The organism is Sphingobium sp. 22B (assembly GCF_001580035.1).
Taxonomy (GTDB): Bacteria; Pseudomonadota; Alphaproteobacteria; order Sphingomonadales; family Sphingomonadaceae; genus Sphingobium; species Sphingobium fuliginis.
In genome coordinates this window covers 56,572-143,141 of the sequence record NZ_LTAB01000010.1, presented here as the reverse complement: position 1 = coordinate 143,141, position 86,570 = coordinate 56,572, and the positions used below count along the sequence as shown (strand labels likewise).

Below are 86,570 nucleotides of genomic sequence, written 5' to 3'. Positions count from 1 at the left end.
TGTCAAACGGCGTTCAAAAGGGACCCCCGATCGGCGTCGAAGAGGGACCCCCTTTTCAGATAATATGATGCTGGTTTGTTGAAGATGGCCTTGCGCTGCGTGCGGCGGAGGGCGGGCGTAGCCCGACCGGAGGCGCGCGCAGCGCAAGATAGATTTTTGAAGGCGCCGAAGGTGGCTGTCAGCTGCGGTTTTTGAAGCGCCAGCTGTCGTTGCCCGTCTCGACGATATCGCAGTGGTGGGTGACGCGGTCGAGCAGCGCCGTGGTCATCTTGGGATCGCCGAACACGGTCGGCCATTCGCCGAAGGCGAGGTTCGTGGTGATGATGACGCTGGTCCGCTCATAAAGCTTGCTGATGAGGTGGAACAGCAACTGCCCTCCCGAGCGGGCGAACGGCAGATAACCGAGCTCGTCGAGAACGATCAGGTCGAGCCGCGACAGCTGCGCCGCCAGGGTCCCGCCTTTGCCGATCCGGGTCTCCTCTTCGAGGCGTGTCACCANTAACCGAGCTCGTCGAGAACGATCAGGTCGAGCCGCGACAGCTGCGCCGCCAGGGTCCCGCCTTTGCCGATCCGGGTCTCCTCTTCGAGGCGTGTCACCAGATCGACGGTGTTGAAGTAGCGGGCGCGAGCGCCCCTTCGCACGACATTGGCGGTGATCGCGATGGCGAGGTGGGTCTTGCCTGTCCCCGTGCCGCCGACCAGCACGATATTGCGGCGAGGCGGGAGGAAGGAGCCATCGTGAAGGGAGCGGATCATCTCCTCATTGATCGGTGTGCCCTCGAAGCTGAACCGCTCCAGGTCCTTCACCACGGGCAGCCTCGCAGCCGTCATCCGATAGCGGATGGAGGCTGCATCCCGGTGGGTCGCCTCAGCACGGAGCAGGTCGGTCAGTATCTCCATGGTGGTGCGCTTGCGCTGGAGGCCGGTGGTGACCGCCTCGTCGAACGCCGCCGCCATGCCCTTGAGTCCGAGGCCGCGCATCGTGTCGATCATATCATGCCGCTGCATCATAGCCTCGCAGCAGATCATAGCGGGCACAGTCGGCGAGCGGAGGATGCTGCAGCATCCGGTCTTCCGAAGTGACGATGCTGTGGGGTGTCGCCGGCTCGCGGCGCCGGGAGAGGATGTTGAGGATCAGCTCGTCGCTGGCCGTTCCGTTCGCCAACGCTTCGCGCACGGCAGCCTCTACCGGCTCCAGGCCATCGGTGAGCACCGCCGAGAGGACCCGCACGAACCTGCGATCGGCCTCGTCCCCGGTGCCGAGCCTTCGCCGTAATCGGTGCAGGGCGGGCGGCAGATCCCAGTCCTGGAACGGTGCGCCGTTACGCAGCGCGCCGGGCTTGTGCGCGAGGACCGGCAGATAATGCCAGGGATCGTATATCGTGCGGTTCCGACCGAAGTGGCGCTCATGCTCCCCGACGATCGCATCGCCGCAGCGTATGACGATGCGATCGGCATAGGAGCGCACCTGAACGGTCCGGCGTGCGGCCGTCGACATGACCGAGTAGCGGTTGCGATCGAAGCTGATGAGGCAGGTGCCGGTGACGGCATGCTCGCTCTCATGGAAGCCGTCGAACGGTGCCAGGATCGGCTGCAGGGCCGGTCGCTCCATATCCAGCGCCTCGGCGACGGTAATATCCCCGCGTTCGGGATGGGCATGATGCTCGGCCCAGCGCCGGCACTCGGCCTCCAGCCACCCGTTGAGCTCGGCCAGGCTGGCGAACCGGAGCCGCGGCTGGAAGAAGCGGCCTCGGATTGTCTGGACCTGCTGCTCGACCTGGCCCTTCTCCCATCCCGCCGCCGGCGAGCAGGCGGTCGGCTCGACCATGTAATGATCGGTCATGATCAGGAAGCGGCGGTTGAACACACGCTCCTTGCCGGTGAACACGGCCGTCACCGCCGTCTTCATATTATCGTAGATACCGCGTCGCGGCACACCGCCGAAGAACGCGAACGCCCGGGCATGGGCATCGAACAGCATCTCCTGGCCCTCGCGCGGATAGGCCCGGACATAGGGTGCGCGCGAGTCGCAGAGACGCATATGCGCCACCTTCACCCGCATCGGCTTGCCGGCGATCTCCACATCCTCGTGGCTCCAGTCGAACTGGTAGGCCTCACCCGGCTGGAAGGTCATCGGGATGAACGCCGGTGCGCCTTCGCCAGCATCCTTCCGCCGCGCAGCACGCCAGCGCGCCGCATAGCGGCGCACCGCATCATAGGATCCATCGAACCCCTCGCGCACCAGCAGGTCATGGATACGCGTCATCCGTAGCCGATCGCGGCGGCCGCGACCTTCGTTCTCCTCAAGCAGCGCATCGAGACGATCCTGATAAGGACCGATCCGCGGCAGCGGCTGGACTTTGCGCTGATAGTTGAACGCCGCCTCCGGCGACCGGATCGCTTTGCGGACGACCTTCCGCGACAAACGAAGGTCACGAGCGATCGCCTTGATCGCCTTACCCGCTGCATGCTCACGCCGAATCCGAACCACTGTCTCCACGATCAACATCCCGTTCTCGCCAACTGATCAAAACCAGTCGGCCGACTAAATCCCCGGGATGAAGGGGTCCTTTTTGCACGCCGATCACCCCACGAAGGGGGTGCCTATTGCACGCTGATCCTCANGATCAAAACCAGTCGGCCGACTAAATCCCCGGGATGAAGGGGTCCTTTTTGCACGCCGATCACCCCACGAAGGGGGTGCCTATTGCACGCTGATCCTCATCCGTCGCCAGCGGCACAAGATCGATCAACCTCTCTCAGCAAATTTGTCAGGTGTTTTGCGACGCCCGGCGTAACAATCAGGAGTGATATATGCCTAACGCCAAGACTGCATTGATCACCGGCGCCTCCGCAGGCCTCGGCGTTGCCTTCGTCCATCAACTCGCCGAGCGCGGCTATAACGTAGCGCTCACCGCACGTTCGCGGGAGCCTATGGAGGCGCTCGCGCAAGACGTCATGGATCGTTACGGGGTCGAGGCGACCGTGCATCCGTGCGATCTCTCTGCACCTGCGAGCGCCGCCCAACTGGTCGTCGACCTAGAACAGAGCGGCATATTTACCGACGTGCTTGTCAATAATGCCGCCTTTGGCATGGGCAGTTCGTTCGTGGATTATGAGCCGGACCGTCTCACGGCGATGCTCCAGCTTAATATGGTCTCGCTTACGGAGCTTACTTTGCTTCTGGGGAAGGCGATGCATCAGCGCGGAAGCGGACATATTCTTATGGTCGGCAGCGGTGCGGCGTTCCAAGCTACGCCAACGATGGCTGGCTATGGTGCGACCAAGGCGTTTCTCTTATCTCTGGGCGTGGCGCTTAACGTAGAGTTGGCTCCCAATGTCACGGTGACAGTGGTCTCCCCGGGCACGATGGACACTGGCTTCAACGCAGTCTCTGGCTTCGAGCCTTCTCCCTCGCTGCAACGCTTGGCGCTGCCAGTGGAAGTTGTCGCCAAGGCCGGTCTGGAGGCACTGTTTGCTGGGAAGCCGCACGTCATTCCGGGTAAGATGAACAAGCTCGGCGCCTTCACGAGCCGGCTCCTTTCCCGTCACGCGGCAGCGAATATCTTCAAACGAATGGCAGAGGGGAGCTGAACCATGTCGTCCCGCCGACTGTTTGAACTGGCCGGATTTCAATCCTGGGGAGGCTAGAAGTGCGCCGGCCCGTTCACGCAAGGCCAGATCTTGGCCAACTCGAAGTGTTTTTGAAGGTTGCGGAGACCGGAAGCTTCGCCGCCGCGGCACGGCTACTCGGCATAAGTCAGCCGGCAGTCAGTCAGTCGATCAGCAAACTCGAGGAAATATACGGTGCCGACTTGTTTACCCGTCGTCGGGGCATGCCTGTATCACTAACGCAGATTGGACGTGCAATTTTACCAAAAGCTAAACTTGTTCTATTTCTGGTCGACGCGCAAATCCGCCGCGCGACTACAATAGCCCAAAGCTTGGCTGGTACGTTGACAATCGGTTTTACTTGCCATCTAGGTCATGGTATCCTCGGCAGCGGATTAGCAGATTTCCGAGCGGAACACCCGGATATCGACATGCGCTTTGTCGAAAGCTCGGCAAGTGACCTCTATCGACAGCTTAACGAGCGGCTTATCGACATCATGTTCGCGCCGTTCTTGCCCGACCTCTCCAGTTCATCGAGTGAGCAGGAGGGCTTGTGGGAAGAGCCCCTGTTCGCAGTTCTCCCACTTGATCATCCCATGGCCTCAAAAGAGAGTATGCAGTGGGAGGACATCTCGGCGCTGACGATCCTATTGCAAGCGCATGAAGGGGACATGTCGCCTTATCGCGCTCTAGCGGCCCACATGGCCAACCGCCACTTTGACAGCTCCATGCACGACGTTTCATCGGCATCGCTTCTTGACATGGTCTATATGGGTCTTGGTGCTACCATCGTATGCGCATCAACGGCCAACATTCGAGACGACCTGGCATTCAGGCCGATAGCTGATAACGAAGCAAAATGTTCCATCGAGGCGCTCTGGCGAAGGGACGACCGTAATCCACTCCGTCACCGATTGCTGGCCTTTATGCGGAGCCATGCGGTCGGCCGATAACGCAGGCTAAGTCTTGCGCTCCGCCTCGGTTATTAAGTCGCAGGGCTTGATTTTGAGCGCAGCCGCAAAACGTCCTAGTAGCGTCACACTTGGCGAGACTTTCGCGCGTTCGATCGAGCCAAGATAGCGCAGGCTGATCCCAAGGCGATCAGACATCTCCTCCTGCGTGTATCCTCGTTCGTAGCGTATTCGCCGCAAGTTAGTGGATAAGACAATCTTGAGGTCCATCCGCCACCTGATCACAGCGCAGGCACGATCGTTCTAGGAACGATCGTGCCTATTCGTTATGCTGCGGCGACGCGTTAGTTGAGGATTAGACCGTGGGAAAGAAAGTGACAGCGACCGAGAAACGCGCCGAGGCGATCCGTCTGATCGAACTTGCGCGCGCCCTCCTGACTGGCACCGACACGGAGATGGCTGGCCTTCTCCTTGATCAAGCTGTTGAGGTGCTAACAAGCAGTACGAGGTGAACGCGGCTGGTGAAGGGATCACCGCGCTTCATTCGGCATCCCAAGGAGCGAGCGTGAGATCACGGCTCACGAGCACGCGGACCCTAGCGCCTGGTCGGACGGTGATCGTCGGCTGCACATCGAGCCGACGATCGACGATCTTGTCTCCCGCGCTCTCAACCGACCGCCCCGCGCTCTCGCGGATCGCGAACGCAATATCGGAATTGTCCCCGCTAGCAGTCGCGACGTTGGCGCCAACCCCGAACAGCGTCGAAAGCAAGCCCGCCGTCAGCAGTTTGCCCGCGTGATTATTGACGCGGTCGGCAAGGCCCGACTGACCGGCCCCATCCGTGCCGATCATGCGGTCGAGATCGATCGATCGCCCATCGGGGAAGATCATCCGCGTCCAGACCACGAGCGCGCGCGACTGGCCATAGGTGACCCGCGCGTCATAGCTCCCGATCAGCCGCGTTCCCTGCGGGATCAGCCGGGTCCTGCCGGTCACGCTGTCGAACACATCCTCGGTCACCTGCGCCACCACCTGGCCGGGAAGGTCGGATGACAGGCCGGTGATGAGCGCGGCCGCGATCGTCGAGCCGGCGGAGACGATATAGTGGCCCGCCGGCCCTACAACCCTTCCGCTGTTGACGGTCGGTTCGCGCGACCCGCCTGCAACGAACGCGGCCTTCCGATCCTGGGCATCGACCGGACCGGACGTGCCGCCTGCGGCGGCCGTGCCTTGCCCGGCAGTCGGCGGAGATGCCTCCATGTCCGCCGCTGCGGTGCTCCGCGCGCCGTCACTGGCGGCGAAGAGCTTGCTGGCGCGCGCGCTGTCACGCTGCTGGCGTTGCCGCTGACTCTCCTGCAACGCCTCCTGGTTTGCAGGGTCGGCAGGCGTCGGTCCCACACCAGCCGCAGGCGGCGGCGTGATCGGCTCGGTGCTCTGGGGAGGCGCGCCGACGCCCGCCGCGGCCGTGCGCGCGACATCGCCATAATCCTTGGGAGCATCGGCAAGCGCGTCGGTGTTACGCCGATCGACCGAGACGGTTTCCTGAGGCGCTTGCGTGCGATGGCTTGTGCTCAGACTATAGCCCAGCGCGGCAGCCACACCGATAGCGCTGATGCCGGTCAAGCCGATCAGCGCCTTGCGCGAAAGCCGCCGCGGCGTGGGTGCCGGCGCGCGGGTCGCGATCGGCTGGCGCGGTGACACCAGATCGATGCCGGGATCGTCCCGCTCGCTCACTTGCTATCCTCCCGGCTCCGCGCGCGCCGGATCCGCACGACCTGCTGGCGCTTGGTGCCAAGACGCAGCTCGGCGACCGAGAACAGACGATCGACCACGAGATAGCGCCCGGACACGCGATAGTTGACGAGCTCGGCCTGCTTCTTCTCGCCGATCAGGAACAGCGGCGGCAGCTCGCTTTGCGCGATGCCCTCGGGGAACAGCAGATAGGTCTTGGCGCCGTCATCGAAGACCTGCACCGGTTTCCATGGCGGGCTGTCGCCGGACAACCGGTAGGCAAAATCAAGCTTCGCCGGGTCGATGCCGGCCTGGACCTGTGTGCTCGCGACCGCGGCCGCGGCCTCGATCCTCGCCCTGACCGCAATCAGCTCGTCCTGCGGGTATGACCAGCCCACGCTCGCCATATATGTCGCCGGAGTCGAACGCAGTTCGACATGGTAGGTCCGCTTGTCGGTGTTGATGACCAGATTGGTCCTGAGACCCGGATCGGTGGGCTTCACCAGAATGTGCGTGCGCCGCGTCGGACCGCTGCCGCTCGCCGCCTCGCCAATCACCCAGCGAACGGTGTCGCCGGCCGCCACCGCGCCCGTGTCCGACAGGGTTTCCCCTTCCTGAAGCACGATATCGGTGACCTGCCCAACCGCCGCATAGACCTGATAGAGGCCGCCCGGCGCGTATACGAACAGCTGCGTCGCGCCCTGCCACCCCGCGGGGCGCGGGCTGATACGGGCCGCTTGGGTCGCGGCAGCCACTGGCCGAGCGGCCGAGGGGGCTGGCTGGGCAAAGGCCGGCGCGGCAAGCAGCAGCAGCGGCGCGCCGATCGGAACGATACGCATGGTCTATTCTCCGAGATCTTGCGACCAATTGATCGCGTGGACGTAAAGGCCGAGCGGATTGCGCCCGAGGGTCGCGGCGTCGGTCGGGGTGCGGATCACGATCGTAAGGATCGCCGACCAGTGCGTGGTGGCGGCGAGCTGGCCGTGCTCGTAGCGCCGCTCGTCCCAGGCGATGCGGAAACTGTCGCCCGAGGCGCGGACGACATTCTTCACGTCGACAGACACCTGCGTTTCGGCGAGCTTCGCGAACGGGTCATTGGCGCGCGCATATTCGTTGAGCGCCGTTGCGCCCTGCTCGGTCGTGAAATCGTAGGCAGTGGCGAGGTTCTGCCGCAGCACGATCGGATCAGCCGGCCGCGAGCGCGCATTCTCGATGAACCGCGCCAGATGCCATGCGATCTGGGGATCGGTCGGGCGATAGTCCGTGGTGGCCGGCGCGACCGAACGGGCGGCGCCCAGGCGGTCAACCTCGACCACATAGGGCACGATATGTGAGCCGAACCGCAGTCGCAGATTGTCGACCACCGAGAGCGACAGCAGTGCGGTCGCGCCGAACGCCATCAGTCGCCAGCTGTTTGCCTGTACGCGCGCCGATCCGATTCGGTCATCCCATGCCTGGCCGGCACGCTGGTAGGGGGTTTCGGGGACAGGCTCGCGGCCGAAGCGCGATGAGGGACGACGGAACGGGTTCATGAGCGATCCTCCAGCGAGACATGCGCGGCGCCACCATGATGATCGGCCGAGCGAAGGGTGTGAGCGGCCAGCGTCGCGCCCTGGACCATCGCCTGACGGCGGCGCAGCCGCTTCGCCCAGGCTGGCGTCGGTGCTTCTGCAGCAGGCGCACCCGCCGCAGTCTCGGCCACCAAGGCTTCCGGCGCCGTATTGCCATCAGCGGCGGTTGCGCCTGCCTCCCCGGAGGCGGAAGCCGTGCTCGCGCTTCCAGCATCGCCGGGGCGCGCGCTCCCGCCGCCTCCCGGCGCTCCGGACGGCGGGGGAACCGTCGGAGCGCCGCCCGTCGGCGCCGGGGGAGGAGGCGCCGACGAGGATCCGCCCGGCGGGGGCGCGCCAGGGGACCGGGAGAGGGTTGAAGCGGCGGCGGAGGTGGCGCGCCCGGCGAGACCGACCGTGCCCGCCGCAGCCATGCCGGCTGCCGTGCCGACCCCGGCCAGCGCCATGCCGGTTCCGATCGCCGCGCCGGCGCCGAGCTGCGGTCCGCCCGAGATCAGGCCGGAAGCGATGCCTGGGCCGAAGATCGCGAGGCCGAGCAGCGTCAGCGCCGCCAGCGCGATCGCGCCGACCTGTTCGAGCGTAGGCGGTGTGCCGCCGAAATCGATCACGAACTCGTGAAAGATGGTCGAGCCGATGCCGATGATGACGGCCAGCACCAAGACCTTCACGCCCGTCGCCATCACATTGCCGAGCACGCGTTCGGCGAGGAAGGCGGTGCGGCCGAACAGCCCGAACGGGACCAGCACGAAGCCGGCGAGCGTCGTCAGCTTGAACTCGATCAGCGTCACGAACAGCTGGATCGCGATGATGAAGAAGGCGAGGAGCACGATCGCGAACGCGAGCAGCAGCATCGCGATCTGCGCGAAGTTGGTGAAGATCCCGACCGGGCCGGCCAGCGCCGTCGCCTGATCGAATAGCGGCCGCGCTGCATCGATGCCGGTCGCCGCGATCTTGCCGGGATGCAGCAGATCGTCTGCGCTGCCGGAGCCGGCCGCTTTCAGGCCTAGCCCTGAGAAGCTCAGATAGATGATCTTGGCGAGGCCGTTCCAGTTGGAGATCAGGAAGGCGAAGAAGCCGACCTGCAGCGTCTTTCTCACCAGCCGCGCGGCGATGTCCTCGCCTTCGCCCCAGGTCCAGAACAGGAAGGCCAGCGTCACATCGATGACGATCAGCGAACTCGCCAGAAAGCCGACGTCGCCCCCAATCAGGCCAAACCCGCTATCGATGTAGCGCGCGAAGGTATCGAGGAACCGATCGATGACGCCCGCGCCTTCCATGGCTCAGCGCTCCAGGTTCATGGGCGCGGCGGCGTCGGGCGACCGCGCAGGGGTCGGCGGCGCCACATAGCTGCGGCTCTCGCCCAGAAAGCGGCGGCGATTGACCTCCCATGCTTGCTGGCATTCCGCATCGTCGCTTCCAGCGGGGAGCGATCTGCAGCGCAGCAGCTCGGCCATCAGGGGATCGCTCGCCGGCGCGGGGGCGGCCCCGCTGTCCGCCACAACGGCAAAGCGCGATGGCGATGGCGCAGGGTCGCGCAGCGCCATCAGACCGATCATGCCGGTCACGGTGCCGATGCCGGCTGCGGCAACCGCGAGCGTGCGCCAGTTGGGCAGGCCGAACCGACCGCGGGGCGCCCTGTCATCAGTCATGGAACAGCGCCACGCTCTGGGCGACATAGCCTGTCCCCGGTTGCGAGAAGCGACGCGCCTGTTCGCGGCCCTGCGCTTCGTCAGCGGCGGTGCGGGCGGCAGCGATATTCGCCGAGCGCGCCTGAGCGGAGAGCATGGCGGTCAGGTCGGCGAGCTGCCGGGTCTGCAGCGCGAGCAGCTGGTTTCCGGCCTGCGCCGCTTGCAGCGCACCGGTTGCGCTTTGGCTGGCATCGACCAGCGTTCCGACCTGCGTGCGCGTGTCGTCGATATTGCCGGCGACGGTGGCCGAGGTCCGGAGTGTGTCCTGGTAGGAGGCGAGCGCGTCGTGCCAGCGGGACTGGGCGCCAGCGACGAGATCCCCCTGCGACGTGCCCGACAGCGATCCGGTCGGGTAACGCTGGCTGAACACCCGGTCGACGTCCGCGACGTTATAGGCGATCTGCTGCGCCTGGTTGATCAGCTGACGCGTCCGGTCGATCGACTGGCGAAAGCTCGACAAGGTGTTCGTCGGCAACGAGGTCAGATTGCGTGCCTGATTGATCAGGCTCTGCGCCTGATTCTGGATCTGCGTGATCTGGTTGTTGATCTGCTGGAGGCTGCGCGCCGCCGTCAGCACATTCTGCGCATAGTTGGTCGGATCATAGACGATGCCGCCGAACTGCGCGTCGGCCGGCGCGGCGAGCGCCAGCGACAGGGCGGCAGCGCCAAGAGCGAACGAGGTGATACGGGAACGGGTCATGCGAAGGCCTCCTGCGGTTCGAGGGTGGGAGCGGTGAGAAGATCGGCGGCCCAGCGCAGCCCGCGGTGCCGCAGCCAGGCGGCGGCAAAGCCGTCGGCGCCATGCTGCTCGACGAGCGCGCTGATCGCGTTCAGGTCGGACCGGGACGACGCGGCGGCGAAGGCAAGCGCGACCGGACCGAGCCCGAGATCGAACAGGCGGTTGCCGAGTGCCGACTGGCAATAATAGTCGCGCTTGGGCGTCGCCGAGGCGATGATCTCGATCTGGCGGTCGTTGAGCCCGAAGCGGCGATAGACACCCGTTATCTGGGGCTCGAGCGCGCGCTCGTTGGCGAGAAACAGCCGTGTCGGGCAGCTCTCGATGATGGCGGGCGCAATCGCCGAACCCTCGATATCAGCAAGGCTCTGCGTCGCGAACACGACGCTCGCGTTCTTCTTGCGGAGCGTCTTCAGCCATTCCTTGAGCTGGCGGCCGAACAAGGGGTCATCGAGCGCGAGCCAGCCCTCGTCGATCAGGATCAATGTCGGAGGGCCATCGAGCCGGCGACCGATGCGGTGGAAGAGGTAGGCGAGCACGGCCGGGGCTGCGGTCGTTCCAACCAGACCTTCGGTTTCGAAGGCCTGCGCGTCGCTCTCCCCGAAATGCTCGACATCCCCATCAAGGAGCCGGCCATAGGGTCCGGCCAGCGTATAGGGTGCCAGCGCGCGCTTGAGGCCTGACGCCTGGATCAGCACCGCGAGACCGGTGAGCGTGCGCTGCTGCACCGGCGCATCGGCCAGCGATCCCAGCGCCGTCCAGAGATGATCTTTCACCTCGGGCGTGATCGCGAACTCTTCGCGGGCGAGGATCGCCGCCAGCCAGTCGGCCGCCCAGGCGCGTTCGTCGAGCTCATCGATCCGCGCGAGCGGCTGCAGCGAAACCGGCGCGGCCGTGCCGCCGAGCGCGCCACCAAGATCGTGCCACTCACCGCCAACGCCGAGCGTGGCCGCGCGGATCGAGCCGCCATGGTCGAAGGCGAAGACCTGCGCTCCTTCGTAGCGGCGAAACTGGAGCGCCATGAAGGCGAGCAGGACGCTCTTGCCCGAGCCGGTCGGACCGACGACGAGCGTGTGGCCGACGTCGCCGACATGCAGCGACAGCCGAAACGGTGTCGATCCTTGCGTACGCGCATGGAACAGCGGCGGCGCCTTGAAATGGCCGTCGCGATCGGGACCTGCCCAGACCGCCGACACCGGCATGATATGAGCGAGGTTGAGCGTGGAGACCGGCGGCTGGCGGACATTGGCATACGGATTGCCGGGCAGCGAACCGAGCCAGGCCTCAAGCGCGTTTAGGCCCTCGACGATGCAGGCGAAGTCGCGGCCGCGGACGATCTTCTCAATCGCCTGGAGTCGTAGATCGGCGTCGCGTGGACTATCACCCAGCACGGTGATCGTCGTGGTGACATAGGCGTAGCCCGCAATGTCGGCGCCAAGATCCTGCAACGCCGCGTCGGCCTCGGCCGACTTGTTGGCAGCGTCGGTGTCCACCAGCACGCTCGCCTCGTTGGTCAGCACCTCCTTGATGATCGCGGCCAAGCTCTTGCGCTTCGAGAACCATAGCCGGCGGATGCGACCGAGCATCCGCTGCGCCGCCACCTTGTCGAGGCAGATCGCCCGCGTGGTCCATCGATAGGCGAACCCGAGCCGGTTGAGCTCGTCGAGCATGCCCGGCACCGTCACAGCCGGAAAGCCGGTGACGGACAAGGTGCGCAGGTGCTTGGAGCCCAGCTGCGGCGCGAGGCCGCCGACCAGCACTTCGTCCGACAGTAGCGCGTCGAGGTGCATCGGCGTCTCAGGCACCGCGATCCGCTGATCGTGGGTCGAGATCGTCGAGTGCAGATAGGTCAGCGTCTCGGCGTCCGACAGCCAGATGGCTTCGGGCATTACGCCCTCGATCATGTCGAGCACGCGGCCACTGTCCCGCTCGAAATTGTCGAGATGGTCGGCGGCGGTGGCAACGCCTGCCGCGCCGCCCTCGTAGAACAGCGCCGACGCCTTGGACGTGTCGTCGGCCGGCGGCAGCCATTGCAGCGTTAGATAATAGGCGCTGGTGAAATTAGGCTGGGTGACGTCGCCGCCGTCGAACTGGTCGCGCCGCTCCTCGTCGATCAGCGCGGAGACAGGATCAATGAACCCTTTCGAGGCGGGGTAGCCCGGCGATTCCTTGCGCTGTGCCTCGACATAGATCGCCCAGCCGGTGCCGAGCCGCTTCAATGCGCTGTTCAATCGGCTCGAGGTGGCGATCAGCTCGGCCTGGGTCGCGCTGTCGAGATCGGGACCCCGAAACCGCGCGATGCGCAGGAAGCTGCCATCCTTATTGAGAATGATGCCGGGCGCGATCAGCGCCGCCCAGGGCAGGAAATCCGAGAGCCGCGAGGCGCGGCGGGCATGTTCGCGTAGGAACATCATGGCTTTAGCTTTCGAAAAGAGTGGGCAGCGCGATGTGGCGGCGGGCGACGGGAAGGATCTGCGGGTCGCGGCGCGCGGCGAAGACGGCGAGGCCATGGCCGACCACCGCCATCACGATGCCGGCGATCCAGAGCCGCAAACCAATGCCGATCGCGGCGGCGAGCGTCCCGTTGACGATCGCGAGCGCACGCGGCGCGCCGGCGAGCAGGATCGGCTCGGCCAGCGCCCGATGCACGGGCGCCGCGAAGCCGGGCAGATCCTCCTGCATCAGACGAGCGCTCCGCCGCCGAAGCTGAAGAAGCTCAGGAAGAAGGACGAGGCGGCGAAGGCGACCGACAGGCCGAACACGATCTGGATCAGCTTGCGGAAGCCGCCCGACGTATCGCCGAACGCCAGGGTCAAGCCAGTGATCACGATGATGATCACGCCGATCACCTTGGCGACCGGGCCCTGCACCGAGTCGACGATCGACTGCAGCGGCGTCTCCCACGGCATACCCGAGCCGCCGGCCCAGGCGGGCGAGGAAGTGAGGATCGCGGCCGCGGCGAGGCTGGCGCGCTGAAGTTTCTGCAAGGGGGTCATGAGGCTGCTCCTGTGGCAAGGTGGATGTGGAGAAGGCGGTAGGTGCCGTCGGGCTCGAGCCCTTCGACGCGAACGAGTTCGGACAGCCGGCGCTCAGGCCCGCGGCCGGTCAGCACGGCAATCACGTCGATTGTCTCGGCGATCAGCGCGCGCGGGACATGCGGGATTGCTTCGAGGATCAGCTGCTCGAGCCGGTGAAGCGCGGCGGTCGCGGTGCCGGCATGGATCGTGCCGATCCCGCCGGGATGGCCGGTGCCCCAGGCTTTCAGAAGGTCGAGCGCTTCGGGACCGCGAACCTCGCCGACCGGCACGCGGTCCGGACGAAGCCGCAGGCTCGAACGGACCAGATCGGTCATGGTGACCCCGGGCGCAGTCCTGAGCGCGACAACATTGGCCGCTTCGCAGCGCAGCTCGCGGGTATCCTCGATCAGGATGATCCGGTCATTGCTCGCGCTGGCGGCGGCGAGCAGCGCGTTCGTCAATGTCGTCTTCCCGGTCGATGTGCCGCCGGCGACGAGGATGTTGGCGCGGGACTGGACCGCTTGCGCCAGATAGGCCGCCGCGGTCGCGGTCATCGTGCCGGCCGCCACATAGTCGGCAAGCGCGAGCGGCAGACTGGCGGGCCGGCGGATCGAAAAAACCGGATCGGATACCACCGGCGGCAGCAAGCCCTCGAAACGCTCGCCGCCTTCCGGCAGCTCGGCCGAGACCCGCGGCGTGCCGCGATGCACCTCGGCACCGACATGATGGGCGACAAGCCGGATAATGCGCTCGGCCTGGAGCGGGCTCAGTCTCTCGTCAGTTGCCGCAATGCCGCTGTCGAGGTGATCGACCCATAGCCGCCCATCGGCATTGAGCATGATTTCGGCGACATTCGCGTCATCAAGCCAGGCCGCGATGGCCGGGCCCAGCGCGCTCCGCAGCATCGCGGTTCCGCGTGCGTGAACGATGGCTGATGGCTGGGTCACTTGAGCCTGTCTCCGTGGATCGGGAGCCGCACGAGCGGCCTCGGAGACAGGTAAAGAATGCCAAATTCGGCCGCTTACAACAGCATTCCACCGGCGTCGTAAGAGCGGCGACGGCCGGATATATTAGCGCGGATCGGAAATACGTGCCGTCGCGGCTGGGGCTCAATTCTACGGCTTGGCGACGCGAATCAGATGGCTTTCAAACGCCGTCTCTGGCTCGCCGTAGGATGCTATGCTTTTCCTCCAGCCGACGCCGACGCCTTGCGCCGCCGTTTCGGCTTATCGGCCAGTTCCACCCAAACCGGTGCATGGTCGCTGGTCTTCTCCCAGCCCCGGACGTGACGATCGACCTGTGCGTCGACCAGCCGATCTGCCAGCGCCGGGCTCAACAGCAGATGGTCGATGCGAAGGCCGGCGTTGCGGGCATAGGCGTTCCGGAAATAATCGAAGAAGGTATAGATCACCTCGCCCGGGTGGATAGTCCGCAACGCGTCGGTCCAACCCTGGTCGAGCAACCGGAAATAGGCCGCCTTGACCTCCGGTGCGAACAGCGCGTCGTCGAGCCAGCGCTCCGGCTTGTAGACGTCGAGATCGGTGGGCATGACGTTGAAGTCACCCGCCAGCATGACCGGCGCGCCCGTCGCCAGCAGCGCGGCAGCATGTTCGATCAGCCGCTCAAACCACCGCAATTTGTAATCGAACTTCGGACCGGGACGTGGATTGCCGTTCGGCAGGTAGAGCCCGCCGATCAGGATGCCGTTGACCGCCGCTTCGATATAGCGGCTGTGACTGTCGTCGGGATCGCCCGGCAGCCCGCGGCGGGTCTCGTGGATTTCGCCTACCCGGCTCAGAATGGCGACGCCGTTCCAGCTCTTCTGGCCATGCCAGATCGCATCATAGCCGATGTCGCGGATTGCCTTTTCCGGGAATTTCTCCTGCGGCGCCTTCAACTCCTGCAGGCAGACGATGTCGGGCTCCTCCTCCTCCAGCCAGCGCAACAGCACCGGCAGGCGCCCGTTCACGCCGTTCACATTGTAGGTGGCGACCTTCATAGATCGGGCAGAACCTGATCGGCGCGGCCCCAGCCCGAGAGCGCTTTCGAGGCGGCGCGCTTCACCAGCTCAGCAACGTCGCCGACATGAAAGTGGGCAGGCGTGTCGATCGTCTCCATCTCTTTCCAGGTGATTGGCGCGGCGACCGGCGCGCCGGACCGGGCGCGCGCACTGTACGGCATGACTGCTGTCGCGCCTCGCTGATTGCGCAGATAGTCGACGAATATGCGGCCCTTGCGCTGCGCCTTCGGCAGCGCGGCGGTAAAATTCTCGGGATCGCTTTGCGCGACGGCCTGGGCGAGGCGATGCGCGAAATCCTTCACCTCCGGCCACTCTGCCTTCGGCACGAGCGGGGCAATGACGTGGATGCCCTTGCCGCCAGTCACCATCGGGAAGGTCTCAAGCCCGATCTGCTGGAGGATCTCGCGGAAGTGGAAGGCCGCCTTGCGCACCGCCTCGAAATCGAGTCCTTCGTCCGGGTCGAGATCGAAAACCAGACGATCGGCCTTCTCGACATCCTCGATCCGCGCGCCCCAACCATGGAATTCGATCGAGCCCATTTGCACGCAGGTCAGCAGGCCATCGGCGGTGTCGATGTACAGGTACGGCTCTTCGCGCCCGTCCTTCTCCATAATCCCGACATGCTTGACTGTGTCCCCGAAGCTCCCGGCGTCATGCTTCTGGAAGAAGCATTTCTTCGCGCGGCCCTGCGGGCAGCGCACCAGGCTGATCGGACGCGACCCCACCCACGGCAGCATGATCGGCGCGACCGCCGCATAATGGTCGGCGAGCTGGCCTTTGGTGATGCCCGAATCCGGATCGATCACGCGATCGCGATTGCTGATCTTGACGCTGCTGGTGGCGGGCGCCGCGATCTCAGCCACGGGCTCTTCGGTTTCCAGCACCACGGCCTCGGGCTTCTTGTCCTCACGCAAGCCCAGGTAGCTCGGGTGCCGCAGCGTCCCCTCGTTCGTCATTTCGGTATAAGCGACTTCGGCGACCAGCTTTGGCTTGAGCCAGTGCGCGCCGCGCACTTCGGCCCGGGGCGCCTTCACCGTTGGCGTCGTCTGTTCCAGCGGCGCCATGATCTCCATCAGGCGAAACAGTTCGGCGGTGTCGAAGCCCGTGCCGACCTTGCCCGCGTACCGGAGCTCGCCTTTGTCATGGACGCCGAGGATCAATGACCGGAACGCTCGACTCTTGTCCGAGGGTGTCCAGCCGACAACGACGAATTCCTGGCGCTTGATGCACTTGGTCTTGACCCAACTGCCGGCACGCGAGCCCACATATTTCGAGCTGGCGAGCTTCGAGATCACGCCTTCGAGCCCCGCCTGGCAGAAGCTGTTGAGCAGCTTTTCGCCGCTGCCCTGAATATGATCCGAGAAGCGGATATGCTCCGATTTGGCAGGCAATATCGCCTTCAATTTGGCCTTGCGCTCGAGCAGCGGCAGGCCGGTCAAATCCTCGCCGTCGAGTTCAAGCAGATCGAAGGCATAATAGTCGATGGTGGCAGGCGCGCCCTTGAGCGCGCCTTGCAATGCCTGAAAGCTCGACTTGCCGGCGGCATCTAGCACGACCGCCTCGCCATCGATCAACGCCGAGCCAACCTTGAGCGTAGCGGCGTCTTTCAGGATGCTCGGAAAGCGATCGGACCAATCGAGACCCGATCGTGTGTAGGCGCGTGCCTCTCCGCCGCCGATCGCCACCAGCGTCCGGTAGCCGTCATATTTCATCTCGTGGAGCCAGCGGTCGCCAGCGGGAACGGCATCGACCAGCGTGGCAAGCTGGACGGGCCGGAAAGGCGGCGGCTTGGATACGGCCGTGCTCGATTGGCCGCCGGTCGCTTTCGCCGGACGCTTCGAGCTCGTTTTGATCGCCGCGCGCCCCATGCGCGCTATGCCTTCTGCCTCATCCCCAACAGACTCCTGTGGGCGAGGAGTCGTTCCCGAGGGCGAGTGTGGCCTATTTCAGCTTCGCAGCTGCGGCGTTGAGCTTCTCGCGGTCGTTACCGACTTTCTTGATCAGATCTTCCGCCTGTTGCTTGGTGATGCCGTGCTTGCGGGCAAAGTAATTCACCTCATAGCCTTCACCAGCGGCGACCCGGCGCCGGTCGGCGCCACCGCGTTTCGATTTATTGTCAGCCATACTTCTCTCCTTCTCACCTTGAATCGATGAGAGCACGACCAGTTCCGAAGGCGGTGGCATTACCGGTGAGGGCTGTGCGCCTGCGCATTATCGGGACGGGGCCGAATTATCACGTGCCATAGCCTGTGCGGTGCTGCGGACTTGCAGCCAGCGTGCATATTCCGCCTGAGCATCTGCCAGCGCCCGATGAATGGGCCGCCGATCTGTTCCGCGTGGGTCGGTCCGGGCGAGCAACCCGGCCACCGTCTCGGCCAAGCGTTCCGATGGAACAGTAGCTGACAGGATCGCCTCCGCACATTCCCGATGCGCGTCATCGCTGTCGCGGAGCCGCAGGCTGTGGCGGGGAAAACCTGCGGCCCGAAGAAGCGCGCTCAGCCATTTACCGTCCCATGAGGGGGCACTGGCGAGCAGGTCATGGCCGGTAAGGCTGTCGACCATGCGTCGGGCGACAAGCTCATGCGCAGTGCCCTCGGCAAGAAGCGTGGCGCGGCGGATATGGTGGATCGCCTCGGCGGCTGGGTCCCAGTCCGTCCATGCCGGAGCAGGCCGGATCAGATACTCCTCGGATCGACCGTCTTCGAAAACCCAGGCGACTTCGATCGGGTAGCTCTGCTTGCTGAGCGACGAGGCTTCGAAATCGAGGAACACCAGCATGCCCGAAGAACGCCGGTGTCACCCGTTCGCTCATTCCAGCAGATTGGCGAGGTTCTTCAGCGTCGACTCCATGCCGGCCTTATGATCGGCCTCACTGATCCCCGGAGGCACATTCTCGGCGACGAAGGTGACCTTCGTGCCGTCGCGCACGGGCATCAGCCGCGTCGTGATCGTCATCGTGCCGCGGAACTCTGGATCCTCGCTCTCGAAGGTGACCGCCTCGACAATCTTCTCTTCCGGAACCAGCTCGACGAACCTCCCTTCGAAGATGTCAGCGTCAGCGCTCGACTTGCCTTCGCCGGCCGCGGCATCATCGTAAATGAATGCCATCCGGTAGCCGCCACCCGGCCGCGGATCGAAGTGGAAGATCTTTGCCGTCATGCCCTTAGGCGGTCGCCAGGACATGACGGTCTCCGGATCGAGGAAGGCACGATAGATGGCCCGTGGCGACGCCAGGATGGTGCGGGCTGCTGAATGGATGGCGGATTCGGTCATCCCGATTTGGATAGAAGGTGTGCCGCATGGCGACCAACGCAAAAGCGAAGGGCCGCCCCTTGCGGGACGGCCCTTCCATTGTCTTGCCTTCGCGGCCAACTCAGACGAGCCGGACCCCCGCGGTGGAGGCCATGCTCACTTCAGTCGCCGCAGTCGGCGTGGGACAATGAGACATTCGACCACCTCCTTCCCGTTGTTGAACGATAATGCGGATGTGGGATCCCAGCCGCCAAATTCAATCCGCCAAGTCGCTGTGATGCAATGATTTCGACGCGCCCCGATCGCTGAGGCTGCGGAACGTGATCGACCAACGGGGCAATTCCATCGGGGCGATGCTGTGCTCCCATTGGTGACGAACCTCGCCGGTCAGATGATAGATCGACCGCGGCGCGAGCTCGGCTTTCGCGCGCGCGAACCCGCCGGCGGTTCGCTGGCGCAATCGGAGCGTCGCGGCGTTGCCGAGCGAGATGCCGACGACATGTTCAAACACTGGCCGGTCCTTGTGCCAGCCGATGCCCGCGCCGGGATCGTAGCGGATCAACAAGGCCTGGACGAGCTGATCGGGCGCGAGGCCCGCGAAAGCGGCGGCCCGCGCTTTCACCGGCTCGAGCCAGTCCGGGAGCGGATCGGTCGGCGCGAACCGGCCGCTCTCGAAATCATAGCTCCAGCCGAACGACCGGGTCAGGCGCTTGCCAGTCCATTGCTGAAACCGGAACGGGCTGAGGCCCTCGGCATCGATCTTACCGATGAGGGAAGCCTCCTCGTCCGTCGAGATAATCTCTGGCCGGGTGGTTAGGCCGGAGACGATTGGGGCATCGAACAGGTCAGCCATCATGATCGTGGCCGCCAAGCCCGTCCGCCTTCGATCCCGCCGGCCTGGCGCAACAGCATGCCAAGCGGGCGACCGCCAAGCGTGCAGGCGGCGACCACGCGGTCATAGCTCCGCCGCCCCGCGCGGCAGACCAGGGGCTTGCCCATCGCCAGTCGTTCCAGCCGCCGCTTGGCTTCGCGGCCGCCGGCTTCGTGCAGTTCAGGCGCATAGAAGTCCGCGAGCCGGACCTCGATCCAGCGATCGGGCCGTCCGGCTGGACCGACGCAAAGGCCGTCGCCGTCGCCGACATAGCGAACGACACCGCCGAAGGTGGTGCCACTGGCGGGCAACGCGCCCTCGCACGGATCGGCGAGCGCAGGAGCGGACCAGGCGCAGGCAAGGAAGCTCGCCGCGGCGATAAGGTGCAAGCGGTTCATAGGCGTTGGGTCAGCGCAGCTGGCTGTCCTTGCTGCCGCGCCGGTTGATGCCGGAATAGGTCGGGCGCTTGTCGCGCGCGGACTGGCAGGAGACGCAGGTGCGCGCGCCGGGCAGCGCGCGGCGGCGCGCTTCCGGGATCGGTTCGCCGCATTCTTCGCACTCGGCCAGGCCGTCGCCCGTGGGCATGCGCGCACGCGCGCTCGCCAGCGCGTCCTTCACGCTGTCCTCGATCTGCTCCTGAACGGCGCCGTCGGGCGCCCAGCCATTGGCCATGCGTGCTCGTTCCCGCGGAAGTGCTTGTTAAAGTGCTGATATAGGAAGTCGGTAGGGTCATTTCATCCTTGCGACCTCTTCTGCGAGAGCGCCATTGGTGCGAAGCTGGCGCACGATGCCGTTGTAAGCAGCATGGAGGCCCTGGCTTCGGCCGATCTCGTGATCCGACCCGGCTGCCTCCCAGAATGCGACCAGCCATTCGTCGGGACAGCGGCCGCGCAGCACCCAGAGCGCCAGCGCAACGCCGCGCGTCTGCACCTTGCCCTTGATGGCCGCGGCCTCGCGCAGGACATTGACCGCGCGTTCGATGGTGCCGGTCGCACGTGCGCTCGCCTCAATGGAAGTCATGGCTGCGGATGCGGAGGATTTCCTCTTGCTCCTGGACCGTGCCGAACGGCGGCGACGCCAGCGTGCGTCCGCGCGGGAAGCTCGGATCGCGGGGATCGGGCCCGCCACCATTGTGGGCGCCATCGCCGCGGCCCGGCGCGACCGCGAAGTTTGTGCGGCCGATCGAGCGCAGCATGTCGTCGTGATCGGTGATGCGGTCGCAGATGATGTGAATGACCTCGCCTTCCTTCTGCAACCGGCCGCGCATGGCGATCATCGAGGCCGACATGACCTGGCGCCGGTAGATCTCAAACTTGTTCGGCCAGAGGATGCCATTGGCGATGCCGGTCTCATCCTCGATCGTGATGAAGAGGACGCCCTTGGCCGAGCCGGGGCGCTGGCGAACGAGGATGACGCCTGCGACCTCGACATTGCGCCCGTCGCGGATGGTCGCGAGATCGGCGCAGCGCGCGATCCGCATGGCGTCGAGCTCGGCACGCAGGAAGCTCATCGGATGGCCGCGCAGCGACAGCTGGAGCGAGCGATAATCCTCGACGACCTCGCGCCCGGCAGTCAACGGCGCCAGCGTCACCGTCGGTTCCATGCCTTCCGGAGAGAAGCTCGTCTCGCGGGCGTCGGCGGCCGCGAACAGGGGAAGTGGGGCTTCACCGAGCCCCTTGACCTTCCACAGGCCTTGCCGTCGATCCTCCGCGATGCAGTGGAAGGCGTCGGCTTCGGCCAGACGTTCGATCGCCACCCGCGGCACGTCGGCGCGCCGCCACACTTCCTCGACGCTGGCATAAGGCGTGCCACCCCGCGCCACCGCGATCTGCGCCCCGTGAATGTTGGCAAGCCCGCGCACCTGCCGGAAGCCGAGGCGGACGGCCATGAAGCGCCCCTTGGTCCGCTCCAGCGTGCAATCCCAATGGCTGTGGTTGATCGAGACAGGCCGCACCTCGACGCCATGCTTGCCGGCATCCTGCACGATTTGCGCGGGCGCATAGAAGCCCATCGGCTGGGCGTTGAGCAGCGACGCGCAGAAGACATCGGGATGGTGATGCTTCACCCAGCAGCTCGCGTACGCGATCTTGGCGAAGCTCGCGGCATGGCTTTCGGGAAAGCCGTAGCTCCCGAAGCCCTCGATCTGCTTGAAAGTCCGTTCGGCAAAATCCTTGGGATAGCCGCGGTCAATCATGCCGTTGACCAGCTTGTCGTAGAAATGGCTGACGCCCCCGGTCAGCTTGAACGTCGCCATGGCGCGGCGGAGCTGATCGGCTTCGACAGCCGTGAACCCGGCGCCGACGATCGCGACCTTCATCGCCTGCTCCTGGAATAGGGGTACGCCGAGCGTCTTCTCCAGCACGGCGCGGAGCTCGGGCTTGGGATATTCGGGCTTCTCTTTGCCTTCGCGGCGACGAAGGTATGGGTGGACCATGTCGCCCTGGATGGGTCCGGGACGTACGATCGCCACCTCGATCACGAGATCGTAGAATTCCTTAGGCTTCATGCGCGGGAGCATGGACATCTGCGCCCGGCTTTCGATCTGGAACACGCCCAGCGTGTCGGCGCGCTGGATCATCTTGTAGACCTCGGGATCATCCTCCTGCAGGTCGGCCATGCTGATCTTGATGCCTTTATCCTGCTCCAGCAGGTTGAAGGCGCGGTTCATGCAACCGAGCATGCCGAGGCCGAGAACGTCGACCTTCATGAACTTGAGCGCGTCGATATCGTCCTTGTCCCATTCGATGATCTGCCGGTCCTCCATGCGGGCGGGCTCGATCGGCACGAGATCGTCAAGCCGGTCCTGGGTCAGCACGAACCCGCCCGGATGCTGGGAAAGGTGGCGGGGCGTGCCGATCAGCTGGCGCGCGAGACGGAGTGTCAGCTTGAGCCGGTGATCTTGGGCATTGAGGTTGAGGCTTTCGATCTGCTCGTCGCTGATCCCGTCCATCGACCAGCCCCAGACGAGGCCGGTCAGCATCTTGGTGAGATCGCGCGGTAGACCCAGCGCCTTGCCGACTTCGGCCACCGCACCGCGCGTCCGGTAGCGCGTGACGACGGCGGTCAGCGCCGAGCGATCGCGCCCATAGGTCTCGTAGATCCATTGGATGATCTCCTCGCGTCGCTCATGCTCGAAGTCGACGTCGATGTCGGGCGGCTCCTTGCGTTCGCCTGAGACGAAGCGCTCGAACAGCAGCTCATGCTGGATCGGGTCGATCGATGTGATGCCGAGCAGATAGCAGACGCAGCTGTTGGCGGCTGAGCCGCGGCCCTGGCAGAGAATGCCGCGCCGACGGCTCTCGGCAACGATCGAATTGACCGTCAGAAAATAGGGCGCGTAGCCGAGCTGCTCGATCAGCCGCAGCTCATGCCCGATCTGGTCGCGATAGCGCTGCGGGACCCCATTCGGGAATTTTGCCACCGCCGCCGCTTCGGTCATTTCCGCCAGCGCTTCCTGCGCCGTGCGGCCGACCATCACCTGCTCGTAAGGATATTGGTACTGGATCTCCCCAAGGTCGAAGGTGCAGGCGCGCGCTATGTCGGCGCTGGCCTGGATCGCGTCGGGAAATGCGCGGAAGCGCCGCTCCATTTCCGCGGGCGCCTTCAGGTGACGGTCCATGAAGCGCTCGCGCCGATAGCCAAGCGCATCCACGGTCGTCTTCTCGCGGATAGCCGTCACCACGTCCTGAAGCGGTCGCACCTCCGGGCTGTGATAGAGCACGTCACCCGTCGCGACGGCCCGCACGCCATGCCGAGCAGCGAGCGCGGCGAGTTCATGGAGCCGGATCGCATCGTCGGGCCGGCGTCGGAACGAGAGCGCGCAATATCCGTGGGCGCCAAATGCCGCCGCCATGTCGGTGAGCTGGCGCGCGGTCGCCTCGTCGGGAAGATCGGGCAGCAAGATGCCGACCAGCCCTTCGGCATGATGGATGACGTCGGCCCAGTCGAGAATGCAGAACCCCTTGCCGCCGCGGGCCTTGCCGATCGACAGCAGCCGGGTCAGTCGGCTCCAGGCGGCACGGTCCTGCGGATAGAGAAGCAGGTCATGGCCGTCGGTCGCATGGACGCGGGCACCGGGGATCATGCGCACGCCGGTGGTCTTCTGGCCGTCCCAGCCGCGGACGACGCCGGCAACCGAACCCCAGTCGGCGAGCCCGAGCGCGCCATGACCTTGGAGGGCTGCCGCCGCGAACAGCTCTTCCGGCGAGCTCGCTCCGCGCAGGAACGAGAAGTGGCTCATCACCTGAAGTTCGACATAGGCCATCAGCCGAACACCCCGTGGATGTACCAGCTGAGATCGCCCGTCTCGGGCTCGACGCCATCACCGCGCCGGAACAGCCAGAACCGTTCGCCGCTCTCCACCTCGACGCGGAAATAGTCGCGCACCGCCCATAGCTCGGTATCGGTCCGCCACCATTCGCCGTGGATGCGCTCAGGACCGTCACCGGCGGTCACGCGATAGGCCTGCCCGCGCCAGGTGAAGCGCCGTGGTGGATGATCGGGGAGCAGCGCCACGACATGGGTCAGATGCTCCGGTCGGCGCAGCATGCGGACGGGCCGCTTCCATCTCGGCCAGCAAGCCGGTTCGTCCAGTGGGCCGACACGGCGGATCGCGCGCTCCGGCACGTCGCTTTCGTTGGGGGCCACACGAAACACGGCGTCCTCGCCGGCACGGCCGACCAGCTGGTCTATCGCCGGTGCGAGGTCCGTAACCGCCTCGTCGGACCTCACCAGCGATCCTGCCGTGCTGGCGCCGAGCGGCTCGCTGTGCGGCACGGTAAGGTGCATCGCTTCGATTCCAAGTCCGGGCTCGATCCGATCGAGCTTCAGTCCGAACATGCGCTTGAGGTGCTTGGCGTCGCGCGATGCCCGCGACGCTCCGATCCCGACGCGCTGCGCCTCGCCATCGACCCTGTCGGCGACGAGCAACGCGGTGCGGACGCCAAGCCCGCGCTGCCGAAGCACGCCGATCAGGTCATCGACGAGATCCGAAATTACCTGTGTGATGCTCTCGGGCGTGCCGATCGGCTCGAGCAGACGACGCGACACCTCGGGCGCCTCGAACGGTACCACCGCCGTGATCGGCTCGGCGACATGGCCGAGCGCCTGGTCGAGACGGGTCACGGCGTTGAGGCCAAGCCGCTTTGCCATCGGCCCGCGCGGGAGGCGGACAAGATCAGCCACGCGCTCCAGCCCAAAGCGCGCCGCGGCGGCCAGCGCGGCCGCCTCGAGCCGCAATGCGGCTACCGGCAGCTCGGCAAGGGCCGCCGCCTCTGTGCCGGGTTCGAGAACAAGGATGTCTCTACCGCCATAGCGCGCCAGCGCATGCGCCGCGCCCGGCGTGCCGGCGATCGCAATGCGCGCCGTAAAGCCTAGCCGCTGGAGGAAGCGGAGCAACCGGCGGCAAAAGCGCTCTTCGCCGCCGAACAAATGGGTCGTGCCGGAAAGGTCGAGCCACAGGCCATCGCCACCCGACACGCTGGCGGTCGGCGTCCAATGCATGACGCCGTGCAGCGCCAGCCGATCGAGCCACGCCTGGTCGCCTGCGGGATCGGCGTCCCGCACGTCGAGATCGGAAACCAGTGCCCGCGCATGGGCCGCGACCATCCCGGGGGTCAGGCCCAGCGATAACGCGACGGGGCAAGCAGAGCGGATCACCTCGCGCTGCCCGACACGTTCGATTAGAACTGTCGGCCGATCATTGCCGAAACCCCTGACGGGCATCGGTGCCGCGGAGCGCCCGCCTTCATCTGGCGGCATCGCCTTGAACGGATGCTCGACCGGTTCGGACCGGCGTCCGAGCATGCGCATCGGCGGCCGCTGATGGGCCGGCAGCTGCGCCATCTGGCCGATGACTTGGGCCTTAGTCAGCCCGCCGTCACGGGCCCAACGCGCGCCCGGTCGCCAGCCGCCGCCACGCGGAACCGAGCAGGCGCCGGGGTCATCGTCGACGGGCGAAGGGAACGGCGCCGCGAGAGCGCGCGGTTCAAGCGGCCTGGCTGGCCGCTCCGACCGCCGCAGCCGCTCGATGGCGAGCTGGGGCAGGTAGAGCGAGGCGACCCGTGTCATCGCAAGCCTCGACCATGAGAGAGAATGGGTTGCCGTTTCGCTGCCGCACCAGCTCGACCGACCAGCAGGCGCGGCCGACGCCGGGCGCAGGCAACGGCACGGAAGGCGCGCAGCCGATCCGCCAGCGGGTCATCGCCGCGGACGGACGCTCTAGCGGATCGCGATTGGACCTCGCCCATCGCCGGAGCAGCAGCATCGGCGTTCGACCGTCCGCCGCCGCCAGCTGCAGCCGCCGGGTGGCGGTCTGGTCGGCGACCTTCACCTCGGCCACCACGGCGGCGAAGCTGCCATCGCGAAGCGAATCCTCGGCCAGCGCCAGCGCCATCGTCTCGTTCTTGCCCTGAAGGTAGAGCAGCTTGGCAGCCGGAAGGCCGGCCTGTTCGAGGCCGGGTGCATAGAGATCGAAGCGGGTGAGCGCCCAGGCGACGTTGGCGCCGGGCACAGTAGCGAACCGTGCAGCGAGCCCCGCGACGAACAAGGTCGCGGCGGCATCGTCACCGAGCGTCGGCGAGGCAGCGGTGATTTCGTGCAAGCCGGCGCCGTCTATGCCGCCGGCCCCAAGCCGATTATCGAGCGCCTCAATCCCAAACGCCAGCACCGGCCCGCGCTGGCTTTGGGCCTGCGCGAGCTGCGCGCGAAGCGCGGCTAGCGGATCGGCGGACGACCGATCGAGGGACGAGAGTTGGGCGGACATCGGGCAACATCGACTCACTTGTTCGCGTTATGTTCCGATGAGTCCGGAGATTCGTCAAGGCTCGTGAATCGCTTAGGTGCGCTGTGACCTAGCTCTTGCCGATCTCGCGCCAGGATTTCTCGCTGATTTCGACGCCATGTTTTTTTGCCGCCGCCTTGATCCGCTTCCAGGCTTCGTCCCGTTCGTCGTCGCTCACGTCCTTAACCTGGTTGAAGCGTGCTACCGCGTTGCGGACGTGGCTCGCATTTTCGAGCGGTTCCTTTCGCTGCTTTGGAAATGCGAACGAGCTCTTGGATAATTCGTCGCGGTCTTCGGTGCTGAGCTTGGCCATTATCGCCTCCTGATATCCGCACTCAACGGATGAGGAAGGCTGAGGGTTCTGCTCCGGCGGCGGCCAGTTCCGGGGCCGCGCTTATCCGACCTGCTCGACAGCAAGGCTGCCCGCCGGGAGGGCCTTGAGAATGTCCTTCGCCGAAACCGACGGGTCCAACCAATCGGCCCAGTCGGCACGATCGAGGATCGCAATCTGACGGTCGTGAAAGGGCGCGATGTCCGGGCCAGGCTCCATGGTCAGCATAGTGAAGGCTTCGCCGACATCAGGGTTGCTCCGCCAAATGCCGGCGATGCAGAACCAGGGCTCGCCCTTCTTCGTGAAGAGCCATTTGTCCTTGCGCTTCTTTTTCGGATCGTCGGGGGTCGTAAATTCGTAGAAGCCGTCGGCGATGATCAAGCAGCGGCCGGTCGTGAACTCGCGGCCCTCCGATCGAAAATTGTAAACCGGCTTCTTGTTCAGCGCGGGCCAGCTCCATCGGCGCTGCACGAGCTCGCCTCTCAGGCGGCCCGCACTGCTGCGCACGATCGGGGCCGTGTCGGTGATCTTGATGTCCGCTCGCGGAGCAACGTTGGGGATCCCCTCCGGCGTCTCGATCGCAATCTCCAGATCATTGAAATCCTCCATGATCGAGGCGATCTCAACTTCGAGGCGGTAATCGTTACACATGTCGGACCCCAATCTCCTCAGCCTTGCGACTCACCATCGTTCTTATTATGTTCCATATCATGGACGCGACCGCGACTCCGTTTGAAGCCGACGCCCCGGAGGACAATCTCCGGCCGATCGTGCGGTACAAACCGGATGAACCCGGACGACCCCAACTGATCAAGGCACGCTGGGGGTCCAATCCGCGCTTTACCGATGGCGTCGAGTTTAGGTTCGTGCGCTCCGAGGGCAAGACGTTCCCGAGCCACCGGTGTCTAATCCCGGCATCAGAATTTCAGGTGCGGGTCGGTGAAAAGCGCTACCGGGTGAAACTCGACGACGGGAATTTCTTCTATCTCGCCGGGATATGGGAGCCGGCCATCGGTGATTGGCCGCTCTCCTTCCGGATCATTACCGTCGACGCCAATGCCGAGGTCTCGCAATATCAGCAGCGGCACGGGGCCATAATCCTTCGTCGCCAAGTCAAGGACTGGCTGGATGGCGTTGTGCCCGAGATCGACCTGCTGGTGACGCCGCCTGCGCGGATATTCGATGTTCGGGAAATCGGTGCGAGGGGCAAGGTGAAACTCGTCCAAACGAAGCTTGCTGTTTAGGGAAACGACAATAGCAAAGTGCCCGCATTTGAACGCTGCTTCGTGAAACTTAGGGTCCTCTGGAAAAGGGTAGTCCCGAAACTAGAGCGTGATGGAAACGATGCTGCCTGAACCAAACAGTCGCGTGGCGGTCTGTAAAGCCGTGGCCGACATCGTCTGGGTTGCCAGAACTGCGAGCCTCTTCTTTGGCCGGGAGACAGAGACGTAGAAGAGGTTCCGCGCGCGATAATACCCCTTCTCGTTCTTCGCGGTGATGGCGCCGGTCGTCAGCAGCTCAAGCAGCTGGGGCCAGTTGTAATGGTTCCACCCGCCGCCAAGCACGACGATGACGTTATCGAACTCCGCGCCCTTAACGCTGTGCTGTGTCGCAAACGGCGTCTGGCCTTCGATGAATTCGGCGAGCCGGACCAGTTCCTGGTACGGCGCCTCTCGCACGAGGCCATGCTCCTGGAGCGAGCGCGGCAACTCCGCACCGTCTTCGGCCGCCGCAAGCTCCTGCTCGCGCCTAACAATCCGGTCCGGTAGCCGAGGTCGACCTGTTCCCTTCAGGAGATCGACGACGTCGCCTATGCTTCCGTTGGCGCGCGCGTCCGCTAACGCGGCCATGTCGGTCGCCCACACGACCTTGTCTTCGTGCGAGCTAAGCTCTGGTCGTGACCCAAGGATTCTGAACATGTCGCCGAAGCGCTTCTCGGTGAAAGCACGACACATCGGCTCCACGGTGTCGACGAGAAAGGCGATCAACGGATCCTCCTTCTTCGCGAAGGAGTCATTGTAACGATAAGCCTTCGCGATGGTGGGATAGCCGCGCTCAGCGGCAATCGCGTTATGCGTCAGCATAAGGATCTTCGTCTTCTCGGATGACAGATCCCACCCGTCTTGTTCCAGCCTCTCCATCAGCTTCGCCATAAACTCGCGGCTGATCTCCGGGGGCGTGTCGTTCTTGGATGACGAACTGCTGGTCCGCTCGCCTGTGTAGGAGTTGGCGTGAAAGAACCGCGCCTCGCCTACAGCGTCGGGATCTTTGACGGCCTGTTTTAGCTCCGGTCGCAACGCGTTCAGCACGTTCACCACCGCGGGCACCGACCGAAAATTCGACCCCTTGTCGATCGGCTCAAGGGAGGGATAGGCCGCCAGACCATAGTCGCTACGGTAGATGGTCTGCCAGTGATCGCCGAAGAAGCCGATCCTGGGACCGGTGCCAGTGGCTAGAAAGTGCTCTGCCAGCGCCGCCATGAAATGCGGATCGGTGTCCTGATACTCGTCCACGAAAATGACGGGGTAAGTTGCGGCAAAAAGAGCCCGGAATTTCGGCTTCCCGAGCAGATGCGCCATGAATCGTGGCACATCGTCGTGATGGAGCGTAATGCGCTTCTCGTCGATACCGAAGAAGCCCAGCTGATATTCCACGATCTGATCGGCCACACCGCCTGCTTCAGCGATCTTGTCCTGCTTGTCCTCAAGGGCCGCGACGAGCGCCCGTAGATCCTTCTGGAACCTGGACATGAACCCCCAGCAGAACGCGTGGATGGTTTCCACAAGGATCGCTGGGTGCTGCTCAATCTCTTGCGCGATTTCCTCCCGCGCCACCTCAGTATAGGTAATGCAGGCGACCTTCTGGCCCGCCCACTGCAGGTCGCGACCGCGCTCGTTGATGAGCTTCTTGAGCGCCTCGACCAGCGAATAGGTCTTGCCGGCGCCTGCGCCGGCTTCCAGCCGGAAGTTGCGACCTTCGTCCAAGCATGCGTCAACGCGTTTCTGCGCCTCCTTGGCAGCTTCGACCGCGGGGTTCGTCATAGATCGCACTGCTGCGCGGCGTTTGAAGGCGCGGCGGGACTGTCGTCCGAGCCTGCCGCGATCGGCGGCGGGCCCGCGCCGACACCAGCAAGCGGTGGCGGAGCTTCCGGAGGCGGGGGCGGCTCGGACAGCCAGGTCAGGCCTTGCTTGATGTATTTAGGGACGGCCCAATCCGCTTCCTGGATGGCGAACCGCAGGGCGGTCTCTGATTTGCTGAGGTCTTGCGCCATCTCCCACGCGAGCAATCCGCGATCGCCTTCCTCGGGCAGGCCAAACCGCTCAGGATTTGCGAGGATCAGCGCATCCTCATAGCTCCGCCCGCACCAGCTCGAGCCATCTTCCGGGACCTGGTAAGCGATTGAGCGATAGCGGGAGAGCTTATCTTCCGGCGTCTTGGCGCAGAGCGCCTCGATGCTGATCTGCTGGCCCTTGGGGACCGCGAACCAGTTTCGGATCGCGGCGTTCGAGCTGTGCTCGCCTTCGGCGCAAGGACATTTGACCGCGCGCGGCTTATCCTTGGTCTTGTCGATCCGAACCGCATCGATGTCGGTGATGATCAGGCTCTTCAGTTCGAGGAAGTCGAGCAGTGGGTAGAAGATGTGCGCGTAGGCGCCGCCGACCTCGATCGTCGTGATATATTGGCGGCCGAGCTTCCGTTCGGGCGCGAGCCCTTCGTCCACGAGCCGCACGATGCGAGGCATCAGGATGCGCTCGGTGGTCCCCTCGACCAGGATCGCCTTGTCCGCGAAATATAAATCGCATTGGGTCAGGGTCATGTACTGATGGAGGAACTCGCGATCCTCCTGGGGGATAGCGGCGCTGCCTTTGCGGAAATCCTTGACCTTGGTACGCCGCGCCCCTGCGGCATCCTGGCTCGAACTCAGAAAATAGCGCACCGCTTCGAACGAGGCGGCGTTTGCAACGTGCGGCGAGTGTGTCGAGATGACGAACTGAACCTGCCAGACCGGCTCGCCTACATATTTGGCGGAAAGTGCCGCGACGGCGGCGTTCAATTGTGCGATCAGCACCTCTTGCATCTGGGGATGCAGGTGCGCCTCCGGCTCTTCGATGAAAACGAGATGCGTACCGGGCCGGAGCGAGCGAGCGCGGTACGCCTTATGAAAGGTCTCGAGCTGCAACAGCATGTAGATCAGGTTACGGGTGCCAAGGCCGTTATAACCCTCGGGTAGATGGACGCCGTGCTGGCCGGTGTAGAAGATCTTCGTGTGATCCGATAGAAGCGTCTCGACGTTTAGCGACGTTTCAGGCCTCAACTCGGCATCGTTGAGACCCGGAAAGCCGAACGCGCTCAGTGCCGGCAGCAGGTCCTTCACCATCGTGTCGAAGTCGTTCTGAATCGTCTGTTCGATCTGACTGACGGAGGTCTTCAGCGCGGCTGCCAGGGCTTGGTCGCTCTCAGCGGCCGTCATCGAGCTCGCGGTCTGGAATAGCGTTCCGAGGAGCCGCCCGATCACGGCGGTATCGCTTGGCTTGCTGCTGTCGAGTGTTCGTTGAGCGCGCACGAAGCCGCATTGAACGAGCGCCGATAGTGCGCCGGTCCCGTCGAGCATGCGGAAGTTAGCCGGATCCGTGGGGTCGATCGCAGTGACACTTATGCGATAAGCTCGAGGCAATGTGTCACGGAGTTGGCGGTAAAAATGAGCGATGCCGTCGCTGCCGTCCTCTGCCTCCTGAACATCGAACAACGTGGCGAGCGAGGCTGACGACGCAGCATATTCGATCCGCGCGATGGCGGTCGAGCAGCCAGGATCAAGGTCGATCACGAACGGTGCGAGAGGGCCCAACTCGCCGTTGTCGGGATCATATTTGAACGTGAGCGTGACCGCGATCGCCGGAAGGAGAGCGAGAACCTCCTCCGGGTTGCCACCGGACTCGCGTTTCGCCTTTGCTTCGAGAAACTTGCCTCGGGTGCCGGCCGAGAAATCCTCCAGTCTGAACTTGGGGCCGTGCTCACCTGCGAGACGATCAAAGATCTCGGTGAGCGAAGTTTTACCGCTGTTGTTCCGGCCGACGATGACTGTCGCAGTCGGTTCGAGCAGCAGCTCGACGTCTTCCAAGAGCCGAAATCCCTTTACCTGGATCTTTTCGATGAGCATGGATTCTATCTCGGCTTCGGATGTTGGTTTAACCTAAACAGGCTTGCGGCGAGCGGATTGTTGTTAGCCGTATTGCCGGCATTGCCGACAGAGAGCGGCCCCCGCCCCGGCGGTGGGTATCGCCTAAGCGGCGGCACGGAGGAGGATCCTGTTTCCGGGTACGTGGCGGAAGGCGCGATCCCGGCACGTCAGCAATATGACCTGCATCCGCGTCGATGCCTCTGTCAGGATCTCGATCATCGTATCGAGGCGGCCATCGTCGGAATAAACCAGCGGATCGTCCAGGATCAGTGACACCGGCTTCCCTTGTTCAAGCAGAAGGTCCGCGAAGGCTATGCGGGTGAGGACGGCGAGCTGCTCCTGGGTGCCGCGAGAGAGATTGGCGCAGCTTTCGTCGACACCAGTCCGGCTGACGCTCGCCAAGGATAGATCCTCGGCAAAGGTAAGATCGCAGTCTGGCAGCAGTTGCGAGATATACCGCTTCGCGCGATTCGCGACCGGACCGACGAACTTGGCGGCAGTCTCGTTTCTTGCGCTTTCCAGTGTGTCGCGGAGCAGCTTCAGCGTGTCTGCTTCCTCCGTGACGCGTTGGAGCGCAGCATTGGCTGCTTCGACTTCTTCTTGAGCCGCCGCAGCGCGATCGGCCAGGCCAAGGCCGCCTTCGCTTTCGATCGTTCCCTCAAGCCGGGCGATCTCGGTTTCGAGTTTCGTGCGCGTCTCAGCAGCGACCCGGACGCGGGCATCAATGACCTCGATCTTGCGATTGATCGCGCCGACATCATGCGCCGATGCATTCCGCTCGGCCTCTTCTAGGCGGACGGCCGCTTGCGCTGCCGTTTCTCGCGCTCGCTCTAGATCCACATCAAGTGCCTCCCATTCAGGGCGAGCCTCAATCTCGTTGAGGAGGGCCGCCGCATTGGCAAGGTCGCTCACCGCACCCGCTTCGACTAGTGCGAGGGGAGCATCAGCTTCTTCAGCACGTCGCAGCGCCGCGATCGCACTGTCCTGCGTCCCCTCAGCCCGCGCGAGCTTCGTGTCGGCCGCCTCAACGGCGGCGGCTAACGTGTTCACATCGGGGAGCACGGCCTCCGCCTTGGGTTCCTCGGGATCGAGCTCTGCGACAAACAGTTTCAACGCGTCAGCGCCGGCTGCGATCTGCAGCGTATCGTCGGCAGGCGTGGCCGCCTCGATCCGTGCAGCAAGCGTTCGTACTTCGGCGGCGGCATCGCGCGCCGCCTCGTTGCGAGATCGAGCAGCCGCAAGATCGGCTACGTCGAGCTCGTCGAGCGCAGACTTCCGTTTGTGGATTGCCGCAGCAAGGGTCTCTTCAGCGCTGGCAGCTGCGGCCGGCGGGCTGACGATCAACTGAGCCCCTCCGATCGCGATGCTAGTGGCGCGTGTGATGGTGCGCTCGCCGGCGGGCATCGGCTCACCATCGATCGTTACCCCCTGGATGGCGCCGGACAGCGTCAGTCGGGTCGCGCCCGCGTCCACGACGGCTTGAGCTTGGTTCACGGCACGATCGTTTGCTTCGAGCGTTTCGATCGCCTGGGCCGGAATGGCGGTTGCGGCGCGCGCCTTTGCCTCGCCATGCAACTGCTCGAGCTTCAGCAACTCGTCATGGCGACGGCGCGCGGCGGCGATCGCCGCCTGACGACGGCTGAGGCGAACAGCCTGTTCACCCGCTGCAAGCGCCGCTCGGGCGTCATGACGCTCGCCGCGCGCCGCCTCGAGGTCCTCGCGTGCCGCGGCCACCTTGGTCTTGCCGGTCGCAAGCCCCTCCCGGAGCTCGGCACGCTTTGCGCGGGCTGCGTCCACCGCGGTCACGGCGCTCTCGCGCGAGATCGTCGCCGCCCTGTGCCGAGATTTTAGATCTTCCAGACCCTTCAGCTTCGCGATGGCCGCCTCCTGCTCGGCCTTTCGGGTCGAGAGGATTTGCGCTGCCGCGCGAGCGATCTCGAGGGAGTCGACCAGCTCTTTTCGAGACTGTGCATCGGTCTCGTCCGCGATTTCCCGCTGGATGATCTTGAGCCGCCCGCGTGCGGCATCAAGGTCGGAAAAGCTCCTCTCCAATGCGACGAGGCGCTCACTCGCCTCGCGTGCGGCCGCGATCGCTGCGTCAGCCCGTTCCCTCGCGTCATTCTGCCGGCCGCGCTTCTGGCCAGTTGGCGACCAGTAAAGCTCGTATTGCGCGTCAATCCGTTGGCGCACGCGCCGATAGGCGTCTCCGCCCATGATCGAGCCGACCTCTGCTTCGAGCGTGGACGAGATCGTGTCGCGAACGATCTGGCCCGGACCCGCGACGGCGAGCGCCTCGGTTTGCGCAACCCATAGCAACCCCAACGCCCCATACGTCGAAACATCGCCGCCGCGACTGGTGTCGCGGATCGAGCCGAACAGCGTGTTCAGGCGCGCTTCCGCATCATCGCCTTGGGCCCGGCCTTGCGGACCGGAAATCTCAAGCGAGGGGCTCCTGAGGAAGCGCTTCGTCAGCGACCAGGGGGATCCGTCGACGTCGAACGTCACCTTGATCTCGGGGCCGACAGCCTCGCCGTAGGGCGCGAAGGACTGGGCGAGCTGATTGCGCGTGTTGTGGCGGACGAAGAAGGCGGCCCGCAGCGCCTCAAGCAGCGTGGATTTGCCGGTCTCGTTCGGTTCGATGACGATGTTCAACCCGTCCGAGAGATTTTCGATTGCAAATGGCGTCCGGAATTTTCGAAAGCCATCGAGCGCGATTTGTCGGATGACGAGGCTCATGCCTGCTCCTCCCGGCTGTACTCGACGAACAATCGCTCAAGCGCGCGCTTCGCGATGGCGCCGTCCGCGCCGCCAGCGTCGATCTTTGCATTGAGCTTCGTCGCGGCAGTGCCGAGCATTCCCTCCACGGCCAGCGCCGCAAGGTCTTCTTCCCGCGGCCGCCCGACCAAGTCATCCGAGCGAACGGCCAAATGACGCAGGCGATAGCCCAGGTCGTTTTCGAGCCGCGCGAGCATCGCGATCCGGTCGCCAAGGCTTGTGATGCCCGCCAAGCTTAGCTGGAGAAGCGTGTTGGGGGCATCGACATGTGCAAGGAAACCGTCGCATTCGGCATCGAAGGCAACCTTGTCGTTGACCGTCCAATCGCGCGTCAGCCACTCGAAGCGGCCCGTTCGGATTGGCGTCACCGTGGGTGCAAGGTCAGGCTGGAGTTCGACAACGAGCGCCGCACCCGGTTCATCGCGCTGGAAGCGGTCCGTCTCCGGAGTTCCCGAATACCATGTCCGCGCATCGACCCTGAGGGTCCCGTGCCAGTCGCCGAGCGCGAGATAATCGAGGTTCGACAGCCGAGCACGGTCCGGCGCGATCTGGTTCTTTGTCTCCCCGCGCGATCCGAAATCACGAATCGATCCGTGTGCGACGCCGATGCGTAGCCGGGCGCCGGGCGTCTCCATCGTATCGAAGAGCGTTGTCGGATCCTCCAGGTTGTGCCGGTGGATGAGGGGTGCGGGCAGCAACCAGATCTGCCCCTCGATCTCGCGGGGCTCGGGTTCCGAGAGGACGACGATCTTGTCGCCGGCACGTTGCCGAACTCGATCCCACAGGCCACCATTCCGCGCGAAGTCGTGGTTCCCGGGCAGGAGCCACCAGCGGCAGGCGTGCCGGTCCATGCGCGAGATCGCCTGCACGATGGTTCGATCTTCCGGACCTTCGGTGTCGAATATGTCGCCAGCGACGATAACGTGCTGCGCGCCATGTTCGGAGGCTGCTCTCCCAAGCCCGTCGACGACGTCGAAGCGGGCTTCCGTCAGCGCCCCGCGGACATCGGGATCGAAGCGGCCGAAAGGTTTGCCCAGCTGCCAATCGGCGGAGTGTATGAACTTCATCACGCCCTTATAGCGTCCGTTGCCGGCGACGGACACAACATCTGCTCACCTTGTCCGCAGCTCGTTCGCTTTCTGTTCGCGGCAGCTGCGACACAATGGCTGCAAGCTGACCCTCATCAGAAACTGGAAGCTTGCCGAAGCGGGCCTATTACGAGCCTCGGCTACTGCTTGCCGAAGAACGCCCTGAACAATAGCCCTCCCAAGCCTCCATCAAGGCTCGCCGCTTTGACAGTGCTCGACCTCGCAGATAGGCGCGCTCGGCCTTGTTGCCCACTGTATGTGCCAGAGCCATCTCCACCGTCTCGCGCTCGACGTTGGTCTCCTCGCCCGCCCAGTCACGAAACGAGGAACGGAAGCCATGAACGGTAATTCCGTCGATCCCCATGCGGCGGAGCAGCATGGACATCGCCATATTCGACATCTTGCCACCGCGCTGAGCCGGAAAGACGAGCTGATGAGGAGGAGGATCTTTTGGCTTAACCGCATCTAGGAGAGCGACAGCGCGATCCGTCAACGGCACCGAATGTTCTGCCTCAGCTTTCATCCGAAGGGCAGGGATCGTCCACAACCGGTTCTCGAGATCGACCTCACTCCAGGTCATCCCGATCACTTCACCCGTTCGTGCGGCGGTTAGGATTACGAACTCCAGAGCGCGGGCAGCCGTGGCAGGGCGTCGTTCCAGTTTGCCGTAAAAGTCAGGCACCTTGGCATAAGGCATCGCGGCGTGATGCCCATTCGACTTACGCTGTTTCGGCATCATCAGTTCGAGATGACCCTTCCACCGCGCAGGGTTCTCGCCCTCTCGATGACCCGCGACCCGCGCCGCATCAAGCACCCGCTCAATCCGACCTCGCACGCGCCGTGCTGTTTCAGGAACCTTGAGCCAGATCGGCTGCAGCGTAGCCACGATGTCGTCTGTGGCGATCGCCACGATTTCCATCTCGCACAACTTCGCCGCGTGCGTCTTCAAAGTCGCCCGCCACTGTTTGCGATGTTTATCGTTGCGGAAGCCATCCTCGATTTCATCGATCAGCTTGTCCGCAAAATCCCAGAAAGTGATGCCGCCCTGCGCGCGGACTCGACGCTTCGGTCCTGGTAGCGTCACTGGACCCGGCTCTGTGGGCTTCGGCCTTGCCTCAACCCGCTCAGCGATAGGATCGCGTCCCTCGGCAAATGCCGCCTTCGCCTCCGCTGCCAATTTGCGGGCCAACGACAAGGGGACGACCTCGGGCGTTCCCAGCCCCATTTCCCGGCGTTGCCCCCCGCCGATCAGGATCAAAACCCAGGACCGATTACCGTTCGGCTTCACCAGGAGATAGAGGCCGTTGCCGTCGGAGTGCCTCCCCGGCTTGCTGATCGCCGTCACCTGTTTGGCGACCAGCTTGTTGCTGAATCTGCGTGCCATCACGACCTCCGCCCATTCAACTGGGAGGCATGAAGGGCGATATCCAGCCCCAATCCTGTTCCCAATCGTGGCGGCGGTCTGAGGCGATCCGAGGCGAACCAGCACGGCCGAAAAAAATTTTTCAACCGCCTGAGATAGCTTGCTTTTTTGAGGATTTGGACGGTCCACCGCAGTTCGCGAAAGACCGTCCAGTGGCGGAGCGGGAGGGATTCGAACCCTCGATACGCTTTTGACGTATACTCACTTTCCAGGCGAGCGCCTTCGACCACTCGGCCACCGCTCCGCATTGCACTGGAGGCGGCTCCCTATCGTGCGTCGGCGCGCTAGGCAAGGGGATGCTTTACTTTCCTTTCCCTCCCATGCTTGATTGCATCATGCAAATCCGTTCCCTCGCTTTCCTGGCCGCGCTTTTCCTGCCTTCCCCGGCGCTTGCCGCCGATGCGCCAGCCACCCCGTCCGCCATCGTCGCACAGGCCTCCGCCAGCGCATGGCAGGCCATCGCGGCCGATACGCTGCTGGTCATGACGGTCGAGGGCGACAAGCGCGTCGTCATCCAGCTCGCGCCCGATTTCGCGCCCGCCCACGTCGCCAATATCCGCGCACTCGCCCGCGCGGGCTGGTGGGATGGCGAAAGCGTCTACCGCGTGCAGGACAATTATGTCGCCCAATGGGGCGATGTGACCGAGAAGAAAGCCCTGCCCACCGGCATCGCCACGGACATCAAGGCGGATTATGCCCGCCCCCTCGCAGCCCTCAAGACGCCCGTGACACCCTTGCCCTATCCCGACGCCTATGCCCCGCGCACCGGCTTCATCAATGGCTGGCCGGTCGCGATGGACGAGGCGTCGGCCTGGCTGCCCCATTGCTATGCCATGGTCGGCGTGGCGCGGAACCTTTCCCCGGACGCGGGAACCGGCGCCGAGCTTTATGCCGTGATCGGCCAGGCCCCGCGCCAGCTCGACCGCAATATCGCGGTCGTCGGCCGGGTGATCGAAGGCATGGACCTGCTCGCCAGCCTGCCACGCGGCTCCGGCGATCTCGGCTTCTATGCCGCGGGGGAGAAGCGCCTGCCGATCCTCTCCGTCCGCCTCGCCAGCGACCTGCCGGAATCGCAGCGGCCACGCTATCAGGTGATGGACGTCGGCTCGCGGAGCTTTGCCGATTACCTTCGCCTGCGGGCGAACCGGAAGGACGATTTCTACGAGCGGCCCGCAGGCGGCGTCGACCTCTGCAACGCGCCGGTGCCGGTGCGGGAGGCGCCCTGAACGCTCCATTCCGCCGCAACGGGCAAATTGCCGGAACGATGCCTATCTGACGGACATTACAGCTTCGCCGGCAAGGATGGAGAGGATGGTCATGATCGTAGGCACCGTCAGGGAGATCAAGAATCACGAATATCGCGTCGGCCTGACGCCGGAGAGCGTGCATGAGCTGACCGCCCACGGCCACCGCGTGCTGGTGGAAAGCGGCGCGGGGGAGGGGATCGGCGCGCATGACGGCCTCTACGCCCGCGCGGGTGCGGAGATCGTCGACGATCCGGCCGGCATCTTCGCCACGGCGGAGATGATCGTGAAGGTCAAGGAACCCCAGCCGGAGGAGCGCGCCCTGCTGCGCCCCGGCCAGATCCTCTACACCTATCTTCACCTGGCGCCCGATCCCGACCAGGCGCGGGAGTTGATGGCGTCGGGGGCGATCGGCATCGCCTATGAAACCGTGACGGACGCTCATGGCGGGCTGCCGCTGCTGAAGCCCATGAGCCAGGTTGCCGGACGCATGGCGATCCAGGCCGGCGCGACCGCGCTGGAAAAGGCGCATGGCGGGCGAGGCGTGCTGCTGGGCGGCGTGCCCGGCGTGTTGCCCGCGAAGGTGGCTGTGATCGGCGGCGGCGTGGTGGGCTTCAACGCGGCGCAGATGGCGGCGGGTCTGGGCGCGGACGTCACCATCCTCGACCGCAGCCCGGAAGTGCTGGAGCGGCTGGGCATTCATTTCGAGGCGCGGGCGAAGACGCGCTTTTCCAACCGCGCCAATCTGGCCGAATGCGTGGCGGAGGCGGACCTGGTGATCGGCGCGGTTCTGATCCCCGGCGCCGCCGCGCCCAAGCTGGTCTCGGCGGACATGCTGAAGACCATGAAGAAGGGCGCGGTGCTGGTGGACGTGGCGATCGACCAGGGCGGCTGCTTCGAGACCAGCCACCCCACCACCCATGACGACCCCACCTATATCGTCGAGGGCATCGTTCATTATTGCGTCGCCAACATGCCCGGCGCCGTGGCGCGGACCAGCACCTATGCGCTCAACAACGTGACCCTGCCCCATGCGCTGCGAATCGCCGACCTGGGGTGGAACGAAGCGCTGCGGGCGGACCCGCATCTGCTCGCCGGGCTGAACGTGTGGAACGGGCAGATCACCTATCGGGCGGTAGCGGAAGCTCTGGGACTGCCCTACATCCCGGCGGAACAGGCTATCGGATAGAGGGGCTGAGGCGGCGCTCTGTTCGACAGTGGCTGCCATTAAGCACAAAGCGCTCCTGCGAAGGCACTCATGAGAGCCCGGTTCAGGCGATGCGGTGTTCCACTGACGGCGGGACTCGGCTCCTGCCCTGGCGGCAGCATGTCGTGGTCAAAGGAAAGGGAGGGCGGCGACCACCCCCCTGCCCTGTCAGTAAATCCCGCCCTGGTCCTGCAGGAAGTCGCTGTCGGTGCGCTGGCGGCGCTGGACGGTCGCTTCGATGCGGGCGGCGGCCTTGTCCTGGGCGGCGACCTCTTCCTTGCGGATCGAGCGGCGGGGTTCGGATTCGGGCTTGAACGCTTCCCAGATCACGGCGGGCTTGGGTTCGTCGGTCGGCCAGACGCCATAGACGCGCTTGCCCGAGCGGCGGTCGATCGTGACCATACGGATGCCGGCCGGCGCGATGAAGGGCGTTTTGGGCATGGTTTCGAGGACCGGCGTCATCGCCGCCTTCCAGATCGGCGCGGCGACGCGGCCGCCCTGCGCCCAGCCGCCCAGGCTGCGCGGCTGGTCATAGCCGATATAGACGCCGGCGACGATGTCCGGCGATCCGCCGACGAACCAGACATTGGTCGGGCCGTTGGTGGTGCCGGTCTTGCCGAACAGCGGGCGCTTGAGGTCCGCCAGCACGGTGGCGGTGCCGCGCTGGATCACGCCTTCGGCGATGTGCACGACCTGATAGGCGGTCATGGGATTCATCACCTGCCGCCCCTCGAAGCCGAAGCGGGGCATGGGCTTGCCATCCCAATTGGCCATGTTGCAGCCGTCGCAGGCGCGCCAGCGCAGCGGCCAGATCACCTTGCCGCGCCGGTCCTGCACATAGTCCATCAGCTTGGGGCTGAGCTGCCGTCCCTGATTGGCGAGCATGGCATAGGCGTTCACCATCCGCTCCACCGTGGTTTCGCCAGCGCCCAGCGCGAAGGAGAGATAGGGCTGGTAGTCCCCGATCCCCATCGCCTTGATGGTGCGCACGACACGGTCCATGCCGGTCTGGCTGGCGGCGCGCACGGTCATCAGGTTGCGCGACTGTTCGACGCCCCAGCGCATGGTCTGCGGCCCGGCGCTGCCGCCGGTGAAGTTGCGGAAGCATTTCTGGCCGAGGCCCGCGCCCTGATAGACGCATAAGGGACCGTCGACGATGATCGAGGCCGGGGTCATGCCATTGTCCAGCGCGGCGGCATAGACGAAGGGCTTGATGGTCGATCCCGGCTGGCGCATCGCCTGCGTGGCTCGGTTGTAGGAGGAGAGACGGTTGTCGAAGCCGCCCTGCATGGCGCGGACGCGGCCTGAATGGGTTTCCTCCACCACCATGCCGCCGGAGACTTCGGGCACGTTGCGCAGCGCCCAGCTCGATCCGTTGCGCGCCACCACGATCAGGTCGCCGGGCTTCATCGCGGCGAAGGCCGGGCCGCCCGTCTTACGATAGGGCAGTTGCGCGGCGCCCGCGGGCAGCGTGCCGGTCGATCCATCGGAAAAGCCGATCTGCGCCGCGGAGGAATCCCGGCTGACGATCACGGCGACGCGCCATCCGGCATAGTCCACGTCGATATAGCTCGCCGCCAGCTCGCGCTTCCAGCCGCGATCCATGTCGATCCTGGCGACCGGCCCGGACCATCCCTTGCCCGCGTCGAAGCGCAACAGCCCGTTGCGCAACGCCGTCGTCGTCAGATCCTGTATCTTCGGATCATAGGGGCTGCGGACCCAAAGGCCGCCGGCATAGACGCTGTTGGGGCCATCCTCCGCCTTCTCCCCGAAAAGCTGGATCAGGCGGCGGCGCACCTCCTCCATATAATAGCCGCCGGCGCGGGCGTCGAAGCTGGAGCCGTGCGCGGCCACGGTGCCGAGCGGCTGGGCCTGCGCCTCGTTCCGCTGCGCCTCCGTGATCCAGCCATTTTTGTACATTTCGCCCAGCGCCCAGTTGCGGCGTTCGAGTGCGCGTTCATGGCCGGTCGGGCTTTCCGGGCGATAATTGGCAGGCCCCTTGGGCAGGATCGCCAGATAGGCCATCTCATGCAGCTTGAGGTCGGCCACATCCTTGTCGAAATAGGCGCGCGCCGCCGCCTGCACGCCATAGGCGTTGCGGCCGAGGAATATCTGGTTGAGGTAGAGTTCCAGTATCTGCTGCTTCGAAAGCACCCCCTCCATGCGATAGGCGAGGATCATTTCCTTCACCTTGCGGGTGGGGGAATATTCGTCGCCGATCAGCAGGTTCTTCGCCACCTGCTGGGTGATGGTGGAGCCGCCGCGGGCGCGCTGGCCCGACCCGATCTTGGTCGCATAATCGAAAACCGCGCCGATGAAGCCGGGGATGTCGACGCCATGATGCTCGAAGAAGGTCTTGTCCTCCGCCGAAAGATAGGCGCGGATGAGGAGCGGCGGATAGTCGCTATACTGGAGCTGCACGCGCCGTTCGCGGGCATAGCTGTGGACCGGCTGTCCATTGGTGTCGCGCACGATGGTCGGCAGGGGCGGTTCATATTCCAGCAGCGTCGCCGCATCGGGCAGCCCGCGCGCGAAGACCAGCCAGAACAGCGCATAGGCGAGGAGGAGACCGCCGAAACCGATCGCGATCCAGCGGAACCAGCGCTTGTCCCAATGGGGCCGGAGGCGTTCCCCAAAGCCGCTCGCGCCGCGGCGCAGGCGCTGAGCAAAGGACGATGCGGCGTATTTGGGGGGTGCCTCTTCCATGATGGTCGAGGCTGTAAGGTCAAAATGGGGGAAGCGCCAGAGTGGAATGCCCATGTGAGGCCGGAGTGCGTTGGCGGCCCGGTCCTGATTGCCCAAGCGTCCTGCCGAACCTGTTTCAGCATGACGGCAAGACGGCAAGGACGGGCCCTAACCGCCGTTACCGACCGCCAGCCTGCGGGCGAAATGCACTTCGATCGCGCGGGCGACGCCTTTGGCGATGTTGGCCTGGCCTGCCTTCGACGCCAGGAAAGCCGCGTCGGCGCTGTTGGAGAGATAGCCGGCCTCGAACAGCACCGACGGCGTGTCGGGCGCCTTCAGCACCATCAGCGAGGCGAAGCGGTGCGCCGTGCCGCGAAACGGCACATAGGGCGCCGCCTCGCGCTGGAGCAACCGGGCGAAGGCCACCGAGAGGTTCATCGATTCCCGCTGCGTCAGGTCGATGAGGATCGAAGAGACATCGCTGGGCTGGCCACCCAGATTGACGCCGTTCAACATATCCGCCTTGTTTTCACGCGCCGCCAGCCGGGCCGCCTCGCGGTCGGATGCGGTTTCGGACAAGGTGTAGACGGTCGCGCTGCGCGCCTGGTCGTCATCGGCCGAATCGGCGTGGATGGAGATGAACAGGTCCGCATTGAGCTGGCGCGCGATGCCGTAGCGCTCCTGCAGCACCAGGAACCGGTCGTCATTGCGGGTCAGCGCAACGCGGACGCGGCCCGAGCGCGCCAGTTGGTCGCGGATCGCCAGCGCGATGGCGAGCGTCACGTCCTTCTCGCGCTCGCCATTGTCGCGGTTCACGGCGCCCGGATCATGGCCCCCATGGCCGGCATCGATCACGACCAGCGGGCGGGATGCATCGCGCGGCCCCTCCACCGGGGGCAAGGAAACGCCGCGCGCCACCGGCGGGATGGGAACGGTGATGCTGTGCAGGCGCTTCGCCGGACGGGGCGCCATATGCGCGGGCGCGTCGAAGCGCATGCTCGCCCGGTCGCCATGGAGGGGGTCGGCGGAAGTGGGGACGGCCGAAAGGATCATGCTTGCGAGCGCAAGACTTTGGAGCATGCGCCGCTTGTGCACCGCGCGGCCCGTCGCCGTCCAGCGCAATTTCACGCGCGCAGGCGAACGACAACCGAATGATGCGTCAAGCATTGCCGAACGGCAGGCTTAACACCATCTTCACATAAGGGGCGATAAACCGCCTGGCGCCATTCGGGTCAAAGTGGCGCGACGCGAAACAATATTTCCAGGAGCCGTTGCTCCTTGCCATTTTGACTGCTACCCATTCACATTCCTTGGAGACGCGCCTTTTCGGGCGACGTTCTTTCGGGGATATTCACGATGGCACCGGCGGGCGGCAACGCCCGGAACCGATGCACGAACAGGTTGACGCTGCATGAGGCATGATTTCCAATCCACGCTGAACCCGATCCCGGGCGATGCGGCGTGGTTGGTGGTGTCCGGCACATGGTCCGGCCCTGCCCCGGCAGCAGACACGCAATTTTCCATGCCAAACCGGGCGATGCAGCAACTCGCGCCGCCCCCTTACTATCGCGCGGCAGCCCGGCCCAGTGCCGTCGGCCGCCAGCGCCGGAGAACAATAAATGACAATGCGTATGCTGATCGATGCGCGCCACCGGGAAGAAACCCGGGTCGCGGTCGTCAAAGGTAACCGGATCGAGGAGTTCGACTTCGAATCGGCCGAGCACAAGCAGCTCAAGGGCAATATCTACCTCGCCAAGGTCACCCGCGTAGAACCGTCGTTGCAGGCGGCCTTCGTCGATTATGGCGGCAATCGGCACGGTTTCCTGGCTTTCAGCGAAATCCACCCCGACTATTATCAGATCCCCCGCGAGGACCGCGAAGCGCTGCTGCGCGAGGAACGCGCCCATGCGGAGGAAGAGGCCGCGCTGCGCGCCGAGGTCGAGGATGACGAGGATGTCGCCGCCGACGGCGGGCTGGAAGTCGTCGAGGCCACCCATCATCATGACGATGAGGATCATGGCGAGGAAACGGCCGAGAACGGCAATGGCGGCGATAACGGCAGGGGCCGCGGCCGCCGCGGCAAGGGCGACGATGCCGCCGACGAACTGCGCCGCAAGCGCATGGCGCTGCGCCGCCGCTACAAGATCCAGGACGTCATCAAGCGCCGCCAGGTGCTGCTGGTGCAGGTCGTCAAGGAGGAGCGCGGCAACAAGGGCGCGGCGCTGACCACTTACCTGTCGCTTGCCGGCCGCTATTGCGTGCTGATGCCGAACACCAGCCATGGCGGCGGGATTTCGCGCAAGATCAGCAACGCCGCCGACCGCAAGCGGCTGAAGTCGATCATCGCGGAGATGAACCTGCCCTCAACCATGGGCTGCATCGTCCGCACCGCGGGCCTCCAGCGCACCAAGCCGGAGATCAAGCGCGACTTCGACTATCTGGCGCGCCTGTGGGACGAAATCCGCGAGAAGACGCTGAAGTCGGACGCGCCCGCGCTGATCCACAATGACAGCGACCTCATCAAGCGGGCGATCCGCGACATCTACAACAAGGATATTGAAGAGGTCATCGTCGAAGGCGAATATGGCTATAAGGCGGCCAAGGACTTCATGAAGCTGCTGATGCCCAGCCATGCGCGCCGGGTGAAGCAATATGCCGACGCGGTGTCGCTGTTCCAGCGCGCCAGCGTCGAGGACCAGCTCGCGGCGATGTACAATCCTGTCGTGCAGCTCAAGTCCGGCGGCTATCTGGTCATCAATCCGACCGAGGCGCTGGTTTCGATCGACATCAATTCCGGCCGGTCGACCCGCGAGCATGGCATCGAGCAGACCGCTGTCGCCACCAATCTGGAAGCGGCGCGGGAGATTGCGCGTCAGTTGCGCCTGCGCGACATGGCGGGCCTGGTCGTCATCGACTTCATCGACATGGAGATGAACTCCAACATCCGCAAGGTCGAGAAGGCGATGAAGGAGGCGCTGAAGGACGATCGCGCCCGTATCCAGGTCGGCCGGATCTCCGGCTTCGGCCTCATGGAAATGAGCCGCCAGCGGCTGCGCACCGGCGTGCTGGAAGCATCGACCCGCCAGTGCCCGCATTGCGAAGGTACGGGGCTGGTCCGCACCGCTTCGTCGGCGGGCCTCAGCGCGCTGCGCATGCTGGAAGAGGAGGCGGCGCGCGGTCGCGGCAGCCTGATCACGCTGCGGGCGAGCCAGGAAGCGGCCTTCTACGTGCTCAACAACAAGCGCCGGGAGCTGGACGAGATCGAGCAGCGCTATGGCGTGCGCATCGCGATCCTGCCCGATGGCGAGGTCGAAGGCGCGCGCATGTCGGTCGAGGCCAGCGGGCCGCGTCCGGAGCGGGTGGTCGACTATACGCCGATCGCGGAAGAGGATGACGATCTCGACGTCATCGAGGAACTGGACGAGGAAGAGATCGAGGAAGTCGACGCCGCGCAGGAGGAACGCGCCGAGCGGGGCGAGGATCGCGGCGATGATCGGGAAGGAGGCGGCCGTCGCCGTCGCCGCCGTCGTCGCCGTCGCGGCGGTCAGCGCGACGAGCATCGCGCCGAGTCGGAGACCCAAGGCGAGGCTGGCGAGGACGCCGACAGCGCTGAAGAGGAAGCCGAGATCGAGGGCGAGGCCGAGGCTGTTCCGGCCGAAGCCGCCGCCGAAGCGGAGGGCGAAGGCCGTCGTCGCGGTCGTCGGGGCCGCCGGGGCGGACGCCGCCGCCGCGAAGCCGGCGAGGAAGCGGTGAGCGAAGGCTCGGTTGCAAGCGAGGAAGCGGTCGAAGCCGTCGAGGCCGAAGTCGTTCAGGAGCCCGTGGCGGAAGCAACGCCCGAAGCCCCTGCCGAGGAAGAAGCGCCCAAGACCCGCCGCCGCCCCCGTGCACGCAAGGCGAAGGAAAGCGCCGCGCCTGCCGCCGAAGCGGTGGAAGCCGTTGCGGTCGAAGCTCCCGTGGAAACGCCCGTCGAAGCCGTGCCGGAAGCGGCCGCCGCCGAAGAGGCGCCGGCCAAGCCCAAGCGCACGCGCCGCAAAAAGGCCGATCCGGTGGCGGAGGAAGCACCTGCTGCCGAGGCTGCACCGGAAGCGCCCGCCGCCGAAGAGGCGCCGGCCAAGCCCAAGCGCACGCGTCGCAAGAAGGCCGATCCGGTGGTCGAGGAAGCCGTTGCCGCCGAGACCGCGTCATCCGTTGAAACGCCCGTCGAGGCCGTTCCATCCGATGAGGCTGCGGAGACGCTCATCGTGAACGGAGAAGCCGAAGCGGCAGACGAAGGTGACGATGGCGCGCCGCGCCGCGGCTGGTGGCAGCGCACCTTCGGCCAGTAAGCCGACAGGCGATGGAAAGACGCCGCTGTCTTGCCGCTTCGGGCGGCCGGACGGCGGCGTTTTCATTTTCGGAAGGCTGAAGTCCCGGGTGGGATTTTGCAGCTATTTCAGGACCTTCCTTATCCGTGGAAGGAGAAGGATGGGAAGCTTTGGCGACGAAGGAGCCGGGGCTGATCTGGATGAGAGGGGAGCGGGCCTGCGGCCCACGCGATCCTTTGGATCGCACCCCCCTCACCCAGCTACGACTAGGCAGCAAGCTGCCAAGTCTGCGCAGCCCTCTCCCTCCAGGGAGAGGGATAAAGTGGGTGTTCGCTTCCCGCCAAAGCCCCTATTGGACCTGCCGCTTTATGGGCTACATAACGCCTTTCAGTTGCCGTTCATCCCCTGGACGGCATTGACAGTCAGCGATGGAGCCTTTTCCCCTGCCCCGCACCGCCCCTGCACGCCGAACCATCCTCGCATGACCGCGCGCTGGCTTCGTTTCGCGGCCATCGCCGCCGCATCGCTCGCCCTCTTGTCGCGCCCGGCCGCGGCGCAGCAGATCCTGCGGGACGCGGAGACAGAGGCGTTCATGGCCGACATGTCCGCACCGCTGGTCCAGGCGGCCGGCATGGAGCCGCGCAATGTCCAGGTGCTGGTCATCAACGATCCCAATATCAACGCCTTCGTGGCGGGCGGCCAATATGTCTGGGTGCATAGCGGGCTGATCGCGGCCGCCGACAATGTGAACCAGGTGCAGGGCGTGGTCGCGCATGAACTCGGCCATATCGAGGGCGGCCATGTCATCCGTTACGGGGAAGGGATGAAGGAGGCGACCGGCATCACCCTGCTCAGCCTGGTGCTGGGCGCGGCGGCGATCGCGGCGGGCGGCGCGGAAGCGGGCATGGGCATATTGGGCATGGGGCAGCAGGCGGCGATGGGCAAGTTCCTGGCCTTTTCGCGGGCGCAGGAAAGCTCCGCCGACCTTGCCGGCGCGCGCTATCTCAGCAAGGCGGGGGTTTCGGGCAAGGGCAGCCTGGAATTCTTCAAGAAGCTGCAGAACCAGGAATATCGCCTCGCCATTCCGCAGGACGACAGTTACGGCCGCACCCACCCCCTTTCAGGCGAGCGCATCAATGTGCTGCGGGAAGTCTATACGGTCGATCCCGCCTGGGACAAGCCGATGGACCCGAAGCTGGAGGCGCGGTTCGAACGGATCAAGGCGAAGCTTGTCGGCTTCGTGTCGGAACCGAACCAGACCCTGCTCAAATATCCCGAAAGCGACCAGTCGCTGCCGGCGCATTATGCCCGCGCCTATGCCTGGCACAAGAGCGCCTATCCGGACAAGGCGCTGGCGGAGGTCGACGCCCTGCTGGCCGCCGCGCCGCACGATCCCTATTTTCTGGAACTGAAGGGGCAGGTGCTGCTGGAAAGCGGCAAGCCCGCCGACGCCATCCCGCCGCTGCGGGAGGCCGTGCAGCTCACCAACCAGCCGCTGATCGCCACGCTGCTGGGCCATGCGCTGATCGCGACGGAAAATGACGCGAATTTCGCGGAGGCGGAAAAGGTGCTGCGCAACGCCATTGCGCGGGACCGGGAAAATCCCTTCGCCTGGTACCAGTTGGGCGTGGTCTATGAACATCGCGGCGACCTGCCCCGCGCCGCGCTGGCGACGGCGGAACGCTATTCGATGATGGGCGAGGATCAGATGGCGCTGCGCAGCGCCGACGCCGCAATGCAGGGATTGAAGCCGGGCACGGTTGACTATCTGCGCGCGCAGGATATCGCCATGGTTTCCCGCGCAGCCGTCGAGCAGAAGCGAAAGAAACGATGACAGATCAAAGGCGGCCCAGCTTTCGCGCAGCGCTTTCCAACAGGACCATCATGATGACCCTTGGCGTTTTCGCCTTCATCGCCGCCACCGCGACGGGCGCGGCGCTCGGCACCCAGAGCACGGGCCGCGTCGACGCCGGGGACAAGGCCGCCATCGAGCAGATCGTGCACGACTATATCCTGGAACATCCCGAGATCATCCCGCAGGCGGTCGAGAAGCTGCAGGCGAAGCGGATGTCGGGCATGATAGACGCCAGTCGCAAGACGATCGAGACCCCCTATGCCGGCGCGTGGGAAGGGGCCGCCAATGGCGATGTGACCGTGGTCGAATTTTTCGACTATGCCTGCGGCTATTGCCGGGCGTCGCTGCCCGATCTCGCCAGGCTGGTGGGTGAGGACAAGAGGGTGAAGGTCGTCTATCGCGAACTGCCGATCCTGTCCGACGAGAGCATCGATGCCGCGAAGGTGTCGCTGCTGGCGGCGGAGAAGAACCAGTATATGCCCTTCCACCGGGCGCTCTATGCAGCGGGCAAGGTAACGCATGAGACGATCCTCGCGGCGGCGGCGAAGGTCGGGATCGACGCGAAGGCAGCGCAGGCGGCGATCGCGGGGGGCAGATATGATGCGGAGATCCAGTCCAATATCGGGCTGGCGCAGAAACTGCAGGCAAGCGGCACGCCGACCTTCGTCATCGGGGGTCAGGTGCTGAACGGGGCCGTGGGCTATGACGCCCTGAAGGCCGCGGTGGCGTCGGCGCGGGGGAAGTAAGCGGCGGCTTCCGCGCGGTTTGCTGACCTTCCGCTTTCCTTGAAGCGCACCCCATGAAGCGCACCGTGCTCCTGCGAAGCACTCGAATGAGACAGGCGGCTCATGAGAGCCAGGTTCCCACGGTATGATGATCCACGGACGGCAGCGCTCGACCGGAATCCGACATCGCGCTCAACCGTCCTCGAAACCATCACGACCTTCTCCTCCGCCATTGACTCGCCTCTCCCTTTTGCCTATCGGACGCCCCCTGACATGCGGCCGCCCGCCCGGCGGCCCTTTTTTGTCACGCCCGATTCTTTTAGTTTTTTGAGGAATGAACGATGAAGCGCACCTATCAGCCGAGCAATCTGGTTCGGAAGCGCCGTCACGGTTTCCGCGCTCGCATGGCGACCCCCGGCGGCCGCAACGTGCTGCGCGCTCGTCGTGCACGCGGCCGCAAGAGCCTGAGCGCCTGAACGACGCGCCGCTTGAGCGCGCGCCTGCGGTCATGACCCGGCGCGCTGATTTTCTGGCGGCGAATCGCGGGCGGCGCGCGCCCATGCCAGGCTTTGTCCTGCTGGTGCGCGAACGCGGCGACGGCGATCCGGCGATGCGGTACGGCATCACGGTCACGAAAAAGATTGGCGGCGCTGTCATCCGCAACCGGATGAAGCGCCGCTTTCGCGTTCTGGCGCGGGAGCTGTTGCCGGCGCATGGCATAGCCGGAGCGGATCATGTGCTGATCGGGCGCGCCGAGGGTATCGAGCGCGACTTCGGCCTGCTTCGCCGGGAGCTGGAAAAGGCGCTGGGCAAGGTGATGAGCCGGCCTGTTGATGAGGCGCCGCGCAGGAAGGGGCGGCCTTCCCCTCCGAAAGACACGGCACCCCTGCGCAGGCAGGAACCCGGGGTCGCGACGGAAGGCAGCGGCGGAACGGGCTTCCCGCCCTCGCAGGAACATGGCAGGGGCAGACATGGCAGGGGCAGGCCGTGATCGCCCGCCTTTTCATCCTGATCGCGCGCTTCTGGCAGCTTGGGCCTTCGCGCATTTTGCCTCCTTCCTGCCGCTATGCGCCCTCCTGTTCCGAATATGCGATTCAGGCGATCGGCAAATATGGTGCGGTGAAGGGTAGCTGGCTGGCCACGAAGCGGCTAATGCGATGCCACCCATGGGGCGGTTCGGGTTACGATCCGGTCCCCTGATACGAATTTTCGAGATACGGCGGAGCCGACAAGCGTGGACGACAAGAAGAATATCATCCTGGCGGTGCTGCTGACCGCGGCGATCCTGTTCGGCTGGCCCTATGTCGCCAAATATTTCTTCCCCGCCGCCAATCCGCCGGCCACGAAGATCGAGGGCGGCAAGACCACGCCGCTCACCCCGTCCGGCGCCGCCCCCGCGGCGGAAGGGTCCGCTGCGGTCCGCGACCTGGCGCTGGCGCTGAAGGACAGCCCGCGCGTGCCCATCCGCACGCCCAAGATCACCGGATCGATCAACCTGAAGGGCGCGCGCATCGACGACATCGTGCTGCCGACCTACAAGGAAACGATCGCCAAGGCGTCGCCGGCCATTCGCCTCTACAGCCCCAGCGGCACCCGGCACGCCTATTTCGCCGGCTTCGGCTGGCAGGGCGAAGGGGTGAAGACCCCGGACGGCAGCACGCTGTGGACGGCGTCGGCCAAGGAACTGACCCCGTCCAGCCCGGTCACGCTGACCTGGAACAATGGCGCGGGCCAGACCTTCGAGATCCGCTATTCCATCGACGAAAATTACATGATCACCGCGCAGCAGAAGGTGTCGAACAGCGGCGCCGGCGCGGTGGGCGTCAAGAGCTACGGCTATGTCAGCCGGGCGACTCCCTCGGCCGATCCCGACACCTGGACGATCCATGTCGGCCCGATGGGGGTGTTCAACGGCGCGGCCAATTATGACGTGAACTACAAGGATCTGGAAAAGGGTCCGGCGACGCAGAGCTTCCAGTCGACCGGCGGCTGGATCGGCTTCACCGACAAATATTGGCTCTCCGCCCTGATTCCCGACCAGAAGGCCGCCTTCACCGGCCAGATGCGTAAAGGTGCCGGCACGCAGTTCCAGACCGACGTGTCGCTGGCCTCCATCATGGTCGCGCCGGGCAAGGCAGTGACGCAGACCAACCGGCTGTTCGTCGGCGCCAAGGAGGTGAAGACGCTGGAAGCCTATCAGGACGCCGGCGTTCCGCTGTTCGACCGGGCGATCGACTGGGGCTGGTTCTACTGGTTCGAAAAGCCGATCTTCGCCCTGCTCCACTGGCTGTTCGAACATATCGGCAATTTCGGCGTGGCGATCATCTGCCTGACCTTCGTGGTGCGCGGCCTGATGTTCCCCGTCGCCCAGCGCCAGTTCGCCAGCATGGCGGCGATGCGCGCGGTGCAGCCCAAGATGAAGGCGCTGCAGGAGAAATATAGGGACGACAAGCCCAAGCTCCAGCAGGAGATGATGGAGCTCTACAAGCGCGAGAAGGTGAATCCGCTCGCGGGCTGTCTGCCGATCTTCATCCAGATCCCGATCTTCTTCGCGCTCTACAAGGTGCTGCAGCTCACCATCGAAATGCGCCACCAGCCCTTCGTGTTATGGATCAAGGATCTGAGCGCGCCCGATCCGCTGCACATCGTCAACCTGTTCGGCCTGTTGCCCTTCACCCCGCCCGCCTTCCTGGGGATCGGCGTGCTGGCGCTGCTGCTGGGCATCAGCATGTACTTCCAGTTCAAGCTGAACCCGGCGCAGATGGACCCGATGCAGCAGCAGGTGTTCGCGATCATGCCGTGGATGATGATGTTCATCATGGCGCCCTTCGCGGCGGGCCTGCTGGTTTACTGGATCACCAACAACTGCCTGTCGATGTTGCAGCAATGGTGGCTCTACAAGCGCCACCCGCAACTCAGCGCCGCGACCGCGAAATAAGGCCGGGGCGTTGACCGAACAGGAACAGGCTGAATTGATCGAGGAAGCGCGCAAGGTCTTTGCCGGCCCCATCGCCTTCCTCAAATCCGCGCCCGACCTCAAATTCCTGCCCGACATGGCGGTGAACGAGGTGGCATTTGCGGGGCGGTCCAATGTCGGCAAATCATCGTTGCTGAATGCGCTGACGAACCGCAACGGCCTTGCCCGCACGTCCAATACGCCGGGACGGACGCAGGAGCTGAATTTCTTCGACGTGGGCGACCCGTTGCGCTTCCGGCTGGTCGACATGCCGGGCTATGGCTATGCCCGCGCGCCCAAGGACATGGTGCGCAAATGGCGGTTCCTGGTGAACGACTATCTGCGCGGACGGGCGAAGCTGAAGCGCACGCTGGTGCTGATCGACAGCCGCCACGGCATCAAGGATGTCGATACCGACATCCTCGACATGCTGGACGCTGCGGCGGTCAGCTATCGCATCGTCCTGACCAAGGCGGACAAGGTGAAGGCCAGCCATCTGGCGGAAGTCCACGAGGCCGTGGCCGAGGCGATCCGCAAACGGCCCGCCGCGCATCCGGACATCATCGCGACGTCGAGTGAAAAGGGCATGGGACTTCCCGAATTGCGCGCCGCCGTGCTGGAAAGCGTGACCCAAGGGTGAGGCCCGGCCGATGGTGAGGATCACCTGCCTCTGCGGTCGGATCGGCCTGACGATCGAGAAACGCCCGGCGTTCATCAATGCATGCAACTGCACGCTGTGCAGCAAAACGGGCGCGCACTGGGCCTATCTCGACCCCCGCGAAGTGCGTGTCGAGGGCGCCACGCAAAGCTATTGCCGGGAGGACAAGGACGATCCGGCGGCGGAGATCCAGTTTTGCGGTCGATGCGGATCGACCACCCATTTCACCCTATCCGCCAGCGCGGTATCCCGGTTCGGAAACGGCATGATGGGCGTCAACATGCGCCTGGCCGACGAACGGGATCTGGCGGGAATCGAACTGCGCTATCCTGACGGGCGGTCCTGGTCGGGCACCGGCGACTTCGGCTATGTGCGGGCGCCCCGGATCATCGGCCAGGACGCAAGTTCCGGCTGATCCCCGGCAGGCTTTCCTCGCGGGAGCCGAAGCGGCTAGAAAAGGCTGTACTGCCCACTTCCTTTCAGAGTCCAGGTGGCCAGGGTCTCATGATGCGTGCGCCCGACATGGCTGCATATCAGCATGAACCGGTCGACATGCCAGCCAAAGCCATCGACCCGACGCTGTTCCGGCGGGCCGTCGCGGTAGAACAGCGTCTGGTGCGGGCTGAAGCTCCAGCCGGGACGCAGCATCACCCCCGCGCCTTTCATGCCCGCCGCGATCTGCTTCTGAAGCGTGCCGAGCAACGGCACGCTATGGGACGGACGCAGGGCGGCGGACCGGTTGCCGATGCTGAGCCGGTCCAGCCGCAGGTCGAACGGTTCCGCCATCACGCCTGTCCCGGCGCGCATCAGCGCCTTGATCACCGCATAGGGATATTCGACATAATCGCAGGTGATCGCCAGCGTCACATGCTGGTGATCCACGGCGATGCGCCGGGCGCCGCCGGCGATGGCCTCCGCGAAATGATCCGTCTGGCGGGCAATCAGCAATGTGGGCTTCAGGGCGAAGAACAGGCGGAAGAGGGTCTTGGCGGGCTGGTTTTCCATGACATTTCGCTCCATGCGAATCGGTCGATTACGTTCATGATATGTTCTTTTCCTGCCCAAGGCGAATCCGGTGGAGCCGCCCCTGATTTCATGCGTTTGCGCGATAGGGGACAAGGAGAGTGACGATGATGCAATTGACGCTCGACAGTCTGGCGGAGAAGATGAAGGACATCGATTTCGCGATGCTGTCGACCCATGCCGACGGCGGCCAGATCGGCGCAAGGCCGATGAGCAACAACCAGGATGTCGCCTATGGCGGCGACAGCTTTTATTTCACCACGGAAGACACGCTGATGGTGAAGGACATCGAACGCGATCCGCGCGTCGGCCTGTCCTTTCAGGGGCGTACCGGGTTGCTCAAGCAGAACCCGCTGTTCATCGCCGTGGAGGGCCGCGCCGACCTGATCCGCGATCGCGATGCGTTCCGTGCGCATTGGAACAGCCAGTTGCAGGACTGGTTCGAGGAAGGGCCGGACACGCCCGGCCTTGTCATGATAAAGGTCCATGCGCAGCGCGCCCATATCTGGGACGGCGAGAATGAGGCTGAACTGGAGCTTGGATGATTCGCGACGGCGCGAGGCCGCACGGCAGAGGGAGACGGGTCGCGCAAATGGTCCTGGCCTTGGCTTTTGGCCTGGCCGGAACCCTGCACCTGACCCGGCCCGGCGGCTTCGTCGCGATCACGCCTGACTGGGTTCCCGCACCCCATATGACGATCGCGCTGACCGGTGTGGCCGAGATCGCCGGCGCCATCGGCCTGATGCTGACGCCGCTGCGCAGGGCGGCGGGCATGGGTCTCGCGCTCTACGCCCTGTGCGTGTGGCCGGCCAATTTCCATCATGCCCTGAACGACATTCCGCTTGGCGGCGTGCATCTGAGCTGGTGGTATCACGGACCGCGCCTGGCTGCGCAGCCGGTGATCATATGGTGGGCGCTCTGGGCAGGCGGAGCAACGGACTGGCCGTTCAAACGGCAGCGGGCGCGCAGTCCGGTTTCCGGACAAGATGATTGTCTTTGAAGATTGCGGCTCTACTGTGCGCACTTTCCAACGAACAAGCGATCAGAGAGCGATGACCCGGCATATTCCCTGGATAATGATAGCGATTATGGGCGCGGTGGCGCTGTCGGTGGTGGCTGTATCCCGCGGCGAGGCGGTCAATGCGCTGTGGATCGTGGTGGCGGCGGTCAGCAGCTTCCTCGTCGCCTATCGCTATTATGGGCTCTACATCGCGCGGAACGTGATGCGGCTGGACCCGTCGCGGCCCACGCCCGCGATCCGGCGGGCCGATGGCCTCGACTATGTGGCGACCGACCGGACGGTGCTGTTCGGGCATCATTTCGCCGCCATTGCGGGCGCAGGCCCGCTGGTGGGACCGGTGCTGGCGGCGCAGATGGGCTATCTGCCCGGAACGCTCTGGATCATTGCGGGCGTGGTGCTGGCGGGCGCGGTGCAGGACTTCATGGTCCTCTTCATCTCCATGCGCCGCGACGGCAAGTCGCTGGGCGAGCTGATCCGCATGGAAATGGGGCAGGTTGCCGGGACCATCGCGCTGTTCGGCGCCTTCATGATCATGGTCATCATCCTCGCCGTGCTGGCGCTGATCGTGGTGAAGGCGCTGGCGGAAAGCCCCTGGGGCATGTTCACCGTGGCGGCGACGGTGCCGCTGGCGATGGCCATGGGCGCCTATACGCGCTGGATCAGGCCTGGGCGCATCGGGGAAGTGTCGCTGCTGGGACTGGTCGGGCTGCTCGCCGCCATCGTCTATGGGCAGAACATCGCCGCTTCGCCGGTCTGGGGGCCGGCCTTCACCTTCACGCCGGTGCAGCTTTGCTGGATCTTGATCGGCTATGGCGCGGTAGCGTCGGTATTGCCGGTGTGGCTGTTGCTGGCGCCGCGCGATTATCTGTCGACGTTCCTCAAGATCGGGGCGATCGCGGCGCTGGCGATCGGCATCGTCATCATGGCGCCGCCGCTCAAAATGCATGCCGTGACCCAATTCGTGAACGGCAACGGGCCGGTCTGGTCGGGCGGATTGTTCCCCTTCCTGTTCATCACCATCGCCTGCGGGGCGGTTTCGGGCTTCCATGCCCTGATCGCCAGCGGCACCACGCCCAAGCTGATCGCCAGCGAAGCCCATGCGCCGATGATCGGCTATGGCGCGATGCTGATGGAGGCGTTCGTGGCGATCATGGCGCTGGTGGGCGCGTCGATCCTCGATCCGGGCATCTATTTCACGATGAACAGCCCCGCGGCGGTGATCGGCAAGGACGCGGCCAGCGCGGCGGCGGCGGTGACGGCCATGGGCTTCCCCATCTCGCCCGATCTGATCCTGCAGACCGCGAAGGATGTGGGCGAGCACAGCATCATCTCCCGCGCGGGTGGGGCGCCGACGCTGGCGGTGGCGATGGCGGAGATATTCTCCCATATCATGGGCGGGCCGGCGATGAAGGCCTTCTGGTATCATTTCGCGATCCTGTTCGAGGCATTGTTCATCCTGACAGCCGTGGATGCGGGGACGCGCGCCGGACGCTTCATGTTGCAGGACCTGATCGCGCTGGCGGTGCCCGCCTTCAAGGACAGCAAGAGCATGGCTCCCGGGATCGTCGCAACGGCGCTGACCGTCGCGGCCTGGGGCTTCTTCCTCTATCAGGGCGTGACCGATCCGCTCGGCGGGGTGAACACGCTCTGGCCGGTGTTCGGCATTTCCAACCAGATGCTGGCGGCCATCGCACTGATGCTGGGAACGGCGGTGCTGTTCCGGATGAAGCGGGACCGCTTCGCCTGGGTGACGCTGGTCCCGACCGCCTGGCTGCTGATCTGCACCCTGTCGGCGGGCTTCCTCAAGCTGTTTTCGGCCGATGCGAAGGTCGGTTTCCTGGCGCATGCCGCCCGGTTCAGCGCCGCGGCGGGCGAGGGAGAGGTGCTGGCCCCCGCCAAGTCGATGGCGGAGATGCGGCAGATCATCTTCAACGACCGGATCGACGCGGCGCTGGTCGCGGTCTTCCTGTTCGTGGTGTTGGCGGTGATGCTGTTCACCATCCGCACCTGCCTCGCCGCGCGGAAGGTGGCGGCGCCGACCGCACGGGAAATTCCGGCGCAACTGGTCCCGGCGGAATGAGCATCTTCCTCCACCGGCTGCGGCAGATGGCGCATATGATGGTCGGGGTGCCGGATTATGAGGCCTATCTGCGCCATATGCGGGCGCATCATCCCGAGCGTGCGCCGATGGACCGGACAGCCTTCTTCCGGGAGCGGCAGGAGGCACGCTATGGGGGCAGAAATGGGGGGAAGTGCTGCTAGAGCCACTCGACATTCAGATGATGACGAGCCGAAAACGATGGTTTTCCGTGACCCGGAGCGCAGCCTACTCAAAGTAGGTGAGCACCGGAGGCGCGGAAAAGCGTCATTTGCAGGCCGTCAGGGCTGAATGTCGAGTGGCTCTAGGGCTGGCCGTCCTCCCCTTCGTTGATGGGGAGGCTTGGCTTAGCGCTTGGCGTTGAAGCCCGCGACCATGCCCGCTGCGATGGAGAGGGCGATTTCCGCCGCGCCTATCGCCCCTATGTCGAGGCCGGCGGGGCCGTCTATGCGCGCCAGTTCTTCCGCCGAAAAGCCCAGATCAGCCAGCCGTTCCAACCGCGCCGCATGGCTTTTGCGCGATCCCAGCGCGGCGATGTAGCCCGTCGGCCCACGCAGCGCCGCCGCCAAGGCGGGATCATCGATCTTGATGTCGTGGCTGAGCGTCACGACCGCGGTGGATTCGCCGGGAAAGCGGGCCGCAACCGCTTCGTCCGGCCAGCGGTCGTCCAGTTCGACGCCAGGGAAACGCTCCTCCGTCAGGAAACGGCCGCGCGGATCGATGACGACGGGAGCGACGCCGATTGCCCGCGCCAGTGCGCTGAGCGACTGGGCGATCTGCACAGCACCGACGATCAGCAGCCTGCGGGGCGGATCGTAGCGGTTGTGGAACTGCCCCTCCCCCGTCCCTTCCCGCGTGAGGCCGGTCGCAAGATCCGTCGACAGGGTGAGCGCCCTGCCCTTCTCGCTTTCCGCCGCGATCCGCTCGAACAATGCGGGGTCGAAGCCTTCCGGGCTGACCGGCTGGACCAGCACGCTGATTTCCCCGCCGCAGGGCAGGCCTACCGCCCAGGCGTCGCCATCGGCCACGCCATAGGTTTCCAGATTCGCCGGCCGTCCCCCGATCACCTCCGCCGCGCGCTGGAGCACGTCGGTCTCGACGCATCCGCCGGATATGCTGCCTTCGAACCGGCCGTCCTCATGCACGATCATATGGCTGCCGCGCGGCCGGGGCGCGGAGCCCCAGGTCGACACCACCGTCGCCAGCGCCAGCCGCGCCCCACGCCATTCGGTGGCCTTGCGGATGACCGCGCCATTGTCGTTCAAAAGCCTGCCTCCCAGAGCGATTTCCAGCAATCGAACCGATCGCTGGTCAAGAAATCGCGGACAATAAAGAGATTATAGCGGCGATCTGATTCAATCACATCGAAACCCGCCCTAAACCAGCCGTCTTCCTGTCCATACCACCCGGCCCACGATCACGACCAGCGCCGGATCGATGTCGATCCAGTCGGGATAATGGGGATTGTCGCTGAGCACGGAGAAAAAACCCCTGCGCGGCCCCATGGCCACGCGCTTCACCATGAGCACCCCGTCGAGCCGCAGCACATAGACGCCGTCGCGCAGCCGCCCCGCATCGTCGTCATGATTGACCATGATCTCATCGCCATCGCTGAGCGTGGGAGCCATGGATTCGCCATCGACGCGGATGATCGATATTTTCTGCGGCCGAACGCCCAGATGACGCAGCCAGTTGGCGTCGAAGGCCATCAGGCCGGCCGCCCGCTCATCCTCGTCCAGCGAACCCGGCCCAGCCGAAGCGCCCAGCGAAAGCCGCGGCACGCTGACCACCGAAGGCAGCGACCGCACCCTGACCGGCGGGGTTCCGCGCGGGACCGACCCGCCCAGCATTTCCTCCGCCACGCCGAAATAGCGGGCCAATATGCGCCGGTCCTCCTCATCCAGCTTCCGCGGCGTGCCCCTTTTTATGAACTGCTGGATATAGGCGGGATTGCGGTTCAGCAGGCGCGAAAGATCGGAATAGCTGTCGCCCCGCTCGGCAATCAGCCGCTCCAGCACCATGCGCGGATCTTCTCCAATACCGACCATATCTCATCCATTACTGATAGGAATTTTCCTAGACAAGTAGGAAATTAGGCAACATGAAAATCACCTGAGGGATTCGCGCAGGCGGATCGAATCGACAGAGGAGAAGCGGGACTATGCTGTTGCGAGAGGTCGAAAAATTTCTGCGGGAAAACGGCATTCCCGCGACCCGGTTCGGCCGCGAGAGCGTGCGCGATCCCCGGCTGGTCTTCGACCTGCGCAGGGGCCGCGAACCCGGCATGAGAATGAAGAGGCGAGTAGAACATTTCATGAACACATATCGCAGGAGCATGGGCGAATGACAAGCATCCACGTGAACGCTCCCATCCGGAATCTGCTCCAAAATGAAGGTGCGGCGAAAGCGCGCGACCCCCTGCCCCGTCTGCTGTCGCAACTGATCGCGCGGGCGGGTGGAACCGTCATGGTGGAGCGCGCCGTCAGCCGTCCCTGGGCGAGCGCGCTGTTCCAGGGGCGGCGCCATGTCGTCGCGCTGACCCTCGCCGGGCCCGATGCGGCCGAGCGGCGCGCAGCCTTTGTCCAGGGAATCGAGGAAGCGGAATGGAGCCTGTCCGGCCATTTCGTCGCGGACATCAGCATCGACTGCCGCCGTCCGGTGCCGGGCGGCGAGTGGGTCGAATTGTCGGCGCTCACCATAGAGGACTGGTGAGAGCCATTAAGGGAGAGCGCCCGTCAGCGCGCTCTCGCCTGCCGGTTCAGCGGGCGCGGCCGGCCATGGTCCGCAAAGTCCCCAGAGCGGCGCGCAGGGCTTCATCGACGCCCTGCTCCACCTTATCGCGCACGGGCACGGCGGCTTCGACCGGCATGTCGGCCAGAACGGAGGCGGGCCGGCCCATGCGCTTGCGCTGGGCAAGACCCTGTTCCAGCCTTTGGGTCAGTTCCGCCAATGAAAGATGCGCGATGGGCGCAGGCGCGGGAGCGGTCTCGGGCTGCGCCGGTTGCGCGATCTCCTGAGGGTCGGCATCGACGGTCTCCGGCGAAAATGCGCGCTGCAGGCGTGCGAAGGCCGTTTCCTCCGTCATCTTGTCCGGCATGCCGGGAATGGAAAGGCTGCCCGGCGCGGTGATGGGCGCCTCGACAGCGGCCTCCGCCTCCCCATCTTCGCGTCCGGGCGCGGTGCGGGCGAAAATGTCGAGACCGCCAAAGTCGCGGCTGGCGAAGATCGGCGGACGCGCGGGGGCATCGGGATGGGCGTCGGCACGGCGCAGCGCCGGACCCGACCTGCTCCGGTCACGCGACAGCCAGTTCAGCTTCGACAATGCAAAACCCATTTCACTCACTCCTGCGGCGCCGTTCCCGCGCCCTTGCTTGTCATGCGTCAGCAGAGCGACGCGCTTTTCTCTTTGTCCCGCCCAGATCAGGCCCAGGACCATCGCCGCGCCGAAACCCGCCAGCAGCAGACGGGCCTTCAGCCCCAGCGGCGGCGCGGCGGCCGGGATGGCTTCGCTAAGGCCACTCGACGCCACGACCGTTTCGACCAGCCCTGTGGGCAGCGAGAAGAGGAGCAGCCCGGCCCCGAGCGCGCCCGAAAGCGCCTTCAGCAGCCCAGGCATTCTTCTCACGCCGCCGCCCGCGCCCCTTCAGGGCGCGCCAGCAATTGCCGATAGACGGGTTCGTAGCGAAGAATGTTTGACGACCAGTTACGCTCCCGCTCCACAAAGGCGCGCGCCGCCGCGCGCCGCTCTTCCCAGAAGCCGCGATCCGCGAACATCCCCGCCAGCGCGGCGGCAAGGGCGGGCGGATCGTCAGGCGCGAACAGCGTGCCGGTGACGCCATGTTCGATCAGTTCGCGATGGCCGCCGACGCTGGACGCGGCGACCAGCCGGCCCTGCGCCATCGCCTCCAGCGGCTTCAACGGCGTCACCAGATCGGTGAGGCGCATCGACTTGCGCGGATAGGCGAGGATGTCGACCTGCGCATAATAATCCTCGACCTGATCGTGCGGCACGCGACCGACGAAGACGATATGGTCGGCAAAGGGCGAGGCCATGGCCCGGTCGCGCAACGCCTGCTCGCATGGGCCGCCGCCGACCAGCAGCAGCTTCGCCTTCGGGCGGGCGCGCACAAGTTTCGGCAGGGCGGCGATCAGGTCGTCCAGCCCCTCATAATCGTAGAAGCTGCCGATGAAGCCGACGACATCGGCGCCCTCCAGCCCCAGTTGCGCGGTCAGCGCGGGGTCGCGGGGAACGGGTGTGCCGAACTGGTCCATGTCGACGCCGTTGGGCGAGACGATGATCTTGGCCGCGTCGATTCCCCGCGCCACCAGATCGCCGCGCAGGCCTTCGCAGATCACCGCGACCGCATCGGCGGCGCGGACGGCATGGGTTTCCAGTTGCCGGGTCAGCCAGTAGCGCGGACTGCCCTCTGTTCCGGTGCCGTTGCCGACCGCCGCATCCTCCCAGAAGGCGCGGATTTCGTAGATCATGGGGATAGCGTGACGCTTCGCCACCTTCTGCGCCGCGATCGCGTTCAGCACTGGCGAGTGGGCGTGGATGATGTCGGGCCGCCACTGGCGCACCAGCATATCGATGGCGTCGGCATGGGCGGAAATGTCGCGCCATTCGCGCAGCAGCGGATGGCCGCCGGTCGATTCGCCGGGCGTGCGGTGGAAATGCAGGCCGTCGACCACCTCCTCCAGCGGCCCCGGCGCGGCATGGCGATGGCCGGTGATGCCGCGCACCTCCCAGCCCTTCGCCAATTGCGCCCGCAGGATCGCACGCGTGCGGAAAGTGTATCCGCTGTGCATCGGCAGGCTGTGGTCCAGCACATGGAGAATCCGTGTCATGGCGACGAGTCTTGCCGAAAAAGGTTTAACGGGCCGTCAACTCTGTTGGGTTAGGGGTGGGAGGGTTCGGGCTTCAGTACAACATGCTCCTGCGAAGGCAGAAGCCTAGTCCTGCCGTCCGGACTGGGCTTCTGCCTTCGCAGGAGCATGTTGGAAGTGACGGATAGCTCAAGCACGCGATGATCGACGCCCTTTCCCTTCTCATCAGCCATGGCGTCATTCTGCTGGCGGCTTGGCGCCTGCTGTCGCGGCCCGACCTGGATCGCGATCCCCCCTCCGGCCTGGAGGCGGAGAGCGGCGATGCGTGACCTGTTCTTCGTCGCCTTCCTTGGCGCCTTCTTCCTTACAGGCTTGCGACGACCGTTCCTGCTGATCGCCGTCTATGCCTATATCGACATCGTATCGCCCCAGCGCCTCTCCTATTTCCTGCTGAACAGCGTCCCCATCTCCTTCATCGCCTTCGTGGCAGCGGTGGGATCGTGGATATTGGTCGACGACAAGAAGGATTGCCGCCTGTCTGCGCGGCAGGCGATCCTGCTGCTGTTGCTCGCCTGGTGCGGCTATACCACGGCGACGGCGGACTTCCCGATCAACGCCGCGACCAAATGGGCCTGGGTGTGGAAGGCGATGCTGTTCGCCATTTTCCTGCCCGTCACGCTGCGCACCCGCCTGCGGATCGAGGCGCTGGCCCTGTTCATGGTGCTCTGCGCCAGCACGATCATCATCAACGGCGGCATGAAGACGGCGCTGTCGGGAGGCGGCTATGGCGTGCTGAACCTGATGGTCGACAACAATAGCGGCCTTTATGAAGGCAGCATCATTTCGACCGTCGCCATTTCGCTGATCCCGCTGATCCTCTGGCTGTCGCAACATGGCACCGTCTTCCCGCCCGACTGGCGGGTCAGGCTGTTCGCCTATGCGCTCTGTTTCGCCTGCCTTCTGATGCCCATCGGCACGGAGGCGCGCACGGGCCTTGTCTGCATCGCCGTGCTGGCGGGGCTGATGCTGATGCGGTCGAAGCGGCGGTTCATCTACGGCCCGCTGATGGCGCTGGCGGCGCTGGCGGCGATTCCCTTCCTGCCGGCCAGCTTCACCCAGCGCATGTCGACCATCGAGAATCACAGCCAGGACGAAAGCGCCTCCACCCGCCTCGCCGTGTGGAAATGGACGCTGGACTATGTGAAGGAGCATCCGGGCGGCGGCGGCTTCGACAATTATCTGCAGAACAAGTTCACCTATGTGATGCAGGAACGGGTGATCGACGCCGCCGGATCGCGCATGGAAAAGCGCATCGTCACCGACCATGGCCGCGCCTATCACAGCGCCTATTTCGAGATGCTGGGCGAGCAGGGCTATTTCGGCTTCTTCCTCTGGGCGCTGCTGCACCTCATCTGCTTCATCCGGACGGAGGCGATCCGGCGCATGTACCGGAACCGGGAAGGCGATGAAGCCTGGGTGTCGCCCTTCGCGCTCGCCCTGCAACAGGGCCATGTCATCTATATGGTGGGATCGCTGTTCGTGGGCATCGCCTATCAGCCCTTCATCTTCATGATGCTGTCCTTGCAGATCGGCCTCGACACCTATTTGACGCGGAAGCGCAAGTTGGCCGCGCGCCAGCCGTTATTTCCCGCAACACCCGTCGCGCAAGGGAGCGCCGCATGAAGGGCGAACTGAAGATATTGGGCGCGGCCCACGGCCTGCTGCTGGGGCTGGTGCTCGCCGCGCCGCTGATTGCGCCGGCGCTGCTGCCATGGGGAGCCGAAGCGCTGTTCATCATCGCCGCCTTCCAGTTGCGGCTGGCCGACCGGCGCTGGGAGACCCGCGCGGGGTTGCAGGGGTGGATCAGCCACATCCGCATGGCGCCGTTGCGACTGGTGCCCTGGGCCGGGACGGCGGTCGTGGCGCTGATCGCGGGACCGGAGCAGGCCCGGCTCGCCACCGCAATCCTCATCGCCGTCGCCATGGGCGAATTGCTGATCTATCCGGTCATCGCCCATCTGCTGGGCCGCATGCCGCGTCGGGGTCTGGCGGGCGCGATCCTGCTGCTGCTGATCGGCTGCGGCCTGGCGGAACAGGGGCAGGCGGCGCGGTTCGCCATGGCCTTTGCGCTTGGCATCGGCGGGTGCGTGTTCTGGATGCGCGGCCCGGATGGGGAACCGGGCGCGACCCTGATGGCGCTGGGCGGAACGATCGTCGCGACGGCGGTTGCCCTGCTGGCGCCAATGGCGCAGGCGGTGGCGATCCCCGCCGCCATCCTGTGCCTGACGCTGACCCTTGCCCATCTGTCGGTGATGCGCCGGCATCCGCAGCACTGGCAACTGTCCGGCGGCATGCGATTCAAGCGGCTTTAGCGGGCGGCGCCTGAAGGCACGCCGGTAAGGGGGTGACGGATCGATTGGCGCCATTCAGCGAATCGTGGGCGGAGCGCCGCGATTGGACCGTTCGCCCTCCACCGGTTCCCTCTGGGCAGCCCGTCGCGGAACGAAGCGAGGAACGGCGGGTTGAGGAAAAACCATGCCGCCCGATTCCCTCGTCCACGCCAATGACAGCCTGCCGGGCATCACGCGCCGGGCCATGAAAAGGGGATGGGCCTATTTCGACGCCAGCGGCGCGCGCATCACCGACCGGGAAGAGATCGACCGGCTGAACGCCATCGCTATGCCGCCCGCCTATCGCGACTGCTGGTTCTGTCCCCATCCGCACGGTCATATCCAGGCGACCGGCTATGACGACCGGGGCCGCAAGCAATATCGCTATCACCTCGATTTCCGCGCCGCGCGGGAGGCGGAGAAATATGCCGGCTGCCCCGCCTTCGGCCGCGCCCTGCCCAGGCTGCGCGCCCGGATCGAAGCCGACCTGTCCAGGCGCGGCCTGCGCAAGGAAAAGACGCTGGCAGCCGTCGTGCGCCTGCTCGACCTGGCGAAGGTGCGCGTCGGCAACGAGCAATATGCCGCAGCGAACAAGAGCTTCGGCGCGACCACGCTGCGCCGCCGCCATGTCGACCTGCGCGGACAGGCGCTGCGCCTGCGTTACCGGGCCAAGTCGGGGCGGGAGCATGAGTTGACCGTCACCGACCGCCGCCTCGTCCGCTTCGTTCGCGCCGTACAGGATTTGCCGGGACAGCATCTGTTCCAATATCTGGATGAGGAAGGCGTCGCCCGGCCCATCACCTCGGGCGACGTCAACGCCTATATAGCCGAAGCCATGGGCGGCGATTTCACCGCCAAGCATTTCCGCACCTGGGGCGCCTCCGTCATTGCCTTCGAAACGCTGGCGGCGGGCAGCGTGTCGCTCAAGCAGATGATCGAGCCGGTCGCCGCCGCGCTGGGCAACACCCCGGCGATCAGCCGCAAAAGCTATATCCACCCCGCGCTGATCGAGCTTTGCCGCAACGGACAGGATGCATGGCGACAGGGGCTTCGCCTGCCGCGCGCAACCCGCTATCTTTCCCGTTACGAACGCGGACTGATCGCTTTTCTGGAGGAGGCCGGCGGCTCGACCGCCCTTCCCCTGGCGGCCTGATCCGCATCCAGAACCGCAAGGATATTCATGGCCGCCAAGAAAGATACCGCCACCCTGCCGCAGATCGACGTCCGCCCGCCCAATCTGGCCGAGATGTGGCAGTCGACGGTCCACTGGTTCTCGCTCCACTATCTGCAGATCCTGATCGCCATCGGCGCGGCTGTGGCCATCTACAGCCTTTTGACGGCGCTGCGCAGCGTGGGCGGACGGTTGAAGGGGCATCCCGGCGACACTCTGGGCCTTGCCAACGTCGCCGGCCGCGCCTTTGCCCGCACCACCCATTTCTTCATGGCGATGGTCGCCGCGCGACTGGTGGTGAGCTATGCCCGGCCGCCGGAGATGGTGCTGAAGACCGTCGTCTTCCTCTTCACCATCGCCGCCGTCTTCCAATGCGCCATCTGGGCGCGGGAGATCATATTGGGTCTGGTGGAGCGGCGCACCTCGGCGGACGAGAGCCAGAGCCTGGCCAACGCCATGGGCCTGATCCGCGTGCTCGTGACCTTCGCCCTGTTCGCCATCGCGCTGATCGTCGTGCTGGACAATCTGGGGGTGAATGTCACCGGCCTCGTCGCGGGCCTGGGCATCGGCGGCATCGCCATCGGCCTTGCGGCGCAGGGCATCTTCTCCGACCTGTTCGCCGCCTTGTCGATCATCTTCGACAAACCCTTCCGGCAGGGCGAGGTCATCACCTACGACCAGACCACCGCCCGGGTGGAGCGCATCGGCCTGAAAAGCACGCATCTGCGCGCGATGAGCGGCGAGAAGAAGGTGATCTCCAACGCCAACCTCCTCCAGAAGGAGATCACCAGCCTGCAGACGCTGGCGCAGCGGCGCGTGACCTTCGCCATCGGCATCATCTACCAGACGCCGGAGGACAAGGCCGACGCCATCCCCGCCATGCTGAAGGAGATCGTGGAGGCGGAGGGGCATCTCTTCGTCAATGCGGGGCTGGTCAGCTTCGGTGCCAGTTCGCTCGACTATCAGCTCAATTTCGACGTGCCCGACCCCGACACCCATGATTATTTCCTTTCGCGGCACCGGGTGGGCCTAGCCATCTGGAAGCGCTTCAATGCGGAGGGGATCGAATTCGCCTATCCAACGCAGACCAGCTTTACCGCCGCGCCCGACGGCCGGGCGATCATGCCCTATCCGGAGGTGCAGCCCGTGGTACGCGTCGACCAGCCGGGGGGCAGCGCCCCCGCCTGACTCGCCTGACCGCATATCGGACTCGCCTTGCCTGCTCCCGCTTGCCCGGCGCATCGGCCGGAGTCAGGCGGGTGCAATGACGAACGGACATTTCGGAACAGCCATGAAATCCTTTTATTTGCTGGCCGCCGCTGCGCTCGCCTTCACCCCTGCCGCCCATGCCGAAGGGATCGGGGCCGAGGTAAATTACGGACGCGCGGACGGGCATTGGGGCACGGAAATCGGCGCCGGCTATGCGATGGATATTGCCGGCTTCAGCCTGACGCCGGGCGGCGGCGTCTATCTGCGCGATGGCGACACGAAGCTCTATGGGCGCGTCGAGGCGACTTACACCCTCCCCGCTTCCGCCACCATCGGCGCGGGCGTGCGCTTCAGCGGCGACAATATGCGGCCCTATGCGACGCTCGCCATGCCGCTGATCCCCAAGCTGCGCGCCAAGGCCAATGTGGGGCCGAAATATTATGCGGTGGGATTGACGCTGGGTTATTGAGGGTCGCCCCTCTCCTCCTTCGTCATGCTGGGAGATAACTTAATCCAAGCCCCATAGCCCGCCAGGCAGCAGCAGCCCGTCGCGCAGTTCCAGCCCTCTTTCCCGGTCCTTCGCGAGCAGCAGCGCGCCGTCGAGATCGATCCAGTCCGCCCCCTGCGCCACCAGCGCGGCCGGGGCGATCCCCAGCGACGTGCCCAGCATGCAGCCGACCATCACGCGGAATCCCCGCGCCCTCGCCTCCCGCGACAGGGCCAGCGCCTCGGTCAGCCCACCCGCCTTGTCGAGCTTGATGTTCACCGCGTCGAAATCCCCCAGCCGGTCGAGATCGGCCCGCGTATGACAGCTCTCGTCCGCGCAGAGCGGCAAGGGCGACCTGATTCCCGCCAACCGATCCTCCTTGCCGTGAAAGACCGGCTGTTCGACCATTTCCACGCCCAATTCCGCCAAGGCCCGCGCCTCCGCCACAATGTCCAGATTATGCCAGCTTTCATTGGCGTCGACGATCAGCCGCACGTCCGGCGCGCCCGCCCGTACCGCCGCGATCCTCGCCCGGTCGCCATCCCCGGTCAGCTTGCATTTGAGCAGTCCGAAGTCGCGCCCCGCCGCTGCCCGCGCATCCGCCTCCATCTTCTCCGGATCGCCCAGGCTGATGGTGAAGGCGGTCGGCAGGGGCTTGGGCTCCTCCAGCCCCGCCAGCTTCCACACCGGCACCCCGGCGCGCTTCGCCTCCAGGTCCCAGAGCGCGCAGTCCAGCGCGTTGCGGGCGGCCCCGCGCGGCATGGCGCTCAGCAGCGCCTCCCGCTCCAGCGGCCCGGCATAGGCGTCGATCGCCGCCGCGCAGCCTTCCGCCGTCTCGCCCTCATAATAGATCGCCGTGCCCTCGCCCCGCCCGACATGCGCGCCATCGCCCACCGTGCAGACCACGACATCCACCGACGTCTTCGCGCCCCGGCTGATGATGAACGCCCCCGCGACCGGCCAACGTTCAACAGTCGCGGATATGATGCGTGTCATCGGCGTTCCCTGTGCTGGCGATATACGGGTCCAAGCGAACCGGCTATCCCGCCGCATAACCAGTCTCGACCCGCAGATAAAGGATAGGCGCACCCGTGACCTCCAGAGAATTGACCGGTTTCCTGTCCCTCAGCGAAGCCGATGCCGTGGCGGCCCGGCGCCGCCTGTCCGACATGATCTGGCGCGTCGGCTTCGGCGCGATCACCTGGCCCTGGCTGCTGGCCAGCCTGTCGGGCGGGCGCAAGGCGGACAAGCGCGCGCTGCTCGACGAGCTCGGCCTGCCACATGACGCCCTGCCGCATCTGGGGAGCTGGAAGGCCGATGTCGGTTTCCTGCGCCATATCGTGCGGGAAATCGCCCGGTTGCGGCCCGCCCATGTGGTGGAACTGGGGGCGGGCGCATCGACGCTGATCGCCGCGCGTGCGCTGGCGCTGCATGGCGGGGGGCGGCTGACCAGCTTCGACCAGCATGACGGCTTCGTGCAGGCGACCCGCAACTGGCTGGCCGACCATGGGCTGACGGCCGATCTGCGCCACGCGCCGCTGGTTGCGGAAAGCGAGGACTGGCCGGGCCGCTGGTACGACATCGACAGCCTGCCCGACAGCATCGACCTGCTGATCATCGACGGGCCGCCCTGGGCGGTGCATCCGATGGTGCGCGGCGCGGCGGACAGCCTGTTTGCCCGCCTGTCTCCGGGCGCGGTCGTGCTGCTGGACGACGCGGCCCGTCCCGGCGAGCGGCTCGTCGCCCGGCGCTGGCGCAAGCGCTGGCCGCATATCGACTTCCGCCTGAAGCATGACGGGACCAAGGGCACGCTGGTGGGCCGCCGCCGCGACACATCGATCCCCGTCGCCAATGACAATGATCATGGCCGGGCATGGCGTCATCTCGGCCGGGCGGCGGGCATCGCCGCGCTGGTCGCCACCGGCTGGATCGCGCGGGGCGAGCTGGGCGAATTTCCGCAGGCGGCGCAGGCCACCACCTTCCTGGACGAAGCCGCCGCATCGCACCGCACCGGGCTGCTGCGCCAGAGCATGGCGTCCCAGGTGGAGAGCGCCACGCTCAACCCCAGCGAGATACAGCGTTCGACCGGCATCGTCCTGCCGCCGCTGCCGGCCCGGTGGCGCATCCATGACGTGCAGCTTTACCCGACGCCGGACAGCCCCGCCGTCGCCGTGTCGATCACCACGCCGGAGGGTGAGCAGCTCTCCTTCTTCGCGGACCGGGCCGAAACCCCGGCGGAGGCGAGGCCGCTGCTCGCGCGGCGCGCCGATGACGTCATCGCCTATTGGGAAGCGGGCGACATGGCCTATGCCCTGACCGGCCGTGCCGGACCGCAGCGCATCATGGCGCTGGCGGCGGAGATCGCGCCCGCCGGTTAGCGCCCGGTCGGATTTCGGAACCGGGAAATGTTCCCTTTCACGCAAAATCCCTTTAGAGCGCGGCGCCATGGAGGATGTGGACCAACCATCGCCGCGCGACAAGGCGCGCCCCCCACTCGGCAGCCTGGCGATGATCTGGCGCTTCGCCAGCCGCTATCCGGGCCGCATCGCCGGGGCGCTCGCCGCGCTGCTGATCTCGTCCGCCGCGACGCTGGCGATTCCCAGCGGGTTCCGGCTGGTCATCGACCGCGGCTTTATGGGCGGCGGCGACATCAGCCGCTGGTTCGAATATCTGTTCCTGATCGTGGTGGTCCTGGCATTGGCGACGGCCGCCCGCTTCTATTTCGTGTCCTGGCTGGGGGAGCGCGTCGTCGCTGATATCCGGTCGGCCACCCAGGCCAATCTGCTGCGGCAGGAACCCCGCTTCTTCGAGGAAAACCGCCCCTCCGAAATCGCGTCGCGCATGACCGCCGACACGGCCATCATCGACCAGGTGGTGGGATCGACCGTGTCGATCGCGCTGCGCAATGTGGTGACGGGCACCGGCGGCCTCATCTATCTTTTCGCGCTGGCGCCCAAGCTTGCCGGGCTGCTGCTGCTGGGCATTCCGGTCATATTGGTGGCGATCATCGGCCTTGGCCGCCGCGTGCGCGCCCTGTCGCGGGCAAGCCAGGACCGGCTGGCCGATGTCGGCAGCGTCACGTCGGAAACGCTGGGCGCGATGAAGATCGTGCAGGCCTTCGGTCAGGAAGGACGGGAAGCGGCGCGATTCGACAGCACGGTCGAGGCGGGTTTCGCCACGGCGCGCCGCCGGATCGCCCTGCGCGCGGCGATGACCGCCATCGTCATCGCACTGGTCTTCGGGTCGATCACGGCGGTCATGTGGCAGGGCGCGCTGGATGTCGCCGCCGGACGCCTGTCGGGCGGCAGCATCGCCGCCTTCGTGCTGACCGGCGGGCTTGTCGCAGGCGCGTTCGGCGCGTTGTCGGAGACCTGGGGCGACCTGCTGCGCGGAGCGGGCGCCGCCGGACGGCTGCATGAACTGATGAGCGCCGTGCCGCAGATAACCCCGCCGCCCCGTCCCGTCCCGGTGCCGCGAACCAATCATGGCGCGCATGTCCAGTTCGAGGACGTGCATTTCCGCTATCCCACACGGCCCGACCAGGCGGCCCTGCATGGCATTTCCGTCGACATCGCGCCGGGCGAAACGGTCGCCATCGTCGGCCCTTCCGGCGCGGGGAAGTCCACCCTGATCCAGCTGGCGCTGCGCTTCTACGATCCGGATTCGGGCGTGATCCGCCTGAACGACGTGCCCCTGCCCCAGGCCGATCCGGCCGAGGTGCGCGGCATGATGGCCATGGTGCCGCAGGAAAGCATCATCTTCGCCGCCTCCGCGCGCGACAATCTCCGCTACGGGCGATGGGACGCCAGCGACGAGCAGATCTGGGCCGCAGCCCGCGCCGCCAATGCGGAGGGTTTCCTGCGCGCCCTGCCGCAGGGCCTGGACAGCTTTCTGGGCGAAGGCGGCGCGCGCCTTTCGGGCGGCCAGCGCCAGCGCCTGTCCATCGCCCGCGCCCTTCTGCGCGATGCGCCGATCCTGCTGCTGGACGAAGCGACCTCCGCCCTCGACGCCGAATCGGAACGGCTGGTGCAGGATGCCCTCGGCCGGCTGATGCAGGGCCGCACCACCATCGTCATCGCCCACCGGCTAGCCACGGTCAGGGCCGCCGACCGCATCCTCGTGCTGGACGAAGGGCGGCTGGTCGAACAGGGCGACCATGCCACGCTGATGCGGCAGAAGGGCCTCTATGCGCGGCTGGCCAACCTCCAGTTTCAGGATGTCGCCGCAGGCTGACGGCATGGGCCGCCATGCCTCGCACCGGGACATGCGCCAGGCCGACGGTCAGTGGGTGCGGCTGGTGACGTTGGCGGTGCCGTCGGCCTGAATTTCGATCAGATGCGCCGTGCCGTCATTGCACGCGGCCTTCCAGCCCTTGACGCCGGGCCGCACCTCGGTCCGCTCCGACCGGATGACGGTTGGGCAAGCCGCGCCCGACGCCCGCACCGCGCGTTCCAGCACGCCGTTGCGCTGGGCCTCGTCAAGCTTCGCGACGGCGGCCGCGGCGCCGGTTTCGGGCGTATCCCGGCGGTCGACCGCGGTGATCCGGTCGCTGCTCTCGCCACAGCCCATCAGGGTGATGACCCCCGCCAGCACCATCCATATGCGCATGCTTATCCTTTCGCTTGGGCGGCAAACCCGTCCGTCGCCCGGATGAGCGCGTCCAATATGCCGGGTTCGTTGAACGCATGGCCCGCCCCTTCGATCATCTCGAAGCGCGCCCCGGGCCAGGCCCTGTGCAGCGCCCAGGCGGTTTCGGCGGGGCAGGCCATGTCATAGCGGCCCTGCACGATGACGCCGGGGATGCCCACCAGTTTCCCGGCGTCGCGGATGAGCTGCCCCTCCTCCAGCCAGCCGCCATGGACGAAATAATGATTTTCGATCCGCGCGAAGGCGAGCGCGAAATCATCGGCCTCATGCGTGGCGGACAGCGCTTCGTCGGGCAGCAGGCGGATGGTCTCGCCCTCCCAGACGCTCCAGGCCTTGGCCGCGGCGATCTGCCGCGCGCGATCGTCGCCGGTCAGGATGCGCCGATAGGCGTGGAGCAGGTCGTCACGCTCCGCTTCCGGGATGGGCGCGACGAAACGTTCCCATTTGTCCGGATAGATGCGGCTGGCGCCCTGCTGATAATACCAGTCGATCTCCTGCTTGCGGATGGTGAAGATGCCGCGCAGCACCAGTTCGGTCACGCGGTCGGCATGGCTCTGGGCATAGGCCAGCGCCAGCGTGGACCCCCAGCTTCCGCCGAAGACCAGCCATCGGTCGACGCCCATCATCTGCCGCAGGCGTTCGATGTCCGCGACCAGGTGCCAGCTCGTATTCGCCTCCAGCTCCGCATGGGGCGTCGAGCGACCGCAGCCACGCTGGTCGAAGAGGAGGACGTCATAGCGTTCCGGATCGAACAGGCGGCGGTGGTCGGGCGATATGCCGCCGCCCGGCCCGCCATGCAGGAAGACGGCCGGCTTGGCGCCCGGCGTCCCGGCCCGCTCCCAATAGACGCGGTGGCCATCCCCCATGTCGAGATGTCCGGAAGCGAAGGGTTCGATGGCGGGATAGAGCGTGCGCATGCGCAAAGGTGTAGAAAGTCTGGCGGGCAATGCAATCGGCAGACGCGCGATCCCCTTCCGGCATGGCAGGTCGCAGTCCCGCCGCCAGGGTCTTTTGCGATGCGGCCCGACCCGGGCGGCACGATGCCGGATTACATTTTGCGACAAATCTTTATGGGCATTGCCAGAGTCTTGCGACAACTTCCCCCTAGAGGGAGGGCATTCAGGGTTTGATCCTAAGGGGTAAACAGTGCGCCGTTCCTTTGCCTGTCTTCTGTTTCCGTTGATGATGAGTGCGGCGCCGGGGGCGCTGATGGCCCAGACCGAGGAGCCGAGGGGCCCGGCCGGGCAGATGGACGATGCCGATGAGATCGTCGTCACCGGCCAGCCCGAACGCGGCGCGGTGGTCGGCAATGTCAAGCCGGAGCAGCAGCTTTCCCCCGCGGATGTCCGCGCCCTGGGCGTCACGTCCATATCCGAAATGATCTCCGAACTGTCGCCTCAGACCAATGGGACGCCGGTGATCCTGCTGAACGGCAAGCGGATCTCCAGCTTTTCGGAAATTCAGGACATCCCGTCCGAAGCGGTGGCGCGGGTCGACATCCTGCCCGAACAGGTGGCGCTCAGCTATGGCTATGCGCCGACGCAGAAGGTGGTGAACATCGTGCTGCGCCAGCGGTTCCGCGCCGAAACGGTGGACCTGCGCGCGGGCACAACGACGCAGGGCGGGCGGGAGAATGGCTCGGCGGAAGGCGGGCTGCTGCGCATCCGGGGCGATAATCGCTTCACCCTCAACCTGCAGTACAAGACCGCCGCATCCCTGCTGGAGAGCGAGCGCGGCGTGGTGCCGACCGTGCAGGGTGAGCAGGCCAACCGGCAATCGGGCATCGACGCCTTTCTGGTGGGCGGGAATGGCATGACCGGCGGCGAGCTGGCTCATCATCGCACGCTCAGCCCGGCGACGGAGAGCTTCGCCGCCAATGCGACGCTGGCCCGCGCCCTGGGCAAGGTGTCCATGACCGTCAACGGGCGGCTGGAACTGTCCGACAATGACAGCCTGCAAGGGTTTCAGGCAGCCGCGTTCGACCTGCCCGCCGGCAACCCCTTCTCGCCCTTCGCCACGCCGACGAGCTTCTATCGCTATCTGCGCCAGGCGGGCGAGTTGGGACAGCAGATCAAGGGCACGACCGGCCATGTCGGCGTGACGCTGAACGGCCTGCTGGGCGGCGGCTGGCAATGGTCGTTCACCGGCAATGGCGATTATTCGAACACCCGGACTTCGACCGACCGGGGGTTTGCAACCGGAGCGATCCAGAGCGCAATCGATGCAGGTGCGGACCCGTTCGGCGGCTTTTCGTCCGACCTGCTGTCGACGCGGGTGATCGACCGGGCGGAGGCGGAATCGAAGGCGGTGCAGGGCGACCTGCTGCTGTCGGGTCCGCTGTTCGACCTGCCGGCTGGCGCGGTGACAACTGCAGTGCGCGTGGGCGGATCGGCCAATGGCTTCGATAGCTGGTCGATCCGTTCGGGCGAGGAGCGCGACAACAGCTACAGCCGGGAAATCGGCAGCGGGCAGATCAGCGTCGACCTGCCGATCACCAGCCGGTCGAAGGGCGTGCTGGGCGCGGTGGGCGACATCGGCGTCAATGTGAACGCGGCGGCGCAGCATTATTCCGACTTCGGCACGCTTTCGACCCTGGGGTACGGCATGCGCTGGCGGCCGGTGCCCGCCGTGCAGTTGCTGATGTCGGCCAACCAGGATCGCGCCGCGCCCACGGGCACGCAGATCACCGATCCGCTGGTGTCCACGCCCAATGTGTCGGTGTTCGACTATGCGACCGGACAGACCGTCTTCGTGACGCAACTGAGCGGAGGCAATGCCGCCCTCAAGGAGAGCGTGCGCGACCAGTTCCGCCTCAGCGCCAATATCAAGCCGTTCGACAAACCCAACCTTACGCTGACGGCGACCTACACCAACAGCCGGACGAGCAACCCGATCTCGGCCTTCCCGACGCCGAGCCCCGCCATTGAGGACGCCTTCCCCCAGCGCTTCCTGCGGGACGAAGACGGCAATCTGGTGCAGGTCGATGCGCGGCCGATCAATTATCTGCGATCGCGGAGCGAGCAGCTCCGCTGGGGCTTCGACCTTTCCATTCCGCTGAAATCGCACATCCAGAAGGTGGTGGAAGCCTGGCGTGCCGCCGGCGCCAGGCCTGAGGAGCGGCCCAAGGAGCTGCAGGACCTGCGCAGCCTGTTCGGCAATCGCGGGCCGGGCGGCGGCCAGGGCGGACAGCCCCCTCAAGGACAGGATGGCGGCGAGCGGCCACGCGGCGAAGGCAGTCGGGGCGGACCGGACGGAGGCTTTGGCGGAGGTCCGCGCGGTCCCGGCGGCGGCTTTGGCGGGCCGGGAGGTTTCGGCGGCGGCCGTGGCGGCGGGGGCGGCGGCCGGCTCAGCTTCAGCCTCTATCACAGCTGGCATTTCACGGAGAGCATCCTGATCGCGCCCGGCGTGCCGGAACTGGACCTGCTGAACGGCGACGCCACGGGGTCGTCGGGCGGCCAGCCGCGGCATGAGCTGAATGCACGGATGGGCTATACCAATAATGGCCTCGGCGCGCGGTTGAGCGTGGATTGGGAAAGCGGCACCCATGTCGACGGCGCCCTGAACGGCACGGCGGGCGGCGCTTCGCGGCTGGACTTCGGCAGCCTGGCGACGGTGGACCTGCGCCTGTTCGCCAATCTGGGGCAGATGCCTTCGCTGGTGAAGAACCATCCATTCCTGCGCGGGGCGCGCATATCGATCGGCATCGACAATCTCTTCAACCAGCGGCGCAGCGTGACCGATGCGAACGGGACCACGCCAGTCCGGTACCAGCCGGGTTATCTGGACCCGCTGGGGCGCGCGGTGACGATCAGCTTCCGCAAGCTGTTCTTCTGACGGATTGATGGCGATGCGCGATGGATCGGAATGACGCTTCGGCAGGCACAGAACAGGCGGTCCAAGCACCGTTCATGACGATCAGGATATGGACCCACCCGGCTGCGTCGGAGCGCCGCCAATACACTCGAAGCCGCCATGGACGGGAGGGTTGAGGCCGTGGACATGAAGGCTTGTCGCGTCATCATGCTCCAGTCCGATGCGACGCCGCGCCCATCACCGCCCGGCGTCGGCAAGGCTGCGGCCGCTGCTAAACAAGGCGAAGACCGCATGGACGGCAGCGAAGTTCACCGCGTCGGTCAAGGACGACGCGGATGGAGACGCGGATGGGATGGTCCGGAGCGGGCCAGCGGCACCGTCAGCGGGGAACCGCAGCCGTGGAGGAGACGATGGGTCGGCGTCCCCATGGGCGCCAATCATCGGCGTGATGGCGGCCTTTGAACTGAGCGCGCCAGCAAGCGAATCGCCGCCGGTTTACTGGCTGATCCGGATGATGTGATCGAGAATCGCCGGATGCAGCGGGCGTTCGAAGACGCAGCCCGATTCATGCGACCGGCTCCACAACACACGCGCCCGGCGGCCTTCGAAGCCCGGCAGCATGATCCACAGATCATCGTCCGCCGCCAGTTTCATGAAGCTTTTCAAGCGGAAACCGACTTCGGAGACATCGGTGATGTGGCTCTTGAACCAGGTCTCGCCCGGGCGTCGGACCCGAACGCCGATCACAGCCGTGCGGCGATCCGCCAGACGATTATTGCCGTGATACGGGTTTGTCTGAACTTTGGCGCCCATGATCCCATGCCGATTTGACCGGCCGCATCATCGCCCGTCGCGGTGAAGAAAGCATTAAGCCGAACCCGGCCGGGCAAAAATAAGGGGCCGCCGAAGCAGCCCCCATGCAGGTCCGCGCATCACGCGCCCGATTGCGTCACCCCAGCCCGCGCCCGGAAACGGGAAGTCGAACATTCCCGGCCAGACGGCGGCGGCGTATTCGTGCCCTGGGGGCGCACGGACGTCCGATGATCCAGCGAACGCCCGTCCTGCGCCCCTTTCGATGCGCAAATCCTACCGAACCGGTTCCGGCGTTGTGCCGGCTCCGGTTCCGACGGCCTTAGAAATTGCCGTACTGTTCGTTGCCGACGAAGCCCAGCTTCGTCACGCCAGCGCGCTTGATCTCCGCCAGCACTTCGTCGACGACGACGTAGCGGGTGGCGGCATTGGGCTGGAACTGCAATTCGGGTTCGACCGGCAACCGCAGCGACTGCTGCAGATACTGACGCAGGGTCAGCAGGTCGATGGCCGAACCGTTCCAGGTGATGACGCCGCTGGGATCGATCGCCACCTTGTTCTTGACAGGGTCGATGACGCTGTCGGTCGGCGGCGCGTTCTGCGGCAGGTCGATCTTGACCGCGTGGGTCTGGATCGGGATGGTGATGATGAACATGATGAGGAGAACGAGCATGACGTCGATCAACGGCGTCGTGTTCATTTCCACCATCGGTTCGCCATCGTCTCTTCCGGCACTCATTGCCATGGCGATACTCCTAGAGCATTTTCATCGATGGACGTTGACCGGCCACCAGGTCTGAAAATGCGGCACAAAGGGCTGTAACTTAAAGCCGCTGCGTATGCGAACCCGGCTCGGGCTCGGATATGAAGCCGACCTTCGGGAAACCGGCGCGCTGCATCGTGTAGATGGTACCGCCGATGCACCGATAGGGAACGTTGATGTCGCCGCGGATATGCACTTCGGGCAGATCCTCGGGCGTCAGATTCTCAACGCCGCCCGCCTTCTTGATGTCCGCCTCCAGCTTCGCGACCGCACGGTCGAGCAGCTCGTCGGAGGAGACGCGGGTCAGGTTCCAGTAGACCGCACAGCTACCGTCGGAGCCCTGCGTGATCGACAGGGAGACGTTTTCCGGTTTCGTCGTCGTCGGCTCGAACGCGACCTTGGGGAGCTGCAGCTGAACCGTCTGGACGACGACCGGGACCGCGATGAGGAAGATGATGAGCAACACCAGCATGACGTCGACGAGCGGCGTCGTGTTGATGTCGGACATCGGCTTGTCTTCACCGCCGTCAGAGCCAACACTCATTGCCATTGATTATTTCCTAACATGCTTGTCGATGGCGCCCCGGCATTCCGGGACCCACGTCCGATAAGGGGGACCGGGCGTCGCAGCCGCCGCCGGCCCCCTTGCCGGCATCTCAGCCTATCAGGCCTTGGTCGGCGCAGCGGCCGGCTTTGCGGCCGGAGCGGCCGGGGCAGCGGCGATCGTCGGCTTCACGGCGCCGTTCGACACCAGGTGAGCCAGCAGGTCGACGGTGAAGCCGTTGAGCTGTTCCGCGATCGACTTGTTGCGGCGCTGCAGGAAGTTGTAGGCCAGCACCGCGGGAACGGCCACGGCCAGACCCAGGGCGGTCATGATCAGAGCTTCACCGACCGGGCCGGCGACGGCGTCGATCGAGGCCTGACCGGCAGCACCGATCTTGATGAGCGCGCGGTAGATACCGATAACCGTACCGAACAGACCGATGAACGGCGAGGTCGAACCGACGGTGGCGAGGAACGCCAGGCCGCCGCCGAGCTTCGAATTGATCGAGGCTTCCGAACGGGCGAGCGAGCCGTGCAGCCAGTCATGGGCTTCGACCGGGTCGGTCAGCTTGGTGTGTTCTTCCTGGGCCTTGATGCCGTCGTCGACGATCTGCTTGTAGGCCGAGTTCTTTTCCAGCTTGGCGGTGCCTTCCTTCAGGGTGGCGGCGCGCCAGAAGGTCGCACGAACCTTCTTGCCCTGGTTGATCACCTTCTGCTGTTCGATCAGCTTGGTGAACAGAATGTAGAAGGTGCCGATCGACATACCGCAAAGGATGATGAAGACGGTCCAGGCGATGGTGCCGCCCTGCTCAAGGGCCTCCATCAGGCCATACGGGTTCTCCGCCTTGGGCGCGGCAGCTGCTGCGAGATACATCAACATGTTCAAGACTTCCCTCTCAAAGGATCAATAAACAAGGGTAGGCGGCGTCCAGTCATCCGGAGGCGCTCGCCCGCCCTTTTCAAAATCATTCCGGCAGACGCCAGGTGATCCGGCCATTGTACGTGTCCGACATCGGACCACCTCCGGCTGCCGTCGCGGGCTTGAACCTCGCACGCTTCGGAAGCAGGCGGCACGTCGCCTCGTCGAGGTCGGCATGGCCGGTCGAAGAGGTGATGGTGCAGTTGGTCACGCGGCCGTCCGGGCCGATTTCCAGCCGGAACCCGGCCGTACCCGAGCGTTCTTCACGCTGCGCGCGGCTCGGATAGTCGGCATCGCTGAGCCAGCTGCCCGGGCTGCTGCGCGGCGACGCACGGGATGCGGGCACCTCCGGCGGCGGGGGAGCCGGCGGCGGCGGCGGAGCGGCAACCGGAACCGGGTTGAAGACCGGCGGCGGAGTCCGGACCGTCTGGATCGGCGGTGCGGGGGCCGGGGTCTGAACGATCGGCGGCGGTGCGACGACCGGCGGCGGTTCGACCGGCTGGTCTGGCGGCGGCGGCGGCGGCTCCTCGTCCGGTGGCGGCGGTTCCTCCTTGACGTCGATCACGTTCAGCTGTTCCGCCGCCTTTTTGACATATTTCATGCCAAGACCGGTGACGAAGGCATAACCCAGAACAGCGTGAATCAGGGCGACGATAATGATCGAGATCGTGCGACTCGATCCTTGCGAGTGGTCAGCATAGGCCATTCGGCAACGACACTCCTTAACTCAGCTTACCAGTTGATTATCGGCAAATAAGCCAAAAACGGCCCGAGCTGGCCGGGCTACCCCGGTCATCTTGGCCCCTATCCGTCCATTTGCTACCGTGCGAACTCCTATCGCGGCGCATCGTGGCACGCAAACGCTTTATCGATATGATCATTTGCGACCGCCATTACACACCGGAAAGACTTGCATGTGACAAACATGTCACGGACTGCCATCATTAGGACGAAGATGAAAAAGAAATCCACCATGCCCCTGCGGAAGCTCGCCCTGCTCTGCCTCATTTCCGCCGTACAATCGCAGATTTCCGTGGCTCAGACGGGTTCGGGCCGGATGGTAACGCAACCATCGGAACGCGTGGCGGGACTCTCCTATGCGGACATCGCGGACCTCGCGGACGCCGCGCCGCTGGTGGCACAGGCGCGGATTGGCAACATCATCAAATTGAAACCCGCGCAGGCCGGCACCGTCCCGGCAGGGTATCAAAGGGTCTATGTGGAGGCGAATGTCGCCAATCTGATTCGCGGCGAGGGGGGAATCAGCCCCACCGTCCGTTACCTTTACGACGCGCCGCTCGATGCGCGGGGCAAGATGCCCAAGCTGAAGAAAGCGCAGGTCATCCTGTTCGCGCGTCCCGGCGGGCGCCCCGGCGAAATCCAGCTCGTCGCACGCGATGCGCAGATCGTCGCATCCCCTGCGGAGACCGAGCGGGTGAAGGCGATCCTGTCCGAACTGGTCGCCGTCGATGCGCCGCCCCGCATCATCGGACTGGGCGATGCCTTCCATGTCGCGGGCACGATCGCCGACGAAGGGGAGACGCAGATTTTCCTCCGCACGGAAAATGGCGACCCCGTCTCGCTGTCCATCCTGCGCCGGCCCGGGCAACAACCGCGCTGGGCCGTGGCGCTGGGCGAGATCGTGGATGAGGCTGCCCGGCCCCCGGCGCCGGGCAGCCTGCTCTGGTACCGCCTGGCCTGCGGCCTGCCCAACGCGCTGCCGGCCCGGTCCGTGCGGGCGCTCTCGCCCCAAGACGCCGAGTTGGCCCGTGCGGATTATCAGATGGTCCTGGACGCCCTGGGCCCCTGCGGGCGGACAAGGACGACGCGCTGATTGCGCGATGGCGGCAGCCTTCCGGTTCCGCGGCCGGCTCCTTTTTCTTGGACAGAAGCGCAGACGCCGCTATCAGCGCGGCGTCTCGTGATCAGGAAGGATGAACGGAAGCCATGACCAATCTGCACCGCCATGCCCCGCTGCGCGTCGCGCTGGTCGGCCTCGGCACGGTGGGCGGCGGGGTCATTCGGCTGCTCCAGACCAATGCCGACCTGATCGCCCGCCGCGCCGGTTGCCCGATCCAGATCGTCGCCATCTCCGCGCGCGACCGCAACAAGGATCGCGGCGTCGACCTCTCCCCCTATGAATGGGTAGACGACATGACCACGCTGGCGACCCGCGACGACATCGACGTGGTGGTGGAACTGATCGGCGGGGCGGACGGCCCTGCCCTCACCCTCGCCCGCCAGTGCCTGAGCGTCGGCAAGCCCTTCGTCACCGCGAACAAGGCGATGCTGGCCCATCATGGCCTCGACCTTGCCGGGCTGGCGGAGAAGGCGGGCGTCGCCCTCAAATATGAAGCGGCGGTCGCGGGCGGCATCCCGGTCATCAAGGGCATGCGCGAAGGCGCGGCCGCGAACGAGATTGCGCGTGTCTACGGCATCCTCAACGGCACCTGCAACTACATCCTGACCACGATGGAGAAAGAAGGGCGCGGCTTCGACGAGGTGCTGAAGGAAGCGCAGGAACTGGGCTATGCCGAGGCCGATCCCAGCTTCGACATCGACGGTGTCGACGCCGCGCACAAGCTGACCATCCTCGCCAGCCTCGCCTTTGGCACGGAACTGGATTTCGATGCGGTCGCGACCACCGGCATCCGCCATGTCATCGCCGCGGACATCGCGGAGGCGGCAGCGCTCGGCTATCGCATCCGACTGGTCGGCATGGCGGAGAATGGCCCCGACGGCCTGTTCCAGCGCGTCCACCCGATGCTGGTGCCGCTCGACCATCCGCTGGCCCATGTCGACGGGTCGCTGAACGCCGTGGTGGCGGAGGGCAATTTCGTCGGCCGCCTTTTCTTCCAGGGGCGCGGCGCGGGCGACGGGCCGACCGCATCGGCGGTGGTCGCCGACCTGATCGACGTGGCGCGCGACGAATATGGCGACGCGCTCGCCATGCCCGTGGCCGCCCTGGCCCAGCAGAAGCCGGCCGATGCGGGCAAGCGCGTGGGCCGCGCCTATCTGCGCTTCAAGGTGCAGGACCGGCCCGGCGTGCTGGCGGAGATCGCGGCGGCGACCCGCGACGCCGGCGTGTCCATCGAGAGCATGATCCAGCGCGGCGCCAGCCAGATGGACGGCGTGCTGGTGGCGATCGTCACCCATGCGGGCGAGGAACGCTGCGTAAGGGAGACGCTGGACCGGCTGGCAGGGTCGGACAGCCTGCTGCAAACGCCGATGGTGATGCATATCCTGGATTGAAATGCAGGTGTAAGGCATGGCGCTGGGATTGGCCCATCCAGGACCTTCGACAGAGGGGTGGCTGGCGCGACATCGGCGGCGGTTTTCAACAGCCAGCTTGTAAGCTCGCCGCTTGCGCCCCCCTATCCCTTCCACAGGCGGGAGGGGCATGGCTTCGACACCCCTCTTCGTTCCGCACGCTCAATCCAGCCCGAAACTCCGGGCCAGCGTCTGGCCGATGGGTTCGCCCAGCCGGAATATCTGCCGATTGGCGCGCTTGGGGCAGCCCATATTGCCCACGATACGGCATGGCCGCGCATCGAAGCGGTAGGCGCTCATCTTCCCGTCGCCCGCTGAAGCCGCGCTTCGTCCCAGACGCGGTTCCTGCGCGGCCGTTTCGGTCAGGCACAGCGCCGGCACGGCCTGGCAGGGCGCTGGCCGAACCCTGGCGATCCGGCGCGGCGCGCCATCGGGCTGCGCGGCGAGGCTGGCGGCAATCAGCAGAAGGATCATCGGAGCGGCCCTTGGTCTTGTCCTGCTGCGAACGCCACAAACGCGCTTCCGTTGCATCCCCCTCGCGAAAAGCGCACCCTCGACAATGTTCGAGCGACATCCTATCGCGCTCTCCAAAATAGCGGCTGAAGAGGAAACGACATGGTGCAGGCAAGCTCGATACTCGATCGTGTGCTGGTGCTGGAGATGGTGCGCGTGACCGAAGCGGCCGCGATCGCCGCGTCGAAGCTGATCGGCCGCGGCGATGAGAAGGCCGCCGATGCCGCCGCGGTCGAAGCGATGCGCCTGGCCTTCAACGACCTCTATATGGACGGCACCGTCGTCATCGGTGAAGGCGAACGCGACGAAGCGCCGATGCTCTATATCGGGGAGAAGGTCGGCAACGCGATCGGCACCGGCCCACGGATCGACATCGCGCTCGATCCGCTGGAGGGCACCACCATCACCGCCAAGGCCGGTCCCAACGCGCTGGCCGTGCTGGCGATTTCCGAAGAGGGCGGCCTGCTCAACGCGCCCGACGTCTATATGGAGAAGCTGGCGGTCGGCCCGGGCCTGCCCGATGGCGTCATCGACCTCAACAGGTCGGTGAAGGAGAATGTCGAGGCGGTCGCCCGCGCCAAGGGCGTCGACGCGCATGAGATCATCGTCTGCGTGCTGGACCGGCCGCGCCATGAGAAGCTGATCGCGGAGCTGCGCGCCATCGGCTGCGGCATCATGCTGATCCCGGACGGGGACGTGGCGGGCGTGATCGCCACCACCAATCCCGAAACCAATATCGACATGTACATGGGATCGGGCGGCGCGCCGGAGGGCGTTCTGGCCTGCGCGGCGCTGCGCTGCGTCGGCGGGCAGTTCAAGGGCAAGCTGCTGTTCCGCAATGATGACGAGCGCGCACGCGCCCGCAAATGGGGCATTGCCGACCTGGACAAGGTCTATGACCTCAACGAACTGGCCAAGGGCGACTGCATCTTCGCGGCGACCGGCGTCACCGACGGATCGTTGCTGGCCGGCGTCAAGCGGCTGCCGGGCGGCAAGCTCACCACCGACAGCGTCGTGATGCGCGCCAGCACCGGCACGGTGCGCTGGGTGAAGGGCGAACATCGGCTGGACCGTAAACCGATCTGAGCCGGAATCAGCGGCCAGGCAAAAAGGGGAACCTTGCCGGGTCCCCTTTTTTCATGCGCGATGTTGGAGCGGCTATCGCCCGGCGCGGTGATTGAGATCGTGGCCAAGCGCCAGGATCGCGACGCCCAGCAGCGTATAGGCACTTTCCTGCCAGCCATGATCCATGGTGAGCGCGCCCGCCATGATTCCCAGGCCCAGCGATCCGATGGCGGCCGGCATCATGAAGCCATGCGCCACCGCGCCATGGCCGAGCGCTACCGCGCCCAGCAGGATCGCCAGCACCAAGCCGGCCTCATGGAAGATCGGGCTTTCGAAAATCCCTCCGGCGGAGGCGAGCACGCCGAGCAGCACGGCCGTACCGAAGCAATGCGCCACGCACACGCCCGACAGAGCGATCGCGATGCGATCGATCCGGCCGTTGAGCAGATGCTGGCGAAGGCTGATCGGCATGGTGCGTGCTACATAAGCGAGGCCGAGCAAAGTTACAACATATCATCACGTGATTTTTGCGATATGTGCGGAAGATGTTTTGGTCGAGCGTCGCCATCAGGCCGCGCCGCGCTCCTTCGGGAAAGGGCAGCGTTCAGACCGTCGGCCATCCCCTCTGCGTCACCCGCTTCCGAGCCGGCAAGCCGAAAATCTCAACCCACATCCGCCCGTGCCAGCCGTCCCGATAACTGGCCTCCCTCATCGTCCAGGCCCGCCGCCGGCGGTGCATGCGTCCTGCGCCGCCGCGTCCTTGTCGCCGCGCTGCCCGGTCCGCCGCCGACCAGCTTTTGCAGGTCGATCATCGCGCGGGACAGGGATATGCCGCTTGGCCCCGCGATGAAGCGGGGTTCCCAGCGCGGGGCATATTTGTCCTTATAGGCGCGCAGCCCCTCGAAACCGTAGAAGCTCTCGCCATGGCGGAAGAAGAAGGCGCCCGCCTTGGCCCAGAAGGGCGACAGACGACGCGCCTCTATGCCCGACAGCGGCGCGAGGCCCAGGGTGAACCAGTCATAGCCCTGTTCGCGGCCCCATTGCATCAGGCGGATGAACAGGAAATCCATCGTGCCATAGGGCATCTCATCCGCGTGGCGCATCAGGTCGACCGACAGTTCGCGGCGATTGGCGGTGGCCCAGATATTGGCGAAGGCGACGATCCGTCCCTCCTGCCGGACGAGGGCGCAGTCGCAGGCGGCGATATAGGCGGGGTCGAAGCGGCCGACGCTGAACGCCTTTTCGCCATGGCCCTTGGCGGCGAGCCATTGGTCGGAGATCGCCTTCAATTCCGCCATCAGCATGGGCACCCGGCCCGCCGGCACGATCTCGAACGTCGCCCCTTCGCGCATGGCGCGGCGTTCGGCATAGCGCAGCGGCTTGGCGTCCGGCCCGTCGAGCGTGAAATGATGCAGGTCGACGCGGGCTTCCTCGCCATATTTGACGATGGCGAGGCCAAGGTCGATCGCCAGCGGCAGGGCGTCGAGGCTCAGTTGGTAGAGCAGCAGGCGGCCCTGTTCTGCATCCGCCCTTTCGCGCAACTGCCACAGCAGGTTGGGCCATTCCGACCGGTCGCCCACGGGGTCGCCCATCACGATCCAGCTATGTCCCTGCACCTGGTACATGACGAAGGCGCGGCCGGTGCCGGAGATCAGGAACAGCTTGTCGCCGGTAGTCGCGAGCAGCGCGTCGGTCCGTTGGGCCAGCGCCAGCGCGTCCGCGCTGGCCGTGATGGACGGGCGGTCGGCGAGGCGCGGCGCGGTCGCGGGGCGGAACATGCGCCAGAAGGCGGCGCCGACTGCCAGCACCGCGGTCGCAAGGCCTGCGCGCAGGAAGCGGGCGGCGTTGGCGTGCGGGCCGAAATGCCACCACAGGTCGTTCTGATAATCGACATGCTTATAGGCGAAGAAGCCGATCCAGATCGACAGGCCGACCGCCACGGCCAGCGTCGCGATCCAGGCGGGGGTCAGCGCTTCGGCGGTGAAGCTGGTGCGGCGGTAGAAGGCGCCCCGCGTCCATTGCAGCAGCGCGGCGATCAGCAGCAGCGCGCTCGCTTCCTCATAATCCAGCCCTTTGATCAGCGAGAAGAGCGCGCCCGCCAGCAGCAGCGCCCGCGTCATCCAGAAGGCGGCGTCCAGCCTGCGATAGAGGCCGGAAGCGAGCAGGATCAGCAGCGTGCCGATGACGCTGGCGGCGAAATGGGACGCTTCGATGAAGGTCAGCGGCAGCCAGCCGGTGACGATGCGCATGCGGTGCTGGATCGCGGGCAGCGCGCCGGAGATCAGCAGGATCACGCCGCCCACCGCCACCAGCAGCGACAGCATGACCGGCGCCATGCCGGACGCGGCGGCCTGCGCGCCGTCCAGCACCCGGCTGACCGGGTGGCGCCAGCCATTGCCTTCATGCAGGGCGATGGCGATGACCCCCAGCAGCAGCGGGATCAGATAATAGATCAGGCGATAGGCGATCAGCGCGGCGAGCAGGCTGGGCCTGTCCACATCGGGCAGGGTGGCGACGATCACCGCCTCGAATATGCCCAACCCGCCGGGGACATGACTGACCAGAGTGACGATGACCGCCAGCCCATAGGCCAGGAACAAAGTGGGATAGAGCGCCGGGGCGATGCCGGGCACCAGGATGAACAGCGCGGCGCTGGCGGCGGCGAGGTCGATGCAGGCGACGCCGATCTGGGCGAGCGCCTGCCCCTGGGTCGGCAGCGCCAGCCGCCAGCCGAACAGGCGCGGGGCGCGGGCGGGGCGGGCGAGGAGGAACAGGACCGCCGCCGCCGCCAGCAGGATCGCGCCCCCCGCCAGCCTTTGCCACGGCATGCCGATCGTCCATCCCATGATGCCGATGTCGGCCGGATGGACCAGCATCAGCGCCCCCGCCAGCACGAACACCCCGCCCCAGAAGGACAGGCCCGCCGAGGCGATGATGCGGGCGATGTCGCCGCCCTCCAGCCCGGCGGCGGTGTAGATGCGGTAGCGCGCCGACCCGCCGGTCAGCAGCGAGAGGCCGAGATTGTGGCTGAGCGTGTAGCTGCAGAAGGACGCCAGCGCCGCCGTCCGCCACGGCAGGGGCCGCCCGACGATCCGCAGCGCGACATAGTCGTAGAAGGTGAGCGCAATGTAGCTCGCCGCCGTCAGCGCCAGCGCCGCCGCCAGCCGCCAGCCGGCGATCAGATGCACGGCATGGCGGATGTCCTTCAGCCGCACTTCCGCCAACAGGCCGTGCAGCGCCACCAGCCCCAGCGCCGCCACCGCCAGCATGACGGCGACCGTCAGCGGCGCTTTCCAGGCCTTGATCCGCTCGACCAGGATCATATCGTCAGCCCCTTGAGCATATGAGTCACCAGCAGCGGGGCGTTGCGGTCGAAATGATGGC

The 86,570-nt window shown here is 65.5% G+C and carries 82 protein-coding genes, 1 tRNA gene and 2 pseudogenes (1 of these 85 running past the window's edge); 32 read left to right on the top strand and 53 right to left on the bottom strand.

The features are described from left to right. Positions 1–178 precede the first annotated feature (178 nt). From A0J57_RS27175 to istA, 3 genes and pseudogenes are all read right to left on the bottom strand, one after another. Positions 179–496, bottom strand: a pseudogene (locus A0J57_RS27175) (ATP-binding protein); the annotation flags it as partial. A 5-nt stretch (positions 497–501) separates the two neighbouring features. Continuing rightward, a pseudogene (locus A0J57_RS27170) lies at positions 502–1,008 on the bottom strand (ATP-binding protein); the annotation flags it as partial. Beyond that, positions 995–2,509, bottom strand: coding sequence for an IS21 family transposase (gene istA / locus A0J57_RS11660; protein ID WP_021238707.1), 1,515 nt, complete (start codon positions 2,507–2,509; stop codon positions 995–997). The pseudogene A0J57_RS27170 and the gene istA, both read right to left, overlap by 14 nt. Before the next feature lie 305 nt (positions 2,510–2,814). Here istA and A0J57_RS11655 point away from each other — a divergent pair, with 305 nt between their 5' ends. Further along, a complete protein-coding gene (locus A0J57_RS11655; RefSeq protein ID WP_061935797.1) occupies positions 2,815–3,594 on the top strand; it encodes an SDR family oxidoreductase in 780 nt (259 codons plus the stop codon). A 59-nt stretch (positions 3,595–3,653) separates the two neighbouring features. After that, positions 3,654–4,565 (top strand): LysR family transcriptional regulator, encoded by a 912-nt coding sequence (locus A0J57_RS11650; protein WP_082718658.1) that lies wholly within the window; start codon positions 3,654–3,656, stop codon positions 4,563–4,565. Between the two features lie 6 nt (positions 4,566–4,571). Here the strand turns inward: A0J57_RS11650 and A0J57_RS11645 are convergent, their stop codons facing one another. From A0J57_RS11645 to A0J57_RS11525, 25 genes are all read right to left on the bottom strand, one after another. Continuing rightward, entirely contained in the window at positions 4,572–4,793 is a 222-nt protein-coding gene (locus tag A0J57_RS11645; RefSeq protein WP_061935792.1) for a helix-turn-helix domain-containing protein, read from the bottom strand. Positions 4,794–5,063: 270 nt separating this feature from the next. Beyond that, the gene (locus A0J57_RS11640) at positions 5,064–6,257 is read right to left on the bottom strand and encodes a TrbI/VirB10 family protein (RefSeq protein WP_061935789.1); all 1,194 of its coding nucleotides are present in this window, start codon (positions 6,255–6,257) and stop codon (positions 5,064–5,066) included. Beyond that, positions 6,254–7,093 carry a P-type conjugative transfer protein TrbG gene (gene trbG / locus A0J57_RS11635; protein WP_061935787.1) on the bottom strand — a complete coding sequence of 280 codons (840 nt, stop codon included), beginning with the start codon at positions 7,091–7,093 and terminating at the stop codon, positions 6,254–6,256. Before trbG ends, A0J57_RS11640 begins: the two co-directional genes overlap by 4 nt. Positions 7,094–7,096: 3 nt before the next feature. Beyond that, on the bottom strand, positions 7,097–7,786 hold the full coding sequence (trbF, locus tag A0J57_RS11630; protein WP_061935784.1) for a conjugal transfer protein TrbF: 690 nt from the start codon (positions 7,784–7,786) through the stop codon (positions 7,097–7,099). Beyond that, positions 7,783–9,099 (bottom strand): P-type conjugative transfer protein TrbL, encoded by a 1,317-nt coding sequence (trbL, locus tag A0J57_RS11625; protein ID WP_061935781.1) that lies wholly within the window; start codon positions 9,097–9,099, stop codon positions 7,783–7,785. The genes trbF and trbL overlap by 4 nt, the downstream gene beginning before the upstream one ends. 3 nt (positions 9,100–9,102) lie before the next feature. Next, positions 9,103–9,471 carry a putative entry exclusion protein TrbK-alt gene (gene trbK-alt, locus A0J57_RS11620; protein ID WP_061935778.1) on the bottom strand — a complete coding sequence of 123 codons (369 nt, stop codon included), beginning with the start codon at positions 9,469–9,471 and terminating at the stop codon, positions 9,103–9,105. Further along, on the bottom strand, positions 9,464–10,210 hold the full coding sequence (trbJ, locus tag A0J57_RS11615; RefSeq protein WP_061935775.1) for a P-type conjugative transfer protein TrbJ: 747 nt from the start codon (positions 10,208–10,210) through the stop codon (positions 9,464–9,466). Before trbJ ends, trbK-alt begins: the two co-directional genes overlap by 8 nt. Beyond that, positions 10,207–12,660 (bottom strand): conjugal transfer protein TrbE, encoded by a 2,454-nt coding sequence (gene trbE / locus A0J57_RS11610; RefSeq protein WP_061935754.1) that lies wholly within the window; start codon positions 12,658–12,660, stop codon positions 10,207–10,209. The genes trbJ and trbE overlap by 4 nt, the downstream gene beginning before the upstream one ends. Before the next feature lie 4 nt (positions 12,661–12,664). Then, positions 12,665–12,928, bottom strand: coding sequence for a VirB3 family type IV secretion system protein (locus A0J57_RS11605; protein ID WP_061935751.1), 264 nt, complete (start codon positions 12,926–12,928; stop codon positions 12,665–12,667). Beyond that, on the bottom strand, positions 12,928–13,242 hold the full coding sequence (locus A0J57_RS11600; RefSeq protein ID WP_061935748.1) for a TrbC/VirB2 family protein: 315 nt from the start codon (positions 13,240–13,242) through the stop codon (positions 12,928–12,930). The genes A0J57_RS11605 and A0J57_RS11600 overlap by 1 nt, the downstream gene beginning before the upstream one ends. Beyond that, positions 13,239–14,168: a P-type conjugative transfer ATPase TrbB gene (trbB, locus tag A0J57_RS11595; RefSeq protein WP_061935745.1), complete on the bottom strand. Its 930-nt coding sequence runs from the start codon at positions 14,166–14,168 to the stop codon at positions 13,239–13,241. The genes A0J57_RS11600 and trbB overlap by 4 nt, the downstream gene beginning before the upstream one ends. Before the next feature lie 272 nt (positions 14,169–14,440). After that, a complete protein-coding gene (xth, locus tag A0J57_RS11590) occupies positions 14,441–15,262 on the bottom strand; it encodes an exodeoxyribonuclease III (RefSeq protein ID WP_061935743.1) in 822 nt (273 codons plus the stop codon). After that, the gene (gene ligD / locus A0J57_RS11585; protein ID WP_061935740.1) at positions 15,259–17,151 is read right to left on the bottom strand and encodes a DNA ligase D; all 1,893 of its coding nucleotides are present in this window, start codon (positions 17,149–17,151) and stop codon (positions 15,259–15,261) included. Before ligD ends, xth begins: the two co-directional genes overlap by 4 nt. A 73-nt stretch (positions 17,152–17,224) precedes the next feature. Next, positions 17,225–17,407 carry a DUF3606 domain-containing protein gene (locus A0J57_RS11580; RefSeq protein ID WP_061935737.1) on the bottom strand — a complete coding sequence of 61 codons (183 nt, stop codon included), beginning with the start codon at positions 17,405–17,407 and terminating at the stop codon, positions 17,225–17,227. 87 nt (positions 17,408–17,494) lie between these two features. Then, a complete protein-coding gene (locus A0J57_RS11575) occupies positions 17,495–18,061 on the bottom strand; it encodes a hypothetical protein (RefSeq protein WP_061935733.1) in 567 nt (188 codons plus the stop codon). 30 nt (positions 18,062–18,091) lie between these two features. Next, the gene (locus A0J57_RS11570; protein ID WP_061935730.1) at positions 18,092–18,556 is read right to left on the bottom strand and encodes an SRPBCC family protein; all 465 of its coding nucleotides are present in this window, start codon (positions 18,554–18,556) and stop codon (positions 18,092–18,094) included. A 235-nt stretch (positions 18,557–18,791) separates the two neighbouring features. Continuing rightward, positions 18,792–19,388, bottom strand: coding sequence for an alpha-ketoglutarate-dependent dioxygenase AlkB (locus A0J57_RS11565; protein WP_061935853.1), 597 nt, complete (start codon positions 19,386–19,388; stop codon positions 18,792–18,794). Continuing rightward, a complete protein-coding gene (locus A0J57_RS11560) occupies positions 19,388–19,795 on the bottom strand; it encodes a thermonuclease family protein (protein WP_201030937.1) in 408 nt (135 codons plus the stop codon). The genes A0J57_RS11565 and A0J57_RS11560 overlap by 1 nt, the downstream gene beginning before the upstream one ends. A gap of 19 nt (positions 19,796–19,814) precedes the next feature. Continuing rightward, complete coding sequence (locus tag A0J57_RS11555; protein ID WP_061935724.1) at positions 19,815–20,078, bottom strand: DksA/TraR family C4-type zinc finger protein; 264 nt, start codon at positions 20,076–20,078, stop codon at positions 19,815–19,817. A gap of 57 nt (positions 20,079–20,135) precedes the next feature. Further along, positions 20,136–20,426, bottom strand: a complete 291-nt coding sequence (locus A0J57_RS11550; RefSeq protein ID WP_061935721.1) for a hypothetical protein — start codon at positions 20,424–20,426, stop codon at positions 20,136–20,138. Continuing rightward, positions 20,413–23,673, bottom strand: a complete 3,261-nt coding sequence (locus A0J57_RS11545; protein ID WP_101756460.1) for an error-prone DNA polymerase — start codon at positions 23,671–23,673, stop codon at positions 20,413–20,415. The genes A0J57_RS11550 and A0J57_RS11545 overlap by 14 nt, the downstream gene beginning before the upstream one ends. Then, positions 23,670–25,475: a DUF6504 family protein gene (locus A0J57_RS11540; RefSeq protein WP_082718657.1), complete on the bottom strand. Its 1,806-nt coding sequence runs from the start codon at positions 25,473–25,475 to the stop codon at positions 23,670–23,672. The genes A0J57_RS11545 and A0J57_RS11540 overlap by 4 nt, the downstream gene beginning before the upstream one ends. Next, on the bottom strand, positions 25,393–26,169 hold the full coding sequence (locus tag A0J57_RS11535) for an ImuA family protein (RefSeq protein WP_173664350.1): 777 nt from the start codon (positions 26,167–26,169) through the stop codon (positions 25,393–25,395). The genes A0J57_RS11540 and A0J57_RS11535 overlap by 83 nt, the downstream gene beginning before the upstream one ends. Positions 26,170–26,257: 88 nt before the next feature. Then, entirely contained in the window at positions 26,258–26,500 is a 243-nt protein-coding gene (locus A0J57_RS11530) for a DUF6582 domain-containing protein (protein WP_061935715.1), read from the bottom strand. 81 nt (positions 26,501–26,581) lie between these two features. Next, positions 26,582–27,169: an SOS response-associated peptidase gene (locus tag A0J57_RS11525; RefSeq protein ID WP_061935712.1), complete on the bottom strand. Its 588-nt coding sequence runs from the start codon at positions 27,167–27,169 to the stop codon at positions 26,582–26,584. A 59-nt stretch (positions 27,170–27,228) separates the two neighbouring features. Here A0J57_RS11525 and A0J57_RS11520 point away from each other — a divergent pair, with 59 nt between their 5' ends. Then, complete coding sequence (locus A0J57_RS11520) at positions 27,229–27,762, top strand: SOS response-associated peptidase family protein (protein ID WP_064232652.1); 534 nt, start codon at positions 27,229–27,231, stop codon at positions 27,760–27,762. An 81-nt stretch (positions 27,763–27,843) separates the two neighbouring features. On the opposite strand, the gene A0J57_RS11515 is transcribed toward A0J57_RS11520, so the two are convergent. From A0J57_RS11515 to A0J57_RS11490, 6 genes are all read right to left on the bottom strand, one after another. Continuing rightward, the gene (locus A0J57_RS11515; RefSeq protein WP_061935710.1) at positions 27,844–29,559 is read right to left on the bottom strand and encodes a UvrD-helicase domain-containing protein; all 1,716 of its coding nucleotides are present in this window, start codon (positions 29,557–29,559) and stop codon (positions 27,844–27,846) included. Then, a complete protein-coding gene (locus tag A0J57_RS11510) occupies positions 29,556–31,676 on the bottom strand; it encodes an AAA family ATPase (RefSeq protein ID WP_061935708.1) in 2,121 nt (706 codons plus the stop codon). Before A0J57_RS11510 ends, A0J57_RS11515 begins: the two co-directional genes overlap by 4 nt. 123 nt (positions 31,677–31,799) lie before the next feature. Next, entirely contained in the window at positions 31,800–34,433 is a 2,634-nt protein-coding gene (locus tag A0J57_RS11505; RefSeq protein ID WP_061935705.1) for an AAA family ATPase, read from the bottom strand. Continuing rightward, complete coding sequence (locus A0J57_RS11500) at positions 34,430–35,539, bottom strand: DNA repair exonuclease (protein WP_061935840.1); 1,110 nt, start codon at positions 35,537–35,539, stop codon at positions 34,430–34,432. The genes A0J57_RS11505 and A0J57_RS11500 overlap by 4 nt, the downstream gene beginning before the upstream one ends. Positions 35,540–35,687: 148 nt before the next feature. Then, positions 35,688–36,944: a site-specific integrase gene (locus tag A0J57_RS11495; RefSeq protein WP_061935701.1), complete on the bottom strand. Its 1,257-nt coding sequence runs from the start codon at positions 36,942–36,944 to the stop codon at positions 35,688–35,690. A gap of 192 nt (positions 36,945–37,136) precedes the next feature. After that, positions 37,137–37,227: transfer RNA gene (locus tag A0J57_RS11490), tRNA-Ser, on the bottom strand. A 52-nt stretch (positions 37,228–37,279) separates the two neighbouring features. Between A0J57_RS11490 and A0J57_RS11485 the strand changes: the two genes are divergently transcribed. Together A0J57_RS11485 and ald are read left to right on the top strand one after the other, a co-directional pair. Beyond that, positions 37,280–38,209 carry a peptidylprolyl isomerase gene (locus A0J57_RS11485; RefSeq protein ID WP_082718656.1) on the top strand — a complete coding sequence of 310 codons (930 nt, stop codon included), beginning with the start codon at positions 37,280–37,282 and terminating at the stop codon, positions 38,207–38,209. A 91-nt stretch (positions 38,210–38,300) separates the two neighbouring features. After that, positions 38,301–39,416, top strand: coding sequence for an alanine dehydrogenase (ald, locus tag A0J57_RS11480; protein ID WP_025551745.1), 1,116 nt, complete (start codon positions 38,301–38,303; stop codon positions 39,414–39,416). A 186-nt stretch (positions 39,417–39,602) separates the two neighbouring features. Here the strand turns inward: ald and A0J57_RS11475 are convergent, their stop codons facing one another. After that, positions 39,603–42,140 (bottom strand): penicillin-binding protein 1A, encoded by a 2,538-nt coding sequence (locus A0J57_RS11475; protein ID WP_061935834.1) that lies wholly within the window; start codon positions 42,138–42,140, stop codon positions 39,603–39,605. Positions 42,141–42,287: 147 nt separating this feature from the next. After that, positions 42,288–43,247, bottom strand: a complete 960-nt coding sequence (locus A0J57_RS11470; protein WP_101756461.1) for an N-acetylmuramoyl-L-alanine amidase — start codon at positions 43,245–43,247, stop codon at positions 42,288–42,290. A gap of 491 nt (positions 43,248–43,738) precedes the next feature. On the opposite strand from A0J57_RS11470, the gene A0J57_RS11465 reads away from it, so the two are divergent. From A0J57_RS11465 to A0J57_RS11425, 9 genes are all read left to right on the top strand, one after another. Beyond that, the gene (locus A0J57_RS11465; RefSeq protein WP_216820922.1) at positions 43,739–46,444 is read left to right on the top strand and encodes a ribonuclease E/G; all 2,706 of its coding nucleotides are present in this window, start codon (positions 43,739–43,741) and stop codon (positions 46,442–46,444) included. A 460-nt stretch (positions 46,445–46,904) separates the two neighbouring features. Next, positions 46,905–48,257, top strand: a complete 1,353-nt coding sequence (locus tag A0J57_RS11460; protein ID WP_061935692.1) for a M48 family metalloprotease — start codon at positions 46,905–46,907, stop codon at positions 48,255–48,257. Continuing rightward, complete coding sequence (locus tag A0J57_RS11455; protein WP_044661519.1) at positions 48,254–49,024, top strand: DsbA family protein; 771 nt, start codon at positions 48,254–48,256, stop codon at positions 49,022–49,024. The genes A0J57_RS11460 and A0J57_RS11455 overlap by 4 nt, the downstream gene beginning before the upstream one ends. 320 nt (positions 49,025–49,344) lie before the next feature. Beyond that, positions 49,345–49,479, top strand: coding sequence for a 50S ribosomal protein L34 (rpmH, locus tag A0J57_RS11450; protein ID WP_007683189.1), 135 nt, complete (start codon positions 49,345–49,347; stop codon positions 49,477–49,479). A gap of 32 nt (positions 49,480–49,511) precedes the next feature. After that, positions 49,512–49,994 carry a ribonuclease P protein component gene (rnpA, locus tag A0J57_RS11445; RefSeq protein WP_235600849.1) on the top strand — a complete coding sequence of 161 codons (483 nt, stop codon included), beginning with the start codon at positions 49,512–49,514 and terminating at the stop codon, positions 49,992–49,994. Beyond that, the gene (gene yidD, locus A0J57_RS11440) at positions 49,991–50,203 is read left to right on the top strand and encodes a membrane protein insertion efficiency factor YidD (protein WP_025551802.1); all 213 of its coding nucleotides are present in this window, start codon (positions 49,991–49,993) and stop codon (positions 50,201–50,203) included. The genes rnpA and yidD overlap by 4 nt, the downstream gene beginning before the upstream one ends. 34 nt (positions 50,204–50,237) lie before the next feature. After that, the gene (gene yidC, locus A0J57_RS11435) at positions 50,238–51,941 is read left to right on the top strand and encodes a membrane protein insertase YidC (RefSeq protein ID WP_061935688.1); all 1,704 of its coding nucleotides are present in this window, start codon (positions 50,238–50,240) and stop codon (positions 51,939–51,941) included. Positions 51,942–51,951: 10 nt separating this feature from the next. Then, complete coding sequence (gene yihA / locus A0J57_RS11430) at positions 51,952–52,599, top strand: ribosome biogenesis GTP-binding protein YihA/YsxC (protein WP_025551804.1); 648 nt, start codon at positions 51,952–51,954, stop codon at positions 52,597–52,599. Positions 52,600–52,609: 10 nt separating this feature from the next. Continuing rightward, positions 52,610–53,032 carry a GFA family protein gene (locus A0J57_RS11425; protein ID WP_044661517.1) on the top strand — a complete coding sequence of 141 codons (423 nt, stop codon included), beginning with the start codon at positions 52,610–52,612 and terminating at the stop codon, positions 53,030–53,032. Positions 53,033–53,067: 35 nt separating this feature from the next. Here the strand turns inward: A0J57_RS11425 and A0J57_RS11420 are convergent, their stop codons facing one another. Further along, positions 53,068–53,622, bottom strand: a complete 555-nt coding sequence (locus A0J57_RS11420) for a 2'-5' RNA ligase family protein (RefSeq protein ID WP_061935831.1) — start codon at positions 53,620–53,622, stop codon at positions 53,068–53,070. Between the two features lie 125 nt (positions 53,623–53,747). Between A0J57_RS11420 and A0J57_RS11415 the strand changes: the two genes are divergently transcribed. Genes A0J57_RS11415 through A0J57_RS11400 form a run of 4 tightly spaced genes read left to right on the top strand, consistent with a single transcriptional unit; the run spans position 53,748 to position 56,923 of the window. Next, the gene (locus A0J57_RS11415) at positions 53,748–54,185 is read left to right on the top strand and encodes a pyridoxamine 5'-phosphate oxidase family protein (protein WP_061935685.1); all 438 of its coding nucleotides are present in this window, start codon (positions 53,748–53,750) and stop codon (positions 54,183–54,185) included. A gap of 47 nt (positions 54,186–54,232) precedes the next feature. Next, positions 54,233–54,640, top strand: a complete 408-nt coding sequence (locus A0J57_RS11410; RefSeq protein WP_048577047.1) for a DoxX family protein — start codon at positions 54,233–54,235, stop codon at positions 54,638–54,640. A gap of 52 nt (positions 54,641–54,692) precedes the next feature. Beyond that, entirely contained in the window at positions 54,693–56,741 is a 2,049-nt protein-coding gene (locus A0J57_RS11405) for a carbon starvation CstA family protein (protein ID WP_061935682.1), read from the top strand. Beyond that, on the top strand, positions 56,738–56,923 hold the full coding sequence (locus A0J57_RS11400) for a YbdD/YjiX family protein (RefSeq protein ID WP_048577049.1): 186 nt from the start codon (positions 56,738–56,740) through the stop codon (positions 56,921–56,923). The genes A0J57_RS11405 and A0J57_RS11400 overlap by 4 nt, the downstream gene beginning before the upstream one ends. 183 nt (positions 56,924–57,106) lie before the next feature. On the opposite strand, the gene A0J57_RS11395 is transcribed toward A0J57_RS11400, so the two are convergent. After that, complete coding sequence (locus A0J57_RS11395; RefSeq protein WP_061935829.1) at positions 57,107–58,024, bottom strand: XdhC family protein; 918 nt, start codon at positions 58,022–58,024, stop codon at positions 57,107–57,109. 111 nt (positions 58,025–58,135) lie between these two features. Beyond that, positions 58,136–58,807: a S24 family peptidase gene (locus A0J57_RS11390; protein WP_044661513.1), complete on the bottom strand. Its 672-nt coding sequence runs from the start codon at positions 58,805–58,807 to the stop codon at positions 58,136–58,138. A 113-nt stretch (positions 58,808–58,920) separates the two neighbouring features. Between A0J57_RS11390 and A0J57_RS11385 the strand changes: the two genes are divergently transcribed. Together A0J57_RS11385 and A0J57_RS11380 are read left to right on the top strand one after the other, a co-directional pair. Further along, the gene (locus tag A0J57_RS11385) at positions 58,921–59,106 is read left to right on the top strand and encodes a hypothetical protein (protein ID WP_025549299.1); all 186 of its coding nucleotides are present in this window, start codon (positions 58,921–58,923) and stop codon (positions 59,104–59,106) included. Further along, on the top strand, positions 59,103–59,471 hold the full coding sequence (locus A0J57_RS11380; protein WP_044661512.1) for a hypothetical protein: 369 nt from the start codon (positions 59,103–59,105) through the stop codon (positions 59,469–59,471). Before A0J57_RS11385 ends, A0J57_RS11380 begins: the two co-directional genes overlap by 4 nt. Positions 59,472–59,517: 46 nt before the next feature. Here A0J57_RS11380 and A0J57_RS11375 read toward each other — a convergent pair whose 3' ends face one another. Then, on the bottom strand, positions 59,518–60,375 hold the full coding sequence (locus A0J57_RS11375) for a hypothetical protein (protein WP_048577051.1): 858 nt from the start codon (positions 60,373–60,375) through the stop codon (positions 59,518–59,520). A 5-nt stretch (positions 60,376–60,380) separates the two neighbouring features. Next, entirely contained in the window at positions 60,381–61,607 is a 1,227-nt protein-coding gene (locus tag A0J57_RS11370; protein ID WP_061935679.1) for a TIGR04063 family PEP-CTERM/XrtA system glycosyltransferase, read from the bottom strand. A gap of 179 nt (positions 61,608–61,786) precedes the next feature. Here A0J57_RS11370 and A0J57_RS27165 point away from each other — a divergent pair, with 179 nt between their 5' ends. The 6 genes from A0J57_RS27165 to A0J57_RS11345 all read left to right on the top strand — a co-directional run bounded on the left by A0J57_RS27165 (position 61,787) and on the right by A0J57_RS11345 (position 66,825). Continuing rightward, entirely contained in the window at positions 61,787–61,915 is a 129-nt protein-coding gene (locus A0J57_RS27165; RefSeq protein WP_255308758.1) for a hypothetical protein, read from the top strand. Continuing rightward, positions 61,908–63,269, top strand: a complete 1,362-nt coding sequence (locus tag A0J57_RS11365) for a putative O-glycosylation ligase, exosortase A system-associated (RefSeq protein ID WP_061935676.1) — start codon at positions 61,908–61,910, stop codon at positions 63,267–63,269. The genes A0J57_RS27165 and A0J57_RS11365 overlap by 8 nt, the downstream gene beginning before the upstream one ends. After that, complete coding sequence (locus A0J57_RS11360) at positions 63,266–63,958, top strand: hypothetical protein (RefSeq protein ID WP_061935673.1); 693 nt, start codon at positions 63,266–63,268, stop codon at positions 63,956–63,958. Before A0J57_RS11365 ends, A0J57_RS11360 begins: the two co-directional genes overlap by 4 nt. Positions 63,959–64,121: 163 nt before the next feature. Then, complete coding sequence (locus A0J57_RS11355; RefSeq protein ID WP_048577055.1) at positions 64,122–65,129, top strand: DNA topoisomerase IB; 1,008 nt, start codon at positions 64,122–64,124, stop codon at positions 65,127–65,129. A 27-nt stretch (positions 65,130–65,156) separates the two neighbouring features. Beyond that, a complete protein-coding gene (locus A0J57_RS11350) occupies positions 65,157–66,335 on the top strand; it encodes a mechanosensitive ion channel family protein (RefSeq protein WP_061935670.1) in 1,179 nt (392 codons plus the stop codon). Between the two features lie 103 nt (positions 66,336–66,438). Continuing rightward, on the top strand, positions 66,439–66,825 hold the full coding sequence (locus tag A0J57_RS11345; RefSeq protein WP_061935667.1) for a hypothetical protein: 387 nt from the start codon (positions 66,439–66,441) through the stop codon (positions 66,823–66,825). 39 nt (positions 66,826–66,864) lie between these two features. Here A0J57_RS11345 and dgcA read toward each other — a convergent pair whose 3' ends face one another. Next, complete coding sequence (gene dgcA / locus A0J57_RS11340; RefSeq protein ID WP_061935664.1) at positions 66,865–67,839, bottom strand: N-acetyl-D-Glu racemase DgcA; 975 nt, start codon at positions 67,837–67,839, stop codon at positions 66,865–66,867. Between the two features lie 95 nt (positions 67,840–67,934). Here dgcA and A0J57_RS11335 point away from each other — a divergent pair, with 95 nt between their 5' ends. Next, positions 67,935–69,221, top strand: a complete 1,287-nt coding sequence (locus A0J57_RS11335) for a class I SAM-dependent methyltransferase (protein WP_061935660.1) — start codon at positions 67,935–67,937, stop codon at positions 69,219–69,221. 67 nt (positions 69,222–69,288) lie between these two features. Continuing rightward, positions 69,289–71,076 (top strand): ABC transporter transmembrane domain-containing protein, encoded by a 1,788-nt coding sequence (locus A0J57_RS11330; RefSeq protein WP_061935657.1) that lies wholly within the window; start codon positions 69,289–69,291, stop codon positions 71,074–71,076. A 48-nt stretch (positions 71,077–71,124) separates the two neighbouring features. On the opposite strand, the gene A0J57_RS11325 is transcribed toward A0J57_RS11330, so the two are convergent. Beyond that, positions 71,125–71,451: a hypothetical protein gene (locus tag A0J57_RS11325; protein ID WP_037482609.1), complete on the bottom strand. Its 327-nt coding sequence runs from the start codon at positions 71,449–71,451 to the stop codon at positions 71,125–71,127. Between the two features lie 2 nt (positions 71,452–71,453). Further along, positions 71,454–72,407, bottom strand: coding sequence for a prolyl aminopeptidase (gene pip, locus A0J57_RS11320; protein WP_061935654.1), 954 nt, complete (start codon positions 72,405–72,407; stop codon positions 71,454–71,456). Positions 72,408–72,636: 229 nt separating this feature from the next. Between pip and A0J57_RS26365 the strand changes: the two genes are divergently transcribed. Further along, a complete protein-coding gene (locus A0J57_RS26365; protein WP_061935651.1) occupies positions 72,637–75,324 on the top strand; it encodes a hypothetical protein in 2,688 nt (895 codons plus the stop codon). 474 nt (positions 75,325–75,798) lie between these two features. Here A0J57_RS26365 and A0J57_RS11310 read toward each other — a convergent pair whose 3' ends face one another. From A0J57_RS11310 to A0J57_RS11290, 5 genes are all read right to left on the bottom strand, one after another. Continuing rightward, on the bottom strand, positions 75,799–76,116 hold the full coding sequence (locus A0J57_RS11310; protein ID WP_025549314.1) for a PilZ domain-containing protein: 318 nt from the start codon (positions 76,114–76,116) through the stop codon (positions 75,799–75,801). 319 nt (positions 76,117–76,435) lie between these two features. Continuing rightward, complete coding sequence (locus A0J57_RS11305; RefSeq protein WP_025549315.1) at positions 76,436–76,858, bottom strand: biopolymer transporter ExbD; 423 nt, start codon at positions 76,856–76,858, stop codon at positions 76,436–76,438. 79 nt (positions 76,859–76,937) lie between these two features. Further along, positions 76,938–77,426: a biopolymer transporter ExbD gene (locus tag A0J57_RS11300; protein WP_025549316.1), complete on the bottom strand. Its 489-nt coding sequence runs from the start codon at positions 77,424–77,426 to the stop codon at positions 76,938–76,940. A gap of 114 nt (positions 77,427–77,540) precedes the next feature. Next, the gene (locus A0J57_RS11295) at positions 77,541–78,299 is read right to left on the bottom strand and encodes a MotA/TolQ/ExbB proton channel family protein (RefSeq protein ID WP_025549317.1); all 759 of its coding nucleotides are present in this window, start codon (positions 78,297–78,299) and stop codon (positions 77,541–77,543) included. 85 nt (positions 78,300–78,384) lie between these two features. Then, positions 78,385–79,044, bottom strand: coding sequence for an energy transducer TonB (locus A0J57_RS11290; protein WP_025549319.1), 660 nt, complete (start codon positions 79,042–79,044; stop codon positions 78,385–78,387). A 267-nt stretch (positions 79,045–79,311) separates the two neighbouring features. On the opposite strand from A0J57_RS11290, the gene A0J57_RS11285 reads away from it, so the two are divergent. Both A0J57_RS11285 and A0J57_RS11280 read left to right on the top strand, forming a co-directional pair. Beyond that, positions 79,312–80,172 (top strand): hypothetical protein, encoded by an 861-nt coding sequence (locus A0J57_RS11285; RefSeq protein ID WP_082718655.1) that lies wholly within the window; start codon positions 79,312–79,314, stop codon positions 80,170–80,172. Positions 80,173–80,285: 113 nt separating this feature from the next. Further along, positions 80,286–81,590 (top strand): homoserine dehydrogenase, encoded by a 1,305-nt coding sequence (locus A0J57_RS11280; RefSeq protein WP_061935645.1) that lies wholly within the window; start codon positions 80,286–80,288, stop codon positions 81,588–81,590. 180 nt (positions 81,591–81,770) lie between these two features. Here A0J57_RS11280 and A0J57_RS11275 read toward each other — a convergent pair whose 3' ends face one another. Next, complete coding sequence (locus A0J57_RS11275; protein WP_061935642.1) at positions 81,771–82,082, bottom strand: hypothetical protein; 312 nt, start codon at positions 82,080–82,082, stop codon at positions 81,771–81,773. Positions 82,083–82,223: 141 nt separating this feature from the next. Between A0J57_RS11275 and glpX the strand changes: the two genes are divergently transcribed. Further along, the gene (gene glpX / locus A0J57_RS11270) at positions 82,224–83,207 is read left to right on the top strand and encodes a class II fructose-bisphosphatase (protein WP_025549323.1); all 984 of its coding nucleotides are present in this window, start codon (positions 82,224–82,226) and stop codon (positions 83,205–83,207) included. Between the two features lie 72 nt (positions 83,208–83,279). Here the strand turns inward: glpX and A0J57_RS11265 are convergent, their stop codons facing one another. From A0J57_RS11265 to A0J57_RS11255, 3 genes are all read right to left on the bottom strand, one after another. Beyond that, positions 83,280–83,657 carry a MerC domain-containing protein gene (locus A0J57_RS11265; protein ID WP_025549324.1) on the bottom strand — a complete coding sequence of 126 codons (378 nt, stop codon included), beginning with the start codon at positions 83,655–83,657 and terminating at the stop codon, positions 83,280–83,282. A gap of 191 nt (positions 83,658–83,848) precedes the next feature. Then, entirely contained in the window at positions 83,849–86,509 is a 2,661-nt protein-coding gene (gene mprF, locus A0J57_RS11260; protein ID WP_235600848.1) for a bifunctional lysylphosphatidylglycerol flippase/synthetase MprF, read from the bottom strand. Further along, positions 86,506–86,570 carry the 3' end of an AcvB/VirJ family lysyl-phosphatidylglycerol hydrolase gene (locus tag A0J57_RS11255; RefSeq protein ID WP_061935639.1) on the bottom strand. 1,351 nt of this gene lie beyond the right edge of the window, so 65 of the gene's 1,416 nt are visible here — the last part of the coding sequence; its start codon lies beyond the right edge, outside the window; the stop codon is at positions 86,506–86,508. Before A0J57_RS11255 ends, mprF begins: the two co-directional genes overlap by 4 nt.

Excerpts from the sequence above, each read along its gene's own strand:
- istA (WP_021238707.1), bottom strand. The coding sequence starts at position 2,509 with ATGTTGATCGTGGAGACAGTGGTTCGGATTCGGCGTGAGCATGCAGCG.
- A0J57_RS11655 (WP_061935797.1), top strand. The coding sequence starts at position 2,815 with ATGCCTAACGCCAAGACTGCATTGATCACCGGCGCCTCCGCAGGCCTC.
- A0J57_RS11645 (WP_061935792.1), bottom strand. The coding sequence starts at position 4,793 with ATGGACCTCAAGATTGTCTTATCCACTAACTTGCGGCGAATACGCTAC.
- trbG (WP_061935787.1), bottom strand. The coding sequence starts at position 7,093 with ATGCGTATCGTTCCGATCGGCGCGCCGCTGCTGCTGCTTGCCGCGCCG.
- trbF (WP_061935784.1), bottom strand. The coding sequence starts at position 7,786 with ATGAACCCGTTCCGTCGTCCCTCATCGCGCTTCGGCCGCGAGCCTGTC.
- trbL (WP_061935781.1), bottom strand. The coding sequence starts at position 9,099 with ATGGAAGGCGCGGGCGTCATCGATCGGTTCCTCGATACCTTCGCGCGC.
- trbK-alt (WP_061935778.1), bottom strand. The coding sequence starts at position 9,471 with ATGACTGATGACAGGGCGCCCCGCGGTCGGTTCGGCCTGCCCAACTGG.
- trbJ (WP_061935775.1), bottom strand. The coding sequence starts at position 10,210 with ATGACCCGTTCCCGTATCACCTCGTTCGCTCTTGGCGCTGCCGCCCTG.
- trbE (WP_061935754.1), bottom strand. The coding sequence starts at position 12,660 with ATGATGTTCCTACGCGAACATGCCCGCCGCGCCTCGCGGCTCTCGGAT.
- A0J57_RS11605 (WP_061935751.1), bottom strand. The coding sequence starts at position 12,928 with ATGCAGGAGGATCTGCCCGGCTTCGCGGCGCCCGTGCATCGGGCGCTG.
- A0J57_RS11600 (WP_061935748.1), bottom strand. The coding sequence starts at position 13,242 with ATGACCCCCTTGCAGAAACTTCAGCGCGCCAGCCTCGCCGCGGCCGCG.
- trbB (WP_061935745.1), bottom strand. The coding sequence starts at position 14,168 with ATGCTGCGGAGCGCGCTGGGCCCGGCCATCGCGGCCTGGCTTGATGAC.
- xth (WP_061935743.1), bottom strand. The coding sequence starts at position 15,262 with ATGAAGGTCGCCACCTACAATGTGAACGGCGTGAACGGGCGCCTGCCG.
- ligD (WP_061935740.1), bottom strand. The coding sequence starts at position 17,151 with ATGGGGCGCGCGGCGATCAAAACGAGCTCGAAGCGTCCGGCGAAAGCG.
- A0J57_RS11580 (WP_061935737.1), bottom strand. The coding sequence starts at position 17,407 with ATGGCTGACAATAAATCGAAACGCGGTGGCGCCGACCGGCGCCGGGTC.
- A0J57_RS11575 (WP_061935733.1), bottom strand. The coding sequence starts at position 18,061 with ATGCTGGTGTTCCTCGATTTCGAAGCCTCGTCGCTCAGCAAGCAGAGC.
- A0J57_RS11570 (WP_061935730.1), bottom strand. The coding sequence starts at position 18,556 with ATGACCGAATCCGCCATCCATTCAGCAGCCCGCACCATCCTGGCGTCG.
- A0J57_RS11565 (WP_061935853.1), bottom strand. The coding sequence starts at position 19,388 with ATGGCTGACCTGTTCGATGCCCCAATCGTCTCCGGCCTAACCACCCGG.
- A0J57_RS11555 (WP_061935724.1), bottom strand. The coding sequence starts at position 20,078 with ATGGCCAATGGCTGGGCGCCCGACGGCGCCGTTCAGGAGCAGATCGAG.
- A0J57_RS11550 (WP_061935721.1), bottom strand. The coding sequence starts at position 20,426 with ATGACTTCCATTGAGGCGAGCGCACGTGCGACCGGCACCATCGAACGC.
- A0J57_RS11540 (WP_082718657.1), bottom strand. The coding sequence starts at position 25,475 with ATGACACGGGTCGCCTCGCTCTACCTGCCCCAGCTCGCCATCGAGCGG.
- A0J57_RS11535 (WP_173664350.1), bottom strand. The coding sequence starts at position 26,169 with ATGTCCGCCCAACTCTCGTCCCTCGATCGGTCGTCCGCCGATCCGCTA.
- A0J57_RS11530 (WP_061935715.1), bottom strand. The coding sequence starts at position 26,500 with ATGGCCAAGCTCAGCACCGAAGACCGCGACGAATTATCCAAGAGCTCG.
- A0J57_RS11525 (WP_061935712.1), bottom strand. The coding sequence starts at position 27,169 with ATGTGTAACGATTACCGCCTCGAAGTTGAGATCGCCTCGATCATGGAG.
- A0J57_RS11520 (WP_064232652.1), top strand. The coding sequence starts at position 27,229 with ATGGACGCGACCGCGACTCCGTTTGAAGCCGACGCCCCGGAGGACAAT.
- A0J57_RS11515 (WP_061935710.1), bottom strand. The coding sequence starts at position 29,559 with ATGACGAACCCCGCGGTCGAAGCTGCCAAGGAGGCGCAGAAACGCGTT.
- A0J57_RS11510 (WP_061935708.1), bottom strand. The coding sequence starts at position 31,676 with ATGCTCATCGAAAAGATCCAGGTAAAGGGATTTCGGCTCTTGGAAGAC.
- A0J57_RS11505 (WP_061935705.1), bottom strand. The coding sequence starts at position 34,433 with ATGAGCCTCGTCATCCGACAAATCGCGCTCGATGGCTTTCGAAAATTC.
- A0J57_RS11500 (WP_061935840.1), bottom strand. The coding sequence starts at position 35,539 with ATGAAGTTCATACACTCCGCCGATTGGCAGCTGGGCAAACCTTTCGGC.
- A0J57_RS11495 (WP_061935701.1), bottom strand. The coding sequence starts at position 36,944 with ATGGCACGCAGATTCAGCAACAAGCTGGTCGCCAAACAGGTGACGGCG.
- A0J57_RS11485 (WP_082718656.1), top strand. The coding sequence starts at position 37,280 with ATGCTTTACTTTCCTTTCCCTCCCATGCTTGATTGCATCATGCAAATC.
- ald (WP_025551745.1), top strand. The coding sequence starts at position 38,301 with ATGATCGTAGGCACCGTCAGGGAGATCAAGAATCACGAATATCGCGTC.
- A0J57_RS11475 (WP_061935834.1), bottom strand. The coding sequence starts at position 42,140 with ATGGAAGAGGCACCCCCCAAATACGCCGCATCGTCCTTTGCTCAGCGC.
- A0J57_RS11465 (WP_216820922.1), top strand. The coding sequence starts at position 43,739 with ATGACAATGCGTATGCTGATCGATGCGCGCCACCGGGAAGAAACCCGG.
- A0J57_RS11460 (WP_061935692.1), top strand. The coding sequence starts at position 46,905 with ATGACCGCGCGCTGGCTTCGTTTCGCGGCCATCGCCGCCGCATCGCTC.
- A0J57_RS11455 (WP_044661519.1), top strand. The coding sequence starts at position 48,254 with ATGACAGATCAAAGGCGGCCCAGCTTTCGCGCAGCGCTTTCCAACAGG.
- rpmH (WP_007683189.1), top strand. The coding sequence starts at position 49,345 with ATGAAGCGCACCTATCAGCCGAGCAATCTGGTTCGGAAGCGCCGTCAC.
- rnpA (WP_235600849.1), top strand. The coding sequence starts at position 49,512 with ATGACCCGGCGCGCTGATTTTCTGGCGGCGAATCGCGGGCGGCGCGCG.
- A0J57_RS11425 (WP_044661517.1), top strand. The coding sequence starts at position 52,610 with ATGGTGAGGATCACCTGCCTCTGCGGTCGGATCGGCCTGACGATCGAG.
- A0J57_RS11420 (WP_061935831.1), bottom strand. The coding sequence starts at position 53,622 with ATGGAAAACCAGCCCGCCAAGACCCTCTTCCGCCTGTTCTTCGCCCTG.
- A0J57_RS11415 (WP_061935685.1), top strand. The coding sequence starts at position 53,748 with ATGATGCAATTGACGCTCGACAGTCTGGCGGAGAAGATGAAGGACATC.
- A0J57_RS11410 (WP_048577047.1), top strand. The coding sequence starts at position 54,233 with ATGGTCCTGGCCTTGGCTTTTGGCCTGGCCGGAACCCTGCACCTGACC.
- A0J57_RS11405 (WP_061935682.1), top strand. The coding sequence starts at position 54,693 with ATGACCCGGCATATTCCCTGGATAATGATAGCGATTATGGGCGCGGTG.
- A0J57_RS11400 (WP_048577049.1), top strand. The coding sequence starts at position 56,738 with ATGAGCATCTTCCTCCACCGGCTGCGGCAGATGGCGCATATGATGGTC.
- A0J57_RS11390 (WP_044661513.1), bottom strand. The coding sequence starts at position 58,807 with ATGGTCGGTATTGGAGAAGATCCGCGCATGGTGCTGGAGCGGCTGATT.
- A0J57_RS11385 (WP_025549299.1), top strand. The coding sequence starts at position 58,921 with ATGCTGTTGCGAGAGGTCGAAAAATTTCTGCGGGAAAACGGCATTCCC.
- A0J57_RS11380 (WP_044661512.1), top strand. The coding sequence starts at position 59,103 with ATGACAAGCATCCACGTGAACGCTCCCATCCGGAATCTGCTCCAAAAT.
- A0J57_RS11375 (WP_048577051.1), bottom strand. The coding sequence starts at position 60,375 with ATGCCTGGGCTGCTGAAGGCGCTTTCGGGCGCGCTCGGGGCCGGGCTG.
- A0J57_RS11370 (WP_061935679.1), bottom strand. The coding sequence starts at position 61,607 with ATGACACGGATTCTCCATGTGCTGGACCACAGCCTGCCGATGCACAGC.
- A0J57_RS27165 (WP_255308758.1), top strand. The coding sequence starts at position 61,787 with ATGATCGACGCCCTTTCCCTTCTCATCAGCCATGGCGTCATTCTGCTG.
- A0J57_RS11365 (WP_061935676.1), top strand. The coding sequence starts at position 61,908 with ATGCGTGACCTGTTCTTCGTCGCCTTCCTTGGCGCCTTCTTCCTTACA.
- A0J57_RS11360 (WP_061935673.1), top strand. The coding sequence starts at position 63,266 with ATGAAGGGCGAACTGAAGATATTGGGCGCGGCCCACGGCCTGCTGCTG.
- A0J57_RS11355 (WP_048577055.1), top strand. The coding sequence starts at position 64,122 with ATGCCGCCCGATTCCCTCGTCCACGCCAATGACAGCCTGCCGGGCATC.
- A0J57_RS11350 (WP_061935670.1), top strand. The coding sequence starts at position 65,157 with ATGGCCGCCAAGAAAGATACCGCCACCCTGCCGCAGATCGACGTCCGC.
- A0J57_RS11345 (WP_061935667.1), top strand. The coding sequence starts at position 66,439 with ATGAAATCCTTTTATTTGCTGGCCGCCGCTGCGCTCGCCTTCACCCCT.
- dgcA (WP_061935664.1), bottom strand. The coding sequence starts at position 67,839 with ATGACACGCATCATATCCGCGACTGTTGAACGTTGGCCGGTCGCGGGG.
- A0J57_RS11330 (WP_061935657.1), top strand. The coding sequence starts at position 69,289 with ATGGAGGATGTGGACCAACCATCGCCGCGCGACAAGGCGCGCCCCCCA.
- A0J57_RS11325 (WP_037482609.1), bottom strand. The coding sequence starts at position 71,451 with ATGCGCATATGGATGGTGCTGGCGGGGGTCATCACCCTGATGGGCTGT.
- pip (WP_061935654.1), bottom strand. The coding sequence starts at position 72,407 with ATGCGCACGCTCTATCCCGCCATCGAACCCTTCGCTTCCGGACATCTC.
- A0J57_RS11310 (WP_025549314.1), bottom strand. The coding sequence starts at position 76,116 with ATGGGCGCCAAAGTTCAGACAAACCCGTATCACGGCAATAATCGTCTG.
- A0J57_RS11305 (WP_025549315.1), bottom strand. The coding sequence starts at position 76,858 with ATGGCAATGAGTGCCGGAAGAGACGATGGCGAACCGATGGTGGAAATG.
- A0J57_RS11300 (WP_025549316.1), bottom strand. The coding sequence starts at position 77,426 with ATGGCAATGAGTGTTGGCTCTGACGGCGGTGAAGACAAGCCGATGTCC.
- A0J57_RS11295 (WP_025549317.1), bottom strand. The coding sequence starts at position 78,299 with ATGTTGATGTATCTCGCAGCAGCTGCCGCGCCCAAGGCGGAGAACCCG.
- A0J57_RS11290 (WP_025549319.1), bottom strand. The coding sequence starts at position 79,044 with ATGGCCTATGCTGACCACTCGCAAGGATCGAGTCGCACGATCTCGATC.
- A0J57_RS11285 (WP_082718655.1), top strand. The coding sequence starts at position 79,312 with ATGCCCCTGCGGAAGCTCGCCCTGCTCTGCCTCATTTCCGCCGTACAA.
- A0J57_RS11280 (WP_061935645.1), top strand. The coding sequence starts at position 80,286 with ATGACCAATCTGCACCGCCATGCCCCGCTGCGCGTCGCGCTGGTCGGC.
- A0J57_RS11275 (WP_061935642.1), bottom strand. The coding sequence starts at position 82,082 with ATGATCCTTCTGCTGATTGCCGCCAGCCTCGCCGCGCAGCCCGATGGC.
- glpX (WP_025549323.1), top strand. The coding sequence starts at position 82,224 with ATGGTGCAGGCAAGCTCGATACTCGATCGTGTGCTGGTGCTGGAGATG.
- A0J57_RS11265 (WP_025549324.1), bottom strand. The coding sequence starts at position 83,657 with ATGCCGATCAGCCTTCGCCAGCATCTGCTCAACGGCCGGATCGATCGC.
- mprF (WP_235600848.1), bottom strand. The coding sequence starts at position 86,509 with ATGATCCTGGTCGAGCGGATCAAGGCCTGGAAAGCGCCGCTGACGGTC.